This window comes from Actinoplanes sp. KI2 (genome assembly GCF_025630775.1).
Taxonomy (GTDB): Bacteria; Actinomycetota; Actinomycetes; order Mycobacteriales; family Micromonosporaceae; genus Actinoplanes.
This window is the reverse complement of record NZ_JAOSZE010000011.1, coordinates 57,672-167,643: the sequence shown is the minus strand read 5'-3', so window position 1 is coordinate 167,643 and position 109,972 is coordinate 57,672. Positions and strand designations below refer to the sequence as shown.

Annotated in this window: 116 protein-coding genes and 2 pseudogenes (1 of these 118 running past the window's edge); 52 read left to right on the top strand and 66 right to left on the bottom strand. The window is 71.7% G+C overall.

Annotated elements, in window-relative coordinates:
* Nucleotides 1-305, bottom strand: the 5' portion of a protein-coding gene (locus tag ODJ79_RS14015; RefSeq protein ID WP_263023848.1) for a hypothetical protein. Its footprint begins 394 nt before the window's first position; 305 of the gene's 699 nt are visible here — the first part of the coding sequence; the start codon lies at nt 303-305; its stop codon lies off the left edge, out of view.
* A gap of 185 nt (nt 306-490) precedes the next feature.
* Here ODJ79_RS14015 and ODJ79_RS14010 point away from each other — a divergent pair, with 185 nt between their 5' ends.
* Nucleotides 491-1,501, top strand: a complete 1,011-nt coding sequence (locus ODJ79_RS14010) for an Lrp/AsnC family transcriptional regulator (RefSeq protein WP_263023847.1) — start codon at nt 491-493, stop codon at nt 1,499-1,501.
* Here ODJ79_RS14010 and ODJ79_RS14005 read toward each other — a convergent pair.
* Nucleotides 1,498-1,884: a RidA family protein gene (locus ODJ79_RS14005; protein WP_263023846.1), complete on the bottom strand. Its 387-nt coding sequence runs from the start codon at nt 1,882-1,884 to the stop codon at nt 1,498-1,500. The genes ODJ79_RS14010 and ODJ79_RS14005 overlap by 4 nt on opposite strands.
* A 26-nt stretch (nt 1,885-1,910) precedes the next feature.
* On the opposite strand from ODJ79_RS14005, the gene ODJ79_RS14000 reads away from it, so the two are divergent.
* Nucleotides 1,911-3,395 (top strand): hypothetical protein, encoded by a 1,485-nt coding sequence (locus ODJ79_RS14000; RefSeq protein WP_263023845.1) that lies wholly within the window; start codon nt 1,911-1,913, stop codon nt 3,393-3,395.
* 49 nt (nt 3,396-3,444) lie between these two features.
* Here the strand turns inward: ODJ79_RS14000 and ODJ79_RS13995 are convergent, their stop codons facing one another.
* The 5 genes from ODJ79_RS13995 to ODJ79_RS13975 form a co-directional block, all read right to left on the bottom strand.
* Nucleotides 3,445-4,920, bottom strand: a complete 1,476-nt coding sequence (locus ODJ79_RS13995) for an MFS transporter (protein ID WP_263023844.1) — start codon at nt 4,918-4,920, stop codon at nt 3,445-3,447.
* Between the two features lie 132 nt (nt 4,921-5,052).
* A complete protein-coding gene (locus ODJ79_RS13990) occupies nt 5,053-5,853 on the bottom strand; it encodes a 2-phosphosulfolactate phosphatase (RefSeq protein ID WP_263023843.1) in 801 nt (266 codons plus the stop codon).
* A 43-nt stretch (nt 5,854-5,896) separates the two neighbouring features.
* Complete coding sequence (locus ODJ79_RS13985) at nt 5,897-6,415, bottom strand: GNAT family N-acetyltransferase (RefSeq protein WP_263023842.1); 519 nt, start codon at nt 6,413-6,415, stop codon at nt 5,897-5,899.
* A 34-nt stretch (nt 6,416-6,449) separates the two neighbouring features.
* Nucleotides 6,450-7,631, bottom strand: coding sequence for an alanine racemase (locus ODJ79_RS13980; protein ID WP_263023841.1), 1,182 nt, complete (start codon nt 7,629-7,631; stop codon nt 6,450-6,452).
* A 44-nt stretch (nt 7,632-7,675) separates the two neighbouring features.
* Nucleotides 7,676-8,554 carry a zinc-binding alcohol dehydrogenase family protein gene (locus ODJ79_RS13975; RefSeq protein WP_263023840.1) on the bottom strand — a complete coding sequence of 293 codons (879 nt, stop codon included), beginning with the start codon at nt 8,552-8,554 and terminating at the stop codon, nt 7,676-7,678.
* Nucleotides 8,555-8,675: 121 nt separating this feature from the next.
* Between ODJ79_RS13975 and ODJ79_RS13970 the strand changes: the two genes are divergently transcribed.
* The gene (locus tag ODJ79_RS13970) at nt 8,676-9,287 is read left to right on the top strand and encodes a TetR family transcriptional regulator (protein WP_263023839.1); all 612 of its coding nucleotides are present in this window, start codon (nt 8,676-8,678) and stop codon (nt 9,285-9,287) included.
* A 76-nt stretch (nt 9,288-9,363) separates the two neighbouring features.
* Here ODJ79_RS13970 and ODJ79_RS13965 read toward each other — a convergent pair whose 3' ends face one another.
* Both ODJ79_RS13965 and ODJ79_RS13960 read right to left on the bottom strand, forming a co-directional pair.
* Nucleotides 9,364-10,209, bottom strand: coding sequence for a transglutaminase-like domain-containing protein (locus ODJ79_RS13965; RefSeq protein WP_263023838.1), 846 nt, complete (start codon nt 10,207-10,209; stop codon nt 9,364-9,366).
* A gap of 82 nt (nt 10,210-10,291) precedes the next feature.
* Entirely contained in the window at nt 10,292-11,839 is a 1,548-nt protein-coding gene (locus ODJ79_RS13960) for a beta-N-acetylhexosaminidase (protein ID WP_263023837.1), read from the bottom strand.
* A 73-nt stretch (nt 11,840-11,912) separates the two neighbouring features.
* Here ODJ79_RS13960 and ODJ79_RS13955 point away from each other — a divergent pair, with 73 nt between their 5' ends.
* Genes ODJ79_RS13955 through ODJ79_RS13945 form a run of 3 tightly spaced genes read left to right on the top strand, consistent with a single transcriptional unit; the run spans nt 11,913 to nt 14,235 of the window.
* Entirely contained in the window at nt 11,913-13,118 is a 1,206-nt protein-coding gene (locus ODJ79_RS13955) for an amidohydrolase/deacetylase family metallohydrolase (protein WP_263023836.1), read from the top strand.
* 1 nt (nt 13,119) lies between these two features.
* Nucleotides 13,120-13,497, top strand: coding sequence for a RidA family protein (locus ODJ79_RS13950; protein WP_263023835.1), 378 nt, complete (start codon nt 13,120-13,122; stop codon nt 13,495-13,497).
* 3 nt (nt 13,498-13,500) lie between these two features.
* Nucleotides 13,501-14,235 carry a 3-keto-5-aminohexanoate cleavage protein gene (locus tag ODJ79_RS13945; RefSeq protein WP_263023834.1) on the top strand — a complete coding sequence of 245 codons (735 nt, stop codon included), beginning with the start codon at nt 13,501-13,503 and terminating at the stop codon, nt 14,233-14,235.
* On the opposite strand, the gene ODJ79_RS13940 is transcribed toward ODJ79_RS13945, so the two are convergent.
* Entirely contained in the window at nt 14,163-15,395 is a 1,233-nt protein-coding gene (locus ODJ79_RS13940; RefSeq protein ID WP_263023833.1) for an MFS transporter, read from the bottom strand. The genes ODJ79_RS13945 and ODJ79_RS13940 overlap by 73 nt on opposite strands.
* A gap of 50 nt (nt 15,396-15,445) precedes the next feature.
* A complete protein-coding gene (locus tag ODJ79_RS13935) occupies nt 15,446-16,357 on the bottom strand; it encodes an AEC family transporter (protein ID WP_263023832.1) in 912 nt (303 codons plus the stop codon).
* Nucleotides 16,358-16,407: 50 nt separating this feature from the next.
* Here ODJ79_RS13935 and ODJ79_RS13930 point away from each other — a divergent pair, with 50 nt between their 5' ends.
* From ODJ79_RS13930 to ODJ79_RS13900, 7 genes and pseudogenes are all read left to right on the top strand, one after another.
* A complete protein-coding gene (locus ODJ79_RS13930; RefSeq protein WP_263023831.1) occupies nt 16,408-17,502 on the top strand; it encodes a hypothetical protein in 1,095 nt (364 codons plus the stop codon).
* A 131-nt stretch (nt 17,503-17,633) separates the two neighbouring features.
* On the top strand, nt 17,634-17,936 hold the full coding sequence (locus tag ODJ79_RS13925; protein WP_263023830.1) for an urease subunit gamma: 303 nt from the start codon (nt 17,634-17,636) through the stop codon (nt 17,934-17,936).
* A pseudogene (locus ODJ79_RS13920) lies at nt 17,933-18,238 on the top strand (urease subunit beta); the annotation flags it as partial. The gene ODJ79_RS13925 and the pseudogene ODJ79_RS13920, both read left to right, overlap by 4 nt.
* 101 nt (nt 18,239-18,339) lie before the next feature.
* Nucleotides 18,340-20,058: an urease subunit alpha gene (locus ODJ79_RS13915; RefSeq protein ID WP_263023828.1), complete on the top strand. Its 1,719-nt coding sequence runs from the start codon at nt 18,340-18,342 to the stop codon at nt 20,056-20,058.
* A 2-nt stretch (nt 20,059-20,060) separates the two neighbouring features.
* Nucleotides 20,061-20,705: an urease accessory protein UreF gene (locus ODJ79_RS13910; RefSeq protein WP_263023827.1), complete on the top strand. Its 645-nt coding sequence runs from the start codon at nt 20,061-20,063 to the stop codon at nt 20,703-20,705.
* A 28-nt stretch (nt 20,706-20,733) separates the two neighbouring features.
* Entirely contained in the window at nt 20,734-21,435 is a 702-nt protein-coding gene (gene ureG, locus ODJ79_RS13905) for an urease accessory protein UreG (protein WP_411267315.1), read from the top strand.
* Complete coding sequence (locus ODJ79_RS13900) at nt 21,435-22,283, top strand: urease accessory protein UreD (protein ID WP_263023826.1); 849 nt, start codon at nt 21,435-21,437, stop codon at nt 22,281-22,283. Before ureG ends, ODJ79_RS13900 begins: the two co-directional genes overlap by 1 nt.
* 21 nt (nt 22,284-22,304) lie before the next feature.
* On the opposite strand, the gene ODJ79_RS13895 is transcribed toward ODJ79_RS13900, so the two are convergent.
* The 7 genes from ODJ79_RS13895 to ODJ79_RS13865 all read right to left on the bottom strand — a co-directional run bounded on the left by ODJ79_RS13895 (nt 22,305) and on the right by ODJ79_RS13865 (nt 32,065).
* Complete coding sequence (locus ODJ79_RS13895) at nt 22,305-23,207, bottom strand: sigma-70 family RNA polymerase sigma factor (protein WP_263023825.1); 903 nt, start codon at nt 23,205-23,207, stop codon at nt 22,305-22,307.
* A gap of 128 nt (nt 23,208-23,335) precedes the next feature.
* Complete coding sequence (locus ODJ79_RS13890; RefSeq protein WP_263023824.1) at nt 23,336-23,584, bottom strand: hypothetical protein; 249 nt, start codon at nt 23,582-23,584, stop codon at nt 23,336-23,338.
* Nucleotides 23,585-23,824: 240 nt separating this feature from the next.
* Nucleotides 23,825-25,771 (bottom strand): serine/threonine-protein kinase, encoded by a 1,947-nt coding sequence (locus tag ODJ79_RS13885; protein ID WP_263023823.1) that lies wholly within the window; start codon nt 25,769-25,771, stop codon nt 23,825-23,827.
* A 539-nt stretch (nt 25,772-26,310) separates the two neighbouring features.
* Nucleotides 26,311-29,082 carry a cyanophycin synthetase gene (gene cphA, locus ODJ79_RS13880; RefSeq protein ID WP_263023822.1) on the bottom strand — a complete coding sequence of 924 codons (2,772 nt, stop codon included), beginning with the start codon at nt 29,080-29,082 and terminating at the stop codon, nt 26,311-26,313.
* Nucleotides 29,083-29,169: 87 nt separating this feature from the next.
* The gene (locus ODJ79_RS13875) at nt 29,170-29,955 is read right to left on the bottom strand and encodes a cyanophycinase (protein WP_263023821.1); all 786 of its coding nucleotides are present in this window, start codon (nt 29,953-29,955) and stop codon (nt 29,170-29,172) included.
* A 37-nt stretch (nt 29,956-29,992) separates the two neighbouring features.
* Entirely contained in the window at nt 29,993-31,573 is a 1,581-nt protein-coding gene (locus ODJ79_RS13870; RefSeq protein ID WP_263023820.1) for an MFS transporter, read from the bottom strand.
* Nucleotides 31,574-31,582: 9 nt separating this feature from the next.
* The gene (locus ODJ79_RS13865) at nt 31,583-32,065 is read right to left on the bottom strand and encodes a winged helix-turn-helix transcriptional regulator (protein WP_263023819.1); all 483 of its coding nucleotides are present in this window, start codon (nt 32,063-32,065) and stop codon (nt 31,583-31,585) included.
* On the opposite strand from ODJ79_RS13865, the gene ODJ79_RS13860 reads away from it, so the two are divergent.
* The 4 genes from ODJ79_RS13860 (at nt 32,064) to ODJ79_RS13845 (ending at nt 34,863) form a co-directional block, all read left to right on the top strand.
* Entirely contained in the window at nt 32,064-32,621 is a 558-nt protein-coding gene (locus ODJ79_RS13860) for a PaaI family thioesterase (RefSeq protein ID WP_411267312.1), read from the top strand. The genes ODJ79_RS13865 and ODJ79_RS13860 overlap by 2 nt on opposite strands.
* 70 nt (nt 32,622-32,691) lie before the next feature.
* Nucleotides 32,692-33,624, top strand: a complete 933-nt coding sequence (locus tag ODJ79_RS13855; protein WP_263023817.1) for an acyl-ACP desaturase — start codon at nt 32,692-32,694, stop codon at nt 33,622-33,624.
* A gap of 13 nt (nt 33,625-33,637) precedes the next feature.
* The gene (locus ODJ79_RS13850; RefSeq protein WP_263023816.1) at nt 33,638-34,102 is read left to right on the top strand and encodes a GNAT family N-acetyltransferase; all 465 of its coding nucleotides are present in this window, start codon (nt 33,638-33,640) and stop codon (nt 34,100-34,102) included.
* Nucleotides 34,102-34,863 (top strand): carbon-nitrogen hydrolase family protein, encoded by a 762-nt coding sequence (locus ODJ79_RS13845; protein ID WP_263023815.1) that lies wholly within the window; start codon nt 34,102-34,104, stop codon nt 34,861-34,863. The genes ODJ79_RS13850 and ODJ79_RS13845 overlap by 1 nt, the downstream gene beginning before the upstream one ends.
* Here ODJ79_RS13845 and hisS read toward each other — a convergent pair.
* On the bottom strand, nt 34,852-36,162 hold the full coding sequence (hisS, locus tag ODJ79_RS13840; protein WP_263023814.1) for a histidine--tRNA ligase: 1,311 nt from the start codon (nt 36,160-36,162) through the stop codon (nt 34,852-34,854). The two genes, ODJ79_RS13845 and hisS, sit on opposite strands and share 12 nt — an antisense overlap.
* Nucleotides 36,163-36,266: 104 nt before the next feature.
* The gene (locus ODJ79_RS13835; RefSeq protein WP_263023813.1) at nt 36,267-36,950 is read right to left on the bottom strand and encodes an MBL fold metallo-hydrolase; all 684 of its coding nucleotides are present in this window, start codon (nt 36,948-36,950) and stop codon (nt 36,267-36,269) included.
* A 130-nt stretch (nt 36,951-37,080) separates the two neighbouring features.
* Between ODJ79_RS13835 and ODJ79_RS13830 the strand changes: the two genes are divergently transcribed.
* Together ODJ79_RS13830 and ODJ79_RS13825 are read left to right on the top strand one after the other, a co-directional pair.
* Nucleotides 37,081-37,959, top strand: coding sequence for a peptidylprolyl isomerase (locus ODJ79_RS13830; protein WP_263023812.1), 879 nt, complete (start codon nt 37,081-37,083; stop codon nt 37,957-37,959).
* A 32-nt stretch (nt 37,960-37,991) separates the two neighbouring features.
* Entirely contained in the window at nt 37,992-38,828 is an 837-nt protein-coding gene (locus ODJ79_RS13825) for a peptidylprolyl isomerase (protein WP_263023811.1), read from the top strand.
* A gap of 717 nt (nt 38,829-39,545) precedes the next feature.
* Here the strand turns inward: ODJ79_RS13825 and ODJ79_RS13820 are convergent.
* The 8 genes from ODJ79_RS13820 to ruvC all read right to left on the bottom strand — a co-directional run bounded on the left by ODJ79_RS13820 (nt 39,546) and on the right by ruvC (nt 48,812).
* On the bottom strand, nt 39,546-42,083 hold the full coding sequence (locus tag ODJ79_RS13820) for a RelA/SpoT family protein (protein WP_263023810.1): 2,538 nt from the start codon (nt 42,081-42,083) through the stop codon (nt 39,546-39,548).
* A gap of 164 nt (nt 42,084-42,247) precedes the next feature.
* Complete coding sequence (locus tag ODJ79_RS13815) at nt 42,248-42,802, bottom strand: adenine phosphoribosyltransferase (RefSeq protein ID WP_263023809.1); 555 nt, start codon at nt 42,800-42,802, stop codon at nt 42,248-42,250.
* 58 nt (nt 42,803-42,860) lie between these two features.
* Complete coding sequence (gene secF / locus ODJ79_RS13810; protein WP_263023808.1) at nt 42,861-44,075, bottom strand: protein translocase subunit SecF; 1,215 nt, start codon at nt 44,073-44,075, stop codon at nt 42,861-42,863.
* 2 nt (nt 44,076-44,077) lie between these two features.
* Nucleotides 44,078-45,925, bottom strand: a complete 1,848-nt coding sequence (gene secD / locus ODJ79_RS13805; RefSeq protein WP_263023890.1) for a protein translocase subunit SecD — start codon at nt 45,923-45,925, stop codon at nt 44,078-44,080.
* A gap of 154 nt (nt 45,926-46,079) precedes the next feature.
* Nucleotides 46,080-46,499, bottom strand: a complete 420-nt coding sequence (yajC, locus tag ODJ79_RS13800) for a preprotein translocase subunit YajC (protein ID WP_263023807.1) — start codon at nt 46,497-46,499, stop codon at nt 46,080-46,082.
* A gap of 143 nt (nt 46,500-46,642) precedes the next feature.
* The gene (ruvB, locus tag ODJ79_RS13795) at nt 46,643-47,674 is read right to left on the bottom strand and encodes a Holliday junction branch migration DNA helicase RuvB (RefSeq protein ID WP_263023806.1); all 1,032 of its coding nucleotides are present in this window, start codon (nt 47,672-47,674) and stop codon (nt 46,643-46,645) included.
* Nucleotides 47,671-48,273 carry a Holliday junction branch migration protein RuvA gene (gene ruvA / locus ODJ79_RS13790; RefSeq protein WP_263023805.1) on the bottom strand — a complete coding sequence of 201 codons (603 nt, stop codon included), beginning with the start codon at nt 48,271-48,273 and terminating at the stop codon, nt 47,671-47,673. Before ruvA ends, ruvB begins: the two co-directional genes overlap by 4 nt.
* Entirely contained in the window at nt 48,270-48,812 is a 543-nt protein-coding gene (ruvC, locus tag ODJ79_RS13785; RefSeq protein ID WP_263023889.1) for a crossover junction endodeoxyribonuclease RuvC, read from the bottom strand. The genes ruvA and ruvC overlap by 4 nt, the downstream gene beginning before the upstream one ends.
* Before the next feature lie 120 nt (nt 48,813-48,932).
* Between ruvC and ODJ79_RS13780 the strand changes: the two genes are divergently transcribed.
* Nucleotides 48,933-49,463: a hypothetical protein gene (locus tag ODJ79_RS13780; RefSeq protein WP_263023804.1), complete on the top strand. Its 531-nt coding sequence runs from the start codon at nt 48,933-48,935 to the stop codon at nt 49,461-49,463.
* Between the two features lie 6 nt (nt 49,464-49,469).
* On the opposite strand, the gene ODJ79_RS13775 is transcribed toward ODJ79_RS13780, so the two are convergent.
* From ODJ79_RS13775 to ODJ79_RS13760, 4 genes are all read right to left on the bottom strand, one after another.
* Nucleotides 49,470-50,009 (bottom strand): Uma2 family endonuclease, encoded by a 540-nt coding sequence (locus ODJ79_RS13775; RefSeq protein WP_263023888.1) that lies wholly within the window; start codon nt 50,007-50,009, stop codon nt 49,470-49,472.
* Between the two features lie 155 nt (nt 50,010-50,164).
* Nucleotides 50,165-50,917, bottom strand: a complete 753-nt coding sequence (locus tag ODJ79_RS13770) for a YebC/PmpR family DNA-binding transcriptional regulator (RefSeq protein WP_263023803.1) — start codon at nt 50,915-50,917, stop codon at nt 50,165-50,167.
* Between the two features lie 16 nt (nt 50,918-50,933).
* Complete coding sequence (pdxT, locus tag ODJ79_RS13765) at nt 50,934-51,530, bottom strand: pyridoxal 5'-phosphate synthase glutaminase subunit PdxT (protein ID WP_263023802.1); 597 nt, start codon at nt 51,528-51,530, stop codon at nt 50,934-50,936.
* A 679-nt stretch (nt 51,531-52,209) separates the two neighbouring features.
* Nucleotides 52,210-52,479 carry a flagellar biosynthetic protein FliQ gene (locus ODJ79_RS13760; RefSeq protein WP_263023801.1) on the bottom strand — a complete coding sequence of 90 codons (270 nt, stop codon included), beginning with the start codon at nt 52,477-52,479 and terminating at the stop codon, nt 52,210-52,212.
* Nucleotides 52,480-52,663: 184 nt separating this feature from the next.
* On the opposite strand from ODJ79_RS13760, the gene pdxS reads away from it, so the two are divergent.
* Entirely contained in the window at nt 52,664-53,560 is an 897-nt protein-coding gene (pdxS, locus tag ODJ79_RS13755; protein ID WP_263023800.1) for a pyridoxal 5'-phosphate synthase lyase subunit PdxS, read from the top strand.
* Nucleotides 53,561-53,757: 197 nt separating this feature from the next.
* Here the strand turns inward: pdxS and ODJ79_RS13750 are convergent, their stop codons facing one another.
* From ODJ79_RS13750 to pgsA, 4 genes are read right to left on the bottom strand one after another with little or no spacing between them, the layout of a single operon-like run.
* Nucleotides 53,758-54,297 carry a hypothetical protein gene (locus tag ODJ79_RS13750; RefSeq protein ID WP_263023799.1) on the bottom strand — a complete coding sequence of 180 codons (540 nt, stop codon included), beginning with the start codon at nt 54,295-54,297 and terminating at the stop codon, nt 53,758-53,760.
* Nucleotides 54,298-54,322: 25 nt separating this feature from the next.
* On the bottom strand, nt 54,323-55,477 hold the full coding sequence (locus ODJ79_RS13745) for a glycosyltransferase family 4 protein (RefSeq protein ID WP_263023798.1): 1,155 nt from the start codon (nt 55,475-55,477) through the stop codon (nt 54,323-54,325).
* 9 nt (nt 55,478-55,486) lie between these two features.
* Nucleotides 55,487-56,353, bottom strand: coding sequence for a phosphatidylinositol mannoside acyltransferase (locus tag ODJ79_RS13740; RefSeq protein ID WP_263023797.1), 867 nt, complete (start codon nt 56,351-56,353; stop codon nt 55,487-55,489).
* Complete coding sequence (pgsA, locus tag ODJ79_RS13735) at nt 56,350-57,009, bottom strand: phosphatidylinositol phosphate synthase (protein ID WP_263023796.1); 660 nt, start codon at nt 57,007-57,009, stop codon at nt 56,350-56,352. Before pgsA ends, ODJ79_RS13740 begins: the two co-directional genes overlap by 4 nt.
* 186 nt (nt 57,010-57,195) lie before the next feature.
* On the opposite strand from pgsA, the gene ODJ79_RS13730 reads away from it, so the two are divergent.
* Nucleotides 57,196-59,352, top strand: coding sequence for an elongation factor G-like protein EF-G2 (locus ODJ79_RS13730; protein ID WP_263023795.1), 2,157 nt, complete (start codon nt 57,196-57,198; stop codon nt 59,350-59,352).
* Nucleotides 59,353-59,355: 3 nt separating this feature from the next.
* Here the strand turns inward: ODJ79_RS13730 and ODJ79_RS13725 are convergent, their stop codons facing one another.
* On the bottom strand, nt 59,356-60,525 hold the full coding sequence (locus ODJ79_RS13725) for an FAD-dependent monooxygenase (RefSeq protein WP_263023794.1): 1,170 nt from the start codon (nt 60,523-60,525) through the stop codon (nt 59,356-59,358).
* A gap of 53 nt (nt 60,526-60,578) precedes the next feature.
* Here ODJ79_RS13725 and ODJ79_RS13720 point away from each other — a divergent pair, with 53 nt between their 5' ends.
* On the top strand, nt 60,579-61,160 hold the full coding sequence (locus ODJ79_RS13720; protein ID WP_263023793.1) for a TetR/AcrR family transcriptional regulator: 582 nt from the start codon (nt 60,579-60,581) through the stop codon (nt 61,158-61,160).
* On the opposite strand, the gene ODJ79_RS13715 is transcribed toward ODJ79_RS13720, so the two are convergent.
* Nucleotides 61,120-61,605 (bottom strand): HIT family protein, encoded by a 486-nt coding sequence (locus ODJ79_RS13715; RefSeq protein WP_263023887.1) that lies wholly within the window; start codon nt 61,603-61,605, stop codon nt 61,120-61,122. The genes ODJ79_RS13720 and ODJ79_RS13715 overlap by 41 nt on opposite strands.
* 218 nt (nt 61,606-61,823) lie before the next feature.
* Nucleotides 61,824-62,711 carry an ADP-ribosylglycohydrolase family protein gene (locus ODJ79_RS13710; protein ID WP_263023792.1) on the bottom strand — a complete coding sequence of 296 codons (888 nt, stop codon included), beginning with the start codon at nt 62,709-62,711 and terminating at the stop codon, nt 61,824-61,826.
* Between the two features lie 96 nt (nt 62,712-62,807).
* Here ODJ79_RS13710 and ODJ79_RS13705 point away from each other — a divergent pair, with 96 nt between their 5' ends.
* The 4 genes from ODJ79_RS13705 (at nt 62,808) to ODJ79_RS13690 (ending at nt 67,485) form a co-directional block, all read left to right on the top strand.
* Nucleotides 62,808-63,497: a response regulator transcription factor gene (locus tag ODJ79_RS13705; protein ID WP_263023791.1), complete on the top strand. Its 690-nt coding sequence runs from the start codon at nt 62,808-62,810 to the stop codon at nt 63,495-63,497.
* A 17-nt stretch (nt 63,498-63,514) separates the two neighbouring features.
* Nucleotides 63,515-64,897: a sensor histidine kinase gene (locus ODJ79_RS13700; RefSeq protein WP_263023790.1), complete on the top strand. Its 1,383-nt coding sequence runs from the start codon at nt 63,515-63,517 to the stop codon at nt 64,895-64,897.
* A gap of 215 nt (nt 64,898-65,112) precedes the next feature.
* Nucleotides 65,113-67,317, top strand: a complete 2,205-nt coding sequence (locus ODJ79_RS13695) for an RICIN domain-containing protein (protein WP_263023789.1) — start codon at nt 65,113-65,115, stop codon at nt 67,315-67,317.
* Nucleotides 67,318-67,344: 27 nt separating this feature from the next.
* Complete coding sequence (locus ODJ79_RS13690) at nt 67,345-67,485, top strand: hypothetical protein (protein WP_263023788.1); 141 nt, start codon at nt 67,345-67,347, stop codon at nt 67,483-67,485.
* On the opposite strand, the gene ODJ79_RS13685 is transcribed toward ODJ79_RS13690, so the two are convergent.
* A complete protein-coding gene (locus ODJ79_RS13685; protein ID WP_263023787.1) occupies nt 67,470-68,507 on the bottom strand; it encodes an adenosine deaminase in 1,038 nt (345 codons plus the stop codon). The genes ODJ79_RS13690 and ODJ79_RS13685 overlap by 16 nt on opposite strands.
* 17 nt (nt 68,508-68,524) lie before the next feature.
* On the bottom strand, nt 68,525-69,286 hold the full coding sequence (locus ODJ79_RS13680; protein ID WP_263023786.1) for a trans-aconitate 2-methyltransferase: 762 nt from the start codon (nt 69,284-69,286) through the stop codon (nt 68,525-68,527).
* A 66-nt stretch (nt 69,287-69,352) separates the two neighbouring features.
* On the opposite strand from ODJ79_RS13680, the gene ODJ79_RS13675 reads away from it, so the two are divergent.
* Complete coding sequence (locus ODJ79_RS13675) at nt 69,353-70,330, top strand: aldo/keto reductase (protein ID WP_263023785.1); 978 nt, start codon at nt 69,353-69,355, stop codon at nt 70,328-70,330.
* Nucleotides 70,324-70,563 (top strand): hypothetical protein, encoded by a 240-nt coding sequence (locus ODJ79_RS13670; RefSeq protein WP_263023784.1) that lies wholly within the window; start codon nt 70,324-70,326, stop codon nt 70,561-70,563. Before ODJ79_RS13675 ends, ODJ79_RS13670 begins: the two co-directional genes overlap by 7 nt.
* A 109-nt stretch (nt 70,564-70,672) precedes the next feature.
* Here the strand turns inward: ODJ79_RS13670 and ODJ79_RS13665 are convergent, their stop codons facing one another.
* The 5 genes from ODJ79_RS13665 to ODJ79_RS13645 form a co-directional block, all read right to left on the bottom strand.
* Nucleotides 70,673-70,876, bottom strand: coding sequence for a cold-shock protein (locus tag ODJ79_RS13665; RefSeq protein ID WP_030440218.1), 204 nt, complete (start codon nt 70,874-70,876; stop codon nt 70,673-70,675).
* Between the two features lie 364 nt (nt 70,877-71,240).
* Complete coding sequence (locus ODJ79_RS13660) at nt 71,241-71,501, bottom strand: DUF4235 domain-containing protein (RefSeq protein ID WP_263023886.1); 261 nt, start codon at nt 71,499-71,501, stop codon at nt 71,241-71,243.
* Between the two features lie 5 nt (nt 71,502-71,506).
* Nucleotides 71,507-71,779 (bottom strand): DUF3618 domain-containing protein, encoded by a 273-nt coding sequence (locus ODJ79_RS13655; RefSeq protein WP_263023783.1) that lies wholly within the window; start codon nt 71,777-71,779, stop codon nt 71,507-71,509.
* On the bottom strand, nt 71,776-72,210 hold the full coding sequence (locus tag ODJ79_RS13650) for a phage holin family protein (RefSeq protein WP_263023782.1): 435 nt from the start codon (nt 72,208-72,210) through the stop codon (nt 71,776-71,778). The genes ODJ79_RS13655 and ODJ79_RS13650 overlap by 4 nt, the downstream gene beginning before the upstream one ends.
* 104 nt (nt 72,211-72,314) lie before the next feature.
* Nucleotides 72,315-73,139 carry a DUF1206 domain-containing protein gene (locus ODJ79_RS13645; RefSeq protein ID WP_263023781.1) on the bottom strand — a complete coding sequence of 275 codons (825 nt, stop codon included), beginning with the start codon at nt 73,137-73,139 and terminating at the stop codon, nt 72,315-72,317.
* A gap of 57 nt (nt 73,140-73,196) precedes the next feature.
* On the opposite strand from ODJ79_RS13645, the gene ODJ79_RS13640 reads away from it, so the two are divergent.
* A complete protein-coding gene (locus ODJ79_RS13640) occupies nt 73,197-73,484 on the top strand; it encodes a GNAT family N-acetyltransferase (protein WP_263023780.1) in 288 nt (95 codons plus the stop codon).
* A gap of 197 nt (nt 73,485-73,681) precedes the next feature.
* Here ODJ79_RS13640 and ODJ79_RS13635 read toward each other — a convergent pair whose 3' ends face one another.
* Nucleotides 73,682-75,445 (bottom strand): glycoside hydrolase family 3 protein, encoded by a 1,764-nt coding sequence (locus ODJ79_RS13635; RefSeq protein ID WP_263023779.1) that lies wholly within the window; start codon nt 75,443-75,445, stop codon nt 73,682-73,684.
* Between the two features lie 135 nt (nt 75,446-75,580).
* On the opposite strand from ODJ79_RS13635, the gene ODJ79_RS13630 reads away from it, so the two are divergent.
* Both ODJ79_RS13630 and ODJ79_RS13625 read left to right on the top strand, forming a co-directional pair.
* The gene (locus ODJ79_RS13630) at nt 75,581-75,712 is read left to right on the top strand and encodes a hypothetical protein (protein ID WP_263023778.1); all 132 of its coding nucleotides are present in this window, start codon (nt 75,581-75,583) and stop codon (nt 75,710-75,712) included.
* 40 nt (nt 75,713-75,752) lie between these two features.
* A complete protein-coding gene (locus ODJ79_RS13625; RefSeq protein ID WP_263023777.1) occupies nt 75,753-77,387 on the top strand; it encodes a RecQ family ATP-dependent DNA helicase in 1,635 nt (544 codons plus the stop codon).
* Nucleotides 77,388-77,477: 90 nt separating this feature from the next.
* On the opposite strand, the gene ODJ79_RS13620 is transcribed toward ODJ79_RS13625, so the two are convergent.
* Together ODJ79_RS13620 and ODJ79_RS13615 are read right to left on the bottom strand one after the other, a co-directional pair.
* Complete coding sequence (locus tag ODJ79_RS13620; protein ID WP_263023776.1) at nt 77,478-78,476, bottom strand: Acg family FMN-binding oxidoreductase; 999 nt, start codon at nt 78,474-78,476, stop codon at nt 77,478-77,480.
* Nucleotides 78,477-78,648: 172 nt separating this feature from the next.
* Nucleotides 78,649-79,002: an HPF/RaiA family ribosome-associated protein gene (locus tag ODJ79_RS13615; RefSeq protein WP_263023775.1), complete on the bottom strand. Its 354-nt coding sequence runs from the start codon at nt 79,000-79,002 to the stop codon at nt 78,649-78,651.
* Between the two features lie 190 nt (nt 79,003-79,192).
* Between ODJ79_RS13615 and ODJ79_RS13610 the strand changes: the two genes are divergently transcribed.
* Nucleotides 79,193-79,696, top strand: coding sequence for a hypothetical protein (locus ODJ79_RS13610; protein WP_263023774.1), 504 nt, complete (start codon nt 79,193-79,195; stop codon nt 79,694-79,696).
* Nucleotides 79,697-79,761: 65 nt separating this feature from the next.
* On the opposite strand, the gene ODJ79_RS13605 is transcribed toward ODJ79_RS13610, so the two are convergent.
* From ODJ79_RS13605 to ODJ79_RS13575, 7 genes are all read right to left on the bottom strand, one after another.
* On the bottom strand, nt 79,762-80,700 hold the full coding sequence (locus tag ODJ79_RS13605) for a hypothetical protein (protein ID WP_263023773.1): 939 nt from the start codon (nt 80,698-80,700) through the stop codon (nt 79,762-79,764).
* Nucleotides 80,701-80,784: 84 nt separating this feature from the next.
* Complete coding sequence (locus ODJ79_RS13600) at nt 80,785-81,411, bottom strand: response regulator (protein WP_263023772.1); 627 nt, start codon at nt 81,409-81,411, stop codon at nt 80,785-80,787.
* Nucleotides 81,408-82,655: a sensor histidine kinase gene (locus tag ODJ79_RS13595; protein WP_263023885.1), complete on the bottom strand. Its 1,248-nt coding sequence runs from the start codon at nt 82,653-82,655 to the stop codon at nt 81,408-81,410. The genes ODJ79_RS13600 and ODJ79_RS13595 overlap by 4 nt, the downstream gene beginning before the upstream one ends.
* A 25-nt stretch (nt 82,656-82,680) precedes the next feature.
* The gene (locus ODJ79_RS13590; RefSeq protein WP_263023771.1) at nt 82,681-83,415 is read right to left on the bottom strand and encodes an ABC transporter permease; all 735 of its coding nucleotides are present in this window, start codon (nt 83,413-83,415) and stop codon (nt 82,681-82,683) included.
* Nucleotide 83,416: 1 nt separating this feature from the next.
* A complete protein-coding gene (locus tag ODJ79_RS13585) occupies nt 83,417-84,310 on the bottom strand; it encodes an ABC transporter ATP-binding protein (RefSeq protein ID WP_263023770.1) in 894 nt (297 codons plus the stop codon).
* An 81-nt stretch (nt 84,311-84,391) separates the two neighbouring features.
* Entirely contained in the window at nt 84,392-85,579 is a 1,188-nt protein-coding gene (locus ODJ79_RS13580; RefSeq protein WP_263023769.1) for a glycosyltransferase, read from the bottom strand.
* A 95-nt stretch (nt 85,580-85,674) separates the two neighbouring features.
* Nucleotides 85,675-86,289: a hypothetical protein gene (locus ODJ79_RS13575; protein WP_263023768.1), complete on the bottom strand. Its 615-nt coding sequence runs from the start codon at nt 86,287-86,289 to the stop codon at nt 85,675-85,677.
* 160 nt (nt 86,290-86,449) lie between these two features.
* Between ODJ79_RS13575 and ODJ79_RS13570 the strand changes: the two genes are divergently transcribed.
* The 7 genes and pseudogenes from ODJ79_RS13570 to ODJ79_RS13540 all read left to right on the top strand — a co-directional run bounded on the left by ODJ79_RS13570 (nt 86,450) and on the right by ODJ79_RS13540 (nt 91,492).
* Nucleotides 86,450-86,650 carry a hypothetical protein gene (locus ODJ79_RS13570; protein ID WP_263023767.1) on the top strand — a complete coding sequence of 67 codons (201 nt, stop codon included), beginning with the start codon at nt 86,450-86,452 and terminating at the stop codon, nt 86,648-86,650.
* Nucleotides 86,651-86,716: 66 nt separating this feature from the next.
* Nucleotides 86,717-87,073 (top strand): DUF6401 family natural product biosynthesis protein, encoded by a 357-nt coding sequence (locus ODJ79_RS13565; RefSeq protein WP_263023766.1) that lies wholly within the window; start codon nt 86,717-86,719, stop codon nt 87,071-87,073.
* Nucleotides 87,074-87,233: 160 nt separating this feature from the next.
* On the top strand, nt 87,234-89,390 hold the full coding sequence (locus ODJ79_RS13560) for a SpoIIE family protein phosphatase (protein WP_263023765.1): 2,157 nt from the start codon (nt 87,234-87,236) through the stop codon (nt 89,388-89,390).
* 197 nt (nt 89,391-89,587) lie between these two features.
* Entirely contained in the window at nt 89,588-90,331 is a 744-nt protein-coding gene (locus ODJ79_RS13555; protein ID WP_263023764.1) for a VOC family protein, read from the top strand.
* A gap of 317 nt (nt 90,332-90,648) precedes the next feature.
* On the top strand, nt 90,649-90,885 hold the full coding sequence (locus ODJ79_RS13550) for a hypothetical protein (RefSeq protein ID WP_030438712.1): 237 nt from the start codon (nt 90,649-90,651) through the stop codon (nt 90,883-90,885).
* A gap of 1 nt (nt 90,886) precedes the next feature.
* Nucleotides 90,887-91,072: pseudogene (locus ODJ79_RS13545) on the top strand (Clp protease N-terminal domain-containing protein); the annotation flags it as partial.
* Nucleotides 91,073-91,177: 105 nt separating this feature from the next.
* Nucleotides 91,178-91,492 (top strand): Clp protease N-terminal domain-containing protein, encoded by a 315-nt coding sequence (locus tag ODJ79_RS13540; protein WP_411267314.1) that lies wholly within the window; start codon nt 91,178-91,180, stop codon nt 91,490-91,492.
* Nucleotide 91,493: 1 nt separating this feature from the next.
* Here the strand turns inward: ODJ79_RS13540 and ODJ79_RS13535 are convergent, their stop codons facing one another.
* A complete protein-coding gene (locus tag ODJ79_RS13535) occupies nt 91,494-91,880 on the bottom strand; it encodes a hypothetical protein (RefSeq protein ID WP_263023763.1) in 387 nt (128 codons plus the stop codon).
* Between the two features lie 40 nt (nt 91,881-91,920).
* On the opposite strand from ODJ79_RS13535, the gene ODJ79_RS13530 reads away from it, so the two are divergent.
* The 3 genes from ODJ79_RS13530 to ODJ79_RS13520 are packed head-to-tail and all read left to right on the top strand — an operon-like array spanning nt 91,921 to nt 94,492.
* Entirely contained in the window at nt 91,921-92,763 is an 843-nt protein-coding gene (locus tag ODJ79_RS13530; RefSeq protein WP_263023762.1) for an NAD-dependent epimerase/dehydratase family protein, read from the top strand.
* Nucleotides 92,760-93,998, top strand: coding sequence for an enolase C-terminal domain-like protein (locus ODJ79_RS13525; RefSeq protein WP_263023761.1), 1,239 nt, complete (start codon nt 92,760-92,762; stop codon nt 93,996-93,998). Before ODJ79_RS13530 ends, ODJ79_RS13525 begins: the two co-directional genes overlap by 4 nt.
* Before the next feature lie 29 nt (nt 93,999-94,027).
* Nucleotides 94,028-94,492, top strand: coding sequence for a hypothetical protein (locus tag ODJ79_RS13520; RefSeq protein WP_263023760.1), 465 nt, complete (start codon nt 94,028-94,030; stop codon nt 94,490-94,492).
* 57 nt (nt 94,493-94,549) lie between these two features.
* On the opposite strand, the gene ODJ79_RS13515 is transcribed toward ODJ79_RS13520, so the two are convergent.
* Complete coding sequence (locus ODJ79_RS13515; RefSeq protein WP_263023759.1) at nt 94,550-95,014, bottom strand: GNAT family N-acetyltransferase; 465 nt, start codon at nt 95,012-95,014, stop codon at nt 94,550-94,552.
* A gap of 60 nt (nt 95,015-95,074) precedes the next feature.
* Between ODJ79_RS13515 and ODJ79_RS13510 the strand changes: the two genes are divergently transcribed.
* Genes ODJ79_RS13510 through ODJ79_RS13495 form a run of 4 tightly spaced genes read left to right on the top strand, consistent with a single transcriptional unit; the run spans nt 95,075 to nt 98,178 of the window.
* Complete coding sequence (locus ODJ79_RS13510) at nt 95,075-96,451, top strand: alpha/beta fold hydrolase (protein WP_263023758.1); 1,377 nt, start codon at nt 95,075-95,077, stop codon at nt 96,449-96,451.
* A gap of 46 nt (nt 96,452-96,497) precedes the next feature.
* Complete coding sequence (locus ODJ79_RS13505; RefSeq protein ID WP_263023757.1) at nt 96,498-96,938, top strand: MarR family winged helix-turn-helix transcriptional regulator; 441 nt, start codon at nt 96,498-96,500, stop codon at nt 96,936-96,938.
* Nucleotide 96,939: 1 nt separating this feature from the next.
* Complete coding sequence (locus ODJ79_RS13500; RefSeq protein WP_263023756.1) at nt 96,940-97,905, top strand: pirin family protein; 966 nt, start codon at nt 96,940-96,942, stop codon at nt 97,903-97,905.
* Nucleotides 97,906-97,926: 21 nt separating this feature from the next.
* A complete protein-coding gene (locus ODJ79_RS13495) occupies nt 97,927-98,178 on the top strand; it encodes a hypothetical protein (protein ID WP_263023755.1) in 252 nt (83 codons plus the stop codon).
* Between the two features lie 34 nt (nt 98,179-98,212).
* On the opposite strand, the gene ODJ79_RS13490 is transcribed toward ODJ79_RS13495, so the two are convergent.
* Together ODJ79_RS13490 and ODJ79_RS13485 are read right to left on the bottom strand one after the other, a co-directional pair.
* Nucleotides 98,213-98,566 carry a TetR-like C-terminal domain-containing protein gene (locus tag ODJ79_RS13490; protein WP_263023754.1) on the bottom strand — a complete coding sequence of 118 codons (354 nt, stop codon included), beginning with the start codon at nt 98,564-98,566 and terminating at the stop codon, nt 98,213-98,215.
* 20 nt (nt 98,567-98,586) lie between these two features.
* Nucleotides 98,587-99,342 carry an alpha/beta fold hydrolase gene (locus ODJ79_RS13485; protein WP_263023753.1) on the bottom strand — a complete coding sequence of 252 codons (756 nt, stop codon included), beginning with the start codon at nt 99,340-99,342 and terminating at the stop codon, nt 98,587-98,589.
* Nucleotides 99,343-99,416: 74 nt separating this feature from the next.
* Here ODJ79_RS13485 and ODJ79_RS13480 point away from each other — a divergent pair, with 74 nt between their 5' ends.
* Entirely contained in the window at nt 99,417-100,613 is a 1,197-nt protein-coding gene (locus ODJ79_RS13480; protein ID WP_263023752.1) for an aminopeptidase, read from the top strand.
* The gene (locus ODJ79_RS13475; RefSeq protein WP_263023751.1) at nt 100,601-101,464 is read left to right on the top strand and encodes an NAD-dependent epimerase/dehydratase family protein; all 864 of its coding nucleotides are present in this window, start codon (nt 100,601-100,603) and stop codon (nt 101,462-101,464) included. The genes ODJ79_RS13480 and ODJ79_RS13475 overlap by 13 nt, the downstream gene beginning before the upstream one ends.
* On the opposite strand, the gene ODJ79_RS13470 is transcribed toward ODJ79_RS13475, so the two are convergent.
* Complete coding sequence (locus tag ODJ79_RS13470) at nt 101,454-101,579, bottom strand: hypothetical protein (RefSeq protein WP_263023750.1); 126 nt, start codon at nt 101,577-101,579, stop codon at nt 101,454-101,456. The genes ODJ79_RS13475 and ODJ79_RS13470 overlap by 11 nt on opposite strands.
* 88 nt (nt 101,580-101,667) lie before the next feature.
* On the opposite strand from ODJ79_RS13470, the gene ODJ79_RS13465 reads away from it, so the two are divergent.
* Nucleotides 101,668-103,224, top strand: coding sequence for a phospholipase D family protein (locus ODJ79_RS13465; protein ID WP_263023749.1), 1,557 nt, complete (start codon nt 101,668-101,670; stop codon nt 103,222-103,224).
* On the opposite strand, the gene ODJ79_RS13460 is transcribed toward ODJ79_RS13465, so the two are convergent.
* Genes ODJ79_RS13460 through ODJ79_RS13445 form a run of 4 tightly spaced genes read right to left on the bottom strand, consistent with a single transcriptional unit; the run spans nt 103,221 to nt 106,314 of the window.
* The gene (locus tag ODJ79_RS13460; protein ID WP_263023748.1) at nt 103,221-103,745 is read right to left on the bottom strand and encodes a DUF6817 domain-containing protein; all 525 of its coding nucleotides are present in this window, start codon (nt 103,743-103,745) and stop codon (nt 103,221-103,223) included. The genes ODJ79_RS13465 and ODJ79_RS13460 overlap by 4 nt on opposite strands.
* A gap of 33 nt (nt 103,746-103,778) precedes the next feature.
* The gene (locus ODJ79_RS13455) at nt 103,779-104,876 is read right to left on the bottom strand and encodes a protein-L-isoaspartate O-methyltransferase family protein (RefSeq protein WP_263023747.1); all 1,098 of its coding nucleotides are present in this window, start codon (nt 104,874-104,876) and stop codon (nt 103,779-103,781) included.
* Nucleotides 104,873-105,997, bottom strand: a complete 1,125-nt coding sequence (locus ODJ79_RS13450) for a phosphotransferase family protein (RefSeq protein WP_263023746.1) — start codon at nt 105,995-105,997, stop codon at nt 104,873-104,875. The genes ODJ79_RS13455 and ODJ79_RS13450 overlap by 4 nt, the downstream gene beginning before the upstream one ends.
* Complete coding sequence (locus tag ODJ79_RS13445) at nt 105,994-106,314, bottom strand: TfoX/Sxy family protein (RefSeq protein WP_263023745.1); 321 nt, start codon at nt 106,312-106,314, stop codon at nt 105,994-105,996. The genes ODJ79_RS13450 and ODJ79_RS13445 overlap by 4 nt, the downstream gene beginning before the upstream one ends.
* Before the next feature lie 39 nt (nt 106,315-106,353).
* Here ODJ79_RS13445 and allB point away from each other — a divergent pair, with 39 nt between their 5' ends.
* Together allB and alc are read left to right on the top strand one after the other, a co-directional pair.
* Nucleotides 106,354-107,664, top strand: coding sequence for an allantoinase AllB (gene allB, locus ODJ79_RS13440; protein WP_263023744.1), 1,311 nt, complete (start codon nt 106,354-106,356; stop codon nt 107,662-107,664).
* Nucleotides 107,665-107,666: 2 nt separating this feature from the next.
* On the top strand, nt 107,667-108,668 hold the full coding sequence (gene alc, locus ODJ79_RS13435) for an allantoicase (protein WP_263023743.1): 1,002 nt from the start codon (nt 107,667-107,669) through the stop codon (nt 108,666-108,668).
* 55 nt (nt 108,669-108,723) lie between these two features.
* Here alc and ODJ79_RS13430 read toward each other — a convergent pair whose 3' ends face one another.
* Nucleotides 108,724-109,929, bottom strand: a complete 1,206-nt coding sequence (locus tag ODJ79_RS13430; protein WP_263023742.1) for an FAD-dependent oxidoreductase — start codon at nt 109,927-109,929, stop codon at nt 108,724-108,726.
* Between the last annotated feature and the right edge of the window lie 43 nt (nt 109,930-109,972).

Genomic DNA, 109,972 nt, shown 5'->3' with positions numbered 1-109,972 from the left:
GTGAAGCCGGTCGTGCGCGGCCCGGCGGCCGGCGCCCCCGCCCCGGCGGTCATGGTGGTGGCGACCAGCCGCGCCAGGTTCATCGCCCGCCACCCGGCGAACACCGCGATCGAGGACGTGACCAGCGCGAACACGGCGACCAGCACGCCGAGCCAGGCGACCCGGTCGCGGCGCCGCCGGGCGGTCCGCTCGTCGATGCGCTCGGTGGGCCCGTCCGGGATGGTGTCCTCGCGGGGCCGATTGATCGGGTACGGGTCGGTGGGCGGCGGCGTGTTGACGTTGTTCGCGGCGCGGAACAGGGACATGGGGCGGCTCCCGGCGGCTCTCGGCGGCTTCCGGCTTCCGGCGGCTTCCGGCTCTCGGCGGCCTCGGCGCTTCCGGCGGCTTCCGGCAAAGGGCGTAAAGGGGACCTTAGAGAGGTCGATGCCTCGATCCCATCCCCCGGCGAGGGGACTCACCTCCCCGGGCGACTCCGCCGTACGATCGAGGAATGGGGCTCGAATCCCGCACGATCGACCGCGTCGACCGTCAGATCCTCCACGCTCTGCAGATATCCCCGCGTGCCCCGTTCGCCCGCATCGCCACCGTGCTCGGCGTCTCCGAGCAGACCGTGGCCCGCCGGTACCAGCGGATGCGCGGCGCCGGCGTGGTCCGGGTGCTGGCCCGGCAGGAGCCGACCCACCGGCCGAACGCGTCGTACTGGTCGCTGCGGATCGGCTGCCGGCCCGGCAGCGCGGAGGCCCTCGCCGACGCGCTGGCCCGGCGCGGCGACACCGCGTGGATCAACATCGGCGCGGGCGGCGCCGAGGTGACCTGCCAGGCCGAGGTCGAGGGCGACGGCGCGGGGCTGCTGCACCATCTGCCCCGCGCCTCGAACGTGCTGACCTTCAGCGCCCACCAGATGCTGCACCACTTCCCGGGGCGCGGCGAGGTCGACTGGATCCTGCCGGACAACGACGTCAGCGCCGAGCAGCGCCGGTTCCTGGGCGAGGGCATGCCGCCCCGCCTCGGCGAGACCCGCGGCGAGGCCCGGATCGGGCCGGCCGACCGGCCGCTGATCGACGAGCTGACCCGGGACGGCCGGGCGAGCTGGGCCAGGCTCGCCGCGGCGACCGGCTGGAGCCAGCGGCAGGTCGCCCACCGGGTCGGCGAGCTCGTCGGCAGCGGTGCGGTCTTCTTCCACCTCGACGTGGCCGAGGCGCTGGTCGGGATGAACTCGGCGGCGAACCTGTGGTTCACGGTGGCACCCGCCCATCTGGCCTCGGTCGGCGCGCGGCTGGCCGACCACGCCGAGCTGGCCTTCGTCGCCGCGGTGACCGGCAGCGCCAACCTGATGGCGGCGGCGCGCGCCCCCGGCGCCCGAGACCTGTACCACTACCTCACCACCAAGATCGCGGCGATTGAGGGCATCCACAACGTCGAGATCGTGCCGACCCTGACCCGGGTCAAGCAGTCCCACTCGCTGATGGTCGGCGGCCTGGTACGCGAGCCACCCCGCTAGCCCGGCCGCCGGGCGTACACCTCGATCTCGATCTTCATCCGCGGATCGGCGAGCCCGCACACCATCATCGTGGCCGCCGGCCGCACCGCGCCGAACGTGCGCCGCAGCACGGGCCAGCACGGCTCGAAATCCTCGCGATCCGGAAGCAGATACCGCACCCGTACGACGTCGGCGAAGCCGCAGCCCGCCTCCGCAAGCGCCGCGCCCACATTGACCAGGCACTGCTCCGCCTGAGCCACGACATCCTCCGGAATCGTCATGCTCCGGTAGTCGAACCCGGTGGTCCCGGACACGTGCACCCACTCACCGTCGACGACCGCCCGGGCGTACCCGATCTGCTCCTCGAACGTGGAACCACTGAGAATCGCGCGTCGCTCCCGCACTTGGGGCCCTTTCCTACAGTCGATTCGTGGACGTCGCTGCGAGGATCATCACCCTGTATCCGGTCGAGCAATGCCCCGGCGCCGTTCTACCAGACGACGACGAGTCCGCCGACCTGTTCGGCGTGACGCCGCGGGAAGGCCAGTCCGAGTTCGCGGCCTCGCCGTGGCGGCCGGTGATCACCGACGTGCGGTCCTGGGACCCGGAGGACTACGGCGCGCCGCACGCCGGCACCGCCTACCGGGCGCTCGCGGTGACCACGGCGGCGGCGCGGATGGCCGGCGGCCGGACGGTTCTGCTGCTGGACTTGACGGTGACCGCGACGCTCGACGGCATCATCCTGGCCGAGCGGGATGCGTACGACCCGGCGGTCGAGATCAAGCTCGGCGCCGCGACGCTGGCGGCCGCCGCGCTCGGCGATCCGGCCCGGCTCGAGGCGGCCGAGTCCCGCCAGCAGATCCTGCTGCTGCCCGGCGGGCTCTTCGACCCGGACGACCTGCCGGCGGACCAGGCCGGGACGCTGCGCAAGCTGCTCGTGAAGGACACCGACATCGGCTATCGGCCCAGCCAGATGGCCGTCCTGGTGCCACCGGACATCAACGGGCCGGACCGGCAGGCCGTCTTCGTCTGGGCGACGAACACGGTCGCGGCGGGTTTCGAGGAGTACGGCGAGCTGGGCCGGCTGCGGACGCTCGGGCTGGTGCTGTCCAACTGCCAGACGATCGCGGCGACGATGGCGGCCCGGTCGATCCGCGCGGCCGCGCTGGCGGAGCTCGACGCCGCGCCGGATCCCGATCTCGACGACGACGCGGAGACGTTGCGCGAGCGGGCCGAGCACCGGATCCGCCGGGTGGCCCGGCTCCGGCACGACCTCAGCCGGCACGCGGAGGTGCACGCCCGCGGGACGGCGGTGCTGGGCGGCCGGCCGTTGCTGAGCTACCACCGGGCGGTCGTCGCCGAGTCCGACCTGCCGACGCTGCTGGCCGCCACCGAGCACCTGCTCGAACAGTTGAGTGCCGCGCTGGCGGTGGAACAGCAGCTGCGCAACGTGCAGGAGGCTCGGGAGACCGCGGCTCAACAGCTCTCGGTCGCGCGTGCGACGCAGGGGCTGCTCAACCAGAGCGAGGCGCTGAAGGCGGCCAGCGTCATCTTCGCCTCGGTTGCCGCAGTGCTCGGGCTGGCGGGGTTGTTCGCACAGGCCGCGGCGATCCCGGGTGCGCAGGACGGGACCTACTTCGGGTCGCTGCCGGGCAGCGTGGTGTTCGTCCTGGCGGTGGCGCTGTTCGCGGTGCTGATCGGCGTGGCGGTGCGGGTCGCCTCGCGCGTGTCGGTCCCCCGGCGATGGCGGGCGACGGCGCGATGGGCCCGGTGGTCCCTGGTCGGGCTCACCTCCCTGGGCATCGTGGCGGCGGCGGTCGGGGTGCTGGTGCCGGTGGGCGTTGCCGTCGCCGGGCTGGGAGCGGTGCTGTTGATTCTGCTGGTGGCGGCCGAGTTCGAGTACGAGAAGACCTGACGCGAGAAGCGGCCCGGGTCCGGTTGCGGACCCGGGCCTGGCTCTCCGCTCAGACGGTCGCCGGCTCGCGGGACGGCTCGGGGGTGGTCGGGGTGGTGGGGCGGACCAGGGCGAAGACCACCAGCGCGCAGAGGATGCCGACCGCGCCGCTGATCAGGTAGCCGGCGTCGAGGCCGGCGGCCGCGGCGCTGTGGATCGCCGCCTCGGGGACCGTGCCGGCCAGGCGGGCGGCCTGGCCGCCGGCGACCGCGTGGCCGGCCGTGGCGGAGCCCAGGTGGGCGGTGACCCGGGAGGCGAAGACGGTGCCGAGGACGGCGACGCCGATCGCGAAGCCCAGCTGGCGGGCGGTGGTCAGCGAACCGGCCGCCATGCCGCCGCTGCGGAGCGGGACCGCGGCCATCGCCGAGGAGGACAGGGTGGGCATGACCAGGCCGACGCCCAGGCCGATCACGACGTAGCCGGGCATCAGCGCCGGCCAGCCGGCGGTCGCGTCGACGAGCAGGCCGAGCAGCAGGCTGCCGCCGCCGATCAGCAGCATGCCGACGCCGATGATCAGGCGCGGCGAGCGGCCGTGCAGGCGGGCGCCCACGATGCCGGAGGCCAGCGCCGCGCACACCGACATGGGCAGGCCGACCAGTCCGGCCCGCAGCGGGGACAGGCCGAGCACCGACTGCAGCCAGATCGAGGTGTAGGTGAAGGCCGAGAACGCCGCGAAGTTGACCAGCAGGCCGGCGATCAGGATGCCGGTGTAGGAGCGGCTGCGCAGCAGGCCCAGGTCGAACATCGGCCGCTCGGTGCGCCACTCGATCAGCACGAACGCGGCGAGCGCGACCGCGGAGACCACGAACAGGCCCCAGGTCTTGGCCGACGACCAGCCCTCGTCGTTGGCCCGGATCACGGCGTAGGTCAGCGCGCCGGCGGCGACCGTGAAGGTCAGCGTGCCCCACAGGTCGAAGCGGCCCGGGCGGCGCTCGCCGTCGTGGCGCAGCGTGGTGAAGCACATGATCACGGCGGCGACGCAGATCGGCAGGTTGACCAGGAAGATCCAGCGCCAGCTGAAAGCCTCGGTGAGCAGGCCGCCCATGATCGGGCCGACCGCGGTGGCGGCGCCGGAGACCCCACCCCAGACCCCGTACGCGACGCCCCGCTCGCGCCCCTGGTAGGAGCTGTTGAGCAGGGCGAACGTGGTGGTGAACATGGCCGCCGCGCCGGCGCCCTGCACGACCCGGGCGGTCACCAGCAGCGCCGGACCGGCGGCGAGCCCGCAGGCCAGCGACGCCAGGGCGAACACGATCAGCCCGCCGACGTAGAAGCGGCGGTGCCCGTGCATGTCGCTGAGCGCGCCGGCGCCGAGCAGCAGCACGCCGAGGGCCAGGGCGTACCCGTCGACCACCCACTGCAGCGCGTTGAACGAGGTGCTCAGGTCGGTGGCCATCTGCGGCAGCGCCACGTTCACGATGGTCACGTCGATGAGCAGCATGAAGGTGCCGAGACACACGGTCACCAGTGGCCACCATTTACGCATGGCTTACTTCCTTCGCTAGTCCTGCTTGCCGCTCCACGATCGGGCAGCGGGCACCGATTCACCCAGCCACCGATCGAAAACAGCGCCTTTCCGCCACAGCGCCCCGGTCACGGACGAGATCCGCCACGCCGGTCACTCCGCTGCGAAGGATCCTCCATCGACGTACCAGCCGTCCCGGAGCACCGGGACCACGCTGCTCACGTCGACCGCCGAGGCCACCGAGACGTCGCCCTCGAAGCCGAAGCCGCGCAGCTCACGCCCGCTGACCGACTCGCGGAGGGCGTCGCCGAGACCCTCCGCGACGCCGCGGTAGGCCCACATCGCCGCGCCGGCCTCGGGCGAGAAGCCCTTGTCGTTCCCGCCGCCGAGTCCGTCGTTGCCCCCGGCGAGCCCGTGCAGGAACGCGCCGGCGCCGAGCAGGTCCTCGATCGCGGGCCGCAGCGAGCCGTCCGGCCACCGCTCCCCCGACGCGACCACCCCGACCGGCCGGTCGCCGGCCCGCTCCCGCACCCAGGCCGCGGCGGCCGCCGCGTTGCGCAGCGACACGCCGACCACGGTCACCCCGGCGTCGGCGAGCCGGACCGAGATGGCCGAGCCGTTCGGCGACGGCAGCACCAGCCGGTCGATGCCGTCGGCGCGCAGGTTGGCGTGCAGGATGCTTTCCGGCGAGAGGGTCACCTGGCCGGGGCCGGCCTCCTTGCGGAGCACCGCGAGCATCGCGCCGTGCCGGCGGGCCACGTCCACCGCGGAGTCGTCGCGCCACCGGTACGGCAGCACGTGCAACCCCTGCTCGATCGCCACGGTCAGCGTCGTGGTGAACGAGAGGACGTCGATCACGGCGACGAACGCGGCGCCCGGCGCGACCGCGTCGGCACCGACCGGACCCCAGTCGAACCGCACCCGGTAGCCGCCCTGCCCGTCAGCGAGGCTCATGGCCTCATGCTGCCAGCCCGGGACGCATCGTCGCGAATGAATCTCATGGCGGTCCGCCGACCGCCTTCAGATCGAAGCGCCAGTCGTGGCAACGGATCGGATTGCCTTTCGGGTACTCGAAATCCGTCTCGCCGAGCAGGTCGAAGCCGGCCTTGCGGCAGACCGCGTCGGACGCCGCGTTGCCGACCTCGGGAAACGCGTGCACGAACCGGCGCCGGCCGTCGGCCGCGGCCAGGCCGATCGCCGCGAGGGTGGCGCCGACGGCGATGCCCCGGCCCTGGAAGCCGGGCAGCACCTTCCACCCCATCTCGTAGACGTCGTGGCCCTGCCACTCCCTGTCCCAGAAGCCGACCGAGCCGATCGGGTCGGGATCGTCGGCGACCATGATGAGGAAGAAGCCGGTGGTGCCGTCACGCACCCCGTCCAGGATGCGCTTGTGCCGTGCCGCGATCGACTCCTCCGACTCGACGCCGCCCAGATGCGCCTGCATCTGCGGGGTGTTCGCCCGGCGCGCCAGGATCGGACCCCGTTCGTCCCATGGCTCCAGCCAGAAGTTCGTCATGGGTTCACTCTGCAATGGGGGTACGACAGTTTCCTCAGAAGATCGTCTCGAGGATGTCCACCACTCGGTGGTCCTCGTCGACCACCGGAAGGTGCCGCCATTTGTCGAACGCGGTGCACGGATGCGAGATCCCGAACCGGATCAGGTCGCCCGGAAGGAGCCCATCCGCCGCCAGGTAGGTGTGGTGATCGTTCAGTTTGGACACCGCCATGGCGGGCGCGTCGACCGTCCGCCCGCCGCGCCGGACCTCGATCGGCACCGGCAGCCCCTCGTCGAACGGCGCGTCCCGCTTGCCCATCCCGCAGATCGCCAGGCCCGGCTCCGGCGTCGAGAGCACCTGCGCCCAGATCTCGAGCGCGGCGGTCAGCGGGCCCTCCGCCGGCACCCGCCGGAACGGCGTACGTTCCCGATAGAAACCGTCGTCGTGGGTGACCGACGCCCCGCTGCGCAAGATCAGGCGCAGGTCGCGCGGCAGCGCGGCCAGCCGATCGACGACCCGGTCGAACCACGCGCTCCCACCCGCCGACACCAGCGAGAACCCGATCCCCGCGACCCTCAGCCGGGCCACCCCGGCCACCAGCAGGTCGAGGAAGTCGTCCACCTCGCGCTGGGTGGCCAGCTGGCCCTCGTACGCGGTCACCCCGACCAGTTCCAGCCGTGGCGCGTCCTGCGCCGCGCGGGCCACCGATTCCAAGGCTTCGAGCGTACGTACGCCCGTGCGCCCACCCGCATGACCGAGCTCGACGAACACCCGCAGGCGTCCGGTGTCGATCGCCGCGGCGGCCGCCACCGCCGCCGCCGAGTCGACCTGGAAGTAGATGTCGTCCTGGGCGGCGAGCCAGCGCAGCGCGGCCGGATCGAGCACCTCGTTCGCGATCAGGATCCGGCCGGCGCCGAGTTTGCGCAGCACGAGCGCCTGGTTCGGGGTGGCCACCGTCATTGCCCAGGCGCCCGCGTCGAACTGCGCCGCGATCAGGCCGGGCGCCATCGTGGTCTTGGCATGCGGCGCGAAGTCGAAGCCGTGCCGCGCGCAGTAGGCGGCCATCGTCGCGATGTTCGCGTACGCCGCCTCCCGTCGCAGCGCCAGCACCGGCCAGGTGAAGCCCCCGCCGAACAGGCTCGGCTTCTCCTTGGCGTAGTCGGCGGCGGTGCGCTCCCCCTCGGGCAGGAAGAACCCCTTGCTGCGCCAGTCGACCCGCGGCTCCGGCACGTCCACGTCGCGCTCCCTTCGTCGTGCCTCAGAGTTGCCTCGGAGTTGCCTCAGACTTGCACGACGAGCCGCTTTCCGCGCAGATCTGTGCGCTGCCAGGCCGTCTCGATGTCGCTGAGCGGCACCCGTTCGAGCGCGAAGGTGAGCTGACCGGTCCGCGCCCACTCGACGACCTGGCCGTAGGCCGCGCCCATCGTCTCGGGGCCGAGACCCTTGGCGGCGCCGTAGATCTCGACGCCCGAGGTGCGCAGGCTCTCGGCGGAGAGGTGCAGGCCGGCGCCGGCCACCTCGCCGATCTGCACCAGCCGCAGCGGTGCCGGGAAGGCGAACGTGTCGGGGACCATGGCGCGCAGCAGGAGCTCGGTCGGCCGGCCCCAGAGGAAGTCGACGACCACATCGGTGCGGCTCTCGGCGTACGCAAGAAGGAGGTCTTGATCGTCGAGGGTGGTATTGATCACCTGGTCGGCGCCGAGCTCGCGCAGCTGCTCGTCGTCCCGCCCGGTGGCGACGATCCGGCCGGCGCCGAGCAGCCGGGCCACCTGCACGGCCAGCCGGCCGGCGACCCCGGTGGCGCCCTGCACCAGCACCGACTCGCCCGGTTGCAGGCCGGCCGCGACCTTCATGGACATGGCGGTGATCGCGCTGGGCAGGACGGTCGCCGCCGCGGGGTCGAGGCCGTCGGGTATCGCCGCGTAGGCGCCCTCGCGGATCACGGTGCGCTCGGCGAGCGCGCCGTAGGGCGGCCGCGGGTTGCCGAAGCCGACCAGCCGGCCGTCGGGCAGCGTGCCGATGCCGTCGAAGCAGGGGATGGCCGGTAGCTCCGGCATCATCGCCCGCCCGGCGAAGTGGGTGCCGGCCGCGACGGCGCGATCGACGTTCTCCACCGCGACGGCCTTGACCTCGATGAGCACCTCGCCCTCGCCGGCCACCGGGTCGGGAAAGTCCTCGTACCGCGGGACCCCGTCGCGCTCGTGCAGAACCGCTGCCTTCCTGTCGCCTCCCCTGTCTCTAACACCGTTAGAGGACTCTAACACTGATAGGGTGCGGCGCGTGGCCCTGGATCGTGCGCGGATCGTCGCGGAGGCGGTGGCCCTGCTCGACGCCGACGGCCTGGACAGCGTCACGCTGCGCAAACTGGCCTCGCGACTGGGGGTGCAGGCGCCGACGCTGTACTGGCACATCCCGAACAAGGCGGCCCTGATCACGGCCATCGCCGAGGAGATCCTGACGCCGCTGCCGGCCTCGGCCATCGGCGCCGACGAGCGCTGGCAGGACTGGCTGATCGGGTTCGCGGGCGGGCTGCGGCGGGCGCTGCTCGCGCACCCGGACGGTGCCCGGATCATCTCGATTGCCCAGATGTCCCGAAATATGGCCTCATTGTCGGAGCTGGCGATGAGCACGCTGGTCGCCCGTGGGGTGCCGTTGCACCAGGCACGAGTCATGGTGCTGACCGTGGAGCGGGTGACGATCGGCTTCGTCCTGGAGGAGCAGGCCCCGCCGCCGGACACCGAGGGTTTCGATCTGGACGCCTACACGGCGGCCTACCCCACGGTGATCGCCGGAATCACGGAGTACTTCAAACCGGGCCGGACGGTCGACGACCTGTTCCTGGAGTGCGTGACCCTGGTCGTCGAGGGCCCGTCGGTCACCGGGAGCGGATGAGGCGCTTGACGCTGAGGGCAGCCTCGCGGGCCACTGCCTTCGGGGCGTTCTCGGCGAGAACTGCCGGGCTTGGCCGTTACTGCCTGGGTCGGCCGCCGTCGGTAAGCGGGGGCGGCGCGGGGAGGCGGGGGTCGCTGCAGTAGGCGTCGGCGGCCTGCTGCACGGGGCCACCGGCGGCACTGATGGCGGCGATGTCGTCGAGCAGGGTGACGTCGGCGGGGTCCAGTTGGTCGTAGTGGACCGGGATGAGGCCCCACGCGTCCCAGGGCAGTGTCTCGACTCGGTTGAGGGCGGCCAGATCGCGGATGACGTTGCCTTGGACCTCCCACAGTCCGGTCAAACCGGCCGCACTGGTGCCGATGCGGTCCAGGTCCCGGCCGCCGGTGCGGCACTCCTGCCAGGCCTGGCCTCCGACGAGGAACGCGTCGCGGGGCACATCCAGCGGGTCGATGTCGGAGTCGGTGTAGGTGCCCTTCGGCGCGCCGGCGATCTGGGCGTCGACCAGGTGCCAGCCGCGGTCGTCGTGCCAGACCTCGGTCACCCAGTGATCGTCGAAGAAGCCGCCGGTGAAGTAGCCGGCGAAGCCGGCGCGGGCGCGGGCCGGGATGCCGGTCTCGCGGAGCATCGCGCAGAGCAGGACGGCGAAGTCGCGGCACGTGCCGGCAAAGCGGTCCTCCGGGCGGCGCTCGTCGAGCGTGCCGAGCTGGGCGAGGATCGCCGCAACAGATCTGGTGTTCGCCTCGTCGCGGCGCCGCTCGGGAAGGGTGAACCCGAACCGCTCGGTCCCGTCGCGGTGTACCAGGAGACCGCCGAGCACCTTCGCCAGCGTCGCGACATCGGCCGGCAGTGCCCTGAGCAGGTGCGCGGCGGGACCGGGCTCGGTCAACCGGCCGTGCCGCCGGTAATAGTCAAGCTCGTCCATAGTCACGGCAGATTAGCCGGACGGTACGACATTGTTCCTACACGGAGGGGTTGTAGGCGAGAATCCCGAAGCGCGCGCGCATTTATCTGCGCAGGTCGGCGGTCATCTCATGGAGCTCGGCGAGGCGGTCGGGCAGCGTGCGGGGGTTGCCGGGGGCGGCGGGGCGGGCGTCGCCGGGGCGCGGGCCGGACAGCGGACGGTAGTTGACGCCCAGCGCGTCGAGGTGTCGCAGGTGGGGCTTCAGCCGGTCCAGGAAGGCCGGGAAGTCGCGATCGGGCGTGGACCACACCGCCTCCGCGAAGGCGCACAAACGGGGATACGTCATGTAGTCGACCCGCCGCGGGGACTCCATGTGCTCGGTCCACACGTTGGCCTGGCCGCCCAGGATGTGGGCGGCCTCGGACTCCGTCAGGCCGTGCGGGACCGGGTCGAAGGCGTACACGTCGGCGAGGGTCAGCAGGGTGCCGACCGGGGTGGGCTCGCCGGGGTCGTCCGACTGGCGGTAGTCGAGATAGCACGAGATGTCGGGGCAGGAGATGACGTCGAAGCCGGCCTTCGCCGCGACCACCGTGGGACGACGGCCGCGCCACGCGGCGAGCACGGCGGTGGGCGGTGCGCCGCGGGTCAGCAGCTCGTCCCACCCGAAGACGCGCCGGCCCAGCGAGCCGAGGAACGCCGCCATCTGCCCGGTGAACCACGGTTGCACCGCGGACGGGCCGTCGAGGCCCAGCCGGGCGAGATCGGGGCTGCCCACCCACTCGTCGGCCGGGCATTCGTCGCCGCCGATGCCGATCAGCTCGGCGGGGAAGATCGAGCAGACGTGCGCGAGCACGTCGCGGCAGAAGGACAGGGTCTGGTCGGACATGTTCAGCACGTGGGTGGAGATCCCCCAGGACGTGCGTACGGGTCCGGACCAGCCATTGCCGAGCGCCGGATAGGCCGCGATGGCCGCTTGCATGTGGCCCGGCATGTCCACCTCGGGGATCACGGTCACGAAGCGCTCGGCCGCGTAGGCGACGATCCGTCGCAGGTCGTCGGTCGTGTAGAACCCCTCGTGCGGACGGTCGTCGTAGCGGTCGTGCACGCGCGCGCCGAGCATCGTCGCGGACCGCCGGGCGCCCACCTCGGTGAGCCGCTCCCAGCCGGGCACCTCGATCCGCCAGCCCTGGTCGTCGGTCAGGTGCAGGTGCAGGTGGTTGAGCTTGTGGAAGGCGGCGAGGTCGATGAACCGCAGCACGTCGGGGACGGGCATGAAGTGCCGGGCCACGTCGAGCATCACCCCGCGCATGCGGAACCGCGGGGCGTCGACGACCCGGCCGACCGGCAGGCGGCCGCCGTCGCCGTCGAACAGCAACTGGCGCAGGGTCTGCGCGCCGTAGAAGACGCCCGCCGGGGAACCGCCGGCGATCACCACCCCGTCGGGGGCGGTGCTCAACGCGTACCCCTCAAGCGGTTGATTTTGGTCGATCGTCAGGCGGAGGCCGCCCTCGCCGGGCGGGAGGGGCAGCGAGATCGCGTCCCGGAGCCAGGCGGCGACCGAGTCGAGGCCGTCGTCGAAGGCCACGTGGGCGCCGGCGCCGAGCGCGAAGTTCTCGGCGCTGAGCTGTACGGACGTCGGCCGAGGGAGCACTCGCACCTCCGTAGGGGACCGGGTTCGGATATAGTTTGTTGATCTAGGCAGGGTTGTCAACGGAGACGGGCGAATGACCTGGGACCTGCTGCTGACCGGCGGTGACCCGGTCGACGTCGCGGTCCGCGACGGCGTGATCGCGGCAACCGGTTCGAGTCTCCCCCGCGACGCGCACACCGTGGTCGACCTCGACGGCCACCTGGTCACGCCGGGCCTGATCGATCTGCACACGCACGTCGGGCCGGGCTACTGGGGCATCGAACCCGACCCGATCGCGTGGTACACCGGCGTCACGACCTGGGTCGACGCGGGCACGACCGGCGCATACACCTTCGACGCACTGCGGACGAAGCGGACGGACGTGCGGGTCGCCGTGCTGCTCAACATCGCGGCGACCGGGCTGGCCGGGCGCACCGGCGAGTGCCGCGACCTGGCCAACTGTGACGTTCCGCGGGCGGTCGACACGATCCAGCGGCACCGCGACACGATCCGCGGCATCAAGGTGCGGATGGATCGGGAGACGGTCGGCGACAACGGGCTGGAACCGCTGCGCCGCGCGCTCGAGGCCGGCGAGCGAACCGGAGTCCCGGTCATGGTCCACATCGGAGTCCCGCCGCCGCCGGTCGACGAGGTGCTCGACCTGCTGCGCCCCGGCGACATCGTCACGCACTGCGCCAGCGGGCTGGCGTCGCCGCTCGGCCCGGCGCTGCGCGCGGCCGTCGACCGCGGCGTGCTGCTCGACATCGGGCACGGCTCGGGCGGGTTCGCCTTCGACATCCTCGAACGGCAGCTGGACCTCGGCATCCGGCCGACCACGATCTCGACCGACCTGCACGCCCGGTCGCTGCACGGGCCCGCGTTCGACCTGCCCACCACGATGGCGAAGCTGCTCGCCTGCGGCCTCCCGCTGGCCGAGGTCGTCGAGGCGGTCACGATCCGGCCGGCCCGAGCGCTCGGCCTTCCCGGCGGGACCCTGGACGTCGGCGCACCGGCCGACCTCGCCGTCTTCGAGGTGCGCCACGAGGACTTCGAGGTGACCGACGCGCACCTCCGCACGAAACGATCACCCATGCGACTGATAAACCTGATGACGTACGCCAGGGGACGCGCACTGCCGCCGAGGCTGCCGCCACCCGTACCGGGGTGGATCCCGCTCACCGACGCGCAACGCGCGGCCCTGGCCCGCCGCGACCGCGACGTCCGCGCCCTGTTCGGCACCCCGCTGGTCGGCGCGGACGGCCTGGACGACCAGTTCCCACGAGAGCACCGGAGGCCCTGACATGCCCAAGCGCGCGATCAAAGCCGACAAGGCGGCCCCGGCCGGCGGCCCCTACTCGCACGCCGTGATCGCCGGCGACACGATCTACCTGGCCGGGTCGGTGCCCGCGCTCCCCGACGGCACCCGCGTCACCGGCAGCTTCGCCGAGCAGGCGCACGCGGCGTTCCGCAACCTGGCGGCCTGCGCGGAGGCGGCCGGCGCGAGCCTCGACGACGCCGTCCGGGTGGGTGTCTACCTGCGCGACTTCGACGACTTCGCCGAGCTCAACGAGATCTACCCGCAATACATCAAGGGCGACCATCTGCCGGTACGCACGACCCTCCCGGTCCCGCTGGTCGGTTTCGACATCGAGATCGATGCCATCCTCTACGTGGGGTGACCCATGCTGCAGGTGACGCCGAACGGGCCGTGGACCAAGGACGTCCACCCGAACCTGCCGATCTCGCTCACCGAGGTGCTGGCCGAGCTGCGGGAGTGCTTCCGGGCCGGCGCGACCGGCGTACACCTGCACGTCCGGGATGAATCCGGTGCGGAGACCCTGCGGCCCGAAGTCGTGAACGAGACCTGCCGCTGGGTGCGGGCGCTCGCCGCCGAGGAGGGGGTCGCCGCCGAGATCGGGCTGACCACCGGCGAGTGGATCGTGCCCGGCCTGGCCGAGCGGATCGCGATGATCCGCGAGTGGGAGGGCGTCGACTGCGCCACGGTCAACCTCTCCGAGGCCGGCTTCGAGTCGGTCATGACGGCGATGCTCGACGTCGGGATCGGCATCGACGTGGGGCTGTGGGCGCCGGCCGAGATGCGGGCGCTGCTCGCCTCCGGCCTGCTGCCGCGGGCGCAGCGGGTGAGCATCGAGCTCGATCCCGGCGAGCCGTACTTTCTGATCGGGGAGCCGTCCGCGATCGCCCAGGAGGTCAACGACGCCCTGGACGAGGCAGGCTCGACCTGCCCGCGGCTCACCCACGGCATGCGCGACTGGACGTGGCCGCTGGTGGCCGACGCGTTCCGGCGCGGGCACGACACCCGGGTCGGCTTCGAGGACTCGATCTATCTGCCGGACGGGTCGATCGCGCCGAGCAACAGCGCCCTGGTCCGGGCGGCCCAAGCTCTGCGGTCCTGACCCGGTCCCCGACGCCGGCCGTTCATTGCCAGGGTGACCAGGGCGACCGCCGTGAGCAGGGCGCCCACCAGGGCCAGCGGCCGCGATCCGAGCTGCGGCAGCAGCGCGCCGCCGAGCAGCGAGCCGGCCGCGATGCCCGCGTTGAAGGCGGTGCTCACCCCGGCCGAGGCCAGGTCGGTGCTCCCCGGCGCGACCACCAGCATCCGGCCCTGCACGCTGGTGGCGAACGCCGCATACGCAAACCCGCTTCCGGCCACCAGCACCACGGCCGCCGCCGGCCGCGGGCCCAGCAGGAACAGGCCGGTCAGCGAGCTCACCCCGACGCTGAGCGCCGCCAGCAGCGTCCCGATCGGATGCGGATCGAGGGTGCGGGACACCACGAACGCGCCGGCCGTTCCGGCCAGCCCCGAGACGAGCAGCAACGCGGGCAGGGCCGACTCGGCGAAGCCGCTGACATCCAGCAGGAACACCGTCAGGTACGTGGTGAAGGTGAGGAACCCGGTGATCGCGATCGCGATCCCGGTCAGCAGCGCCCGGAACGCTCGCCGGTCGGGGGCGGTGCCGCGCGCCGCCCCGCCCGCGCTCGGCCGATAAGACGGGATCAGCGCGACCACGGCGACGGTCGCGAGCACGCCGAACCCGGCCATGAAGGCGAACGCGGCCCGCCAGCCGGCCTGCTGCCCGATCCACGTGCACAGCGGGACGCCGAGCACCGGCGCCAGGGCCGGGCCGGTCGCGAACAGCCCCACCACCCGGCCGCGGACGGCCACCGGGAACAGCCCGCTCGCCACCGGGGCGACGATCGACCAGAACAGCGCCTGGGTGAGCGCGGTGGCCAGCCGGGCGACGGCCAGCACGGCATAGGTGCCGGCCAGCGCGCCGGCCAGGTTGGCGACGGCGAACAGCAGCAGGGTGGCGCCGAGCAGCCGGCGCCGCGGGATGTGCTGGGTGAGCAGGGTCAGCGGGATCGAGGTGAGAACGACGACGATCGCGTACCCGCCGACCAGCAGGCCGATCTGCGAGCGGGACCGGTGCAGGTCGTCGGCGATCAGGGTGAGCAGGCCGATCGGCAGCAGTTCGGTCGAGACGAACGCGCAGGCGGCCAGCGACAGCACGATCAAAGCAGCCCACGCCCGGCGCGGCGCGACCTCCGGCGTCACGCGGTCTCCCTCCCCGAGCCTCCGACGCTACTGTCTTCCCCGGACCGGCTCTACAGATTAAGAAGGAGGGCGATGACCAGCAGAGCCGGGGCGCAGAGCAGTGTGGACAGGAAGATCGCGTCGCGGGCCAGGACGAGCGCGGTCTCGAACCGCTGGCCGTAGAGGAAGACGTTCTGCGCGGTCGGCAGGGCGGCGAGCACGGTCACCGCGTACGTCTGCTCCCGGCTCAGCCCGAGCACGACGGCCAGCAGGAAGGCGATCGCCGGCATCCCGGCGACCTTCAGCGCGACGGCGGCGACGGTCGGCACCCGGTCGGGGCCGGCGGCGAGCACGCGGCGGCCGGAGAGCGACATGCCGAAGGCGATCAGCACCATCGGGACCGCGGCGTGACCCATCGTGGTGATCGGGGCGGCGATGACCGCGGGTAGCCGCAGACCGGTCACGGAGAAGAGCGCTCCCACGAGAACGGCGACGATCATCGGGTTGCGCAGCGGGGCCAGGACCGTGCTCCGCCAGGACGCGTGGCCGGTCGCGGCGATCTCCAGCAGGGCCAGCGCGAGCGGCGTGATGATCAGCAGCTGGAGCATGATGATCGGCACCACCAGGGCGGCGTCGCCCAGCACGTACGTGGCGATCGGGATGCCGATGTAGTTCGCGTTGACGTAGCCGGCCGCGAGCGACCCCATGATCCGCGTGCCCCGGTCGCGGCCGCGCGTGAACAGCGGGTGGACCGCGAAGCAGGCGAGGGCGGCGGCGGTCGACACGAGCAACGGCTCGCTGAACAGGACCCGCAGGTCGGCGCCGGCCACGCCGGTGAACAGCAGGCAGGGGTTCAGCACCGCGTACACGATCCGGCCGGCCACGGCCTCGGCGTTCTCGGGTAGCCCGGCCCACCGCCGCGCCGCCCAGCCGACCAGCACGATGACGCCGATGAGCACGAACCCGGACAGTGCCGAGATCATGGGTTCGTCATGGCTCTCCGTCTATGTCCATATCGCGGTAGCCTGCTGCAGTGACGGATCGTATGCCCAACGTGGGAGACGTGGCGGCGATCCCGTTGCGGGGCGGCTACGGTGCCTGTCAGGTCACCGGTCTCGGTCCGACGGCGTGCGCGCTCGACTGGTTCTCCACCGACCTGCCGGAGCTCGACCGGCTGGCCTCGTGCCCGCCGCTCGTCCTCGACCATCACGCCCTCCGGGGCCAATCTACCGAGGTCAACATCGTCGGTGACGAGCCGCCCCCGCCCTGGTGGACCTGGCTGGGCCAGCTCACCCTGGCGCCCGGCCTGGGCACCCGGGTCGGCGACCACGCGGACTGGGGATGGCTGGCCACCCAGATCGCCGCGCAGCGCCGCTGGGATTGCGACCTGCCCCCCGAGGCGCGGCAGGCCTACCGCGCCGGCACCGGCAAGGCGACGACGCTGCTGGACCTGACCGCCGACGGCTCGGCCCTCACCGACCTCGACCACCTCCCCCGCTGCACCTCGCTGGCCTGGTCGGGCCCCGATCGCGGCCTGCGCGCGGCCCTCGCGGCCCACCCGATCGTCGGCGACCTGACCTGGGTGGAGCCCCCGCCGGACGTCGACCTCACCGGCACGTACCTCACCCGCCTGCGGCTGTCCGGCGGGCAGGTACGGTCGCTGCGCCTGCCGCCCGGCATGGCGACGCTCAAGCTCGACGACGACGCCCCGGTCGCCGCGGTGTCCGCCGCCGACGACGGGCGCTGGCTGCGCCTGGTCGCCGACCACGCCTGGATGCCTCGCGGCCTGACCGGCCTGCGCGACCTCGAGCTGACCGGCGACGGCACGATCTCCGTGGCCGGTCTGGCCGACCTGCACGACCTGCGCCGGCTGCGGCTGACCTGGCGGTCGGCCCCGGGCCGGCTGACCGACGCGGCCGCCCTGGCGAGCGTGTCCCGGTTGGCGGACATCCGGCTCACCGGCGCGTACGGGATGACCGACCGCACCCTGCCCGAGCTGCCGTCCCTGCGCTGGCTGGCCTGCGCGGGCCTGTACCGCAAGGCGGCCGCCGCGATCGAGAACCGCTACCGGGACGCCGACGTGCGGCTCGACATCAGCGACGTGGAAGCCGAGTGGCGCGAGTACTGACCCCGTTCGCGGCGCCGGGGGCGAACCGTTTGCCGAAGGCAGCGGATCAGCAGTTTCCGTCGTGGTTGGATCACGGGTAACAGCGGGGAAACGTAGGGCTGCGAGCATCGCGGGGATCCAGGGAGGTTCGGTTGTTCCTCAGCCAGCACGAACAGGAACGCCTGCTCATCCACGTCGCGGCGGAGGTGGCCCAACGCCGGCGGGGCCGGGGGCTGAAGCTCAATCATCCGGAGGCCACGGCGATCATCACCGCCTTCCTGCTGGAGGGCGCCCGGGACGGGCGGACCGTGGCCGAGCTGATGGACGCCGGGCGGCGGGTGCTCACCCGGGAGGACGTCATGGAGGGTGTGCCCGAGATGCTGAGCGAGGTGCAGGTCGAGGCGACGTTTCCGGACGGGACCAAGCTCGTCACCGTGCACGGGCCGATCGCATGATCCCCGGCGAGGTGTTCCCGGGCGACGGCCCGATCGAGATCAACCCGGGGCGGGCGGTGGTCCGGCTGACGGTGCGCAACACCGGGGACCGGCCGGTGCAGGTCGGGTCGCATTTCCACTTTGCGGAGTGCAATGCGGCGCTCGAGTTCGACCGGGACGCGGCGTGGGGGCAGCGGCTGGCCGTGCCGGCCGGGACGTCGGTACGGTTCGAGCCGGGGATGCCGCGCGACGTCGAGCTGGTCGCGCTGCGCGGGAACCGGGTGGTGCCGGGGCTGCGCGGCCTCGCGGGCGGTCCGCTGGACGCCGTGCCCGACACTGCGGCGAGCGCCGCGGCGGAGACTCCCGTCGCCGCCCCCGACGCCGAGACTGAGCACACGTTCGAGCCCGAGAACGGGAGCCCGCGATGACCAGTCTGGATCGGGGACGGTACGCCGCCCTCTACGGGCCGACCGCCGGGGACCGGATCCGGCTGGCGGACACCAACCTGCTGATCGAGATCGAGGAGGACCGCAGCGCCGGGCCGCAGCCCGGGGACGAGGTGGTCTTCGGCGGCGGCAAGGTCATCCGGGAGTCGATGGGACAGTCGCGGGCCACCCGCGCCGAGGGCACACCGGACACGGTGATCACCGGGGCCGTCGTCGTCGACCACTGGGGGATCGTCAAGGCCGACATCGGGATCCGGGACGGCCGGATCGTGGCGGTCGGCAAGGCCGGCAACCCGGACACGATGGACGGCGTGCACCCCGAGCTGGTGATCGGGCCGGGCACCGAGGTCGTCGCCGGGAACGGGAAGATCGTCACGGCCGGCGCGATCGACAGCCACGTGCATCTGATCAGCCCCACCATTCTGGACACGGCGCTCGCCGCCGGCATCACCACCATCATCGGCGGCGGCACCGGCCCGGCCGAGGGCACCAAGGCCACGACCGTGACACCCAACCAGTGGCACCTCGCGCGGATGCTCGAGGCGATCGACACCTTCCCGATCAACGTGCTGCTCCTCGGCAAGGGGAACACGATGTCCGAGGAGTCGATGTGGGAGCAGCTGCGCGGCGGGGCGGGCGGCTTCAAGCTGCACGAGGACTGGGGCACGACGCCCGCGGTGATCGACGCCTGCCTGCGGGTCGCGGACGCGTCCGGGGTGCAGGTCGCGATCCACACCGACACGCTGAACGAGGCCGGGTTCGTCGAGGAGACGCTGCGGGCGATCGGCGGGCGATCGATCCACGCGTATCACACCGAGGGTGCCGGGGGCGGCCACGCGCCGGACATCATCACCGTCGCCTCGCACCCGAACGTGCTGCCCTCGTCGACCAACCCGACCCGGCCGTACACCCGCAACACGCTCAGCGAGCACCTCGACATGCTGATGGTCTGCCACCACCTGAACTCGGCCGTGCCGGAGGACCTGGCGTTCGCCGAGAGCCGGATCCGGCCGTCGACGATGGCGGCCGAGGACCTGCTGCACGACCTCGGGGCGATCTCGATGATCGGGTCGGATTCGCAGGCCATGGGACGGGTGGGCGAGGTCATTCTGCGGACGTGGCAGACCGCGCACGTGATGAAGGCCCGCCGCGGCGCGCTGCCCGGTGACGGCGCGGCCGACAACCAGCGGGTCAAGCGCTACGTCGCGAAGTACACGATCTGCCCGGCGGTGGCGCACGGGATGGCCGACCAGGTCGGCTCTCTCGAGCCGGGGAAGCTCGCCGATCTGGTGCTGTGGGACCCGGCGTTCTTCGGGGTCCGGCCGGCCCTCGTGATCAAGGGCGGCATGATCGCGTACGCCCAGATGGGTGACGCCAACGCCTCGATTCCGACGCCGCAGCCGATGCTGCCGCGCCCGATGTTCGGCGCGTACGGGGTGGTGCCGGCTCAGACGTCGCTGGCGTTCGTCGCGCCGGCGGCGATCGACGCCCTCCTCGGCGACCGGATCAGCGTGAAGCGGGCGCTCTCCCCGGTGGCGGACACCCGCCGGGTGAGCAAGACCGACCTGCCGCTGAACGACGCGCTGCCGCGGATCGAGGTGGAACCGGACACGTTCACCGTCCGCATCGACGGCGAGGTCATCGAACCCGATCCGGTGACCGAACTGCCCATGGCCCAGCGTTACTTCCTGTTCTGACCATGAGCCTCGCGACCCTTCTCGTGCTGGCCGACGGGCGGCTGCCGGCCGGCGGGCACGCCCACTCGGGCGGGCTCGAGGCGCAGGTCGCGGCCGGGCGGGTCGGCGACCTCGACGACGTGGCCGGCTTCCTCCGCGGGAAGCTGCACACCACCGGGCTGGTGGCGGCGGCGTTCGCGGCGGCGGCCTGCCGGCGGCCCGGCGAGTGGGCCGCGCTCGACGACGGGCTCGACGCGCGGACCCCGTCGCCCGCGCTGCGGAAGGCGTCGCGGGCTCAGGGGCGGGCGCTGCTGCGGGCCGGGCGGGCGATGTGGCCGCTGCCGCCGGCCGGGCGCGATCCGCATCAGCCGACGGCGCTGGGGATTCTGGCGTACGCCGCCGATCTCGGGCCCGCGGAGGCGGCCGTCGCAGCGGCGCACGGGGTCACGACCGGGGCGGCAAGCGCGGCGGTGCGGCTGCTCGGGCTCGATCCGTACGCGGTTCATGGGCTGATCGCGCGGCTCGCCCCGGAGTGCGACCGGATCGCGGCGGAGGCGGCCCGCAGGGCGGACGAGCCGGTCGACGATCTGCCGGCGGCGGGCGCTCCGCTGCTCGACATCGGCGCCGAACACCACGCGACCTGGGAGGTGCGTCTTTTTGCCTCATGACCACGAACACGGCGCGACCGGCGGGGCCCTGCCCCGCCCGTCGGACAACTACGAGCCGGTGCCGCACAGCCACCCGCACCCCAAGGTAGATCCGCACCAGCCGCTAGCCGGCGGGCCGCGGGCACTGCGGGTGGGCATCGGGGGGCCGGTGGGATCGGGGAAGACTGCCCTGGTCGCGGCCCTGTGCCGGGCTCTCGGCGCGGAGCTGCGGCTGGCCGTGGTGACCAACGACATCTACACCACCGAGGACGCGGACTTCCTGCTGCGCAACGGGGTGCTGCCGGCCGAACGGATCCGGGCGGTGGAGACCGGGTGCTGCCCGCACACGGCGATCCGCGACGACATCTCGGCCAACCTCGACGCGGTCGAGGAACTGGAGGGCACGCTCGGGCCGCTCGACCTGGTGCTGGTGGAGAGCGGCGGGGACAACCTGACCGCCACGTTCAGCAAGGGGCTGATCGACCGGCAGATCTTCGTGGTGGATGTGGCCGGTGGGGACAAGGTGCCGCGCAAGGGCGGCCCCGGGGTCACCGCCGCCGACCTGCTGGTGATCAACAAGACCGACCTGGCGCCGCTGGTCGGCGCCGACCTCGCGGTGATGGAGTACGACGCGAAGGCTCGCCGGGGCGACCTGCCCACGGTGTTCCTCTCGCTGGTCGAGGACCGCACCGCCGCGCCGGTCGCCGAGTGGATCCGCGGGCTGGTGGGCGCGCAGGCGCCGGGGACCTGATGCGGGCCGGGGCGCGGATCGTGGCCGAGGCGGACGGGCGCGGGGGCACCCGGCTCACCGTCCTGCGCGGGGAGTCGCCGCTGCTGCCGCGCCGGACCGGCGGCCGGGGCGAGGCCGGGGCGACCGTGCACCTCGTGGGCGGGGCGGCCGGGCCGCTGCGCGGGGACGACCTTCGCCTGGAGATCGCGGTGGGTCCGGGGGCGCGACTGACCGTCCGCAGCGTGGCGGCGCAACTGGCGCTGCCCGGGCGGGCCGGGTTGCCGGCCTCGCGGTTCGAGATCCGGGCCACGGTGGCGGGCACGCTGCGGTGGCTGCCCGAGCCGCTGATCGCCGCGGCCGGGTGCGACCACGTGCTGAGCACCCGGGTCGACGTCGCCGCGGGCGGCACGCTGCTGTGGCGCGAGGACCTGGTGTGCGGGCGGCATGCCGAGCCCACCGGGGAGGTCCGGCTGTCGACGACGATCCGGTACGGGGGCGCCACGCTCTACCGGCACGACCTTTCGGTCGGGCCGGACGCCCGGTCGGCGGCCGTGCTGGGCGAGCATCGGGCGGTCGGCACCTTGATCGCGGTGCCGGGACTGTCCGGCGACTTCCCGGCCGGCTTCCCGGCCACGAACCGGGCCGCGATCATGCCGCTGGCCGGCCCCGGAGTGCTGGCCACGGCGGTCGGTGCGGACATTCGCGAGGTGCGGGCGGTTCTCGATCCGCTCGATGCTCGGGAAGGTGGGGCGGCCGGCATCCCCGCCGACATCCCGGCCGACATCCCGGCCGACATCCCGGCCGACATCCCGGCCGACATCGCGGCCGACATCGCGGCCGACATCGCGGCCGACATCCCGGCCGCTTGAGCCGGCCGCCGCCGGGGTGAGTTACGCGGCGACCGCGATGGGCACGCCGTGGCTGTCCGTCAGGGCCAGGCGGGTGTGCAGGTCGCCCTGCTGGGAGACCCGGGCGAAGTACTCCGAGCGGCGCCGCTGCAGGCAGCCCTTCCGGGTCCGCGGGCCGCCGGCCGCCACCGTCAGCAGCTCCGGGGCCAGGGAGCTGTTCAGCCCCTCGCGCAGCAGCTGCAGCGCCTCGGTGCGGAGCTGGGAGATCCGGGACTCGGTCACGCCCAGCCGCTCCGCCACCTCGCTCAGCGGCTGTTCCTGCAGGAACGACTCGGTGACGACCAGCCGCAGCCGCTCCGGCAGGGCCTGGATGGCCTGATGCAGATAGCCGAGCCGCTCGCGCTTGAGCAGCAGGTCCTCGGGGCCTTCGGAGAGCTCGGGGACCATCTCCTCGGCGGCGCCGGTGGGGAAGCCCTGCAGGCTCAGCAGGGCGGCCTTCTGCACGTCGTCCTCGACGGTCGCCAGCTCGGCCACGCCGATGCCCAGCATCTCGGCCACCTCGGCGTCGGTGGGGGTGCGGCCCAGGGCCGCGGTGAGCTCCTGCCGGGCGGACGCGGTGCGCCTCGCCCTGGCCCGTACCGAGCGGCTCGCCCAGTCCTGCCCGCGCAGCTCGTCCAGCAGGGCGCCGCGGATGCGGACGGCCGCGAAGCGGTGGAAGGGGATGCCTCGGGTCACGTCGAACGATCGGGCCGCGCCGAGCAGGGCAGCGAACCCGGCCGAGGACAGGTCGTCCGCGTGGACATGACCCGGTACCCGGTTCTGCAGTTCCCGGACCAGGTGGCCAACCATCGGCATGTGTTCGCGGACGAGGTCCTCGATGTCACGCGCGGACGGCGCGTCGTGGGTCGTGCCGATGGTGGCGGGGAGCTCGGTCGTGGTCGTCACGTGGTCCTCCTCGCTCATACGACCGGTGGTGAAAACCGGCTGACGAGGAAGACTTTTGCCGCCGAAAGGTGCAGCGGCGGCCGAACTCGGTTGCTTTTGGGGTGCTTTTTGCGAGAAACGCTCAGGTATCAGGCGGTGAGGGCAGCGTTCTTGACCAAGCCCGCGAGCTCGTCGTGCACCCAGTGCATGCGGCGGACGGCCATCTCCGGGTGATCACCGAACTCGGTGGCCACCTCGGCCGCGCACCCGTCGCTGCCGTGCAGCAGGATCATCGCGGTGACGGCCTGCTCCACTGCTCGTCTGTTGGGGCGCTCGGACGGCTGCAGGCTGGAGACGAACAGCGCCTCCGCCGCCAGATCCTTGACAATGCTGATCATTTTGATCGGACTCCCCGATGTACGACTTTGTCGACCCCTGCTGGAGCGATTCTCGCCGGTGCGGCGCGCGCCCGGTGGCTGCCACGCCCGAGGCGGTCGTCTTATCGGTCGCCAGGCATGCAGATCTCGTCGCCGATCGCTCCGGAAAGTGCCTGCTCACATCGGTTTCACCCTAACGCGGTGATCGACCGCCCGGCTCGTGGTTTTCGGCCGGGCGGCCGATCGGAAACATCTGGCCGGCTAGCAACCGCCCGGGGCGTCCGGGTCGCAGTCCAGCGTGGCCGTGGGCGGCGGGCTCGCCGGGCTGGTGGTCGGCTGGACGATCGGATCCGTGGTCGTCGCCGTCGGGGTCGGGGTCGGCGACGCCTCACTGCTCTTCGGGGTGGGGAAGATCGGGGTCTGGGTGGACGTGGTCCCGGTGGTCGGGACGGTGGTCGCCTCCGTGGCGGTCGGGCCGGTGGTCGCCACGGGCGCCGTGGTGACCGGCGCCGTGGTCGGCGTGATGTGCACGATGCCGCTCGGGTCGATCGAGATGCCGGGCACCGGCGTGGTGCTGGCCGACGCCGTCGGGCCGAGCCGGACGTGGCCGTTGGACAGGTGCTCCACCTGACGGGACGGCTCGCCGGGCTTCGCCGACACGAACGTCTCGCAGGTGCGGTTGTTCAGCATGAACGCCAGCGGCGGGGTGTTGCTCTGGACGTACTGCCCGGTGATCGGGACGTTCAGCGTGGTCTGCGGGTTCAGCGGCGCGCTCGAGGTGACCGTGATCGCCCGGTCGGCCTGGGTCAGCACGGACTTGCCGCCGCCGGTGACGGTCTGGTCGCCCGGCATGATGAACCACAGCTTCCAGTTGTCGACCGGGACATCATCCCGGTTGGCCAGCGTCACCTGGGCCTTGAACTGACCGTTCGCATCCGACCAGACGGCGTAGCTGACCACGCACTTGCCGGTGGCGGGCACGACCGACGGTTGCGGCGTGCCGCCGGCCCCCGCGTTCGGGTTCAGGTTGCTGACCAGGCTCCACGAGTAGGTGCCGGCGCCCAGCAGCAGGACGAACCCCGCGGCGACCAGGATCCGGCGCGTCTTCTCCTTGGCGCTCTTGTTCCCCTTGACGCCGGCGGTCGACTCGTCGCCCACGGCGGGACGCAGCGGAGCGCTCATCACGACCGGGCCGGACGGCAGATCACCGAACCTGCTGTGCCGGGCCGGCGGCACGGCCATCTCCTGCTGCATCGGCGCGGGCTCCCGGCGGATCACGTCCGGGTACGACCGCTGTGCCGGCAGGATCGTGGTGTCCTCGGCGTTCCGGGCCCAGTCCGGCACGTACCCGCTGGCCACCATCGGCGCGCCCGCGGCGATCTGGGCCAGCACGTGCGCGAGCTCGGCGCTGGACGGCCGGTCCGCCGGGTGCTTCTCCAGGCAGCGTCCGACCAGGGCGTCCACTGCGGGCGGGAGGCCATCGACCGGCGGGAGCGGGTCGGGCTCCACGTACTGGTGGGCACGCAGCAGCGCGGTGGTGGTGCCGACGTCCCAGGGCAACTGCCCGATCAGCGTGCGGTAGATCAGCAGGCCCACCGCGTACACGTCGGTGGCCGGGCTCACCTGGCCGCCCTCGAGGCGCTCCGGCGCGAGATACGCCGGCGTGCCGAGCAGGCTGCCGTCGGGGTCTATATCGTTCTCCCCGATCAGCGCCGAGATGCCGAAGTCGACCACCTTGGCGCCGGTCTGGGTCAGCATGACGTTGGCCGGGGTGACGTCGCGGTGCACGATGCCGCGCGCATGCGCGGCCGCGAGCGCCGCGGCGACCTCGGCGGTGATTCCGACCGCGTGCTGCCAGGGCAGCCGGCGGGTCCGGGCCAGGACGGCGGCGAGCGACTCGCCGTCGATCAATTCCATGACGACGTACGGGACGGGTTCGCCGTCGACCGTGGTGGCCTCGCCGTAGTCGTAGACGTTCGTGATGTTCGGGTGGGAGAGCCGGGCGGCGGCCTGGGCCTCAGCCCGCAGCCGGCGCCGGAAGGCCGGGTCCACACTGGTCGACGGCGGCAGCACCTTGACCGCGACCTGTCGCCCGAGGACCTCGTCGAACCCTCGCCACACCACTGACATCCCGCCGGCGCCGAGCCGTTCCACCAACCGGTATCTACCGGCCAGCAGGCTCGATCCGGGCAGGTCCGTCGTGCTCATGTGCCCCCACATGCGCGCTCCGAAGAAACGCCGGGTCACACCGCCATGTCACCCGACGCCGGGGTTCGTCCCCGCCTCCTTCAGACCGGGCGTTCCCCATCGACGGCGAGGATGTTAGCCCACCCCGGCCGCTATCACGAGATGTCGACACCGGGCGCCACCTGCGGATCGTTACGGACCGTTTCCCGGCATATGCCAACCGTCGGGGCACGGCGAGCGGGCCGAAAAGTCGGATCTAGGACTCATTTCCCCGCCACTTTGCCCGAAATTTGCAAATATTTATGGTTGAAAGCGAAAGGTCGATAGTGCAGCTTTCTGAAGGTCCACCATGGACCAGTACACAATCTGTCGTCAATACGTCACGGAAAGACATCAGCTCCGTAATCGACTGATGATCTCAGTTGTTCGCCCCATGGCAAAAGTTGAAGGATCTAGCTGTGCAAACCCATCTGATCGGGTGATCCCCGCGGCTGATCAGTCATTTCGCGTACCAGCCCCGACACTCGGCGTTTCCGTCCCCGAAAGACGGACGTCGGCCGTCATCCCAGCAGGACGCCCTGGACGAAGTCCCGGGCCGGCACCTGCACCGCGCCCGGCGCCTTGGGCAGCGCGGCCACCGGCATGTCGGTCCCGCGCACCGCGCCCAGCTCGGCCAGCAGGGCCAGCACCGGCGCCAGCGTCTCGTACAGAACCAGCACCACATCGCCCGGTCCGGCCAGCCGCAGCGCCTCGGTGACCGCCTCCCGGTAACCGTCGGCCCGCAACGCCAGCAGCTTCGGCCGACGGGCCCGCATCTCCCGCTCGACGAGCGCGGACACCTCCCCCGGCTGCCTGCCCCGCGGGTCCTCGTCGTCGTAGAGCACCGCCCGCACGACCCCGTCGGCCACGACCTGGGCGCACGCCGCCAGCAGGTCGTCGCGCCGGTCGCCGGGCAAGGTCACCACCGCCACGCACCGCTCGACCCCCCAGAGCCCGTGCAGAGTACGCAGCGTGGCGGCGAGCGCGGCCGGGTTGTGCGCGTAGTCCACGAAGACCGAGACGTCGCCGATCCGCAGCAGCGTGGCCCGCCCCGGATTGGCCACCGCCGGGTCGAAGTCGGCCAGCCGACCGGACACCGACTCCTGGCCGGCGCCGAGCGCCCGGGCCGCCGCCACCGCCGCGAGAGCGTTGGCGGCCGCGTGCGGCGCCGCCCCGCCGAAGGCGCCCGGCAGGTCGGCCATCCGCAGCAGCGGCGTCCGCCGGGCGCCGGTGGCCTGCACCAGCCAGCCGTCCTGCACCAGATAGGCGGTCGCACCCTTGGCCAGGTGCTCGACCACCACCGGCTGGTGCGGGTCGAGCCCGAACCAGACCACCCGCTTGCGGTCGGCCCGCACCCGCGGCCGGTCCACCAGCGTCCGCACCCACGGGTCGTCGGCATTGAGAACCAGGGTCCCGCCGTCCCGTACCCGCTCGGCCACCAGCGCCTTCACATGCGCCAGGTCCTCGACCGTGTCCAGCCCGTCCTGCCCGAGGTGGTCGGCGGTGATGTTGGTGATCACGCCGACGTCCGACCAGTCGTATCCGAGCCCGCGCCGCAGCAGCCCGCCCCGCGCGGTCTCCAGCACCGCCGCCTGCACGCCCGGGTCGCACAGCACCATCTGCGCCGACAGCGGCCCGGTCGCGTCCGCCTGGTAGATCGCCCGCCCGTCCACGCTGACCCCGTCGCTGGTGGTCAGCCCGACCCGCATTCCGGTGTCGGCGAGCAGGTGCGCGGTCAGCCGGGCCACGGTCGTCTTGCCGTTGGTGCCGGTGATCGCCGCGGTCGGGATGCGACCGTCCGACCCGGCCGGAAACATCGCCCGCACGATCGCGTCGCCCACGTCACGTGCGCGGCCGCGCACCGGGGCCAGGTGCATCCGCAGGCCGGGCACCGCGTTCACCTCGATCACCCCGGCGGTGACCTCGCGGTCCACGGCGACCGGTGGCAGCGGTTCGGCGATGTCCGGCAGCCGCAGGTCGATCCCGCAGATGTCCAGGCCGACCAGTGCGGCCACCCGCAGGCAGAGCCGGGCCACGTCGGGGTGCACCCGGTCGGTGACGTCGTGGCTGATGCCGCCGGTGGAGAGGTTGGTGGTCTCGCGCAACCAGACCTGGCACCCGTTCTCCGGCACCGCGGCCAGCCGGATGCCCTGCCGCTCGAGCACCCGCATCGACGCGTCGTCCACGGTGATCCGGGTGAGCACCCGGGAGTGGCCGGCACCCCGCCGCGGGTCGGTGTTGGTGCGCTCGACCAGCTCGGCGACGGTGCTGCGGCCGTCGCCGACGACGTGCGCGGCGATCCGTTCGGCGGCCGCGGCCACCTCGCCGGCCACCACGAGCACCCGGTAGTCCCGGCCGCCCAGCTGGCGCTCGACGATCACGTCCTGACCGGCGGCGGTGAACGCGTACACGGTCTCGGCTCCGGTCATCACGCTCAGGGTGACCCGATCGCCCTGCCGGCCCTGCCGGGGTTTGATCACCACCGGGCCGCCGAGCTCGGCGAACAGGCAGGCGGCCTCGGTGGCGGTCCGCGCGGCGCCACCGGCCGGGATCGGCACGCCCGCGTCGTTAAGCAGCCGCCGGGTGATCTCCTTGTCGCCGGCCACGTCGATGCCGACGCCGCTGGTGCGGTCACTCATCGCGGCCCAGGCCATCCGCCGCCGATTGCCCCAACCGAGCCGAATCAGGCTGAGATCCGCGCAGCGCTCGACCGGGATGCCGCGGCGGCGGGCGGCTGCGATGATCGCCCGGGTGCTCGGGCCGGTGGCCTCCCGCTCGGCGGTCGCGGCCAGCCGGGCGATGCGGGACGTCAGGGAGGCGTCCGAGCTGTCGGCGTTCGCCGCCGGCGCCACGCTCGAGTAGGTCGCCCCGGCCACGATCTCGTCGACCAGGTCGATGGCCGTGGTGAGCAGGTGCTCCGGCACCGCGGACGAAGCCGGCTCGTCCATCGGGCACTCGATGATCAGGTGATAGAGGCCCGGCTCGCCGGCGGAGACCGTCCGGCCGAAGCTCACGTCCCGCCCGATGATCTGCGAGAGCTCGAGGCAGACGTGCTCGGTGACGTGCCCGAAGTAGGTGCCGCCGCGCAGCTTGCTGACGAAGCCGCCCGGCGCACCGGCCGCGCAGTGGTGCTCGGTCAGGCCGGGCAGCGCGCGCAGCAGCCGCTCGGCGAAGCCGGTGACGTCCGAGGTCTCCCGCCCGGCCAGGTCGCCGAGACGCAGCGCGGCCACGATCGCCGGCCGCGACAGGTACACGTTCGGTCCGCGGAGGCGGCGCAGGCTTTCGATCTTCATGCGGCTTCCCGTTCGAGCTTCATGCGGGTTCCCGTCCGGTCTTCGTGCGGCTTCCCGCTCGGGCTTCATGCGGCTCCTGTCGGGGCTTCATGCGGCTTCCCGTTCGGCGGTGGAGGCGTCGGCGACCGGCCGGCGGCCCGCGAGATGAAAGGTGTGTCCGGCGGCGAGCACGTGGATGCGCGCGCCGGTGAGCGTGATCGGGCCCTGGGCGGGAACCCGGATGTCGGTGGCGGCGCCGGCGTCGACCACCGTGACCGCGCCCGAGCCGAGCACCTCGAAGCGGTCGCCGTCGGTGAGGATGGCGGTGTCCTCGTCGATGCCGAGGCCGAGCTCGTGCGGGTAGAGCGCGACGGCGCTGAGCAGCCGGTTGACCCGGCCCCGCTCGGCGAAGTGCTGGTCGATCAGCACGCCGGGGAGGAACTCGAGGCCGGGCCCGGTGCGGACGCTGGCCCGGGTGATGCCCGGCGCGTCGCCCTCGGCGATCATGGTGCCGGACATGGCGGCGGCGCCCGCGCTGGTTCCGGCGATCACCGCGCCGGTCAGTTCGTGCAGCAGCGAGTCGGTCCGGGTTCCGCCGATCACCCGGGTGATCCGTTCCTGCTCGCCGCCGGTGAAGAACACCCCGGTGGCCCGGCGCAGCAACGGCTGTTCCGCATTGGCCTCTGCCCTCGTCGAGATGGACAACGCCTGCACCTCACCGGCGCCGAGCGCCGTGAACGCCTCGCCGAAGGACGAGGCGGCCAGGTCGGGCTCGGAGCTCGCGGTGGCGATCACGACGATGCGGGCTGCGGGACCGCCCGCCAGCGCGACGAAGCGGCCGAGCAGGCCAGGTCCGGCCGCGCCGCCGATGATCAGTAGCCGACGACTCGACACAGCCTCAGATTAAACGGAACAAATACGAAACATCCGCCTAACGGTCGTAGTCCGCCGGGAGCAAATGGGTCACCTCCGCCGGGCCCCGGGCGAGCGCGGCGGCCTTCTGCTCGAGCTGCTCGTCCCGTACGGTCAGCCGCCCCTCGTGCTGGCGCAGGTGCTCGGCCCAGGTCGGGACCTGGTAGACCTCGACGAAGCGGGCCGGGTCTGCGCCGTCGCGGAACAGGCCCCACCGAGTCGCCCCGGTGCGCTGCCTCGACCCGCGCAGCGCCGCCATCGCCTCCCGGAACGCGGCCGCGTTCGCCTCGTCCACCAGGTACACCGAGGTGACCAGCACCGGGCCCTCGTCCAGGTGCGGCTCGAGCATGAGGTGTGGCTCGGCCCAGTAGATCGCCGGGCTGCGGTCGGCGCCGTCCTGCTCGTGCACCGGCCACCAGAGCACCGTGCAGGTCCCCGTAAGCATGATCGCGGCCGCGATCAGATAGGCCGTCCGCAGGCTCGTGGCGGCGGTGACCTGCCCCCAGGCGAAGGCGCCGAACGCCTGCCCGCCCGCGAAGACCACCTGGTAGATGCCGAAGCCGCGGGCCCGCACCCAGTTCGGCAGGAACAGCTGGAGGGTCGCGTTCATCCGGGAGACCAGCGTCATCCAGGCCAGGCCGGCAAAGATCAAGACCACGATCACCGCGTACGCGTGCAGCACGAGCGCCATGACGACCAGCGCGAGACCGTAGACGACGCCGGCCGCGACGATCAGCTGGTTGGGGGTCAGGATCGTGCGGATCCTCGGCATCAGCAGGGCGCCCGCGATCGCGCCCACGCCGAGCGCGGCGAGCAGGATGCCGTATCCGCTCGCGTCCATCCGCAGCTCTTGATGGGCGACCAGCGGGAGCAGGCCCCAGATCACGCTGCCGGGAAGCACGAAGAGGACGACTCTGGCCAGCAACCGGCGGACCACCGGGGAATATCGGACGTATCGCCCACCGGCCCGTAGCGCGCTGCCCAGATGTTCGGGGTGAGAGGCCGGCGTCTGCGGCGGGCGCCGCCAGACAAAGAGGACCACCGCGAAAATCCCGAATGATGCCGCGTTTATCCCGAAAACCACGGCCGATCCCAGTTGGGCGACGAGCAGACCCGCCACCGCCGGCCCCGCGGATCTCGCCAGGTTCGTGTTCACCGCGCCGAGCGCCGAGGCCGACGGCAACTCCTCCCGCGGCACCACCTCCGGGATGATCGCCTGCCACGACGGCAGCGTCAGCGCCTGCCCCACCCCGAGCAGAAAGGTGAAGACCAGCAGCGCCGGCGGCGACATCAGGTCGAGCGCCGTCAGAGCGGTCAGCACACACCCGACGGCGAACAGCGCGACCTGCACGGCCAGCAGCAGCCGGCGCCGGTCGAAACGATCCGCGAGCGCCCCGGACGGCAACGCCAGCAGCAGCACCGGAAGCATGGTCGCGGTCTGCACGAGGCTCACCCAGGTGGCCGCGTTCGGCTCACCCACCACCAGCCATTGAGCACCGACGGTCTGCATCCAGGTGCCGACGTTGCTGGCGAGCACGGCGATCCACAGATTCCGGAACACCGTCTGGCGCAGCGGCGCCCAGGGCGAGGCCGTAGTCACTCGAAGAACCTAGCGGCGGCGGGCTCCCGGCCCCGGCCTGGGCACGACCTCACGGCGATCCGCCAAGAGGTGCCCGTCCGCACAATGGATCTCGGCATGCACCTCCGCCCCACAGTCGCGATGGGTGAACCGCAGCGGCGGCCCGGCCGGATCCGCCAGATATTTGTTGCCCCATTCGAGCAGGGTGATCAGCACCGGATAGAGGTCGAGCCCCTTCGGCGTCAGCCGGTACTCGTGCCGTTCCCGCGCTCCCGGATCCCGATAGGGCACCCTTTTCAGCACCCCCTGGTCGACCAGCATCGCCAGCCGGTTGGAGAGCACCTGCCGGGGCACGCCCGTGCGTACCCGCATGTCGTCGAAGCGGCGGATCCCGTTGACGACCTCGCGCAGCACCACCAGGGTCCATTTCTCGCCGAGCACCTCCATGGCCCGCCCGATCGTGCACCCGTCGATCGACCATTCCAGCGCGTCGGAGGCCGCTGTGGGATTCATGACAACCAGGCTAGGTCTGCTTGACAGACGCAGCAAGCCGGGAAAGCCTGGGTTCATGACGCAGACCCAGGAGCGCAGCCGCACCTTCGAGTGGACCAATCCCACCGTGCACGCGGCCATGATCGGCCGGCAGAGCGGCCTGGAGCTGCTGCGCGCGATGGCGGCGGGCGACTTTCCGGCGCCGCCGATCATGCGGCTGATCGACATGGCCGGCATGGAGGTCGAGGAGGGCAGCGTCACCATCCACCTGGACCCGCAGGAGTTCCACTACAACCCGCTCGGCACCATGCACGGCGGCGTCATCTCCACGCTCCTCGACACCGCCGCGGCCTGCTCGGTGCACAGCACGCTGCCGGCCGGTATCGGCTACACAAGCCTCGACCTCTCGGTCAAGTTCCTGCGCCCGGTCACTCTCGCCACCGGCCGCATCGTCTGCACCGGCAGCGTCCTGCAGAAGGGGCGCCGCACCGCGCTGGCCGACGCTCGCCTGACCGACGCCGACGACCGCCTGCTCGCCCACGCGACCAGCTCCTGCATCCTGTTCGACATGCTGTGAATCTTTCCTCCTGGCTGTCAGTACCGGCCGGTAGGAGGCTACGGTTGCGTAGGTTACGCAACCGTAGGGAGTGATCGTGGACCAAACCGCCCTGCTCATCGAGCTGGAGCCCGTCGTGGCCGCCAACCTCGACCGGCACCTGTCGCTCGCCAAGGAGTGGTTCCCGCACGAGTACGTGCCGTGGAGCGACGGCCGCACCTTCGACGGCCTGCTCGGCGGCGAGCCGTGGCGCGAGGACGACTCCGCGATCCCCGAGGTGGCCCGCACCGCCCTGATCGTCAACCTGCTCACCGAGGACAACCTGCCCTCGTACCACCACGAGATCGCCACCCTGTTCGGCCGCGACGGCGCGTGGGGCACCTGGGTGCACCGCTGGACCGCCGAGGAGGGCCGACACGGCATCGCCCTGCGCGACTACCTGACGGTCACCCGGGCGGTCGATCCGGTGGCGCTCGAGCGGGCCCGGATGACCCACATGCAATCGGGCTACGCCAATGCCCACCCCGACGAGATGATGCATTCCATCGCGTACGTGGCGTTCCAGGAGCTGGCCACCCGCATCTCGCACCGCAACACCGGAAAGGCGACCGGCGACCCACTGGCCGAGCAGTTGCTGGCCCGGGTCGCGGCCGACGAGAACCTGCACATGGTCTTCTACCGCAACCTGCTCGCGGCGGCTTTCGACCTGGACGCCGACCACGCCATGCGCGCCGTGGCCGACGTCGTCGCCGGCTTCGAGATGCCCGGCGCCAACATCGAGGGCTTCCAGCGCAAGGCCCTCTCGATCGCGCTGGCCGGCATCTACGACCTGCGCCAGCATCGCGACGAGGTGCTGCAGCCCGTCCTGCGCCAGTGGAACATCTTCGGCCGCACCGACCTGACCGCCGAGGGCGAGAAGGCGCGCGACCAGCTCGCCGCGCACATGGAAAACCTGGAGATCCAGGCGGTCCGGTTCGAGGAGAAGCGCGAGGCCCGGCGGCAACGGCAAACGCAAAAGCTCTGAGGGTACGAGCCAGGTGGTCATCCGGGAGCGCCGCGACGCGGACCTGCCCGGCTGCGTGTCCGGCCTGCGGGCCGTTCACGAGGCCGACGGCTACCCGCTGAACTGGCCGCCGGACCCGGCCGGGTGGCTGTCCCCGCCCGGGTTGGCTCGCGCCTGGGTGGCCGAGCTACCGGGCATCGAACCGGCCGGGCACCTCGCCGTTCAGACCGTCTCGGACACGTCGGCCGAGGTTTCCCGCCTGTTCGTGGTGCCGACGGCGAGGCGGCGCGGAGTCGCCGAGGCGCTCATGACCCGCGCCGTGGAATGGGCCCGGGAGCGGCGACTCGGCCTTTCTCTCGAGGTTGCCGGTGACCGACGATCGCCGGCCGTCGCCTTCTACGAGTCGCACGGCTGGCGGTACACCCACACCAGCGTCGCCGACTGGACCGGACCGGGCGGCAGACCGGTCGAGCTGCGCCACTACCGGCCGGCGGAATAGTGCTCAGGGCGGGCGCCTGCCAGACGCCGGAACTGCTCTCGGACGTGCCGGCGGCGCTGGCCGTGGTGGAGTCCTTCGCGGACCAGGCGCCCGGCGTGGACCTGCTGCTGTTCCCGGAGTGCTTCCTCCAGGGCTACCTGACGACCGGCGACCACCTGGCCCGCACCGCGTACGAGCTGGGTTCGCCGGAGTTCGGGGAGATCCTGGCCCGGCTGGCTCCTCTCCGGCAGACCCTGGTGCTCGGGCTGATCGAACGCGACGGCTCCCGCTTCTTCAACTCGGCCGTGGTCATCACCCGCGGCGAGGTCACCGGGGTTTACCGGAAGACGCATCTGACGCCCGGGGAACAGACCTTCACCGCCGGTGCGGCGTACCCGGTCTTCGACCTCAACGGCGTCCGGTTCGGCATCAACATCTGCTACGACACCCGGTTCCCGGCGGCGGCGAAGGCGGTGGCCGCGCAGGGCGCCCAGGTGCTGTTCGTCCCGTCGCAGAACATGATGGGCCGGGCGAAGGCCGAGCTCTGGCAGCCCAGGCACAACGCGATCCGCGGTGAGCGGGCGCGGGAAACCGGGATGTGGCTCATTTCCGCCGACGTCACCGGGGAACGGGGTGCGGGGCGGATCGGGCTCGGACCGACCAGCGTGATCCGGCCCGACGGGGTCGTGGTCGCCCAGGTGCCGCTGCACACCGTCGGCATGGTTAAGGCGGAGGTAGGCGGCAGGGCCCGGGGGCCCTGCCGCACGGAGTCACGCGCCTGAGACGACCGGGTGCAGGTCCTCGGCCGGCGGCGCCCACGAGTCCGCCGAGGCGGGTGACTGCGCGCCCGAGCGGATGTCCTTGACCTCGTCCTGCTCGCCGGGGAACCACACGTACGGAATGCCGCGCCGGTCGGCGTACTGGATCTGCTTGCCGAACTTCGCGGCGGTCGGCGCCACCTCGGTGGGGATGCCGCGGCGGCGCAGCGCCGCGGCGATCCGGTCGCAGGCCACCCGCTGGTCCTCGTGCGGCAGCGCCACCAGCACGCAGGTCGGCACCGAGCGGGACACGCTCAGCGCCTGCTGGCCGAAGAGCACGCCGAGCATCCGGGAGACGCCGATCGAGATGCCGACGCCGGGGAAACGGTCCTTGCCCGAGGAGGCCAGGTTGTCGTAGCGGCCGCCCGAGCAGACCGACCCGAACCGCTCATAACCGCGCAGCTGGGTCTCGTACACGGTTCCGGTGTAGTAGTCGAGGCCGCGAGCGATCTTGAGCTCGGCGGCGACCAGGCCGGGCGCGTGCTCGCGGGCGGTCTCGACCACCCGGACCAACTCCTCGAGACCCTCGTCGAGCAGCGGGTCACTCACCCCGAGCTTGCGGACCGCGTCCACGAAGGACCCGTCCTCCGCGGAGATCGCGGCAAGGTCCAGGCACGCGGCCGCCTGCGACGCCGAGGCGCCGGCGGTTTCCACCAGCAGCTCCGAAACGCGCGCCGGGCCGATCTTGTCCAATTTGTCGACCGTACGCAGGACCTGGTCGGTGTCCGCGAGGCCGAGCCCCCGGTAGAACCCCTCACAGACCTTGCGGTTGTTGACCTGGATCCGCGCGGCCGGGATGGGCAGCCCGGCGAGCGCGTCCCCGATCACCAGCGGCATCTCGGTGTCGTAGTGGAACGGCAAATTGTCCCGATTGACCACATCGATGTCGGCCTGCAGGAACTCGCGGTAGCGCCCCTCCTGCGGCCGCTCCCCCCGCCAGACCTTCTGGATCTGATACCGGCGGAACGGGAAGACCAGCTTTCCCGCGTTTTCAACGACATACCGGGCAAACGGCACGGTCAGATCGAAGTGCAGACCCAGCTGATCGTCGGCGGACGGGCCGGCCTCACCCTGCAGGCGGTGCAGCAGATAGACCTCCTTGGAGGTCTCCCCCTTGCTCAGCAGAGTCTCCAGCGGTTCGACCGACCGCGTCTCCAGCGGCGCGAACCCGTACAGCTCAAAGGTCGACCGGATCCGGTCGATCACGCGTTGCTCGATGATGCGCTGCGCGGGCAGCCATTCGGGGAAGCCGGAAATCGGCATTCTCAAAATCTCCTAGGATGAGTCTTGTTCACGACCTACCTTGACCCCCACATCAGCGCAAGTCATGCACGTGATCTCCACCGTCGTGAACAAGGCTCACTTCGTCAGAGACCACGGCCGGGCGCGGCGATCAACTCCCGCAGGTACGGGTTGGATGCGCGCTCGCGGCCGATGGTGGTGGCCGGTCCGTGGCCGGGGAGAACGACGGTGTCATCGGCCAGCGGCAGGATCTTGTCCCGCAGGCTGGTCATCATCGTCTCGGTGTTCCCGCCCGGCAGGTCGGTGCGCCCGATGGATCCCGCGAAGAGCACGTCACCCGAGAGGCAGAGGGGTGAATCGTCCCCGGGCAGGCGGAACAGCACCGACCCGCCGGTATGGCCGGGAGCGTGGTCGACGGTCACCTCGAGACCGACGAGGTTCAATACCGCCCCGTCGGTGAGCTCCGCGACGTCGTCGGGCGCCGTGTAGGAGAACCGGCCGCCGAACAGCGAGCTCAGGTCGGCGCTCAGACCCTTGGCCGGGTCGGCCAGCATCTCCAGGTCGGCCGGGTGCACGTACGCGGGAATTCCGCGGGCCCCGCAGACCGGCGCCACCGAGAACGTGTGATCGAGGTGGCCGTGGGTGAGCAGGACCGCCGCGGGCTGCAGGCGGTGCTCGGCGAGCACCTCGTCGAGCTGGTCCAGGACGCCGATGCCGGGATCGACGATCAGGCATTGCTCGCCCGCGCCCGCGGCCACCACATAGCAGTTGGTGCCGAAGGCCTCAGCCGGAAAGCCGGTGACGAGCAAAGGATCTCCCAAATACAAATCGGGTACGAATCGTAACGAGCCTAGCCCGGCATGCGCACACCACTTTCCCAGGAGGTACCCGTACACTCTTGCGGGCGTGTGACAGGACTAGAAGGAAGGGCAGCGTTCGGTGGCATCCAGTAAGGACCGGCAGCGCAAGCTCGCCCGGGCGAAGCTCGATCGGCAAATGGCCCGGCGAGCCGTCAAGGAGCGGCGCAGGCGCCGGATTTACGCCGGGATCGGCTCGGGTGTCGCGGTCCTGCTGATCGTCGCCGGCATCGCGTGGATGAACGGGGCCTTCGACTCCGACAACAAGTCCACGACCGCGGCAGACCAGGACGTCTGCGCCTGGACGCCGCAGAGCGCGACGACCAACACGAACCTGAAGGAAGTCGGCACGCCGCCCACCAAGAACATTCCGGTGTCGGGCACGAAGACGATGACGATCACCACGAACCAGGGCGCTCCGATCGAGGTCAGCCTCGATCTGACCAGCTCGCCCTGCGGTTCCGAGGATCTCAGCTACCTGGCGAGCAAGAAGTTCTTCGACAACACCACGTGCCACGAGATCACCACGTACGGCGCGATCCGCTGCGGTGACCCGACGGGCACCGGGCTCGGCGGCCCGACCTACAGCGTGTACAGCGAGAACACCCCGGCCGCCCCCACCCCCTCGCCCAGCGCCGCGGCGGGTAAGGCCCCGGCCACGACCCCGCTCTACCCCAAGGGCACGGTCGCGCTGATCGGCAACCCGCCGGGCACCAACGGCAGCCAGTTCCTGATCTTCTTCAAGGACTACACGCCGGCCACCCCGGAGTTCTCGATCGTCGGCACGGTGTCCGGCGGCATGGCCACGGTCGAGAAGATCGGCAAGATCCCCACCGTCGCGGACGCAGCCGGCGACAAGGTCAAGCCCACGACCAAGATCACGATCGCCGGCCTCACCGTCGCACAGCCGGCCGCCTCGGCGGCCGCCTCCGCGGCGCCCTCGGCGAGCGCACTGTCTTAATCCCCCAGGCCGAACACAGCAGGAGGAACACCGTGTCGTCGATCAAGGACCGGCAGCGCGCGGCGGCGCGAGCCCGGCTCGAGAAGGAGATGGCCGAGCGAGCCGCGGCCGCACGTAAGCGCCGCCAGCGCCAGACGATCATCGGCTCGGCGATCGCGGTCGTTGTCATCGCCGGCGCCACGGTGTGGCTCGTCAACGCGATGAAGGACGACAAGAAGAAGAGCCCCAGCGCCAGCTCCAGCGCTGCCGCCGTCCCGGCCGGCTTCACCGCCTGCACCTGGACGCCGCAGACCGGCGGCGGCAAGGTCAAGGACGTCGGCACCCCGCCGCCCACCGCGCCGAAGACCGGCACCTCGACGCTGACGATGGACACCAACCTCGGCAAGATCACCGCGACTCTCGACAAGTCGAAGGTGCCCTGCACGACGTCCAGCTTCGCGTACCTCGGCAGCAAGAAGTTCTGGGACAACACCAAGTGCCACCGCCTGGTCAACGAGAAGAGCTTCCAGGTCCTCCAGTGCGGCGACCCGTTCGCGACCGGCAAGGGCTACCGCGAGACCGACGGCCAGGGCGGCCCGAGCTACACCATGGCCGAGGAAAACCTGCCGACCGACACGAACAACCCGTACCCCGAGGGCTCGATCGCGATGGCCAACACCGGCCAGCCCGGCAGCACCGGCAGCCAGTTCTTCATCGTCACGGCGGACACCAAACTGCCCGCGAACTACACCCTGCTCGGCAAGGTCACGTCGGGCCTCGACATCGTCAAGGACGTGGTCAAGGCCGGCGACGACGGCGCCTTCGCCTCATCGGCCGGCGGCGGCCACCCCAAGAAGGAACTGGTCTTCAAGACGATCACCGTGAGCTGATCCGGCGGCAAACCGGGAAGGGCGGGGCTCCGGCTCCGCCCTTTTTCTTGCGCACCAGCCGTTTCCCGTACGAGGCGAGCCCCGCCCACGCGGAAGCGCGTCCGCACCGCCTCGCCGCGCAGGGGTGGGCGCGCCTCGCCGCGCAGGGGTGGGCGCGCCGACTTCTCCAGCGCGGGAGCACGCACGCCACTCACCGCACGTCCGGGCTCACCGCACGTCCCGGCTCACCGCGCGTCCCGGCTCCAACGCTCGGCCCCGGCCCACCGCGAGGCCCGGCCCACCGCGACGCCCGGCCCACCGCGACGCCCGGCCCACCGCGACGCCCGGCCCACCGCGACGCCCGGCCCACCGCGACGCCCGGCCCACCGCGACGCCCGGCCCACCGCGAGGCCCGATCCAACGCGCGGCCTGACCCAACGCGAGGCCGGCCACTCCAACCGGGAGGCGGCGGCCCGGCTGTTGATGCGGAGACGCGGGCCGTCGCTCACGGCGCGCGGCCGCACCCCACGCCGGTCATCGAGCGCGGTCACTGAAAGCCTCACGTTCCCAGCGACGATCCGCCACGGTTAAAGCAAAGATCCGCGGGGTTACCGCAAGGTCCGCGGGCCACCCCCACCCTCGATGGGTGGGGCCCCATTCAAGCACCCGAGTCCGACAGTCTTCGTCGTTGTCCACAGCCCGGGCGGCGCTTCACCCCGTACGGCCGGAATGCATTGGTTACGCGCCCGAGGTCACCCGGTAGGCGTCGAAGACGCCGTCGACCTTGCGGACGGCTGCCACCAGGTGGCCCAGGTGCTTCGGGTCGGCCATCTCGAACGTGAAGCGGCTGACCGCCACCCGGTCGCGCGTGGTCGTCACGGTCGCCGAGAGGATGTTGACGCGTTCCTCGGAGAGCACCCGGGTGACGTCGGCCAGCAGCTTGTGCCGGTCGAGCGCCTCCACCTGGATCGCCACCAGGAAGGTCGACGCGCTGGTCGGCTTCCAGCTCACCTCGACCACGCGCTCGGACTGGTCGCGCAGGTCCTCCGCGTTCGCGCAGTCCTCGCGGTGCACCGAAACGCCGCCGGAGCGGGTGACGAAGCCGAACACCGCGTCGCCGGGCACCGGGGTGCAGCAGCGGGCCAGTTTGACCCACACGTCGCTGACGCCCTTGACCACGACGCCGGGGTCCTGCGCGGTGCTGCGGTTGCGCGGCGGCCGGGTCGCGACGGCGGTCTCGGCGATGTCCTCGACCGCGCCCTCCTCGCCGCCGAAGCCGGCCACGAGTTTCTGCACCACGGACTGGGCCGACACGGTGTTCTCGCCCACCGCCGCGTACAGCGAGGCCACGTCGGCCAGGTGCAGGTCGCGCGCGATCGTCGTGAGGTTTTCGCTGGTCAGCATGCGCTGCAGGGGCAGGCCCTGCTTGCGCATCGCCTTGACGATCGCCTCCTTGCCGATCTCGATCGCTTCCTCGCGACGCTCCTTGTTGAAGAACTGCCGGATCTTCGTACGGGCCCGGGGGCTCTTCACGAAGCCCAGCCAGTCCTGCGTCGGACCGGCCGTGGCCGACTTCGAGGTGAAGATCTCGATCACGTCGCCGTTGGAGAGCGTCGACTCGAGCGGCACGAGCTTGCCGTTGACCCGCGCGCCGATGCACTTGTGCCCGACCTGGGTGTGCACCGCGTACGCGAAGTCGACCGGCGTCGATCCGGTGGGCAGCGGGATCACGTCGCCCTTGGGTGTGAAGACGTAGACCTCTTGGCTGGACAGGTCGAAGCGCAGCGCGTCGAGGAACTCGGACGGGTCGCTGGCCTCGCGCTGCCAGTCGAGCAGCTGCCGCAGCCAGGTCATCTCGTCGATGTGCGCCGGCGGCCCGACGATCGTCGCGCCCTTCTGCTCCTTGTACTTCCAGTGCGCGGCGATGCCGAACTCGGCCGTACGGTGCATCGCGAACGTGCGGATCTGCATCTCGACCGGCTTGCCGGTCGGGCCGATGACCGTCGTGTGCAACGACTGGTACATGTTGAACTTCGGCATCGCGATGTAGTCCTTGAACCGGCCCGGCACCGGCTGCCAGTTCGCGTGGATGACGCCCAGCGCGGCGTAGCAGTCGCGAACCGTGTCGACCAGGATGCGCACGCCGACCAGGTCGTAGATGTCGTTGAAGTCGCGGCCCCGCACGATCATCTTCTGATAGATCGAGTACAGGTGCTTCGGGCGGCCGGTGGTCTCCGCCTTGATCTTCGCGGACTTCAGGTCGAGCGAGACCCTGTTGGTCACCTGGCGCAGCAGCGCCTCACGCTGCGGCTGGTGCTCGCCGATCAGCCGGTTGATCTCCTCGAACCGCTTGGGGAACAGCGTGCCGAACGCGAGGTCCTCGAGCTCCCACTTGATCGTGTTCATACCGAGGCGGTGGGCCAGCGGTGCGAGGATCTCCAGCGTCTCCTTGGCCTTCTGCTCCTGCTTGGGGCGGGGCAGGAAGGTCAGCGTACGCATGTTGTGCAGCCGGTCGGCCAGCTTGATGACCAGCACCCGCGGGTCTTTCGCCATGGCCACGACCATCTTGCGGATCGTCTCCGCCTTGGCCGCGTCGCCCAGCTTGACCCGGTCGAGCTTGGTCACGCCGTCGACCAGCAGCGCGACCTCGCCGCCGAAGTCGGCGCGCATCTGGTCGAGCGAGTAGTCGGTGTCCTCGATCGTGTCGTGCAGCAGGGCGGCGACCAGCGTGGTCGTGTCCATGCCGAGGTTGGCGAGGATCGTCGCGACGGCGAGCGGGTGGGTGATGTACGGGTCGCCGGACTTGCGGTACTGGCCCGAGTGCCAGCGGGCAGCCACGTCGAAGGCGCGCTGCAACTGGCGGCCGTCGGCCTTGGGGTGGCTGGCCCGGTGGGTGGCGATCAGCGGCTCGAGCACCTCACTGACCTGGGTGCTCTGCCACGGCGCGTTGAACCGGGCGAGCCGCGCCCGGACCCGCCGGCCGGTCGGCGCGCTGGCCAGGCCGAACCCGGTGCTGGGCTCCTCGCCGGGCGGCAGCGGCTGGGTGACATCCGGGTCGGGGGTCGGCACGGCGGGGCGAGGCTGGGCCGTCTCGGCGGGCTGGGCGGCCTCGGCGAGCTGGGCCGCCTCGGCGAGTGGGACCGCCTCGGTGGCGGCCGGCGCCTCATCGGCCGGGCGTGTCTCCTCGACGGGCGGCGCCTCCGCGTCCGCGCCGGTCCGTGTGTTTTCGGTCGGCTGCACCGTGCCCTCCGCCGGAGGGGCGACGTCGCTGGACACCGGCCTCCTCACACCATCGCCTGGAACCTCACCGATCATCGTCGGCCGGAGAGATCCGCTCATGCCATTTGTCACCTGGTTAGGAACGCCATCCTACCCGCATGGTCTTCCCCGATGGCCTGGCTGAATCTCCGAAAGAGGGTCGCTTAACCGGATAGACGGGATCAAACGGTCAGCAATGCATGGACGGTACGGGGCGCGAGCCGCTCCCGGCCGTTGAGGAAGGCCAGCTCCATCAGCACGGTGAAGCCGGCGATCGTGCCGCCGGCCCGCTCGACCAGCTCGATCGCCGCGCCGGCGGTGCCGCCGGTGGCCAGCACGTCGTCGACCACCAGGACCCGCTGGCCGGCGATGAACGCGTCCTCGTGCACCTCGAGGGTGGCCTCGCCGTACTCGAGCGCGTACGAGGCACTGAGGGCTTTCCGCGGCAGCTTGCCGGCCTTCCGTACGGGCACCACGCCGGTCCCGGTGGCGTACGCGACCGCGGCGGCCACCACGAACCCGCGCGCCTCCACCCCGGCCACCACGTCGAACCCGCCCGGGTAGTGCGCGACGATCCCGTCGACCACCCGGCGGAACGACGCGCCGTCGGCGAACAGCGGCATCAGGTCCTTGAACACGATGCCCGGCTGGGGGAAGTCGGGAACGTCGATGGTGCCGTTCGCGACGACGGCGGCCAACTCGGACCCGCTGTCGCCCCGGGGAGTCTCATCAGTCACGGCGCAAAGACTAACGGCCCGCCTCTCCGCGGAGAGACGGGCCGTCGTGGATCGACAATCACCGGCGCTTGGCGCCGCCGCCCGGGCGGTTGCCGGTGCCGCCGGGGCGGCCGCCGCGGTTCGTGCCGGAGCTGCGCTTGGCCGACGCCGGCCGGCTGCCCGGCCGCGGCGCCGACGTGCCCGTCGAGGCCATGGCCGGCGCCTCGTCCGACGCGGTGGCGTTCGGCTGCCGCTCGCCGCGGCCGGCGACGTCGCCGGAGCGGCCGCCGGCGCGGCGGGCCAGCACCCGGGCGGTGTGCGCCTTGATCTTCGGCTCCCGGTCCTTGAACGCGGTCAGCAGCGGCGCCGCGAACATGATCGAGGAGATGACGCCGATGCCCATACCGACGAACAGCACCAGGCCGAGGTCCTTCAGCGTGCCCGCGCCGAGCAGGCCGGCGCCGATGAACAGCAGGCCGCCGACCGGCAGGAGCGCCACCAGACCGGTGTTCAGCGAACGCATCAGCGTCTGGTTGATCGCGAGGTTGGTGGCCTCGCCGTACGTCCGGACGCTGCCGGCGGTGATGCCGCGGGTGTTCTCCTGAACCTTGTCGAACACCACGACCACGTCGTACAGCGCGTACCCGAGGATGGTCAGGAAGCCGATCACTGTGGACGGTGTGACCTCGAAGCCGATCAGCGAGTAGACGCCCGCGGTGAGGATCAGGTCGAGCAGCAGCGAGGCGACGGCGGCCGCCGCCATCCGCCACTCGAACCGGATGATCAGGTAGGCCATCACCAGGACCAGGAAGATGGCGAGGCCGATGATCGCCTGCCGGGTCACCTGCCCGCCCCAGGCCGCCGAGACCTGGTTGTCGCTGACGTCCGCGGCGTTCACCCCGAGGTCGGCGATCAGGGCCGCCTTGGCCTTCTCGGTCTGCCCCGAGGTCAGCGCCGAGGCGCGCACGGTGAAGGTCTCGCCCTTCGAGCCGGTCTGGCCGACCTTCTGCGCGGCGTCGACCTCGGCGCCCGGCGCGACCCCGTGGATCGCCTTCGTCACCGCGTCGGAGACCCGGGCCTGGGTGAGCGTCTCGCCACTGGTGGTCTTGGCCGGGATGCTGAGCGACGTGCCGCCGGCGAACTCGATGCCGCGCTCGAAGCCCTTGATCGAGATGCTGGCGATGGCGATCGCGACGAGGATCGCCGCCACCGTGAACCAGGTCTTGCGCCGGCCCACGATGTTGAGGTTCGCCTCGCCCAGGTAGAGGCGGGTGGCGAGACCGGTGCGGGCCATGATCAGGCCTCCTTGACGTCGGTCGGAGTGCGACGCAGGACGCGGCCGAGACCGCTGACCCGCGGCGACATGAACGCCTTGGTGCTCGCAAGCATTGTCATGATCGGGTGCCGGAAGAGGAACACCACGACCAGGTCGAGCACGGTGGACAGGCCGAGCGCGAACGCGAAGCCCTGAACCGCGCCGATCGAGACGATGTAGAGCACCACCGCGGCCATGATCGTGATCGTGTTCGCCGAGATGATCGTGCGCCGGGCCCGGACCCACGCCCGGGACACCGCGCTACGCGGACTTCGACCCTCGCGGATCTCGTCCTTGAGCCGCTCGAAGTAGATGACGAACGAGTCCGCCGCCACACCGAGCGACACGATGAAGCCGGCGATGCCGGCCAGGGTCAGCGTGAAGCCGATGGTACGGCCGAGGAAGTCCAGCGCGCCGAAGGTCAGCAGGGCCGACAGGATCAGGCTCAGGAAGATGACCGTGCCGAGCAGCCGGTAGTAGAAGAACGCGTAGACGGCCACCAGCAACATGCCGATCGCGGCCGCGAGCAGACCCGCCTTCAGCTGCTGGATGCCCAGGGTCGCGGAGACCGTCTGCGCCGGGCCGGAGGCGAAGGTCACCGGCAGCGCGCCGAAGTTCAGCTGGTCGGCCAGCTGCTTCGCGGAGCTGGCGGTGAACTGGCCGGTGATCTGCGAGGTGCCGGTGAGCACGCCCTGGATCTGCGGCGCGGAGACGATCTCCTTGTCCAGCACCACGGCGACGGCGCAGTGGTCGATGCTGCCGTACATCGCGGTGGCGGCGACGTAGCACGGGTCGCTGGAGGTCGCGGTGAACGCCTGGCGGGTCAGGTTGGCCCACTTCTTCGAGCCATCGCTCTTGAAGTCGAGCGAGACGACCCACTGGCCGTTCTGCTGGTCGAGCTGCGGGCTCGCCTTGGAGATGTCCTCGCCGACGACCGGCGCCTTGTCGAGCAGGACCTTGCCGCCGTTGTAGCAGACCGCGGCCTGCTTGTTCACGTCGTCGATCGCGCCGTTCGGCCGGGCGGCCAGCTGCGCGCAGCTGATCGTCGGCACGTTGAACTGCATCTGCGGGCTCAGCACGTTGACCTCGGCGCCGTCCAGCTTCGAGAACGCCGCGTACGGGAGGCCGGCCTGCTTGTTGGTCGAGAGGTCGACCGGGGCGGTCAGCTTCTCGGCGGCGGCCCAGGCCGCGGGGCCCACCTTCTTCTGCACGTCCGCGACGGTCACGTTCTCGTCACCGGTGGCCTGCGGGAGAGCGGTCTCGCTCGGCGTCGGCGTCGGGGTGGCGCTGGGCGTCGTGCTCGCGCTCGGGGTGGCGCTCGCGCTCGGCGTCTTCGCGGCACCGGCGGCGGCCGACGCGGACGCCTTGGCGCCGGCGCTGGTCGACGGCTTGGCCGAGGCGGACGCCGACGGGCTCGCGCTCGGCGGGTTCAGCGCGCTCGCCGACACGTCGCCGGTCGCGCCGACCACCAGGCGGAAGCGCATCTGCGCCGCCTTCGCCAGGTCCTTGAGCTGGTCCTCGGACTTGCCGGCCAGCGACACCACGATGTTGCGCTGGCCCTGGACGACCACCTCGGCCTCGGACACACCGAGCGCGTTCACGCGGTTCTCGATGATGCCCTTGGCCTGCTCCATGCTCTCCTTCGACGGCACCTGGCCGCCCTGCACGGACGCGATGTAGGTGGCCTGCGTGCCACCGACGAGGTCCAGGCCCAGCTTCGGGTGGAGCCGCTCGGTGAAGCTGCCCTTTGCCCCGCCGAGGAAGAACACGGCGAGATACAGGACGACGAAGACCAGGCCGAGCACTCCGAGTTGCCGTCCGGGATGCATCTGTCCCTGTGGTGGTCGTGCCACGGCTTTCCGTCTCCCTGCGCTACGGCCGCCCCCCTGGCGGCACTTGTTTCATTGTCGACGACCGATCTCCGGCCGTACGAACCGGCCCGGCGGCACAACGCGCCCCGGGCCGGTCCGGCGAAAAAAGGAGTCAGTCCTTTTTCTGAGTGTCGGCGACGACGTCGTCTTTCTGAACGTCATCGACGACCGGCGGCTCGTCCGCGGCCTTCGCCTCGGCCAACGACTCAGCCTCGGGCTCGGCAGCGGCGGTCTCCTCCGCATCCTGCTTGGGCAGCGTGCGGGCGATGGCCTGGCGGGCGAACTTCACCTGGACGCCCGGAGCGACCTCAAGAGTAGCCACGTCGTCGTCCATCGAGACGATCGTGCCGTGCAGCCCGCCAATGGTGACGATCTGGTCGCCAGCGCCGAGCTGGTTCTGCATGTTCAGCGCCTCGCGGCGCCGCTTCTGCTGCGGGCGGATCATCAGGAAATAAACGACGCCGAAGAGCAGGAGCAGGAACAGGATGGTGGTGAAGCTGTTTCCTGATCCGTTGGGCGCTGCTAGTGGCACGAGAAAGCCTTCCGTAGGCCCCGGTGCGGTGGTGTGCGCACGGCGGAGCGACAAACACATCTGGGTTGAACCGCGGCGAGTCTAATCGGTCAACCTGGGAAGTCCGAATGCGGCGCACATCACGTTCACATTACGAGCGGGTTTCATACATCTCGGGCGAACAAATCCGCCTGAACCGCCCCGGACGGCGGCGTCTTGCCCAGGTGCAGCCAGCCCGACTCGGTCGCCACCCGGCCCCGCGGGGTACGCGCCAGCAGCCCCGCCCGCACCAGGAACGGCTCGCACACCTCCTCCACCGTGTCGGACTGTTCGCCCACCGCGACGGCAAGCGTGGACAGGCCGACCGGCCCGCCGCGAAACGTCTCGATCAGCGCCCGCAGCACCGCCCCGTCGAGCCGGTCCAGACCGAGCGCGTCAACGTCGTACACCTGAAGGGCCTCTTGGGCGGTTTCCTTGGTGACCACCCCGTCGGCCCGCACCTCGGCGTAGTCCCGCACCCGGCGCAGCAGGCGGTTGGCGATCCGCGGCGTGCCCCGCGAGCGGCCGGCGATCTCCGCCGCGCCCTCCGGCGTGATCGGCACCCCGAGGATGCGCGCCGAGCGGTGCAGCAACGCGTCGAGATCGGCGGTCGAATAGAAGTCGAGGTGCGCGACGAACCCGAACCGGTCGCGCATCGGTCCGGAGAGCAGGCCCGCCCGGGTGGTCGCCCCGACCAGCGTGAACGGCTCGACGTCCAGCGGGATCGCGGTGGCGCCCGGCCCCTTGCCGACCACCACGTCGACCCGGAAGTCCTCCATCGCGCTGTACAGCAGCTCCTCGGCCGGCTTCGCGATCCGGTGAATCTCGTCGATGAACAGCACGTCGCCGGGCGCGAGGCTGGTCAGGATCGCGGCCAGGTCGCCGGAGCGCTCGATCACCGGCCCGCTGGTGGTGCGGATCCCGGCGCCCAGCTCGGCGGCCACGATGTTCGCCAGCGTCGTCTTGCCCAGTCCGGGCGGCCCCGAGAGCAGGATGTGGTCGGGCGGCGTCCCCCGGCCCATCGCGCCCTTGAGCAGCAACTCCAGCTGGTCGCGGACGCGATGCTGGGCGATGAAGTCGGCCAGCCGGCGCGGCCGGACGCTCGCCTCGGCGTCGAGGTCGTCGTCGCCCGCGTCCGCCGAGATCAACTCGCTCATCGGGCCCGGCCCAGCAGCCGGATCGCCTGCCGCAGCAGCACCGGGACCGGCGGCACCTCACCGTCGATCGTCTCGGCGACCTTCGACACCGCCTGGTCGGCCTGGGCGACGGTCCAGCCCAGCGCGAGCACGCCCTGCCGCACCTGTTCCTGCCAGGCACCGCTGAGCACGCCGGCCGGGGCGCCGTCGCCGATCGGCAGCGGGCCGATCCGGTCGCGCAGCTCGACCACCATCTTCTCGGCGCCCTTCTTGCCGATGCCCGGCACCTGGGTGAGGGTCGCCAGGTCGGCGCCGGCGATGGCCCGGCGCACCACCTCCGGCGAGTGCACGGCGAGCACCGCCTGGGCGAGCCGCGGCCCGACCCCGCTGGCCGTCTGGAGCAGCTCGAACAGCTGCTTCTCGTCGTCGTCGGCGAACCCGTACAGGGTCAGCGAATCCTCCCGGACCACCAGGCTGGTCGCCAGCCGCGCCTCGACGCCGGCCTTGAGGCCGGCCAGCGTGCCCGGCGCGCACTGCACCTGCAGGCCGACGCCGCCGACCTCGACCACGGCGCTGTCCGGGTTGATGGCGGCCACCGTGCCGCGAACGCTCGCGATCATCGTCGTGCTCCCCTGTTCCTGGCCGACCGGGTCGCGGCCAGCGCCGCGGCGTTCAGACGGGCGCGGGTTCCGCCACGCCAGATGTGGCAAATGGCGAGCGCGAGCGCGTCCGCCGCGTCGGCCGGCCTGGGCGGCGCGTCCAGCCCGAGCAGCCGGGTGACCATGCCGGTGACCTGCTGCTTGCCGGCCGTGCCGGAGCCGGTCACGGCCGCCTTCACCTCGCTCGGGGTGTACGTCTGCACCGGCAGCCCGGCCCGCGCGCCGGCCAGCACGGCCACCCCGCTGGCCTGCGCCGTGCCCATCACCGTCCGCACGTTGTGCTGGGAGAACACCCGCTCGACGGCGACGCTCTCCGGCTTGTGCTCGGCGATCAGCGCGGCCAGCTCGGTGTCCAGCCGCAGCAGCCGAAGCGCGATGTCGTCGTCCGGGTCGGTGTAGACCACGTAATACCCGACGAGCTTGCACTGCCGCCCCGGCACGCCCTCGACGACCCCGACGCCGCAGCGGGTGAGACCCGGGTCGACGCCGAGCACGCGCACCACGGACCTCCCCTGCCTCACGTACGTGTGTTCGACACCCTAATACGCGGCGGTCTTGCGCCCGGCACCGACACGCCTCGACGATGAGTGCGAGGAGGCCCTATCTCTGCGGGGGTTGGCATGTACCTCGTTCCGCCGATGGACGACGATCCGCCACCGGAGTTCGTCGCCTTCGTCGCCGGCCATCTCACGGCCCTGCGCCGCGAGACGGACCGGCTCGTGGGTGGCGACCCCGAGGGCGCCCACCTCTATATGGACGTGCTCGCCGACGTGGCCGGCCACTGGCGCCGGCTACGCGCCTGGTCGTGGCTGGCGCACACCGACGCGCCCTCCGCCTACCTGCAGAAACGCCTGGCGTCCCGGACGAAGCAGTGGCGCGAGGAGCAGATCTACGAGGTCGACGTCCGCGTGCTGCGCACGCAGCCCTACGTGCCGCTGCACGGCCCGGGTCAGACGCTGGCGTTACGCAAGGCGAAGGTGCTTCCCGACACCGTACGGCGGGGAGCAGTCCCCCAGGCCGACGCCGGCATCGCGTGGGTCCACGCCTGCCGGAAGGAACAGTGGCACCGGGTCGGCCGCCTGGTGGTGACCGGCATTCTCCTGGTGGGCGGAATCATCCAGTACATGTCCTGGCTCTCCACCAGCACCTGACGGGCCCTACCCAGCCCGGTATTCCGCCTCCAGCTCGGACAGCAGCAGGCTGCGCTCCCACGCATACGTCGACTTGCCCGGCGGCAGGCGGAGAATCCGGACATGCGCGTCGTCTTCGTCGCGATCGGGGGTCTGATCGACGATCCAGTACTCGGGGATGCCGCGCTTGGCATACCAGTCCATCTTGTCGGTGTACTCACCGTTCAACGAATTCTCCGAGACAACTTCGACCACCAGGCGGTACGCCGAGCCGGGCAGGTTCGAATAGCCCTGCTTGCCCCCTGGAAGCGCCCCGGTGACCACGCCGACATCGGGAAGCCGGCAGTCCCGCGGTCGATCCCCCAGCACCCCCGCGTCCTGGAAGACATCGAGACCGGCGGTGTGAAGCATGAGGAAGAGACGACGTGCGATCGACTTATGCCCGAACGTCGACGGCGTCATGATGACGAGGTTTCCCTCGTGCAACTCGTAGCGGTAACCCTCGGGCAGGCTGAGGAGATCTTCGACATCGAGGCTCTCAATGGGGGGCAGATTCAAGCTCGGCATCACCAGCACCTCCTCACCCTACTGGTCATAAGACCAGATGTCACCGGTCAACTGAACCCATGCTCGCATCCGCGCGACGATGCGGACACAAGTATCGCCGCACGCGAACGGGGCTGGTGCAACACAAGCACCAGCCCCGCCCGGAAACTCGGGTGTCACGCGTCGATGGCGGCCATGACCTCGTCGGAGACGTCGAAGTTGGCGTAGATGTTCTGGACGTCGTCGCAGTCCTCGAGCGCGTCAATCAGCTTGAACACCTTGCGCGCCGCGTCCTCGTCCACCGGCACTGTCATCGTCGGCACCAGCGACGACTCGGCCGAGTCGTACTCGATGTTCGCCTCCTGCAGTGCCGTGCGCACCGGTACCAGGTCGGTCGGTTCGCTGACCACCTCGTACGACTCGCCCAGGTCGTTGATCTCCTCGGCGCCGGCGTCGAGCACGGCCAGCATCAGGTCGTCCTCGGTGAGGCCACCGCTCGGGACGATCACCACGCCCTTGCGGTTGAACAGGTACGAGACGCTGCCGGCGTCGGCGAACGTGCCGCCGTTGCGGGTCAGCGCGGTGCGCACCTCGGTGGCCGCCCGGTTGCGGTTGTCGGTGAGGCACTCGATCAGGATGGCGACGCCGTTGGGGCCGTAGCCCTCGTACATGATCGTCTGCCAGTCGGCGCCGCCGGCCTCGAGGCCGGAGCCGCGCTTGACCGCGCGGTCGATGTTGTCGTTGGGGACGGAGCTCTTCTTCGCCTTCTGGATGGCGTCGTAGAGCGTCGGGTTGCCTGCCGGATCCCCACCGCCCGTGCGGGCCGCAACCTCGATGTTCTTGATGAGCTTCGCGAACATCTTGCCGCGCTTGGCGTCGATGACGGCCTTCTTGTGCTTGGTCGTCGCCCACTTGGAGTGGCCGGACATGCAAAACCTCCGTGTCTCAGGCGGCCTGGCGGACCATCTCGACGAAGTACCGGTGGACGCGGAGGTCGCCGGTCAGCTCCGGGTGGAAAGCCGTGGCAAGCAGGTTCCCCTGCCGAACGGCGACAATCCTACCGGCGGCCGGGCCGTCCTTGACGCGGCCCAACACCCGCACATCGTCGCCGACCTCCTCGACCCATGGCGCACGGATGAAGACGGCGTGAAAATCGCCACCGGGGATCTCCTCGATCGGCACGTCGCCCTCGAACGAGTCGACCTGCCGGCCGAACGCGTTGCGCCGCACGGTCATCTCGATCCCCTGGAAGGACTCCTGGTCGGGCCGCCCGTCGAGCACCGAGGTGGCCAGCATGATCATGCCCGCGCAGGACCCGTACACCGGCATGCCGTCGGCGATCCGCTTGCGAATCGGATCGAGCAGCCCGAAGCTCACCGCCAGATTGCTGATCGCGGTCGACTCGCCGCCGGGGATCACCAGCGCCTCGACGTCGGTGAGTTCCTCGGGCCGCCGCACCGGCCGGGCCAGCACGTCACTCTCGGCGAGCGCGGCGAGGTGCTCCCGAACGTCTCCCTGCAGGGCCAGCACTCCGATGTTCACCCGACCAGCTTAGGCGCGGTCCACGCCGCCCGGCCCCGCACCCCAACTTCAAGATCCAATTCCGGTCGTGCCTGGGTGGTGGGTACAGACCGTCGCTCACGCCGAGGCCGGGCCAGGGGCCCAGCTGACGCTGCCCCTGACCCTTCATTCTGCGTGAGTGGTTACGCAAGACCCTTGCCGGTCGCCGGCGCGGTTTGTCCGCCGCCGCGGAACACCCCCGGGCACCACCCCGCACGCCCCGGCCGCGATGCACCGGGGTGCGGGGTGAAGACCGTGGAGGCGCTGCCCCCACACCCCCGGCCGAGCGCTCGGAGATCCTCGCGTGTTGGTTGCGGAGGTGGGTGATCTCCTCGCGACGGCTGCCGTAGGGAATCTCGGGGTGGGCAGGAGCGCAACCAAACCCCGGTTGCGCTCCTGCCCACCCCGAGATGGCGCTTGGCTGCCGTCGCGAGGAGATCACCCGCCAGAGCTCGCTCTGAGCCGGCCACTCTCGTATGGCTATCCGCACTCGCCACCAGGCCGCCTGTCACCGGCGCAGGCGGGCGATCTAGAAAAGTAAGCGGTTGCTACTTACCGCAGGTCTCCAAGATCCGGCGCAGGCGGGCGATCCGGGAGGGCGGGCGGCTCCGAGACGCGAAAATGCCGGCCCGGGGAGGGGCCGGCATTTTGGGAGGCTGGGTCAGCTGAGCAGCTGTGGCAGCTTCTCGAACAGCTGCGTTGTGTACGTGACCATCTCGTGCAGCATCCAGTTGCCCGAGATCAGCAGCGCCGCGCCGACGGCCGCCGCCTTGGGGACGAACGCGAGCGTCGCCTCCTGGATCTGGGTGACCGACTGGAAGAGCGAGACCGTGAAGCCCACCGCCAGGGCGGTCAGCAACACCGGGGCGGCCATCTTCGCGGCGATGGTCAACGCCTGCAGAGCCAGTTCGGTAATCATCGCGTCGGTCATGCAAGTCAGTTCGGGCCGCCGTCCGGTTCACCGAGTGCGAACCGGGCGTTGCCAGGTTGCCGTCCGGTTCGCCGGGGCGAAACCCGCAAGGGAACAGGCCACCCGGGGGTCGATTGGCCATCGGTCGGACCGGCGACGCTGAGTAAGATTCGGGTACCGAAAACCCCGCTTGAGGAGCCGAACCATGTCTGAGAACCAGCCCACCGTCGGGACCGCGCGAGTCAAGCGCGGTATGGCGGAGATGCTCAAGGGCGGCGTGATCATGGATGTGGTCACGCCGGACCAGGCGAAGATCGCGGAGGACGCCGGCGCCGTGGCGGTCATGGCGCTGGAGCGGGTGCCGGCCGACATCCGCGCGCAGGGCGGCGTGTCCCGGATGTCCGACCCCGACATGATCGACGGCATCATCGCCGCCGTGTCGATCCCGGTGATGGCCAAGGCCCGGATCGGGCACTTCGTCGAGGCCCAGGTCCTCCAGTCGCTGGGCGTGGACTACATCGACGAGTCCGAGGTGCTGACCCCGGCCGACTACGCCAACCACATCGACAAGTGGCGGTTCACCGTGCCCTTCGTCTGCGGCGCGACCAACCTCGGCGAGGCCCTGCGCCGCATCACCGAGGGCGCCGCGATGATCCGCTCGAAGGGCGAGGCCGGCACCGGCGACGTCTCCAACGCCACCACCCACATGCGTAAGATCCGCCAGGAGATCCGCCGCCTGCAGACCCTGCCCGAGGACGAGCTGTTCGTCGCCGCCAAGGAGCTCCAGGCGCCGTACGAGCTGGTCAAGGAGGTCGCCGAGGCCGGCAAGCTCCCGGTGGTGCTGTTCACCGCCGGCGGCATCGCCACGCCCGCCGACGCCGCGATGATGATGCAGCTGGGCGCCGAGGGCGTCTTCGTCGGCTCCGGCATCTTCAAGGCCGGCAACCCGGCCCAGCGCGCCGCCGCGATCGTCAAGGCCACCACGTTCCACGACGACCCCGACGTGATCGCCAAGGTCTCCCGGGGCCTGGGCGAGGCCATGGTCGGCATCAACGTCGACGACATCCCGGTCCCGCACCGGCTCGCCGAGCGCGGCTGGTAGTTCAACACCTTTCGCGCGTACGCGGCGGAGGCCGTCCCCAACCGCAGTCGGGACCGCCCCCGCCGCGCAGCGCGACCTGAGTGATCCCCGAGCCCTTGCCGCGACCTGCGGGCTGAGACGAAACTCGAGCTCCCGCCGGCACCCGCTGCGCCAAGGCACCCGGCACCTCTCTCCTCCCGGCCACCGGCCCGCGAGCGTCAGACCGATTCCAGCGGCACGGTGGGTGGCGACGACGGCATCGGCAGCCCGGCCGCCGTCTCGGGCAGCGCCGGGTCCTCGATGTCGAAGTACTGCGGCAGCGGGTACCGCCGGGCCATGCCCAGCGCCCGCACCAGCGGCCGGCGCCGGGCGGTCAGCGCGTCCCGCACCTGATCGGTGTGCACCTGCCGGGCCAGCCCCACCCGCCGGCTCGTGGCGATCAACTGGCGGGTGGCCCCGTCCGTCCCGGAGAGCGGCGCCGCCCGCAGCCGGCGGGTCAGATCGTTCTCGGCCGACTCGCGCTCGTCGGGGTCGGCGTCCAGCGCCAGGCGGGCCGCCGCGTACAGCTCGTCGTTGTCCTGCTGCTCGGCGACCACCGCGGCCGCCGCGGCCCGGCGCAGCAGGTGCGCGTCGAGGGCCCGCTCGGCCGACTGCGCCCGCACGTGCACCCGCTCGACCCGATGTGCCGTCCAGCCGAGGTAGGCGGAGAGCAGCGCGACCAGCGCGACCGCCCCCAGCACCCACCACATGCCGGGCATCGTAGTGCCCCTGAGCGACGCGCGGTCAGGCCCCCGGCCGTGGCTCTACCCACTCTTCGTCGATGACCCGGCCGTCGGTTGCCTCGATCGCGGTGGCGTAGACCTCGAGCACCCGCTGCGCGACGGTCGGCCAGTCGAAGGCCGCGACGGTGGTGCGGGCCGCCGCGGAGAGCGCCGCCCGCCGGTCCGGGTCGTCGAGCAGCGTCCTGAGCAGCGCCGTCAGCGCGGCCGCGTCCCCGGTCGGGAAGAGCGCACCGGCCCTGCCGCCGTCCAGCACCCGGCGGAACGCCTCCAGGTCGCTCGCGGCGATCGCGGTGCCGGCCGCCATCGCCTCGGTGAGGATCATGCCGAAGCTCTCGCCGCCGGTGTTCGGCGCCACATACACGTCGACGCTGCGCAGCATGCGAGCTTTGTCGGCCTCCGACACAAGCCCGAGGAATGTCACCCGATCGTGCAGATCGCCGGGAATTTCGTCGTAAAGGTCGGCAGTGTCCCCGGGACCGGCCACCAGCAGGCGCAGGCCGGGCCGCTCCCGGGCCAACGGCACGAACGCCGACCGCAGAATGCCGAACCCCTTGCGCGGCTCGGTGAACCGCCCGAGGAAGCCGAGCGCCCCGCCGGTGCCGGGCCACCCGTCCAGCGGCGTCGCGTCCGCGTACTTCACCACCGCCACCCCGTTGGGGATCTCCACCGCTCCCCCGCCGAGGTGCTCCACCTGCACCTTCCGGGCCAGCTCGCTGACCGCGATCCGGGCGGTGATCTTCTCGACCACCAGCTGCAGCAGACCCTGGGCAACCGACAGCGCCCGCGATCTCGTCATGGCGGTGTGGAAGGTCGCCACCACCGGTCCCCGCGCCGACAACACCGCCAGCATCGAGAGGCTGAGCGCCATCGGCTCGTGCACGTGCAGCACGTCGAAGGCGCCGCGGTTGAGCCACCGGCGCACCCGCGCCGTCGACACCGGCCCGAACGCGATCCGCGCCACCGACCCGTTGTACGGCAGCGGCACGGCCCGCCCGGCGGGCACGACGTACGGCGGCAGGTCGGCGTCCTCGTCGGCCGGCGCCAGCACGCTGACCTCGTGCCCGAGCCCGATCAGCGCCTCGGAGAGGTCCATGATGTGGTTCTGCACGCCGCCGGGGACGTCGAAGGAGTAAGGCGAGACGATCCCGATCCGCACGACGGCCCCCTACAGCCACAGCTTCTGGAGCATGTGCCAGTCCTGCGGATGTTCGGCGATCCCCGCCGCGTAGGCGTCGGCCAGCAACTGGGTGGTCGCCTTGACCCGCTCGTCGAGCGGCCCCTCGGTGGGCGGCACGACCGGGCGCAGCACCGCGTACGTCTGGGTCGGGGTGAAGGAAAGGTCGACGGCGTACAGCGGCGCCCCGGTGCGGATCGCCAGGATCGCCGGGCCGGCCGGCATCCGGGTGGTCCCGCCGAAGAAGCTGACCTCCACGCCCCGCTGGGAGAGGTCGCGGTCGCCGAGCAGGCAGACGATCCAGCTCTGGCCGAGGCGCTCGGCGAGCACGTCGAGCGGGGGCCGTTCGCCGCCGGTGAGCGGGATGACCTCCATGCCGAGCTTCTCGCGGTACTCGACGAACTGCCGGAACACGCCCTCGGGCTTGAGCCGCTCGGCCACCGTGACCATGGACCAGTCGTTGGAGACGACCCAGGCCGCGGCGGCGTCCCAGTTCGCCACGTGCGGCAGCGCGAGAATCACGCCGGTGCCGTCGGCCACCCCGGTCTTGATGTAGTCGTAGTGCTCCGGGGCGATCCCGAAGCCGTCGAGGAACTGCTGTTTGCTCTGCGACGGGAGCCGGAACGCCTCCAGCCAGTACCGCGCGTAGGAGCGCAGCCCGTCGCGCACCAGCGAGTCCGGCATCTCCGGCCCGACGACCTGGGCGAGATTCTTGCGCAGCCGCTGGGTGCCGGGTCCGTTCTTCTTGTACGCGCGATCGGCCGCCGCGTTGAACAGGGCGCGCGCGACCGGGAGCGGCAGCGTGCGGACGAGCCGCCACCCGGCCGCGAACCCGATCTCGGTCAGCCGGTCCTTCACGAATGCTCCGGCGTCGGGGCTGCCGCCGTCGCGTCGCCGTCGCCGGCCGGAAGCGGCTCGGTGCGGGCGGCGTGGATCAGGCGCTGGAAGATGGTGACCACCGAGAGCGCGGCGACCACCCACAGCGCGGCCGGCAGGCCCCACGCGAGGCCCGCCGAGCCGAGCAGCCCGCCGACGCCGAGGATGACCAGCCGTTCGAGGCGCTCGGCGATGCCCACGTCCGCGTTCAGTCCGAGGCTCTGCGCCCGCGCCTTCACGTACGACACCACCTGGCCGGCCGCGAGGGCGATCAGGGCCGCGGCCGTCCCGCCGTACGGGTTGCCCTCGGTGGCCATGTAGAAGACGACCGCGCCGAAGACCGCGCCGTCGGCGATCCGGTCCATGGACGAGTCGAGCAGGGCGCCGAACTTGCCGGAGCCGCCCCGCATCCGGGCCATCGTCCCGTCGAGCACGTCGGTCAGCGCGCAGGCCGTGACGACCCAGGTGGCCCAGAAGAGATGGCCGGTCGCGCCGAGCCAGGCGCCGAACAGCACGCCGACGGTGCCGGCGATGGTGACGGCGTTGGGGGATATCCCGAGCCGCAGCAGGAAGCGGGCGGTCGGGTTGACGCCGTGCGACACGACAGCACGGGCGGGTACTTGGACGATCTTTGCCATGGCGGTCCCACCATATCGGCGCTGAACTCCAGACGGCACATGCCGGGCCCGCAGTGGCCGTATCGTCATCTCTGCGACGTTTTGCCAATTACAACCCAACTACAAAGGGTTGCGGGCGCTACAGCGCCGGGTGTGGGATTCAGGAACAGCGTCGTAACGTTCACGAAACGACAGGGAGCGGCGGCCATGGCGCAGAAGACCTCGGAGAAGGGGCTCAACGGCGCGACGGCGCCGGTGGTGACCGAGCCCGGCAGAGTACGCAACGTGGTGCTGGTGGGCCACTCGGGTTCGGGCAAGACCACTCTGGTCGAGGCCCTGCTCGCCGCCACCGGGACGATTCCGCGGGCGGGCACGGTGACCGACGGCACCACGGTGTCCGACTACGACCCGGCGGCGGTACGCCAGCAGCGGTCCGTCGCGCTGGCCTGCGCCCCGCTGATCCATCAGGATGTCAAGATCAACCTGCTCGACACGCCCGGCTACGCCGACTTCGTGGGTGAGCTCCGGGCCGGCCTGCGGGCCGCGGACGCCGCGGTCTTCGTCGTCTCGGCCGAGGGCGGCGTGGACGACGCCACCACCGCCCTGTGGGAGGAGTGCGCCGCGGTCGGCATGCCCCGGGCCGTGGTGATCACCCGGCTCGACCACCCGCGCGCCGACTACGACGGCACCCTGGAGGCCTGCCAGGAAGCGTTCGGCGAGAACGTCATGCCGACCTACCAGCCGATGCTCGCCGACGACGGCCAGTCGGTGGCCGGCCTGCTCGGCCTGGTCACGCTGCGGGTGCTGGACTACTCCGAGGGCTACCCGCCCAAGGTCGGCCAGGCCGAGCCCGAGCACCTGGCCCCGATCGCCGACGACCGGAACACGCTGATCGAGGGGATCATCGCCGAGAGCGAGGACGAGACCCTCATGGACCGCTACCTCGGCGGCGAGGAGGTCACCTCCGACACCCTGATGGCCGACCTGGAAAAGGCGGTCGCCAAGGGCAATTTCTACCCGGTCATCCCGGTCTGCTCGGCCACCGGTGTCGGGCTCGACGCGCTGCTCGACGGCCTGGTCACCGCCGCGCCCTCGCCGCTGGAGCACGACCTGCCGGTGGTCACCGGGGTGGACGGCGCGCCCCGCCCGCCGCTGACCTGCGACCCCGAGGGCCCGCTGGTCGCCGAGGTGGTCAAGACCACGATCGACCGGCACGTGGGCCGCGTCTCGCTGGTCCGGGTCTTCTCCGGCACCCTGCGTCCCGAGCAGGTGCTGCACGTCTCGGGGCACGGCCTCGCCGAGCGCGGCCACCCCGACCACGATGCCGACGAGCGCGTCGCGCACATCTACTCCCCGCTCGGCGCGACCCTGCGCGAGGTGCCCTACTGCGTGGCCGGCGACCTCTGCGCGATCACCAAGTCGGGCAGCGCCGAGACCGGCGACACGCTCTCCAGCAAGGACGACCCGTTGCTGATGGCGCCGTGGTCGATGCCGGAGCCGCTGCTGCCGATCGCGATCGTCGCCAAGAGCCGCTCGGACGAGGACAACCTCGCGAAGAACCTGGCCCGTCTCGTGGCCGGCGACCCCACGCTGCGGCTCGACCGCAACGCGGAGACCCATCAGCTGGTGCTCTGGACGATGGGCGAGTCGCACGCCGACGTGGTCCTCGACCGGCTCCGCTCGGGCGGCGTCGAGCTGGACACCGAGCCGGTCAAGGTGCCGCTGCGGGAGACCTTCACCTCCAGCGCCAAGGGCCACGGCCGGCATGTGAAGCAGTCCGGTGGCCACGGCCAGTACGCGGTCTGCGACATCTCGGTCGAGCCGCTCCCCCGTGGCTCGGGTTTCGAGTTCGTCGACAAGGTGGTCGGCGGCGCCGTCCCGCACAACTACATCCCCTCGGTGGAGAAGGGCGTCCGCAGCCAGCTCGACCGCGGCCTGGTCGCCGGCTACCCGGTGGTCGACCTGCGGGTGACGCTCTTCGACGGCAAGGCGCACAGCGTCGACTCGTCGGACGCCGCGTTCCAGACCGCCGGCGCGCTCGCCCTGCGCGAGGCCGCCGCGGCCGCCCAGGTCACGCTGCTCGAGCCGATCGACGAGATCGCCGTCCGCGTTCCGGAGACCTTCGTCGGCGCGGTGATGAGCGACCTGTCCGGCCGCCGCGGGCGCCCGCTGGGCAGCGAGTCCGAAGCGGACGGCGCGCACAGCGTGGTCCGGGCCGAGGTGCCGGCCACCGAGCTGATCCGCTACGCGGTCGAGCTGCGCGCCCTGTCCTCGGGTGCGGGCACCTTCACCCGCACCTACGTCCGGCACGAGCCGATGCCGGCCCACCTGGCCGATGCCGTACGCAAGGAGCATGCCAAGTAACGGTCAGAGAGTGATGGCGTTGGCCGCCTCGTGCATCGGCGCGAGGATCTTGTCGATCACCTGCTCCTTGCGCGGGTGGTACTTCAGGGTCCGCATGCCGTAGCTGCGGAAGGCGATCGCGAGGCGGCCACCCGGCACCATGTCCTTGGCCATCTTCCGGCCGATGGCCATGTTCTTGTCCACGTACGGGCGCATCACCCGCTCGTACTCCTCGAGACCGCCGGGCTCGCCGAGGTGCTGGGCGAGCACGTGCGCGCCGACCAGCGCGAGGCTGGTGCCCTGGCCGGAGGCCGGTGACGGGCAGTAGCCTGCGTCGCCGAGCAGCACGATCCGGCCGGCCGACCAGCGCGGCAGCTCCACCTGGGCGAGCGAGTCGAAGTAGAAGTCGTCGGCCGCGTCCAGCGACGCGAGGAACCGGTCGGTCTCCCAGCCGATGCCGGTGAAGGCCTCCCGGACCATCGCCTTCTGGGCGCGGATGTCACGCCGGTCGTAGCCGACCGGCGGCGACGCGAAGGTGAGGCCGACCTTGGCGGGCCGGTCCGGGCCCATCGCGTACGCGAAGACGAGGCGCCCCGGGCGGAAGAACATGATCTCTTCCCGGTCGATGCGCAGGTGGTTGGGCACCGAGAAGATCGAGATGTACGCGCCGAGGTGGGTCGGCTGGCTCTCGCCAAAGGCCAGCCGCCGGGTCACCGAGTTCAGGCCGTCGGCGCCGACCACGTAGTCGTAGCGGCCGCTTCGCCCGCTGGAGAAGGTGACCTCGACGCCACCCGGGTCGTCCCGGAGGGCCGCGATCGCATCGCCGAACACGTATTCGGCGTCGGCGACGCTCTCCTCGTACAAAATCTGGCCGAGGTCTCCCCGCAGCACCTCGATGTCGTCGCCGCGCCGCCCCATCAGCAGATCGGCCGGGAGCGCGGCGATCGGCCGCCCGTCGCGCTTGACGTAGGTGATCCGCTGCATCCCGACGTCGACGGCCCGCGCCCGCTCGTAGACGCCCATGCGCTTGAGCGCCACCACACCGGAGCCGCGCACGTCCACCTTGTAACCCCCGGTGCGCAGCTCGGCGGCGCGCTCCACGACGGTCACCTCGAAGCCACGTCGGCGCAGGCCCAGCGCCAGGGCGGGGCCGGCCACGCCGGCTCCCGAGATCAGCACTCGCTTCGCAGTCATGCGGCTACTATACAAACGTCTTATACATTTGTATAGAGATTAGGATCCTGGACGTGGGCCACAAGGAAGATCTGCTGGTGGGCGCGAAGAAGGCGTTGCTCCAGAAGGGATACGCCCGGACGACCGCGCGCGACATCGTCGCCCTGTCCGGCACGAACCTGGGCTCGATCGGCTACCACTACGGCTCGACCGAGGCGCTGATGACCGCCGCGATGCTCAGCGCCATGGAGGACTGGGGCGACAAGATCACCCTCGCGCTGACCGCGCCGGGCGAGGCGGACGAGGACCAGCTGATCGGCTTCTGGCGACGGGTGATCGGCTCGATCAAACAGGACCGGGCGCTGTGGATGGCCAGCATCGAGGTGGCCATCCAGGCCGAGCACAACCCGGGACTGCGCGAGCAGCTCGCCGAGGGCATCGAGCAGGGCCGGCGCGGCATGGCCTCGCTGATCACCGGCGTGCCCGAGGATCAGCTCGACGACGAGACCGTGCGCACCCTCGGCGCGGTGCAGATGGCGCTGATGTCCGGCATCCTCACCCAGTGGTTCACCGACCCGCAGAACGCGCCGGGCCCCGAGCAGATCGTCGCCGGGATCAGAGCGCTGGCGGCTCGGACCACGCCTTCGCCAGCATGACCCTGGTGTCGGTCAGCACCTGAGGCAGCACCTTGGTGCGGGCGATCACCGAGATGAAGTTCGCGTCGCCGCCCCACCGCGGCACCACGTGCTGGTGCAGGTGAGCGGCGATGCCGGCGCCGGCCACGCCGCCCTGGTTCATCCCCAGGTTGAAGCCGTGCGGGCTGCTCACCGCCCGCATCACCCGCATCGCCGTGCGGGTGAACTCGGCCAGCTCGACCGTCTCCTCGGCGGTGAGGTCGGTGTAGTCGGCGACGTGCCGGTACGGGCAGATCAGCAGGTGCCCCGGGTTGTACGGATACCGGTTGAGCACCGCGTAGACCAGCTCGCCGCGGGCCACCACCAGGCTCTCCGGCTCGGGCCGGTCGGGCGCCAGGCAGAACGGGCAGCCGGCCGGCTCGGCATAGCCGCCGGGCGGTGCCACCTCGCCGGTCAGGTAGGCCATCCGGTGCGGCGCCCAGAGCCGCTCCAGGCCGTCGGGGTCGCCGCTGTCCGTCACACAAAGCAGCCTATGCCAAGGCGGCGGCGAGCTCTCGTCACCCGACCGCGGCCAATCCACCGCGCAAGCCCGACCGCTGCCTCTCCACCGCGCAAGCCCGACCGCGGCCAATCCACCGCGCAAGCCCGACCGCGGCCTCTCCACCGCGCAAGCCCGACCGCGGCCTACGCCAGGGCGGCGGCGAGCCAGGACGGTAGCGCTTCGCGGGCCGACAGCCAGGCGGCCGGGATGCCGTCCATCCCGGTGTGCGCCGCGACGATCCCGCCGGCGATCGCGCAGGTCGTGTCCACGTCGCCACCGGCCGCGACGCAGGCCTCGATCGCGGCCGGGAAGTCGTCCAGGAAACGATCGGCCGCCCAGACCGCGAACGGGACCGTGTCGCGCGCCATCGCCTGCGACCCGTTGCCCAGTTCGTACGCCGCCTCCGCCACCGACCGGAACCGGGCCGCCGCGAGCAACCCCTCGCGGACCCGGCCGTCCGGCGTATACGCCGCCACCGCCCGTAACAACCGCGGCCGCTGCCCGTCGAGCCGGCCGGCCGCCGCGAGCGCCGCGGCCACCGCGACCGCCACCCCGCCGGCGATCCCCTCGGCGTGCGCGTGTGTCACCTCCGCCGCCCGCGCGCCCTGCGCCGCCGCGTGCGCGAGCGAGTCGGCGTGCCAGGCGCCCAGCGGCGCGGCCCGCATCGCCGCCCCGTTGCCCAGCGACCCGGCCCCGTCGAACGCCGCCGCGGCCGCGACCGGCCAGGGCAGCCCCTCGCGGATGGCCCGCAGCAGGACGACCGCGCCCGGGCCGTAGCCCCGATACGGATCGTGATGGCGCCCGAGCAGATCCGCGAACGCGTCCCGGTCGAGATCGCCCTCGTCGAGCACCGCGACCAGGCAGCACGCCTGTTCGGTGTCGTCGGTCCACTCCCACGGCGCGGGCGGCAGGTCAGCGAAGTCGATGCGGCGGACGAAGTGTTGCGCGCCCAGGGCATCGCCAACACTCAGACCGGCCAGGCTCTCCAGGGCCAGGGCCAGTCGCGTACCGGGGAAAAGCGTGAATGACATCGGCACATCGGATGGTATTCCACTACGGAACGTGATCGAAGGGTATCCCTGAATCACCGGTTAGGCTCGGCTAGCCGTTGGCAGTACGGTCTCTGCATGGCCACGGTGTTGCTCGTCGAGGACGATCACGTCGTGCGCGGCGCCATGCTCCGATCACTCACCGATCGGGGCCACGCCGTGCACGCGGTCGGCACGGCGCTGGACGCGCTGCGCCGGGTCGCCGCCGAGACACCCGACCTCGTGGTGCTCGACCTGGGCCTGCCCGATCTGGACGGTTCGGACGCGTTGCGCATGCTTCGCGGCATCACCGACGTCCCGATCATCATCGCCACCGCGCGTGACGACGAGCAGACCGTCGTGCGGCTGCTGCGGGCCGGCGCCGACGACTACATGGTCAAGCCGTTCACCGGTGCCCACCTCGACGCGCGGATCACCACCGTGCTGCGCCGGGTGGGCCGCGCCAGCCGCATCGCCCAGCCGGCCGTGCACGAGGTCGGCGAGCTGCGGGTGGACGTGGGCGAGCGCAGTGCCAGCCTGGCCGAGCAGCCACTGGCCCTGACCCGCAAGGAATTCGATCTACTGGCATATTTGGCAGCACGCCCGGGCCGCGTGGTCTCCCGTCGTGAGCTGTTGGAGGAGGTATGGCGACAGCCATCGGTCGGCGAGGACCAAACGATCGACGTCCATCTGTATTGGCTCCGTCGGAAACTGGGCGAGTCCGCGGCGAAACCTCGCTACCTGCGCACCGTGCGGGGGGTCGGATTCCGGTTGGTGGCGCCGGACTGAGGTCCCGGCTGGCGGCGATGAGCGCCGTCACCACCACTGTCGCCGCGCTCGCCTTCCTCGTCCCGCTCGGCTGGGAGCTGCGCTCCGACCACCGCGATCAGGTGATGTCGGCGGCGCAGCGGCGCAGCGCGATGATCGCGGGCGCGATCGCCGCGGGCGCCGACAAGAAGGGCCTGGCCGCGGCCGTCGCCGCGGCCGGCGGCCAGGCGGTGGTCCATCCCCCGGGCGACGGCACGCCGGGCCGGGTGGACGCGGCGCAGGTGCGGCGGGCGGTCGCCGGCGGCGCGATCCGCGAGGTGGGCGTCTCCGACGGTCTCGTACGCCTGGAGCCGGTCACCGTGTCCGGGAAGACGTCGGTGGTCGAGGTGTTCGTCCCGGCCCGCGACCTCGAGGGCGACACCACCCGCAACTGGCTGCTGCTGCTCGGCATCGCGCTGGGGCTGGTCGGCGGCTCGGTCTTCGTGGTCGACCGGCTGGCCCGGGGCGCGGTCGACTCGGCCCGCAACCTGGTGAAGGCGGCGCTCGCGGTCGGCGACGGCGACCTCGGCGTGCGCATCCAGCCCTCCGGCCCGCGGGAGCTGGCCGAGGCCGGGTACGCGTTCAACCGGATGGCCGACCGGCTGGTCACCACCCGCACCGACGAGCGGGAGCTGGTCGCCGATCTGTCGCACCGGCTGCGCACCCCGCTGACCGCGCTGCGGCTGGACGCCGAGGCGCTCGACCCGGACGACACCCAGGTCGGCATGTTCGACCAGGAGGAGCTGGACCGCCGGCGCGGCATCCGGCGCATCCGGCAGGCGATCGTGACGCTGGAGGGCGAGGTCAACCAGCTGATCAACACCACCCGTCAGGCCGTCGCCGCCCAGGTGGCCGAGGCGCCCGAGGAGGGCATGTCGGACGCCAGCGAGGTGGTCCGCGAGCGGATGACCTTCTGGTCGGCGCTGGCCGGCGACCAGAACCGGCAGTACCGAGTGATCGGCGCTCATCTCCGTATTCCGGTGCCGGTGGCCCGCGCGGAACTGGCTGCCGCACTCGATGCCGTTTTGGGTAATGTGTTCCGCTATACCCCGCAGGGTACGGCGTTCGAAGTGGGCATCTCCCGGCGTGACGGCTGGGTGGCGCTGCGTGTCGACGATGCGGGGCCCGGTATCCCCGACCCGGAGAAGGCGATGCAACGTGGCCAGAGCAACCAGGGCTCGACCGGACTCGGACTCGACATCGCCCGCCGCGCGGCGCAGGCCGCGGGCGGCTCGGTGAGCCTCGACCGCGCCGCGATGGGCGGCGCCAGCGTGGTCATGCTCCTCGCCGACGCCGAGGCCACGCCCAAGCAGGCCAGCCGTTTCGGGCTGGTCGGCCGGCTCGCCCGGGAGCGGACGAACCGGCCCGGCAAGGCCGAGTGAGCGGGCCCCGAACGGTGCAACAGTTGCTTAGATCTGGATTAAAGAGGTTCCGCCGGTTCCTCGGGGCTGGCAGGGTTCCCTTCGATCCCATCCGGCTTCCCGGTTCGGAGCCCGCATATCGTCCCCGCGTAACGAACCGGCGAAGCTCATACGCGGTGCGAGGCGGTCACCCCAAAACCGCCTCTCATCGCGCCCCCGCCAGGCAAGGAGAGGATTTGTCCACCCACCGCCGGCCGGTCGTCGCGCCGAGCGCGCATCGCCGGGTGGAGAGCACGCCGACGCCGAGTCGCCCGTGGACGCATCGGCTGCTGCCGCTCGGCCTCGGCCTCGCCGTGCTCGGCGTGGGCGGCGTCGTCGGTCCCAGCGTGGTGGAGCAGGTCTCCGGCGGGTCGCAACAGCTGGAGCTGACCGCACTGCCGAAGGACGACCCCGGCCAGGGCCTGATCTACGACGGGCTCGCGGCGGCCAAAGCCGGCGCGATCTGCGCGGGCGCGTACCAGCTGAACGACGAGACCTGCACGCACGGCCCCGAGCCGGCGCCAGCCGGTCTCGCGGTGCACCGCGGCGTGACCCCGGTGACGGCGAAGGCGCCCGAGCCGGTGCAGCCGACCCTGGAGTCCGGCACCGTGCCGACCGATGCCGAGATCGCCCGGGACGAGGGCGGCAGCGCGCTGACCGCGGACGCGCCGGCACTCATCCCGGACGCCGCACCCGGTGACGCCGACTTCGTCATGGGCACCCAGGGCGTGGCCTGCGAGGCCGACGGGCGGGACGGCAAGCGCGTCCAGGTGCTCTACCTGCACGAGTTCGGCACCCCGTCGCGGTACACCGACTTCCTCGGCTCGATCCGCACCTGGGCCGGAGGCGCCGATCAGATCTTCGACGAGAGCGCCGGCGAGACCGGCGGGTCGCGGCACATCCGCTTCGTCACCACCCCGCAGTGCCGGGTCGACGTCGACGAGGTGCAGGTGCCGCCGGATGCGCTGGACACCTTCGCCAAGAGCGTGCAGGCGCTGCAGACGCTCGGCTACAACCGCACCGACCGCAAGTACCTGATGTTCGCCGACAAGAGCGTCTACTGCGGCATCGCCACCTACATCGCCGACACCCGGGCCGGGCTGGGCAACCGCAACAACGGCGGCCCCTCGTACGGACGGGTCGACTCGGGCTGCTGGAGCTCGGTGATGGCGGCCCGGGAACTGACCCAGACACTGGGCGCGGTGCTGATCGACTCGCCGAACGCCAGCGGCGCGGGCGGCTGCCTCGACGAGTACGACCTGCTCTGCGAGCCGGACCGGTCCGGCAAGCCGTTGCGTGCCGTCTGCCCGAAGAAGCACGCGAACCGCCTCGACTGCGGCCACGACGACTACTTCAACACCAACCCGAAGCCGGGCAGCTACCTCGCGACGAAATGGAACATCGCGACCAGCGAGTTCCTGCTGCGCGGCGACGGCGGCGACGACATCCCGGACGTACCGGGCGCGGTCCAGCCCACCCCCACGCCCAGCACGCCCGCCTCGCCCGGCGACGCCGCCTCGGTCGCGGCGAGCGCATCCGCCTCGGCCGGTGCGCCGTCTGCCGGCTCGAGCGGCACCGGCCCGGGCAACGGGAACGGCAATGGGAACGGCAACGCCAACGGCAACGGGAACGCCGGCGACAACGGCGCCGGCCCGCCGGACGGCACCACCCCGTCGACCGAGCCGGCCGGACACCCGGCCAAGCCGGTCGTGACCACGCCGCTGCAGGCCCAGGCGGTGCAGGCGGTGCTCGAGATCCGCGACGCGACCAGCAGCTCGGTGCACCTGACCTGGAGCGCCGCCTCGGACACGGCCACCTACGAGGTCTGGGTCGGCAACTCGCCGATCGCCACCACCAAGGCGACCAGGGCCCGGCTCATCGGCCTCAAGCCGGACGCGACCTACCAGGTGATCATCAAGTCGGGCAGCAAGTACACGGCGAAGGCCACCGCGGAGACCGCCCCGGCCGCCCGCCCCGCCCAGAACAGCTGGTTCACCCTCACCAACGCGCTGACCGGCGGGGCCGCCGACCTGTACGCGGCCCGCACCGCCATCGACACGCCGCTGACGCTCGCCGAGAACGACGGCAACGCCCAGCAGCAGTGGCAGCTGGTGCCGTCCGGCAGCGGCGCGTACTCCCTGGTCTCGCGGGCCACCGGCAAGTGTGTGGTGCCGCTGGACGGCAATCCGGTCGCCGGGGCGCCCCTGGTGCAGGGCGACTGCGGCACCGACGACGGGGCCCGGTGGCAGTTGCAGGCCTCGCCGTTCGGATTCACTCTGCGCACCACGGTCGGCGACCTGGTCGTCGGCGTAGGACAGCAACGCTTCGGCGCGCACCGGGTGCTGGTGCTCCAGAACGGCAACGGTCAGCGCCACCAGAGCTGGACGGCGGTACCCGACTAGCGGAGGCCAACCCCCATGCCCGACACCATGACCAAGCCCTTGGCCGAGCCCGAGGAGGGCCCGGCCCGGTTCAACAAGCGGCGCCTGGTGCGCTGGATAGCGATCCTCACCATCGGCATCATCCTGGTGCTGGCGGTGTGGCAGGAGCCCCTTTACGCCCGCTTCTGAGCGTTGCTCCCGGAGGCGTAGGCGTCGATCTCGGCGATCAGGGCTTGCCGGCCGGCCAGGTCGAGGAAGCTCTGCTCGACCGCGGCGACGGCCAGCCCGGCCACCCCCGCCTCGTCGAGGCCGAGCAGGCGGGCGGCGACGGCGTACTCCTCCTCGAGCGTGGTGCCGAACATCGGCGGGTCGTCCGAGTTGATGCTGACGCGTACGCCCGCGCGGACCAGCGCGGCCAGCGGGTGCTCGTCGATCGCGGTGACCGCCCGGGTGCGCACGTTGGACGTCGGCGAGATCTCCAGCGGGATCCGGTGTTCGGCCAGGTACGCCATCAGCTCCGGGTCCTGCGCCGCGGTGATGCCGTGCCCGATCCGCTCGGCCCCGAGGTCGCGGATGGCCGACCAGATCGTCTCCGGCCCGGTGGTCTCGCCGGCGTGCGGCACGCTGTGCAGCCCGGCCGCCCGTGCCTGGTCGAAGAACGGCTTGAACTGCGGCCGCGGCACCCCGACCTCCGGCCCGCCGAGTCCGAAGCTGATCAGTCCGTCCGGCTGGTCCTCCAGCGCGATCCGCAGCGTCTCCTCGGCCGCGGGCAGCCCGGCCTCGCCCGGGATGTCGAAGCACCAGCGCAGCTCGATGCCGAAGTCGGCCCGGGCGCCGCGGCGGGCGTCCTCGATCGCCTCGCAGAACGCCTTCGCCGCGATCCCCCGCTTCACGCTGGAGTACGGCGTGACGGTCAGCTCGGCGTACCGGACCTGCTGGCGGGCCAGCTCGCGGGCGACCTCGTAGGTGAGCGTCCGCACGTCCTCGTCGTCGCGGATCAGGTCGACCACGGTCAGGTAGACCTCGATGAAGTGCGCGAAGTCCTTGAACGCGAAGTAGTCGGCGAGCGCGGCCGGGTCGGCCGGCACCGGCGACCGCCCCTCGTGCCGGGCGGCCAGCTCGGCCACGATCCGCGGCGAGGCCGAGCCGACGTGGTGGACGTGCAGCTCGGCCTTCGGCAGCCCGGCGATGAACGAGGTCAGGTCGGTCACCAGCGCATCCTTTTCCTTCAGGCCGCGGTCCGGGCCACCACGAAGACGCGGCGGAACGGGAACGCGACGTGCCCGTGTGCCGCCGGGTAGGCGGCGGCCAGCTCCCGCCCCAGATCGGCGCGGAACGACTCCCATGCATTCTCGTCCAGGGCGGCCTTGACGGGCCGCAACGCCGTGCCCTCCATCCAGCGAAGAACGGGGTGTCCCTCGCCACTGTCCGGCAGCAGGTGCAGGTAGGTCGTCTCCCAGGCGTCGACCCGGGCACCCACGCCCATCAGCAGGCCGGCGTAACCGGACGGGTCGTCGACCGGCGCCTCCCGGGTCACGTGGGCCACGCCGTACCTCTCGGCCACCGCGCGCAGCAGGCGGTGCGAGGGCGCGTCGAAGTTGCCGGGAACCTGCATCGCGAGCCAGGCGCCGGCCGGCAGCTCGACGGCCCAGCGGGCGAGCAGCTCCCGGTGCCCGTCGACCCATTGCAGGGTGGCGTTGGTGACCAGCACGTCGACGTCGGGGCCGGGCTTCCAGTCGCGCACGTCGCCGAGCTGGAACCAGGCCGGGCCGCCGTGCGCGACCGCCTTGTCGATCATCTCGGCGGACGAGTCGACGCCGGTGATCCGCGCCTGCGGCCAGCGCTCGGCCAGGGTCAGGGTGAGCTCGCCGGGGCCGCAGCCGAGGTCGACGACGGCGCGCGGCCGATCACTGTCGATGCGGGCGGTCAGATCGAAGAAGGGACGGGAGCGCTCGGCTCCGAAGCGGCGGTAGACGGTCGGATCCCACATGATCAACCTTTCAAACCGTACGTACGTCTTGCAAGAAGATAGCAGAGAAGGCGATAGGGTCGGCGCGTGGAAAATCGCAGCTTCCTTCGGATGGGGCGGACCGTCGGCGTAATCGGCCTCGGCGCCTGGCAGCTCGGCGCCGACTGGGGTGACGTCAGCGAGGCCGACGCGCACGCCACCCTGCAGGCCGCGGTCGACGCCGGGGTCACCTTCATCGACACCGCCGACGTGTATGGCGACGGCCGCAGCGAGCAGATCATCGGCTCGTTCATCAAGGACAGACCCCAGCTGACGGTGGCCACCAAGATGGGTCGCCGCGAGCCGCAGACGGTCGCGAACTACACGCTGGACAACTTCCGCCGGTGGACCGACCGCTCCCGGGCCAACCTCGGCGTCGAGACGCTCGACCTGGTGCAGTTGCACTGCCCGCCCACGCCGGTCTTCTCCTCCGGCGAGGTCTACGACGCGCTCGACACCCTGGTCGAGGAGAAGCGGATCAGGGCGTACGGGGTGAGCGTCGAGAAGGTCGACGAGGCCCTCGAAGCCATCGCCCGCCCGGGGACCGCGAGCGTGCAGATCATCCTCAACGCGTTCCGGCTCAAGCCGCTCGAGCGGGTGCTGCCGGCCGCCGCCGAGGCCGGGGTCGGCATCATCGCCCGGGTGCCGCTGGCCAGCGGACTGCTCTCCGGCCGGTACGACGAGCACACCACGTTCCCGGCCGACGACCACCGCACCTACAACCGGCACGGCGAGGCGTTCGACGTGGGCGAGACGTTCGCCGGCGTCGACTTCGAGACCGGCCTCGAGGCGGTCCGCCGGCTGCGTCCGCTGGTTCCGGCCGGCGTGCCGATGGCGCAGTTCGCGCTGCGCTGGATCGTCGACCAGCCGGGCGTCACCGTGGTCATCCCGGGCGCCCGCAACGGCGAGCAGGCCCGGGCCAACGCGGCCGCGGCCGGCCTGGCGCCGCTGCCGGCCGAGACGCAGGCGGCGGTCAAGGCCGTCTATGACGAACTCATCCGCCCGGCGGTGCACGACAAATGGTGAACGAACCGGCAAAAACGCCCCAACTCAAGGGCTGGCTGCTGATGACGATCGGCCTTCTCGCGATCGTCGTCGGTGCGCTGTGGACGGTCCAGGGCCTCGGCATTCTTACCGACAGCAAGATGAGTGGTAAACAAACCTGGACATTCATCGGGGCCGGTGTCGCGGCGGTTGGCCTGATCTTGACCGTGATCGGCGAACGTGTCCGATCCCGATCCAAGAGAAAGGTTCAATAAACAAGAAAAGCCCCGCACTCTGCGACGAGAGTGCGGGGCTTTTGTCTCGATCCAAGCCGATCTCCGCCAGGCGATCGGCGTGCCGGTCACGCGGGACCGGCGTGATGTCTCAGAGCGGGCGAACCTGCTCCGCCTGGGGGCCCTTCTGACCCTGCGCGATCTCGAACTCCACCCGCTGGTTCTCTTCCAGACTGCGGTAACCGCTCATCTGGATGGCCGAGAAGTGGACGAACACGTCAGCACCCCCGCCATCGACGGTGATAAAGCCGAAGCCCTTGTCCGCGTTGAACCACTTCACGGTTCCTTGCGCCATGCTCAACTCTCCCTCTGAAAATGCCGGCCCTGCTGAAGCCCGGACCGATGACCGTTTTCGAGCAGCGGCGCCGTGAGGCGGCCCTTTCAGAGGACGTCCCATCCGCCGCCACCCGGCGACACCCACCGACACTCATACCGGTCGGCATCCCCCGGTCTTGGCGGAAGCAGCGAACCACGTACGCAAAAACTGGGCACACTGTACCCGAAAAGCGGCCCGCAAAGCTGCCCCCGACGTAACTCGAATAAACGCCTGCTGATATGGAAAAGGCCCCCCACTTCGCTCTCGCGATGTGGGAGGCCCTTCCATCCAACCGCCCCGCCCGCCACCCTTAGGCGGCCTGAAGGCAGAGCCTCTTGGCGTCTCAGTCAGGCCATTCACCAGTGAGTTTGCGTACTCCGGTGGCGCCGCCCCGATCGACGGCCGCCTTCACGAGTGCGAAGATCGCACCCTGTAGCGCGGCGGCCGCGAGAATCTCCCCCCAGCCACGGTCCTCATCGGTCGCATTCGGCGCATCGTCGTCGCCCGAAACCGCCTTCCAGACCTCCTTGAACGCGTACCCGGCGATCGCGCCGGCCGCCACGCCCAGCAGGATTCCGACCGGCTTGTACGCAATCTTGGACATCAGGCTCAACGCCGCCTCCCTCGCAGTACCAGGATGATCCCGACGACGGCCATGGCGCCGACCGCCACGATCGCGATCGGGACCTGGTTGGCCCGTACCGTCTCGGCCGCCCGCTCCCGCGCGACCTCGACCTGCTCGCGCGCCCGCGCCTTGACGTCGGCCTTGGCCGCGAGGGCCTGCACCGTCTCGCCGAGCTCGGCCCGGGTCTGCTTGATCCCGGCCCGCAGCTCCTCGACGGTCGGCTTCGGCGCCGGCGCCTTCTCGGTCTGCTCACTCATACCCGGCTCCGCTCCTTGGCCGCCCGCACCACTTCGTCCACGTCGAGCTTCACGCTCTCGATCGTGGCCTCGGGCTCGGGCGGGCCTACCTTGGACACCTGATTCTTGCCGAACAGCGCCAGGATCCCGGCGGTCAGGAACAACACCACGGTCCAGATCAGCGCGGCCAGCCAGAGCGGCAGGAACAGATCGAAAACGATGATCAGCGTGGCGATCGTGGCACCCACGCCGTAGAAGACGAAGACACCGGCACCGCTGAACAGCCCGATCCCGATGCCGGCGTGCTTGCCCTTCTCGGCCAGCTCGGCCTTGGCCAGCGCGATCTCATCCTTGACCAGACGCGAGATCTGCTCGCTCGCGGTCTGCACGAGCTCGGCGGTCGACTGCTCGGCGACCGGCCGCACCACCTTGCCGTTCAGGACGTCGGCCATCGTGTCCCCCTTTCCCCTACCCAGGGTTTATGCCCTGATCAACTGAACGTCAATCCCGTTGGGGAAAATGCGGCAAAACACTCTGCCGTACGGTATGTGGGGCCTTACACCTTGCGGTAGCGCGCCTGCGCGAAGCAGTAGATGCCGAACGCGGCAATGCCCAGACCGATCAGCGCCAGCAGCCACACGCCCCACGGGTGCCCGGCGAGGGTCTTCAGCGCGGCATCGAGTCCCCGGGCCTTGTCGGGGTTGAACGTGACGGCCGCGGTGACCACCAAGACCCCGGCGATCGCGTACGCGACGCCCTTCGCCATGTAGCCCAGCATGCCCAGCCGAGTCGTGGACTTGCGGACCGAGGCGGCCATCTGCTGCGTGTTGAGGTGCCGGAGGAACTTCTTCTTCAGCCCGTACACGAAGATGCCGACACCGACGCCGAGCACCACGAGGCCGACGAACCCGACCAGCCAGCGGCCGCCGGAGTGCGCCATGATCGTGGCCGACTTGCTCTGCTGGTTCTGCGCCATCGACGCGTTCGCGCCGTTCAGGATCTTGAACGCGTAGAACGCCAGCCAGAGGTAGAGGATCGCGCGGACACCGGAGACGACCCGCTCGGCGACCGCCGTCTTGTTGCGGGGTCCGCTCTCGCCGATCACCGCCTCGAAGGCCTGCCAGATCGCGAGTCCGATCATGCCGACCGCGATCAGGACCAGCAGCACCTTGCCGGCGCCGTTGCCGGCCAGGGTCTTCAGCGCGCCCGACTGGTCGCTCTCCTGGCCGGAGCCGCGGAAGGCGACCTGGAAGGCGATCCAGGCGAACAGCAGGTGGATGATGCCGTAGCCGACGAACCCGGCACGGGCCACGTACTCCAGCGGCTTGCTGTCAGCCGCGCGGGAAGCGGTGTATTTGACTTGGGAGGTCGCCGTGGACATGCCTCCTCATTGACCGGCGCAGACGCCCGGCAAACATGCGCGCCCTAAAGTGGGGAGGTGCGCGACTACGAGGTGCGGGACAACACCGACAATCATCGCTTCGAGCTGCTGGTCGACGGCGAGCCCGCCGGGATGGCCATGTACCGCCACCGCGGCGAGGACATCGTCGTGGTCACCCACACCGAGGTGAAGCCGGCCTTCCGCGGGCAGGGCATCGGCAACGAGCTGGCGCAGCGGACGCTGGAGCTGATCCGCGTCCGCGGCCAGAAGGTCGTGCCGGTCTGCCCGTTCTTCGCCCGCTACCTCGAGGAACACCCCGAGTACGACGACGTCGTCGTCTCCTAGGCGCCAACCACGGATCGCGCCAACCACAGATCGCGCCAACCACAGATCCCGCCAACCACAGATCCCGCCAACCACAGATCCCGCCCTCCCAAGGGGGCAGCCCCCGCTGGACATTGTCGTCGAGCAACGGCGATGTTGCGCGAGCGGCTGTGGATAACCCGGGTCAGTGGAAAACGCTGAGCGCTCGGCCGGATGTGCTACGCCGCGAGCGGCGCGGGCACCGGGCTGCCTGCGATCAATTCCGCCGCCGCCAGGCCGCACGCCCGGGTCGCGCCGTGGGTGGCGATGTGCACGCCACCCAGCACGGTGACCGGCACGCCCATCTCCACCACGATCGCGTCCGGCCGTGCCTCGAGCACCCGGGCCAGCGCCGTTGCCAGCCACGGGTGCCGGTGCACGTCCCGGGCGACCAGCACGAGGGCGCGGCCCTCCGCGCCGGCCAGCACCGGGGCCGCCGGGTCGGCGAGTCCCTCGAGGTCGTCGGCGGTGAGCCGGACCGAGGTGGTGCCGGGGAGCAGGTCGTCCAGGGGGGCACCCACGCCCCAGGGGGTCTCGGCGCCGATCGCGATGTTGCGCGGCGGCGCGAACTCGACGACGTGTGCGGGCCGGCTGATCGGCAGGGCGGCGGCGCCCTCGGAGTAGGTCACCTTCACCGCGCGCCGCGCCGCCTCGAACCCCACGGCGGAGCCGCTCACCGCCGCGCGGCCGGTTGCCGAGCCGCTCGCGGCCGCGCCGTTGGCTGCCGAGCCGTTGGCTACCGCGCCGGTCGCCCCCGCGCCGTTGGTTACCGCGCCGTTCGCCGCCGCACCGTTGGCTACCGCGCCGTTCGCCGCCGCGCCGTTGGCTACCGCGCCGTTCGCCGCCGCGCCGTTGGACAGCGGGGCGGTCGGCGGCGGGACCGCGGCGAGGTCGGCGATCGGGCGGGCCGCGTTCGCGATCGCCCGCGCGCCGGTGCGGGTCTGCGCCCGGGTCGACCAGGCGCCCAGGTCGCGGACCCGGGCGGCCGCCTCGGCCAGGCGCTCCTCGCTCAGGTCGCCGCCGCGGACGGCGGCGACGATCGCGTCGCGCAGCAGGATCGCGGTCTGCTCGTCGGCGTGGTCGCCACCCACGCAGATCGCGTCCACACCGGCGGCCAGCGCGCGCACGGTCGCGCCGGCCAGCCCGTACTTCCGGCGTACGCCCTGCATCTCGATGCCGTCGGTGACGATCAGGCCGTCGAAGCCCAGCTCCTCGCGGAGCAGCCCGGTCATGATCGACCGGCTCAGGGTGGCGGGCAGGGTGGTGTCGTAGGCGGGAACCAGCAGGTGCCCGGTCATCACCGCGCGGACGCCGGCCCGGATCGCGGCGCGAAAGGGCAGCAGCTCGCAGGCGTCCAGCGCGGCCCGGTCCCGATCGATCAGCGGGACGTCGTGGTGCGAGTCGACGCTGGTGTCGCCGTGCCCGGGGAAGTGCTTGGCACAGGCGGCGACGCCGGCCTCCTGCAGGCCCCGGACGAAGGCCGCCGAGTGGCGCGCGACCAGGTGCGGCTCGGCCCCGAACGCCCGTACGCCGATGACCGGGTTGTCGGGGTTGCTGTTGACGTCGGTGTCCGGGGCGTAGTCCAGGGTGATGCCCGCCGCCGCCAGTTCGGCACCCAGGTCGCGGGCCACCGCCTCGGTCAGCTCCGGTTCGTCGATCGCGCCCAGCGCCAGGTTGCCCGGGCGGGAGCTGCCGTGCCGCGACTCGAAGCGGGTGACGTCGCCAGCCTCCTCGTCGATCGCGACGATCACGTCCGGTCGCTCGGCGCGCAGCTGGGCGGTGAGGGCGGCCACCTGGGCGGGCGACTCGACGTTGCGGGCGAACAGGGCGACGCCGCCGAGCCCGTCGGCCAGCCATCGGCGTACCCAGTCCGGCGCGGTCGTGCCGATGAAGCCTGGCTGGAGCACCGTCGCGGCCAGCTCCGGCAGATCGTGGTTGGGCATGGGCCCCCGTACCTCCGGTGACGTTTTTCGTGCGCTCATGGGAGCGTGCCCCCGTTGTGCCGACCTATGGTCACACCCGGCGGCCGATTCAGTCAACAAACTTTCCTATTAACTGGTCGTCGATACCATGCGTTCGTGCCGTACACCATCGCCGCGACCTCCGGTGTCGACTGGTCGCAGATCCATGCCGTACGCCTGCTCGGGGTGGCCCTCGCCGTGCTGTTCCTGCTGTGGGCGATCCGCCGGATGTTCGGCGGAAAGAAATAGCTGTTTGTCTGTCCCGCTCGTGGGGCATCATGGCCGCGCCATGAAGCTCTCCATGTATGGATCACGCCTGCGCAGGGTCGCCCGCCGCCACTTCGGGTGGCCCTCGCTGCGCCCGGGCCAGTTCCGTCCGATGCGCGCGGTGCTGCGCCGCCGGGATGCGCTGGTCATCCTGCCGACCGGGGCCGGCAAGTCGGCCATCTACCAGGTGCCGGCGGTGCTGCTGCCGGGGCCGACGATCGTGATCTCGCCGCTGCTCGCGCTGCAGCAGGACCAGATCGCGCAGCTCAACGAGCGCGGCGACCCCCGGCTGCGGGCCGTGCGGGTGAGCTCGGCCGAGACGCCCAAGCAGCAGCGGGCGGCGATCGAGGAGATCCGGTCCGGACGGGGCGAGTTCCTGTTCATCACGCCCGAGCAGCTGAGCGACCCGGACCGGCTGGCCGAGATCAAGGCGCTCAAGCCCGGGCTGGTCGCCGTGGACGAGGCGCACTGCATCTCGGCGTGGGGGCACGACTTCCGGCCGGACTACCTGGCGCTAGGCGACATGATCAAGGAGATGGGCCGGCCGCCCGTGCTCGCCTTGACCGCGACGGCCTCGCCGCCGGTGCGCGAGGACATCGTCGCGCGGCTCGGGCTGCGCAAGCCGGAGGTGCACGTCTCCGGGCTGGACCGGCCCAACCTGTTCCTCGAGGCGGCCTACTGCCCCGACGAGGCGTACCGCTGGCGGCGGCTCACCACGCTGATCGATTCGCTGGAACGACCCGGGATCATCTACGTCGCGACCCGGCGGGCGGCCGAGGAGCTGTCCGAGCGGCTGGTGTCGGCCGGGTACAACGCGTCGTACTACCACGGCGGGTTGGCCGGCGGCCCGCGCGAGCAGCGGCAGGAGGCGTTCGCCGCGGACAAGGTGGACATCATGGTGGCCACCTCGGCGTTCGGCATGGGCATCGACAAGGCCAACATCCGGTGGGTGGCGCACGTGGCCCTGCCGGACTCGCCGGACAGCTACTTCCAGGAGATCGGCCGGTCCGGGCGGGACGGCCGGCCGGCGCACGCGATGCTGCTCTGGCGGGCCGAGGACGAGGCGATCCAGCGCTTCTTCACCGGCGGCGCGCCGGACGAGACCGAGCTGCGGGACCTGGCCGCGGCGCTGCGCGCGGGGCCGGCCACCAAGACGGCGCTGAAGGACCGGACCGGGCTCGGGCCGCGCAAGCTCGGGGCGTACCTCAACCTGCTGGAACTGGTCGGCGCCGCGGTGCCCGGCGCCAAGAACAGGATGACGGTTCCGCTCTTCGCGCCGCTTCCGGCCGCGGCGGCCAAGGCCGCACTTCGGGAGTACGAGCGGCAGCAGGTGGTCGACCGCTCCCGGACCGACATGATGCGGGGCTTCGCGGAGACCCGGGGGTGCCGCAGTCAGGTGCTGCTCGCGTACTTCGGCGAGAAGGCGACGAAGCGGTGCGGCCACTGCGACAACTGCGTCACCGGCGTGGCCGAGCGGCGACCGGCGGCGAGCGAGCCGTTCGCGGTGCACAGCACGGTACGGCACCTCGAGTGGGGCACCGGCATGGTGATGGGCTACGCCGAGGATCGGATGACCGTGCTCTTCGACGACGTCGGGTACAAGACGCTGTCGGTGCCGGTGGTCCTGGAGAACGAGCTGCTGACCCGGACGGGATGAACCGGGCGGAAGGCGGCGCCGACCGGCGTCACCGGCCGCCGCGAGCTGCGTCGTGGCGACGGCGCTGGGGCTCTCCGGCGGCGGTCGTCGTCACTCGTCGATCACGATGATGTCGTGCGGCTCCCGGCGCGGCGACAGGGGCGGGGGCTCGCCCGACGCGGCGTAGCCAAGCCGGACGATCAGGTAGGGCTCGCCGTCGCCGGGGACGAGCCGGCGCAGCAGCTGCCGCGGCCAGGCGACCTCGACCGCCTCGCTGATCGGCGCCGCCGCGACGCCCTCGGTCGTCGCGCCCAGCAGCAGGGCCGACATCCCCTCGCCGCCGCGCAACAGATCCACCGGACGATCCCCGTTGCCGAAGAGGATCGCGTACGTCGCACCCTCGTCCTCGCCGGCGCCGGCCAGCAACCCCGGCGACCCGCTCGGCAGGAAATTGCGCACCGGCACCCGGCGGAGGCCGGGCGCGACCGCGGTCGACGGCGGTACCCCGTCGCCGGTCCAGGCCGGCCGATGCGTCCACCGGGTGAGCTCGCTGCGGAAGGCGGGGTCGAAATACTCCACATCGGCCGCCTGGTCCACGGCCACGGCGAGCTCAGGTACCCGCTCGTCGGGCACCTCGTGCAGGTGAGCGCCCTCCGCCTCGACCAGCCGCCCGAGCCGGGCCAGCGTCGCCCGCGGCACCCGGCGCTCGCCGAACGCCCGGCGATCGGTACGCCGCCGGCTGATCGCGGCCGCAAGGCTGACCGCGTGCGGATCGAGCGGCGCCGTCCCGGTGACGCGGATCCGGGCCAGCAGGTCGGGACGCCGCTCGTCGGGCAGCCGCACCACCTCGGCGCTGCGGCCCTGCGCCGCCAGGGTCACCCGGGCGTGGTGCAGCGCGCCGCCACAGCTGAGCAGCAGCAGACGACCCTCCGCATCGGTCACCCCGAGCCGCCGCGCCGGATCGGCGAACAGGTCGAGCGTCTCGGCGGTGATGTGCCACTTCCACGGCTGGGTGTTGAAGACCGACGGCGCCCGCAGCGAGGCCCGCGCGGCCGACTCCAGGGCGGCGCGCGCCTCGGCGCGCAGGACGTCGTTACCGGTGGCGTTCATCGCGGTTGCCTCCCGACTGTCGTGATAGTTCACCGTTACCGCCGGTGGCCGGCCGCGGCAGGGCCATCCGACCCGGAATCGCGGGCCGCACGGCCCTCCGCGTCACCCGCGCGGGCCGCACGGCCCTCCGCGTCACCCGCGCGGGCCGCACGGCCGTCTACGCGCGGCGGGGTCAGCTCGCCAGATCCGCACCGTGCTCGCGGTCGATCGGCGGGCGCGGGCCCTGTGCCGGGCGGCGGCGGATGCGGCGCAGGCGGGAGCGGAGACGGTCCTGCATCAGGTCGGTGGCCTCCTGAAGGGTCGCGCCGACCGCATGCACGTGCACCCCGACCCCGTTGACGTCGACGTGGGCGTCGACCCGGTCGCCCGGGGCGGCGGCGTCGAGCGTCAGCGAGGTGCGCAGAACCGGGCCCTGAGCGTGGTGCAGCGCCGCGCGAAGCTTGTCGACGGCGTACTCGGTGGCCTCCGGCTTGACGTTGCCGTGGGTGTGCACCTGCGGACCGATGGCGGGCTCGTTGCGATCCATGACGCCTCCTCGAGGGTCCGGCCCGGCCCGGACGAACCAGGCACACCCCGATGATCATCCGAGCGACCGGACGCGGCCAGGGACTTAAGGCCCGTCCTGATAGTTTGCGTTGCGCCGGTCGTGGCCGGTGATCTTCCACGAGGTCGGGGTAGTAGAGAGCCGTCTAACGCCGAGATGTGAGGACGATGTCGTGAGCGACGAACCGTTGTACTCGAAGCTGGGCTTCACCGACACCGAGTGGGGGCTGCTGGTCGGCCTCCCGCAGTCGGTGCTGACGGCGGCCAGCGCCGCCACCCCGGACAGCGCCCGCAAGACCCGGGCCGAGAACGAGGCCGGCCGCGACGAGATCTCGGACGCGCGCGTCTCGCCGAGCCCGCTGGTCGCGGCCGTCGCCGGGGCGCTGCTGTCCGAGGTGGGCGATCCCGAGCTGGGCGAGGAGGCGCCGGTGATCGAGCCGGGCGACCCCATCGGGTACGCCCAGGACGTGCTCCAGCGCGCCACCGAGGCGAACGCCCTGCTCGCCGCGAAGGCCGAGCAGGCCGACGCGGAGACCTACAAGCACTGGCTCATCGAGATCGCCGAGAGTGTGGTGGGCGCCGCGTCGACCGGTGGCGTGCTGGGCATCGGCGCCGAGCAGGTCACCGACTCCGAGCGCGAGTTCCGCGACGAACTGGCCAAGGCCCTCGCCGACTGAGAGCCGACGGAAAGCCGACGGACTGCCGTCGGAGACCGCTCAGGTGGTCGGGCGGCGGAGACCGCTCAGGTGGTCGGGCGGCGGGGACCGCGGAGCACGGCCAGGGTGCGGGCCGCCGCGGCGACGATGGCGGCCGTGGCGAGGGCGGTCAGGACGTCGGCCGCCAGCGGGCCCGCCAGCGGATCGATGCCGGCGGCGGACTCGATCACCGACAGGGCGCACAGCGTCGCGTAGCCGGCCACGGCCAGGGCGACCGTGTGCAGCCGGGACCGCTCCGGCAGCGGGGTGCGGGCCAGCAGCCAGGCCAGCAACGGCAGGGCCAGCACCCCGTGCATGGGCACGAAGTGGGCCGGTTTCCACTGGGCGCCCACCGCGTAGGCGGCCGTCTGGTCACCCCGGTACACGTCCAGGACCGCGGTGACGACCATGACCGCGCCGACCAGCAGGGCCACGTCCAGGGCCAGCAGGCCGGCGCGCAGGGCCAGGCGCATCGACGGCGGCACCGTGGGCATCGGGCGCCAGGACGCGACGGTCAGCGCGACGATCACCAGGATCAGGACGCCGCCGCCGGCGGCCAGCACCCGGGAGATCGCCGTGTCGAGGCCGGTCTCCATGTTGAAGTGCGACGGGACGCGGCGCCACGCCTGGAGGGTGATCAGGGCGACCTCGGTGACGCAGGCCGCGGCGAAGACGCCCAGCAGCAGCCGGCGGCCCCGCTCGCGCAGCGGAAGGTACGAGCCGACCCAGGCGATCGTGATCAGGGTCAGGCCGAAGGAGAAGCCGAACGTGGCCGGCTTGCGCCAGGAGACCGGCCCCGTCCAGGTGTCGCCGGAGGCGACCAGCACGGCGGCGTGGAACAGACCGCCGGCGATCAGCACCGCACCGATCAGATAGCAGGCCCGCTCGATGGCCCGCACGCCGCCGGGGCGCGACCCCGGCGTCCCCCGCACGCCGGAGCGCGTCGAGCCGTCCGGAGCCCCGACAACGGCTGCATTGGTCACCATGGGAACGATCCTTCCGGAGCCGTGCCGGGAGCGCGTCGGCCGGTGGGCGTACTCGGGTCTACGTCGCTGGTATGACGTTCGGGCTCATTCTCGGCGCAGCAGACCCTGCTCGAAGGCCGCGGCGACGGCCGCCGCGCGGTCGCGGACGCCCAGTTTCGCGTACGCGTGCAGGAGGTGGGTCTTGACCGTCGCCTCGCTGATGAACAGCAGCGAGGCCGCCTCCCGGTTGCTGTTTCCCCGGGCGATGAGCGTGAGCACCTCGATCTCGCGCGCGCTCAGCGGCTCCTTGGCCGGCGAGCGCAGCGTGCCCATGAGCCGACCGGCCACGGCCGGGGACAGCACCGACTCGCCGCGGTGCGCCGCGGTGACCGCCCGGAACAGCTCCTCGCGCGGTGTGTCCTTGAGCAGGTAGCCGGTCGCCCCCGCCTTGATCGCCGGCAGCACGTCGCGGTCGGTGTCGTACGTGGTCAGCACCAGCACCCGAGCCGTCGACCCCTGGTCGCGCAGCGCCCGGATCGCGGTGACCCCGTCCATCTCGGGCATGCGCAGGTCCATCAGCACCACGTCCGGCGACGTCGACCGCGCCACCGCGAGGGCCTCGAGACCGTTCCCGGCCTCGCCCAGCACCGCGAACCGGTCGTCCCCGGCGAACATGCCCCGCAGCCCGTCCCGCACCACCGGATGGTCGTCGACGATCAGCAGCCCGATCACGCCGCCGCCAAACCGAGCGCCGGCACGCAGGCCGACACCGCCGTGCCATTGCCCGGCTCGGACTCGACCGACAGCGTCCCGGCGATCCGCAGCACCCGCTCCCGCATGGCCGCGAGCCCGTAGGACGACTCCTTGACCGGCACCGACGGGTCGAACCCGGCGCCGTCGTCCCGGACGTCCAGCGTGACCACGTCCTCCATGTACGACAGGGTCAGGAAGACCCGGTCGGCGCCGGCATGCCGGGACACGTTGGCGAGGGCTTCCTGAGCCGTACGCAACAGGGTCGTCTCGATCTCCGGAAGCAGGGGGCGCGGCGCACCCGTCGTGATCAGCGAGGCCCGGACGTCGTGCCGGCCGGACCAGGTCGACACCACCTCGTCCAGCGCCTCGGGGAGGGCCGACGAGTCGAGCGGCTGCGGCCGCAGCGCCTGCACCGACCGCCGCGCCTCGGTCAGGCTCTCCCGGGCCAGCTTCTTCGCCGTCTCGATGTGCCGCACCCACTCCCCGGACGACGCCGCCTCCAGCTGGGTCACGATCCCGGTCAGGCCCTGGGCGAGCACGTCGTGGATCTCCCCCGCCATCCGCTGCCGCTCGTCGTGCACCCCGGCCTCGCGGGCCTGCACCAGCAACTGGGCGTGCAGACCCGCGTTCTCGGTGAGGGCCGCCTCGAGCTTCGCGTTCGCCTCGGCCAGCTGGCGGATCATCTCGGCGCGCTTGGCGGTCTGCTCGTCGTTCATCGTGGCCAGCATCGTCATCGAGCCGGCGATCGTGATGTTGAAGAGCAGCAGGATCGCGAAGTAGCCCCACGAACCCCGATGCGCCATCGCGGGGAATCCGCCGGCCTGGGAGAGGGCGGTGGCCACCGCCACCGAGGTGGCGCCGGCCAGCCGGGTCAGGCGGCCGTGCAGGGCGTACGCCACGAACAGGTAGCCGGTCCAGGCGTAGAACCCGAATATCGGACTGCACCAGATCAGCAGGTAGATCAGCGCGACGAGCCCGACGAAGAAGACCGTCATCCGGCGCCGGTCGCGCTCCCACTCGGGGTGCCACGTCGTCCACCAGAACATCCACGCCGCGGTGAACAGCACCGACCCGCCCACGATCGGATAGGGCTGGTGCGGCACGTCGGCGGCGGTGCCGATCGGAACGATGAGCGTCGAGCAGAGAAGAGCGCCGTACGGCACCCAGGTCAGCCACCGGTCGAGCCGCCGCCGCGACGTCTCCAGCGGGCCGACCACCGACATGTTCGCCACGTTCCTCCCCCGCCCCTCAGGACCAGCGGAACAGCCGGGCCGCGCCGAGCCCGAACACCGCCAGGTATCCCACCAGCACGGTAGCCGACAGCAGGCTCGGCCAATGACCCGTAGTCGCCTCGTGCAGCGCCCGCTCCCCCGCGCCCAGCGGGGTGAAGTCGCCGACCCGCTGCAGCGCGGGCGGGAACACCTCGCGCGGGGTCCACAGCCCGGCGAAGAACATCGACGGGAAGAACAGCAGCGTGCCGATCGAGTTGCCGGCCTTGCCGCTGGGCGCCAGCGCCGCGATGAACAGTCCGATCGCGAATACGCCGAGCGCCGCGAGGAGATAAGCCAGGACGAATCCGGCCACATTCGACGGCAGCGGCACGTCGTAGGCGATCCGGCCGACCGCGACGGCCAGCGCGCTGGACACGATCGCGGTCAGCAGGGCCGCCGTCAGCTGGGCCGCCAGCAGCAGCGACGGACGGGCCGGCGTGGTGGCGAGCCGCTTCAGGATGCCCCGCTCCCGGTACGTGGCGAGCGCCATCGGCATCACCTGCAGGCCGAGCATCGCCACCGTCAGGGCCACCGCGATCCCCACGTACACGTCGATCACGCGCAGGCCGCCGAGGTCGGCCGACGGCTTCCGGAAGGCCGGGACGCTGCCCAGGATCACCACGAGCAGGGTCGGGGAGAACAGCGCGAAGAACGCCATCATCGGCTCGCGGCTCAACAGCTTGAGCTCGGTGACGGTCAGTTTGGCAAACATGTCAGTCCCTTCCCACCAGCCGGACGAACGCCTCGTCCAGGCCGGCCTGCTCGATCCGGAGGTCGTTCGCGATGATCTGGTGGGCGGCCAGCACCGAGGTGACCGCGTGCAGCAGGTTGCCGGTCCCGGCCACCTCGACCTGCTCGCCGTGCCGGCGCACCGCGGTCACCTCGGGCGCGGCCAGCAGCAGCGCGTCGTCGACCGGCGCCGACGGGCGGAACCGGATCCGCTGCTCGCCGCTGATTGCGGTGACCAGGCCGGCCGGGGTGTCCAGGGCGACGACCTCGCCGTGGTCGATCACGGCGAGCCGGTCGCAGAGCCGGGACGCCTCCTCCATGAAGTGGGTGACCAGCACGATCGTCACGCCGGTGTCCCGGATCGACTCGATCAGGTCCCAGGTGTCCCGGCGCGCCTGCGGGTCTAGGCCGGTGGTGAGCTCGTCGAGGATCGCGATCCTGGGGTTGCCGATCAGCGCGAGCGCGATCGAGAGCCGCTGCTTGCGTCCGCCGGAGAGCTTGGCGTACCTCGCCTTCAGCTGGTCGCCGAGGCCGAGCCGGTCGGCCAGCGCCCGCCAGTCGGCCGGCTCGGGGTAGAAGGTGCTGTACAGCTCGAGCGCCTCCCGTACGGTGATCTTGTCGGGCAGCCGGCTCTCCTGGAGCTGGACGCCGACCTCGCGGCGCAGCGAGACGTCGCGGGGTGGACGGCCGAGCACGGTGATCGTGCCGTCGTCCGGGGTGCGCAGGCCGGCCACGCACTCGACCGTGGTGGTCTTGCCGGCGCCGTTCGGGCCGAGGATGCCGAAGATTTCGCCACGCTCGACGGTGAACGAGACGTCTCGTACCGCGAGCGTGTCCCCGTAGCGCTTCCGCAGGTTCTTGACCTCGATGACTGGCATGCATCGAGCGTCGCGTGGATCGATCGCCGCCGAATCGACCGGCGGGCGAGCCTTTCGATCAACCAGTTGGTGGATGTGGTCCTACGACGCGACCGCCTCGGCGCCCTTCCGGCGGCCGGCGACCGCCGCGTAGACCGAGCCGACCTGGGCGGCGACCCGCTTCCAGGAGTACGCCTGGCGGGCGCGATCCAGCGCGGCCGTGGCGTACGCGAATCGGCGCACCTTGTCGTTGACGAGCCGGCGCAGCGCACCGCCGAGCGCCCGCGGGTCGCGGGCCGGCACCAGGTCGCCGGTCAGCCCGTCCACCACGGCCTCGGTCAGCCCACCCACCGCGGTGCCCACGATCGGCACGCCGCAGGCCATCGCCTCCAGCGCGGACGGCTCCAGCTCCTCCTGCCAGGGCGCGGCGACGAACAGATCGGCCGAGCGGTACCAGCGCGGCATGTCCGCCGACGGCACCCGCCCGATCAGCCGGAACCGGTCGGCGACCTGCAGTTTCTCGGCGAGCGCGCGCAGCCTGCGGGCGCCCGGGTCGGCGGGCAGCTGGTCGGGGGCCGGGCCGCCGACGACCACCACCTCGGCGCCGGGCACGAAGCGCATCGCCTGGACGACGTCGCCGAAGCCCTTGCGCTCGACCAGCTTGCCGACCGAGAGGATGCGCGGCCGCTCCGGGTCGCGGTCGACGGCCGGGCCCTCGGGGGTGAAGCGCTCGGAGTCGACGCCGGCGGGCACCACGGTCAGCTGCGTCCTCGGCACGCCGATCCGCACCAGGCCGCGTACCTCGTCCTGGGTCTGTACCACCACCCGGTCGACGGCGCGGCCGAGCGCTCGTTCGTATCCGGACCGCGACGGCTTGCCGTCGGCGGCCGTCTCGATCCGGCCGAGCTCGTGGAACGACTGCACCACGGGAATGCCCAGGCGGCGAGCGGCGGTGACGGCGGCCAGACCACTGGTCCAGAAATGCGCGTGCAGGACGTCCGGGGTCCACGCCGCGCCCCGCCACTGACCCTCGAGCCACCGGGCGAACTCGCCCATGTACGGCAGGAGCAGATCGGGCGGCACGACGTGCGCCGGGCCGGCCGGGACGTGTACCACGCTGATGCCGCCCGGCGTGGTGACCTCCTCGGCCACCGTCGGGTCGTCGCGGCGGGTGTAGACGCGCACCTGATGGCCGAGCTCGGCGAGCGCGGCGGACAGGTCGGCGACATGGGTCTGCTGGCCGCCGTCACCCAGGGGGCTGGCGTGCTCGGAAATCATCGCGATGCGCACGGGGTCCCTCCGGGTCGAGCGACGGTGACGCGGTGCCAGTGCCCGACACCCAAATCGGTAAACATCGCCACCCCGCAAGCTGCCGGAAAAATGCCCTATTCGTCCTGATCCGTACGCACGATCAGGGTGCCGACGGCAGCGCGGGCCCTAATCGCGTATCGGTCAGACGTATTGCTCCACCCCGGCGTCTGGGTGATCCCGGAGGTCCCCCACGGCAGGACGGCGGAGCCGACGCCCCGGTCGAGCTCGAGGCGCACCGGCCCGCCGGTCAGCACGAGGCTGCCGACGGCACCGTGCAGGGTGACCGGGACGGTGCCGGCCGGCGCCGGGAGATGCATCTCGAGCAGCCCGGAGGCGCCCAGGTCGACCCGTGCGAGGCGGCCACGGCGCAGGTCCAGCTGCTGCTCACCGGCCCCGGCCGGGAGGCTGATCGCCCAGCGTACGCCGCGGTTGAGCACGATGCGGACCTCGTCCGGCCCGTCCGCGCCGGTCGGCAGCAGGCGCGCCCGGACGACCCCGTTCCGGGCGGTCACGCGGGGTTCCAGGCCGGAGTCGCCGGCCGTGCTGATGCGGTAGAGCAGGCCGGGCAGGGTGGCCATGCTGACCTGGACCCGGGAGGCGGCGTTCTCGACCGTCAAGTACGCGCTGGTGCGATTCAGCAGCGCGCCCGCCGCCACGTGCTCCGGCAGATCGGCGGCCGGCGGGGTCACGGCCCGGGGCGCGCACCCTAGCAGACCGCTGACCAGGCACAACGCGACGAGCGTCCGGAACGTTGAGCCGCGGCGACGCAATACGGAGGGCACTATCGGACAACGGAGAATCGGCCGAATGGGTGACGGCGATCCGCCGTGATCACGACAAACTGGTCGAATGCGTTCTGCCGGATTCCTGTCCGACCGCCAGCGCCGGTTCGCCTGGCTCGGTTTTCTGCTGGCCGCCTTCCAGGCGCCGATCGCCGCCAAGGTCATCAACGATGCCTCCTGGCTCTTCGCCGTGGTCGTGGCGCTGGTCGTGGCCACCGTGATCCTGGCCGACGATGCGCAGCGCCGGCGTCCCACCGCCGCCAAATAGCGTTCAACCGGGCTGCACCTGTCGGGCCACCCGTTCGCGAACCCGGGCTCCGTAACTTTTCTTTCCATGAATGGCCTGTTCAGCGGCGCGGCCGCCCGTGCTGCCCTCCGTTCCGCCCAAGCTTGCCTCGCCGAGCTTCACGACACGGTGGGAATCGCCGGCCTCCACGCCGCCGACGCCAACCCGGGCCTGATGGCCCTCGTCGACCAGCATTCCGCCGGCGTCCGCGACAGCCTGTCGGCCGACGTCCGGCCGCTGACCGCGGTGGTCCTCGCGGCGTACGCCGAGGGGGTGCGGGATGCCGCGTTCACGCACGGCTGGCACCCGCCGGAGGAGCCGTTCAACTGGGCCGAGGACGACTGGGTGATGCGCCGGCTGCTCGCCGTGTGCGCGCTCGCGCGTACGCTGCCCGACCCCGGCTGAGTCACGAAACGATCGCTACAGGCTGTCCGTTCGTTCGGGCCGGCACCGGGTCTCCGGTGCCGGCCCTTGACGTACCCGACCAGAAGACCTCCCGTCAAGAATCGGACGGACGGAGGGCGGGGGATCGTCCGAATGGCCGAGTGCGGTTACGCTTTTGGTCATGGCCAGGTCGGGTGGGGTGAGCTCCTCGATGGTGCCGACGCTGCCCGCACAGGCCCAGCCGGAGCAGCAGAGCTGCGCCGATCTGGTGGCCGCGACCGACTGGTCGGCGACCGCGCTCGGGCGGCGTGACGACTGGGACCCGGCTGTCGCCGCCACCGTCGAGCTCGTGCTGTCCTGCCCCATGCCGATGGCCCTCAGCTGCGGCGACGGCTTCGTGCTGATCTACAACGACGCGTACGCGGACCTGATCGGCGCCCTGCATCCGGCGGCGCTGGGCCGCCCGGCGGCGGAGACCTTCGGCGACCTGTGGCTGGCCCCCGATGGGCCCGGCGGCATGATCGAGGAGGTCTACCGCAGCGGCCGGCCGTTTCTGGAGGCCGAGACGCAGCTGACCGTGGCGCGGACCGAGGGCAGCCGCCCCGAGCAGGCGTTCCTCACCCGCGGCCACTCGGCGGTCCGCGATTCCCGGGGCGCCGTCGCCGGCGTGCTGACCGTCGCCGCGGTGACCACCCAGGTGACCCGCCGCCTGCAGAACCTCGGCGAGCTGACCGCCCGGCTGGCCGGCGCGCTGACCATCGACGACGTGGCCCGGGTGGTGCTGGGGTACCTGACCGACTCGTTCGACGTCGACCACTGCCTGTTCGCGGTCGACGACGGCACCGCGTTCCGCTCGGTCCGCCGGATCCGGGGCGAGGTGCTCGACGAGGCCGACGAGCGCCTGCCGCCGGTGTGGAAGCCGCTGCCCGACGACGACCGGTGGCCGCTGATCGCCGCGGCGCGCGAGGGCCGGCCACTGTTCGTGCCGGACGGCGAGCCGCTCGGCGCGGTGGCGGCCGACCGGCACGAGCGCCGAATACGGGCGCTGGCCGCGCTGCCGCTGCACACCCCGTCGCTGACCGGCGCGCTGAGCATCGGCTACCGCGACCCGCACACCTGGCTGCCCGCCGAGCGAGCGCTGCTGAGCGCGGCCGCCCAGCTGGTGGCGCAGGCCGCCGAGCGGGCCCGCCGGTTCGAGGCCCAGCACGGCACCGCCCAGCTGTTGCAGCGCAGCATGCTCCCGGAACACCTGCCCGAGCTGGAGCGGTTCCGGATCGCCGCCCGGTACGCCCCCGGGGTCGACGGCAACGCGGCCGGCGGCGACTTCTACGACGCGTTCCGGCTCGCCGACGGCCGGCTGGCGATCGTGCTGGGCGACGTGGCCGGCCACGATGTGCGCGCCGCCGCGGTGATGGGCCAGGTGCGGGCCGCGCTGCGGGCGCTGGCGCTGACCAACGCCGAGCCGCCGGCCGTGCTGACCGGGCTCGACCGGCTGGTCGGTTCGCTCGGCGCCGAGTCGCGCAACGAGGAGATCTTCGTGACCGTCGTGTACGGGGTGCTCGACCCGGCCGACGGCACGATCACGCTGGCCAGCGCGGGTCATCCGCCGCCGGTGCTGCGCCGCGCCGGGCTGGGCGGCGAGCCGCCCACGGCCGAGCTGGTGAAGGTGCCGCCGGGGGCGCCGCTCGGGCTGGGCGGGCGCTGGCAGACCGGCCAGGTGCGGCTGGAGCCGGGCGACACGATCATGCTGTTCAGCGACGGGATGGTGGAGCGGCGCGGCCGGTCGCTGAACGAGGGGCTGGACGCGCTGGTGACCGCGGCCGCGACCGCGACCAGCGGCGACCCGCGCAACCTGTGCTCGCTGGCCACCGCGGCGGTGCCCGGCCCGCCGACCGACGACGACGTGGCGGTGCTGGCGGTCGAGCGGGCGGTGGCCCGCAGCCGGTCGGACACCATGCGGGTGGCCCCCGAGCCGACCGGGCCGAGCCGGGTACGCCACTGGATGACCGCCCGGCTGCGCGAGTGGAACGTCCCCGAGCCGGTGATCGCCTCGGCCGTCCTGTGCACCAGCGAGCTCACCACCAACGCCCTGCTGCACGCCGGCACCCCGGCCCAGGTGGAGATCGACCTCAATGCCGATCGGCTGCTGGTCTCGGTCGCCGACACCGGCACCCGGGGCAGCGTGATCCGCACCCGCACCGACGGGATGGGCAGCCTGTCGAGCCGCGGCCGGGGCCTCGGCCTGATCGAGGAGCTCAGCGACTCGTGGGGCACGGACCCCTCGGTGCGGGGTTCGACGGTGTGGTTCGAGCTCTTGGTCAACTCCACTGTCGACTGATCGCCTGTTTAACGGTCGCGTTACATTCGAATCCTCAACCAATCACCTTGAGTAACTGAAACACGCGCTAAACCGGGCATTGAACCCTTGGGTAGTGACGAAGCGTATTGGGTGCCGTAAGGTGTTCAGGAGTCGGGACATCCAACTTGGAGCGGCGAATGCGGATCAGAGGCTTTGCGCCATCGACCCCTTGCTGGGTGGAGTTGACCACCTCGAACCCGGCTCGGGCGGCCCGTTTCTATGGGGACCTGTTCGGCTGGGAAGTCGACGGCGATCACTTCCTGCTGGACGGCCGCGCGGTCGCCGGCCTCACCGGGAGCCGGCCCGACCGGCCCGACGGATGGCTGACCTACCTGGCGGCGCCCGATCTCGACGAGACCGTGGAACGGGTGCGCTCGGCGTACGGCCGGCTTCTGACCCGCCCGGAGGAGCGACCCGGCGCACGCAGCACGATCGTCGCGGACGCCGACGGCGCGAGGTTCGGACTCTGGCAGGCGACCGGGTTCGCCGGCTGCCAGGTCCGCGGCGAGCCCGGCACGATGGCCTGGTCGGACCTGCTGACCGACGACGTGGCCGCGGCGACCGCGTTCTACGGCTCGGTGTTCGGCTGGACGCTGACCCACGAGTTCGGCAGCGGCGAATGGCTGTCCGAGGCGCACGACTCGGTCGCCGGCGTGATCTCCGGCCGCTACGACCGTCGCTGGCAGCCGTCCTTCCAGGTCGCCGACTGCCCGGAGCTGGCCGACCACGTGGGACGACTCGGCGGCCGGGTGACCGCGGGCCCGATCGAGATGGGCCTCGGCCGCTACGTCGAGATCGTCGACCCGTCGGGCGCACCGTTCGCGATCACGGCACCGCTGCCCCGCCCGGTCGAGCTCTCGGTGGCCTACAACGACATCATCGGCCTGGAGCTGACCTACGGCGGCTCGGCCGCCTTCTGACCCAAGCTCTTCGCGTTTCCCTTCCGCGCTTTTCCCGTACGAGCGTCCGCCGAGTCCCCGGCGCGCCCGGGCCGCCGGCTGCAGCGACAGCTCCGACCCCGGCCGCCGGGCGGGCCCGGCCCAAGCTCGGCACACCCCGGAGTGCCCGGCCGCCCGCGCGCAGGCCATGCAGGACAACCCGGCGGCCGCGCGCGGAGGGTGACCAACGACGGCGCGAGGCGCTGCATCGGGGACTTTTCTCTCCCGTACGTGGAAATGGTTTTGCGCTTCTGTCAACCGGGGTTGACGCGGCCGAGATGTCAACGTAGGTTGACAGCATGACTGAGGCAACCGACCTCGCCGCGGCGGCCGGCAGCGCCGATCCCCGGGTTGGCCTGCGCGCTGTCGTCGCGCTGCGCCGCCTGCTCGAGGGGCTCGAGCATCTGCAGGTCGCCAACGCTCGCCGCAACGGCTGGTCCTGGCAGGAGATCGCCGACGCGCTCGACGTGACCCGCCAGGGCGTCCACAAGAAGCACGCGCACCTGATCCCGGCGCGCGACCCACGGGAGGGCTGAGATGTTCGAACGGTTCACGACGGCCGCACGGGAGGTCGTCATCAACGCTCAGCAGGAGGCTCGCCGACTGGGCCATCCCTACATCGGAACCGAGCACGTGCTGCTCGGGCTGATCCACGACGAGCAGGGCACGGTCGCTCGGCTGCTGCGCCCTGCGGGAGTCGTCCCGGCCGCCGTCCGCACCGACATCCAGGGGCTGGTCGGCGACAAGTTCGAACCCGACCTGTCGTTCACCGAGACCGACGCCGAGGACGCGGCCGCGCTCAAGGCGATCGGCATCGACCTCGCCAAGGTGCGAGCCGCGATCGAGGCGAGCTTCGGCGCCGGCGCGCTCCAGCTGTCCCGGCCGTCGCCCCGCCGGCGTGGGCTCTTCGGGCGGCGCAGCGGCGGTCACATCCCGTTCACGAGCCGGGCGAAGAAGGTGCTCGAGCTGTCGCTGCGGGAGGCGATCCGGTTGAAGCACAACTTCATCGCGCCCGAGCACATCATGCTCGGCCTGCTGCGCGAGGGCGAGGGCCTGGCCTGCCGGATCCTGGCCGACCACCAGGTCGACTTCGCGCAGTTGCGGATCGAGCTGGCCGACTCGATCCGGAACGAGGCGGCGTGACTCAGCCGCGGAAGTAGATGCGGAGCTGGTGGCCGTTCGCGGTGTGATGCCAGCCGACGTCGCCGAGTACGTCGATCTCCGGTCGGCGCTCGAGCCAGTCGGCGGCCATCGCGAACGCCTCCGCCGGGGTGCGGCCGACGAACGAGACCCGCCGCTCCCACTCCTCGATCACCCGGGCGCCCGGCCCGGTGATCACCGCGGTCCGGCCGACCCGGCGGCCGTTGCGGACGGCCTGCACGAACCAGTCGTCGACGTCCTCGTCGTGCTCGACCGCCCAGCCGTCGAAGCGATCGAGGTCGTTGGCGATCGCGTTGCGGGCGCAGTTGAGGGCGGCGTCCAGGGTGGCGAGCTCGATCTCCTCGCCGTTGTACTCCACTCGGTACGCCATGGCGCCGTCCTCCCGGCCGAGGGTTGATGATAATGGCACGATGCGTGTGCTCGTGACCGGAGCGGCCGGTCTGATCGGCACCGCGGTGCTCGCTCACCTGGCCGAACGCGGCATTCCGGGCACCGCGCTGGTGCTCTCGCCGACCCCGGGGCTGCTCGCCGATCGGGTCGTGGCCGGGAACGCGGCCGACCCGGTGGCGGTCGATGCGGCGCTGCGCGACGTCACGGACGTGATCCATCTGGCGGCGATCCCGACGCCGACGCACGACCCGGGCGAGGTGGTGTTCGGGCAGAACACGCTCGCCACGTTCACCGTGCTCGACCGGGCCGGGCGGGCCGGCGTTTCGCGCGCGGCCATTGCCAGCAGCTACGCGATCTGCGGGCTGCCGTTCGCGCGCAAGCCGCTGCGCATGCCGTACCTGCCGGTCGACACCGCGCTGCCGTTGCAGATCACCGACCCGTACGCGCTGTCGAAGCAGGTCGACGAGGCGACCGCGGCGATGATCCATCGACGGTACGGGATGAGCGTGGTGGCGTTGCGGCTGCCGTTCGTGGGGACGGCTGCCGGACGGCTGCCCCGGCGGGCGGCGGAGTTCGCCGAGGAGCCGGGGTGCGGCGCGGCCGACGTCTGGAGCTACCTGGACGATCGGGATGCGGCGCGCGCTCTGGTGGCCGCGTTGCGGCCGTCCGTGGCCGGAAGCCATGTCGTGTACGTGGCCGCGCCGTCGACGCTGGCGCCGCAACCCACGGAGTGGCTGGTGAACGAGTTTCATCCGGGGGTGCCTCGGCCGGTCTTTCCGGGCCGGTCGGTGCCGATCGATCTGGCGCCCGCGCGGGACCTGCTGGACTTCGAGGCAAAATTCCTTTTCGAGGTACGCGGATGATCCCGCCCTGGTCCGCGCCGGATGTCACGATCACCGGGGTACGGACGATCGTCACCGCACCGGAGGGCGTCAATCTCGTCGTCGTCCGGCTCGATACCTCTACGCCTGGGCTCTACGGTCTGGGCTGCGCCACTTTCCACCAGCGCTTCGCCGCCGTGGTGGCTACGCTGTGCACCCACCTGGCGCCGCTCGTGATCGGCCAGCGCGTCGCCGACATTTCCGAAATAAGCCGTATGTTGCATTTCTCGGGTTATTGGCGGGATGGGCCGGTGCTGAACAGCGCTCTGTCCGGGGTGGACATGGCGCTGTGGGACATCGCCGGCAAACGGGCCGGGATGCCGGTATACGAACTGCTCGGCGGCCGGCTGCGCGGCGACGTTCCGGTCTACCTGCACGCGTCCGGCGAGACCATCGCAGAAACCATCGAGCACGCGGCGGCTCTGATCGACGCCGGCTTTTCCCATGTACGCCTGCAGACCGGTCAACCGGGTCTCGGCGCCTACGGCGCGCCGGGCCGGCCCGGCGGGTACCCGGACGCGCCCTACCCCGACGGCTGGAGCGTGCGGCACTACCTCGCGCAGACGCCGCGCCTGTTCGCCGCCGCCCGCGACCGGCTCGGCGACGACGTGGAGCTGCTGCACGACGTGCACAGCCGGCTCACCCCGAAACAAGCGGTCACGCTGGCCCGCTCGCTCGAGCCGTACCGTCTCTACTTCCTGGAGGACCCGGTCGCGCCCGAGCACTACGATCGGCTCCCTTCGGTGCGGGCCGCATCGCCGGTGCCGATCGCCTGCGGCGAGCTCGCCGTCTCGGTCGCCTCAGCGGCGCGACTGGTGACGTCGGGCGGCGTCGACCTGCTGCGCTGCCATGTCTCGGCGATCGGCGGCCTCACCCCGGCCCGCAAGCTCGCCGACCTGTGCGAGCTGTCCGGCGTGCAGACCGCGTGGCACGCCCCCGCCGACGTCTCCCCGGTCGGCGCGGCCGCGAACCTCGCGCTCGACCTGGCCAGCCCCGCCTTCGGCATCCAGGAGGGCCACGTCTACCCGGACATCGTCCACGAGATCTTCCCCGGCACGCCGGTGGTCGCGGCCGGCTACGCGCGCCCGTCGGCCGCGCCCGGCTGGGGCGTCGACCTGGACGAGAGGCTGGCCGCCGAACATCCCCCGGTGCTCGGCGGGCACGAACGCTGGGCCGCCACCGTACGCCGCCCGGACGGCGCGATCGAGGCACCCTGAAACGTGAATCGGGGGCGTACCTTCGATGCATGAGCATGCGGTGGTGGTCGATCGAGGTACGCGACGGGGTGCTGCCGGCGCAGCGCTGGAAGGACGGCTACGGCGAGGCCCTCCTCGAAGCAGCCATCACCAACGGCGCGCGGCGCTGGGAGTGGACGGTGATCCCGGGCGGGGTGGTCCTGGAGGTCGCCTTCCGCGAGTCGGAGGAGTGGGACCGTTTCCGGGCCCTGCCGGTGGTGACCGCGGCACTGGATGCGACGCCCGACCCGGTCAACGGCCTGTACGTCTATCCCGGCCGGGGCGGGAACGCGTCGGCCCGGTCGCCCAAGCGCAAGCCCCGGCCGACCGGCGCGGGCGCGGCAGCGGTGCCGATCCCGGTGGAGCCGCCGGTCGTCGCCCGACTGGCCGAGGCTCTGCCTCCCTCGGAGCCGATCGTAACCACGCCCCCCGCCGAACTGCCGACGCCGGCCCACACCCTCCAGCCGGCCGCCTGACCCGGCGTCCTCAGCTGCGCGCGTCGGCGGCCCATCGTGGACTTCCGGCTGCGCCGCTCAGGGGTTGAGGCGAAGGCGCATGGCCGGGTCGGGGGTGCGGGTGAAGCCCAAGGAGCGGTACAGGGGCTCGGCCTCGGCGGAGGCTCGCAGGTCTATCTTGCGCACGCCCTGGGCGCGGAACCACTCCAGCAGCGCGGTCATGCACTGGCGGGAGAAGCCTCGCCTGCGCATGTCGGGGTCGGTGGCGACGCTGAAGACGTAGCCGCTTCGGCCCTCGGGGTCGCCGGGGGCACCCAGGCGGTGCTCGATCGTGCCGACGGCGCAGGCGGCCAGGCCGGTGCCGTCCGGGCGGTCCACCACGAACGCCGCCAACGTCGGTGACGACAGGCGGGTGGTCAGGGCCTCGTGGGACGGGGTTCGCCAGGCGTCGTCCCAAATGGGTGGGTTCATGCTGGTTAGCAGCACGGCGCGTAGGCGGACCAGTTCGTCTGCGTCATCGGGGGTCGCGGGACGGGCAATCATGGCACGGAAGTTATCGGTGGGGGCGCGCGCGGCGCAGCCAATATCCATTAACGTCCCAGCATGCTCCGAGCCGTGGGGTTGCTTCCGGCGCTCGTCTGGGGCGTGGTCGCAGCCTTCTGGCGGCCGCGCGGGCCGATCTTTCCCGTGGAGGCGCTCGTCATCATCGCGGTCAGTGTTGCGATCGGGGTGGTGGCGGGGCGGGTCTATCGGTCGCGGGCGGCGATCTTCTGGGCGCCGGTGCTGTTCGCGGCGGCTGCGGAGATCACCCGGATCGGGTTTGCCGGGCCGACCGTGGACTATCCGCGGCCGACCTATCTCGGGATTCTCGCGTTGACCGTGGGTCGTGGGTTCACCGCGCTGATCACGCTGCTGCCGATGGGTGTGGGCGCCGCCTACGGGGCCGGGTCCCGGCGGCACAGCCGCAGCGCCTGGCGGTTTGTCGGGCGCTTCGTGGCCGGCGTCCTCGCGCTGGTGGTGATCGCGATCGCGGGGGCGGTCGCGCTGCCGGGGCGGGTCGCGCCGATCACCGGCGGGGTCTCCGATCTCGCGTACGCGGGGAAACTCGGCCTGATGATCCGCGGAGCGCGACCGGATCTGCCGGTCCTGCTGTTCGTCCCGGATCTGCCGGGCGGGTCGGAGCTGGCCGCGATGCGCGACCGCCTGGGGTCCCTGGAGCAGCGGTTCCTCGTCGTGACGATGGATCGGCGCGGTGGCGGTCGATCGTTCGGCGACCTTGATCCGGTGCCGACGTTCACGCTGGACGACGAGACGCACAACGTGCTCGCGGCCGCCGACTACCTGCGCGCCCGGTTCCGGCAGGACAAGATCTACCTGGTGGCGCACGGCGGCGGGACGGTCCCGGCGACCCTCGCAGTGCAGGAGCAGCCGGCCGATTTCCGGGCGTACGTCGGGGTCGCGCAGGTCGCCAACCCGGCGGCCAGCGATCGCGGCCAGTACGACGACACGCTCGCCTGGGCGCGGTCGCACCGCGACACCCGGCTGGTCACCCAGCTCACCCAGGCGGGCCCGCCGCCGTACGCCGACATCTACGGGTACGAGCCTCTGCTGCTCGCCGAGGACCGGGTGTACGGGTCGGGCAACGACGCCGCGCTGGCCGCCAACGCCCGGGCCCCCGAGCTGTCGACGCTCGAGAAGATCCACGTGCTGTCCGGTTTCCTGGACTCGTTCGACGCGTTCTACCCGCGGACCCGCGACGTCGACTTCAAGGTCCAGGTGCCGGCGCTGTCCGTGCCGGTCTACTTCGTCTCCGGCGATCGCGAGGTGCCCGCGCGCGTACGGGATCTCGGGGTGTGGTTTTCCGGGTTGCAGGCGCCGCACAAGGAGACCCTGACGCTCAGGAACGCCGGTCATCGGTCGATGTTTGATCAGCCGGCCGCGTTCGCGGGTGTGCTGGCCCGCGTGGTGGCGGGGCCGTGACGCGTGGCACTTGTTATTTAAGATTTGAAGGAGTTAGAGTCTCGGTATGGCCGATCCGCTGACCGAGGACGAGCAGCGCGCCTGGCGCTCGTTCATCGAGAGTTCGTGGGCGCTGCACACGGTGCTCGAGGACGACCTGCGCGCCCAGACCGGCCTCAGCATGAACGACTACCACGTCCTGGTCCACCTGTCCGAGGCGCCCGGCCGTCGGCTGCGGATGGGCGAGCTGGCCGCCGCGCTGTGGTTCTCGCCCAGCCGCGTCACGTACCAGATCAACTCGATGGTCAAGCGGGGCCTCGTGGTGAAGCAGCCCTGCCCCGAGGACGGCCGGGGCCAGGAGGCCGTGCTCACCGACGCGGGACTGACCGCGCTCGAGGCGGCCGCCCCGCTGCACCTGGTCACCGTCCGGGACCGGTTCATCGACCGGCTCGACCCCGACGAGCTCGAGATCGTCCACCGGGTTTTCGAAAAAGTGAGGAAGGCCTGAGATGCCCGCCATCACCGTCGACGACGTCCTCGTACTGCCCCGGCTGCCGGAGCTCGCCCCGACCACGGAGTTCCGGGCGGTCCGCCGGCTCACCACCGCACCGTCCGGATACGAGGGCGAGGGCTTCCCGGTACGCCGCGCCTTCGCCGGCGTGCCGGTCGGCGAGCTCGACCCGTTCATCCACCTCGACCAGATGGGCGAGGTCGACTACGCGCCCGGCGAGCCGAAGGGCACGCCCTGGCACCCGCACCGCGGCTTCGAGACGGTGACGTACATGATCGACGGGATCATGGATCACCAGGACTCGCTCGGCGGCGGCGGCACGATCACCAACGGCGACACCCAGTGGATGACCGCCGGCCAGGGCATCCTGCACATCGAGGCGCCGCCGGAGCACCTGGTCGCCAGCGGCGGCCTGTTCCACGGCCTGCAGCTGTGGGTGAACCTGCCCCGCGCGGCCAAAATGATCACTCCGAAGTACCAGGACATCCGCGGCAAGCAGTCGACGCTGCTCACCACGCCGGACGGCGGCAGCCTGATCCGGGTGATCGCCGGGGAGATCGCCGGCCACGCCGGACCGGGCTCGACCTTCACGCCGATCAACCTGGCGCACGTGTCGCTGCAGCCGGGCGCCCGGCTCGACCTGCCCTGGCAGGCCGACTACAACGCGCTGGTCTACGTGCTGGCCGGGCGCGGCACGGTCGGCGTCGACCGGCGGCCGGCCCACATCGGCCAGCTCGCGGTGTTCGGGCCGGGCGAGGCGATCCGGGTCGAGGCGGACCGGTCGCAGGACTCGAACGTCCCGGCGATGGAGCTGTTCGTGATGGGCGGGCGGCCGATCCGGGAGCCGGTGGCACACTACGGGCCGTTCGTGATGAACACCCGGGAGGAGCTGCTCCAGGCCTTCGAGGACTTTCAGAAGGGTCGTCTCGGAGTGATCCCGGCCGAGCGGATCCCGCACACCTGAGGTCCGACCTAGGATGACGGCATGACCGACGAGAGCACGGCCGAGCGCCTACGGCAGGAACTCAAGGACGTCGAGCAGGAGCTCGCCGAGCTGCGCCGGGTCGGCGGCGACGCCGCGGCTCGGCGCGGGCAGGACAGCGACACCTCGGAGGGCTACATCGAGCCCGAGGACATCGCCACCGAACTGACCGGTATCGCCGAGAACGAGGCGATCATCGACACGCTCGAGCAGCGGCGCGACCGCATCCAGGAGAAGCTCGACGCCCTCGGCTGAGCCGCGTCCATCAAGGACTCGGGGACACCGGGACTCAGGGGCGCAGCGGCCAGCTCAGCGTCAGCACCCGCTGCACCAGCCGATCCACGTACGCCGAGGTCAGCGGGCCCATGCCGAGCAGGGCCCGCAGGCACATCGGCGCCACGATCTGATCGACCACGTCCAGCGCCTCGGGCGGGTGCTCGCCCCGCTCCCGGGAGTGGTCGAGGATCTCCTGGAGCCGGCGGCCGCGTTCGACGACGTAGGCGTCCCGCGCCACGGTGGACGAGGCGACCGCACGGCGCAGCTCGGCCAGGCCGCCGGGCTCGCTGACGTCACGGACGACCGCGTCGGCATAGTCGCGCAGGTCCTGCTCCAGGCATCCGGTCTCGGGAGCACGCACCCCCATAGCCGGAAATTTACCCTTTTTCAGGCGGCCTGGGCCAGGAACTCCAGCATCACCTGGTTCAGCAGGTCGGGGCGCTCCAGGCCGGGCAGGTGACCGGCCCAGGGCAGCTCCAGCCGCTTCGCGCCCGGCAGCACCGACGCGAGGTCGTCGGCGATCCGGCGGAAGTCGGGCAGGTCGTGCGCGCCGGTGACCAGCAGCGTGCGGGCGGTGACGTCGGCCAGGTCGTACTCGTAGGTACGCTGTTGCGGGTCCTCGTCGACGCCCCACTGGACGTCGTAAATGTGACGCTGCATCACGCGTACGGCCGCATGGGTCTTTTGATCTGCTTCGGGACCCAGCCACCGGACCGCGTTGAGCTCGGCCGCCCCGTCCAGGTCGCCGGCCTCGAGCAGGGCATCCTCCCGCTCGCCGAACGCCCGCAGCTCCGGCCCGCGCTCGAAGCCGGACACCGCGGTGCAGAGCAGGAGCAGGGCGGACACCCGCGACGGCCATCGGGCGGCGATCTCCAGCGCGACGCGGCCCCCGCCGGACGCCCCGACGATCGCGAAATCGCCGGCCGTCGACGCGGAGAGCACCGCCATGACGTCGTCGGCATCGTTGTAGAGACCGGTCGGCAGCGGCGAGTCGCCGAACCCGTTCAGGTCGCAGCGGATCGCCCGGAAGCCGGCCTCGACCAGCGCCGGGACCTGCGGATCCCACATCCGCCGGTCGACCACCGTGGAGTGCAGCAGCAGCACGGCCGGGCCCTCGCCGGCCACCTCGTAAGCAATCGTCATCGCCGCCGACGCTAACCACCGGGGGCGTCGCACCGCACCCCAATTACCCGCGAACATCACTTAGGCTGTCCGCCATGGGACAGATCGAGCGATTCGCCGACCTGGTCGTACGGGCCGGGGTCAACGTGCAGCCGGGGCAGGGCGTCGTGATCGACACCGACACCGCCCATCTCGAGATCGCGCGGGCCGTGGTCGAGGCCGCTTATCGGGCCGGCGCCGCCTGGGTCGAGACGAATTGGACCGATGGGCCGATGCAACGCTCGGCCGTCGACCACGCGAGCGTCGAGGACCTCAGCCGCAGCCGGCCGTGGGCGCTCGCCCGGACCGAGGAGTGGGCCGAGGCCGGGGTCGCCTCGATCTCGCTGGTCGGCGACGCGAACCCGCATCTGTTCGACGGCGCCGACCCGAAGAAGGTCGCCGCCCGCCGCTGGGAGGAGGCGCAGGCCCGGCGCCGCGCGCTGTTCGGCCGGATGCGCTGGAGTGTCGTCGCCGCGCCGAACCCGGGCTGGGCCGAGCAGATCTTCGGTGAGCCGGACGTGGATCGGCTGTGGGCGGCGGTCGGCACCGCGATGCGCCTGGACACGCCCGACCCGGCGGCCGAGTGGCAGCAGCGGTCGGCGACCCTGGCCGAGCGGGCCCGGCAGATGGACGCGCTGGAGCTGACCGAGGTGCGCTACCTCGGCGAGGGCACCGACCTGACCGTGGGGCTGCCGGCGAACGCGCGGTGGACCGGCGGCGGCATGGTCGACCCGAACGGCATCGCGTACCTGCCGAACATCCCGACCGAGGAGGTCTTCACCAGCCCCGACCGGCGGCGCGCCGACGGTGTAATCCGGGTGACCCGGCCGATGGTGATCGCCGGGCAGCTGATCACCGGCCTGCGGGTCACCTTCCAGGACGGCAAGATCACCGAGGTGTACGCCGACGAGGGCGCCGACGTGATCCGGGCGCAGGTCGCCACCGACGAGGGATCGTCGCGACTCGGCGAGGTCTCGCTGGTCGACAAGGAGAGCCGGATCGCGAAGGCGGGCATCGTCTTCCAGAACACGCTGTTCGACGAGAACGCCGGCTGCCACGTGGCGTGGGGGCAGAGCTTCCCGTTCGCGGTCGAGGGCGGCATGGCGATGAGCGAGCAGGAGCGCGCCGAGCTGGGCCTGAACGTGTCCGGCGTGCACACCGACGTGGTGGTCGGCGGCGCCGGCATCACGGTGACCGGCACCGGGCCGAAGGGCACCGTCGACATCATCCGCGACGACGAGTGGGTGCTCTGACCGGCATGCGGGTGCTGGTGCTGGGCGGCACCGGATTCGTGGGGCGGGCGATCGTCGAGCGGTTGCTCGCCGACGGGCACGAGCCGGTGCTGTTCAACCGCGGCCACCACCGGGAGATGTTCCCGTCCGTCGAGCAGCTGATCGGTGACCGATACGCCGGGGACTTCGCGGCGCTGTCGCGCGGCACCTGGGACTCGGCCGTGGACGTCACCTCGTACCTGCCGCGGGACGTCGCGCAGGCGATGGACGCGGTCGGGGATCGGGTCGGGCGGTACCTGTTCATCTCCAGCCACGTGGTGATCGACGGGGCCGGGCCGGGGTTGCGCGAGCCGGTCCGGGACGCCGCGTGGCCGCTGACCGACGAGACGTACGGACCGTCCAAGGTGGCCTGTGAGCAGGATCTGGTGGCGCGGCTCGGCCCGCGGGCCACGATCGTGCGGCCGTGCAAGGTGGCGGGGCCGCACGATACGCAGGAGGGTTTGACCCACTGGGTGCGGGCCGCGGCGAAGGGCGGGCGGATCGAGCTCGCCGCCGATCCGTCGCAGCCGGTTCAGCTGGTCGACTCCCGTGATCTCGCCAGGCTCGTGATCACCCTGCTCACGGCGGACAAATCAGGCGCCTACCTGGCCGCGGGTCAAGAAACGGACTTCACCGGACTTATCAGGATTTGCGCTGAAGCGGCCGGCACGGCGGTGGAGATCGTGCCGAGCCCGGGCGGGAAAGTCCCCCTGATGAAACCGAAAGAGCTGTGGGACACCCTGCACCGCACCCCCGCGCCGGAGATGCTCCCGCTGACCCCGTTGCCGGCCACGGTCCGCGACGTCCTGGCCTGGGATCGCCTCAGACCATGAACAGCATTCCGCCCACCCCGAGCAGGACGATCAGCAGGACCGCGATGAGCAGGCCCTTCTCGGCGGTGGCGGCGACGGCGACGGTGGCGTTCTCGGGGATCGGCTCGCTGGTCATGGCTGGTCCCTCCGGGTTGTGCTGCCAGGGTGCGGGTGCCCGTCAAGGGGCTTAACGTGAGGGCGTCGTCGACCTCGGAAGGGCTGCCTTGGACTGGTTCCTCAGTGAGCAGGAGCGCGGCAACCCGGACTCCTCCATACCCACCTGGTGTGCGGGAAACACGGTTGAACCGCTCATTCACGGAATAACGTATTTTGACCGCCTGGCGACCGAGGTGGACAGCCTCCGTGCGGGTGACCACCTGTTCTTCACCGATTGGCGTGGTGACCCCGACGAGCTGCTGCGACCCGACGGCCCGCGGGTCGCCGCCCTGTTCGCGGCGGCCGCTCGCCGCGGCGTGGTCGTCAAGGGTCTCCTGTGGCGGTCGCATCTGGACAAGCTGGCCTACAGCGAACAGGAGAACCGGAACCTCGGCGACGAGGTGCGCGCGGCCGGCGGTGAGGTGCTGCTCGATCAGCGGGTGCGGCGGGGCGGCTCCCATCACCAGAAGCTGGTGGTGCTCCGGCATCCCGGCGACCCGGCCCGCGACGTGGCCTTTGCCGGGGGGATCGATCTCTGCCACAGCCGTCGGGACGACGAGTCGCATCGGGGTGATCCGCAGCCGGTGCGGATGTCCCGGGCGTACGGGCCGAATCCCCCGTGGCACGACGTTCAGCTCGCTCTGCGGGGCCCCGTCGTCGGCGCGCTCGACCTGACCTTCCGGGAGCGCTGGACCGATCCGGCCCCGCTCGACCAGCACGGCCCGATCGCCACCCTGGTCGACCGCCGCAAGCACGCCGATCCGCACGCCGGACCACTGCCGCCTCAGCCACCCGACCCACCCCCGTGCGGCCCGCTGAACATTCAGGTCCTCCGAACGTATCCGGCGATGCGGCCGCGGTACTCATTCGCGCGGGATGGGGAACGCACGATCGCCCGCGCCTACACCAAGGCCATCCGCAACGCCCGGCACCTGATCTACCTCGAGGACCAGTACCTCTGGTCGACGGAGGTCGCGGAGCTCTTCGCCGAGGCGCTGCGCGCCACACCCACCCTGCACCTGATCGCCGTGGTCCCGCGCCACCCCGACGTCGACGGCCGGCTGTCCCTGCCGCCCAACGAGATCGGCCGCGAGCAGGCGCTGCAGGTCTGCCGGACGGCCGCCAGCGACCGGGTGCACGTCTTCGACCTGGAGAACCACGCCGGCACGCCGGTCTACGTACACGCCAAGGTCTGCGTCATCGACGACACCTGGTGCAGCGTCGGCAGCGACAACTTCAACCGGCGCTCGTGGACACACGACAGCGAGGTCTCCTGCGCCATCCTCGACGAGACCCTCGACGACCGCCCGCCGTCGGGACAGGCCCGCCGCTTCGCCCGCGACCTGCGCCTGTCCCTGATGCGCGAGCATCTGGACCGCGACGACGGCGACGACGCCGACCTGCTCGACCCGATCTCGGCGGTCCGGGTCATCACCGAGTCCGCCGACCGCCTGCGCGCCTGGAGCGAATCCGGCCGAACCGGGCCTCGCCCGCCGGGCCGAGCGTTTCCCTACACCGCCCGGCCACTCCCCTGGCACCAGCGCATCTGGTCGCTGCCGGCCTACCGCTGGCTCTACGACCCCGACGGCCGTCCCTGGACGGCCCGCCGCGCCAAGACCTTCTAGAACAGCACCCGGCGGGCGTCGGCCAGCACCGCGGGCGACGTTATCGGCTCCCAGGTCGGGAAGACCGAGCGGAAATAGTCGCCGGCCTTCTCGGCGATCTCCGGGGAGCGTTCGTAGACGTCCAGCTCGTTGACGATGCTCAGGTCGGCGAAGGCGCGCAGCTGCGCCGGGGCCGGCGCGGCGCTGTTGCCGGTGAAGCGGCTCCAGATCAGGCCGGTCGACGGGAGCGCTCGCCAGGTGCGGCCCCGGTCGCAGCCGCCGTACCGGTAGACCAACTCCTCGGCCTCGGTCCCGATCAGGTCGCGCAGGACGGACCGGTCGACGACGTCGAGCAGCACGACGGGGAACCCGTCCGTCCCGTAGGCGGCGTGGGTGAGGGCGGCCAGGCACTCCGTCTCGGACGCGCCGTGCACCGACAGCCGATCCGCGACCCGGCCGAGGTGCTCGTAGAGCGAGCCCCCAGCATGCGGAATCGACTCGGCGCCCCGCGCGCGCAGCCACTCCAGCACGGCCTCTTTCATCGACGCTCCTCCCCCATCAGGTCGGCCATCCGTTCATCGCAGGGACCAGGCATCGGGGACCCAGATCGGCGACGACGGATCGCCGGTGCGGGTCAGCGCCACCTGCCACGCCCGCATCGGGGGCCGGCCCAGCGCCGTCCAGCGGTCCAGGATGTCCACCGCCAGCGACGCGTAGGCCGCCGCCTCCGCGCCACCGGCCAGCACGCTGCCGTCGGGCAGGAGCAGGGCGCCGCCGGTGCCGGTCGCGTCGAGCAGAGCCAGGCGGCTCTGCTCGGTGTCGGGGAGGATCGCGTGGGTGGCTCGCCGGGTCTGGCAGCCGGCCGCGTACCAGAGATCGCGGTAGACCACGTCGTCCAGCGGCGGGTCGAAGCGGGCGGGCGCGGCCTCGGACATCCCGGTCAAGGCGCCGGCCGCCACCGGGGGCGGGAACGCGCCCGGATGATCGGCACCGAGCGGGCCGGACGCGTGCATGAAGCCGGCCCCGCAGATCGGCGTGGCGGTGACCGGGCCCTCCGGCGGGCCGCTCACCCGCAGCACCGGGTCGGTGCCGGCGTGCACGACCGGGGCGAGCACGAAACCGCCCGGGTCGAGCTGCTCGAGCCAGTGCGGGGAGACGCCGCCGATCCCGACGGTGACGATCACCCGGTCGAAGCGCGACCCCGGCACGCCCCGATAGCCGTCGGCGTGCTCGACCCGTACGCCCGCAATGCCGGCCCGAGCCAACGCCGCGCGTGCCCGGACCGCCACGTCCTCCTGCACGTCGATGCTGGTGATCGTCGCCCCGAGCGAAGCGAGGAGGGCGGCGTTGTAGCCGGTGCCCGCGCCGATCTCCAGGATGCGCAGGCCGGGTGCGACCCGCAGGCCCAGGATCATCAGGGCCATCAGCGACGGCTGGCTGGACGAGCTGATCGGCACCCGGCCGTCGACCTTGGTGATCAGCACGTCGTCGCTGTAGACGACGCTCAGAAACTCCGGGTCGGCGGGGTGCACCCAGCTGCCGTCGCGGCGCTGGAAGCCGTCCGGCACGAACGCCTCGCGCGGCACGCTCGCGAACGCCGCGGCCAGCTCCGGCGGGAGGTCGAGGCCGCCCCGCCGGATCTGGTCGAGATAGTCCTCGCGCGGACCGGTCACCCCTTCACGATAGAGGCGGCCACCGCGTCGGACAGACAGGCCGGGACGTCGTCGCGGTGGTAGGGCCATTCGGTGGGTTCGATGGCGTCGAGGAACCCGGCATAGACGACGGCGAACCGCAACGCGGCGATCGGCCGCATCAGCTGGGCGGAGCGCAGCGGCCGGCTGCCGGGTTGCGCTTTCTCCCAGCGGTACGCCCATCGCTCGATCACCGGTTCGGGCGCGTCGAGACGCTCGGTCAGCCGGAGTATGTCGATCGCCGGGTGGCCGATCACGCAGTCGCCCCAGTCCATGGTGGTCAGCCGGCCGGCGTCGTCGGTGCGGACGTTGCCCGGGTGCAGGTCTCCGTGCACGAGCGTGTCCGGCAGCCCGCACTCGTCGACGGCTTTGAGCCGCCCGGGTAGGTCGTCGATGAGCTCGGCCAGCCCGTCGACGGTGTCGAAGTGGGGCGCCGCAACCCGGCGAACCCGCTCCACGTCGATCCGCCCGTCCGGGATCGCCGCCAGATCGGCCGCCCGCCCGGCCGCCGCGACCTGCACCGGGTGGAACGCCTCGGCGATCCGCTCGCAAAGCTCGGCGTCGCCGCCGTAGCGATCGTCGCCCTCGACGTGGGCGAGCAGCATCCGCCCGTCCGCCCCGGCCGCGAGCAACGGCGGCACCAGGCCCGGCGCCAGCGAGTCGACCAGGCGCAGCGCGGCCGGCTCGTGCCCGAAGAACGACGGCACCTGCTTGAGCCAGGCCACCGTCCGGCCACCGTCGTCGAGCCGCCAGATCGACGACAGGTTCCAGGTGCGCATCTGCTTGGCGGTCACCGGTCCGAGCACGCTCCGGGCCCACGCCAGCGAGGCCGCCGGCCCACCCGGCTCGGCGTACGGCGCCCGCCGCGGATCCGGCCCGAGGTCGACGTCGACCGGCCGCAGCCCGGCGACGGGCACCGCCGTCTCGGCCAGGTACGTCACCTCCCGCCCGTCGACGGAGAGCAGGCGCAACACCGGCCGCCGCTCGTCACCGAACTCGCCGACCTCCTGCCACCACGGCGTATCCACCTCGAACGGCGGCATCGCCCCCAGCACCTTCCCGTCCCCGGTGACGAGAACCAGGGTCACCAGCCGGGAGCTCACTTCTTCGGCGGCAGGGTCGCGACGTGCGCCTTCGCCAGCGCGACCCACTCGTCCAGCACCGGGTCGTCGAGCACCTCGCCCGCCACCAGGATCCAGCCCGGCATGCTGCGGCCGCCGACCTCGAACGGCCGCACCCCCGCCCGCCCGGCCACCGACGCCGGGTCGATGCGCACGATCAGCTCGTCGGCGTGCACCCCGACCGTCATGTTCCCGTTCGTGAGAAAGGCCAGACCGCCGAACATCTTCTTCGCGGTCACGGCCGGATCGTCCGCGAACCGCTCGCGCAGCCGCTCCGCCAACGCCTCGTCATAGGCCATGCCGCACATTGTCACCCGGTCGCCGCTACTGTCGGGACCATGGTCGATCTCGTGCTGCGGTCCCGCCGCGTCCTGACCGGCGACGACGAGCGCCCGGCCGCCGTGGCGATCACCGGGGAGAAGATCGTCGCGGTGGTCGGATACCAGGACCCGGTCGAGGCCGGCGCCGAGCACGACCTCGGCGACACCGCGCTGCTCCCGGGCCTGGTCGACACGCACGTGCACGTGAACGAGCCCGGGCGTACGGAATGGGAAGGCTTCGCCACCGCCACCCGGGCCGCCGCGGCCGGCGGCGTCACCACGATCATCGACATGCCGCTGAACAGCCTGCCGCCGACCGTCGACGCCGGTGCGCTGCGGGTCAAACAGCGGGCCGCGACCGGGCAGATCCACATCGACGTCGGCTTCTGGGGCGGCGTCGTCCCCGGCAACGCCGGCGAACTGACCGCCCTGCACGACGCCGGAGTCTTCGGTTTCAAGGCGTTCCTGGCCGATTCGGGCGTCCCCGAGTTCCCGCCGGTCTCGCCCGCCGAGCTCACCGCCGCGCTGACGGCCGTCGACGCGCTGTTCGTCGTGCACGCCGAGGACCCCGCCCACCTCGTCACGCCGGCCGCGTCCACCGCCTACGCCGACTTCCTCGCCTCCCGGCCGGCGGCGGCCGAGCACGCCGCGATCGCCACCGCGATCGACGCGTCCCGGGCGACCGGGCGCCGCGTGCACATCCTGCATCTTTCGGCCGCGGCCGCGCTTCCGCTGATCTCCGCGGCAAGGGCCGAGGGCGTACGAGTCACCGCCGAGACCTGCCCGCACTACCTGACCCTCGACGCCCGCCACATCCCGGACGGCGCGACCGAGTACAAGTGCTGCCCGCCGATCCGGGACGCGGCCAACGCCGACGCGCTGTGGCGGGCGCTCGCCGACGGCCTGATCACCTGTGTGGTCAGCGATCATTCGCCGTGCACGCCCGAGCTGAAGCGGCGGGACACCGGCGACTTCGCGGCGGCCTGGGGCGGGATCGCGTCGGTGCAGCTCGGGCTGCCGGTGATCTGGACCGCGGCCCGCGAACGCGGTCACCGGCTCGGCGACGTGGTGGAGTGGATGGCGCGCCGGCCCGCCGACCTGGTGGGGTTGCCGGCGAAGGGCCGGATCGCACCGGGCGCCGACGCCGACCTGGTCGCGTTCGATCCGGAGGCCACCTTCACCGTCGACCCGCGGCGCCTGCACCATCGGCACCCGGTCACCCCGTACGCGGGGAAGGTGTTGCACGGCGTGGTGCGCGCGACCTGGCTGCGCGGACGCAGCGTGACGGCCGAGGAGGCCGGCGGCCGTCTTCTGACCCGGGAGGGATAGCGATGGAGGAGTTCAGCACCCGGCCCGATCTGGCGTCGCGGGCGCTCGGCGGCGGCGTGGTCTACGCCAACGACGAGTTCTTCGCGGCGGCGGATCACCTGGTCCTGCCTCATGCGCCGACGTTCACGCCGCGCACCTTCGACCAGAAGGGGCAGGTCTACGACGGCTGGGAGACCCGGCGCCGGCGCTCGCCCGGCGAGGACGTGGCGATCGTCCGGCTCGGCGCGCCCGGCGTGATCCACGGCGTCGATGTCGACACCGCGTTCTTCGTCGGCAACTACCCCACGCACGCGTCGATCGACGCGCTCGCCACGGACGGTCACCCCACGGGTTCGCAGCTCCGGGACGCGGACTGGGTGCCGCTGGTGCCTCGATCGCGGCTGCGGGGCGATTCCCGCAATCTGTTTCCGGTGACCGATCCGCGCCGTTTCACGCACGTGCGGCTGACCATTTATCCGGACGGCGGGGTGGCCCGGCTGCGCGTGCACGGCGACGTCGTTCCCGACCCGCAGCTGCTGCCCGACATCTTCGATGTGGCGGCGCTGGCGAACGGCGGCCGGGTCATCGAATGCAGCGACATGTTCTTCGGCCGCCCGCACAACCTGTTGATGCCGGGGCTCGCTCAGCACATGGGCGACGGCTGGGAGACGGCCCGCCGCCGCACTGACGGCAATGAATGGGTGGAAATCGCGCTCGCCGCATCGTCCGCCATCGAGTTCATCGACCTCGACACCAGCCACTACAAGGGAAACGCCCCGGGCGCGGCGTCGGTGCGCGGCGCCCTCGGTGGGGGCGACTGGTTCGACCTCCTGCAACGCGTCCCGCTCAACCCGGACACGCCGCACCGCTTCCCCGTCCACCACATCGGACGAGTGGACCGGCTGCGGCTCGACATCTACCCCGACGGCGGCATGGCCCGGTTCCGCGCCATCGGCCGGCCCGACCGCAAAACCCTCGAAGAAACCTTTTCCCGTACGAGTTCCCGCCCGTCCCCAACCGCATGAACACCGCACCCGCTGCCGCCCGCGAGCAACGCGGGCGGCGGGGCCGGGGACGCGACTATCGCGTGCGGTCGTGGCCGGGCCGAGCCGGCCAATCGATGCGGTACCGCTGGTCCGGTCCGAGGGTCTTCTCCGGCTTCATCACCAGCTTCAGGAAGATGGGCATGATGACCGGCATCAATGCGCGGGCGACCGGGCCGGGCGCCTTGGCGTGGTTGATTTTCGCGGCCCGAGCGGCGATCCGCTCCACCCGCGCGCGGCGGGTCCGCTCGTAGATCGCGAACGCCTCGGACACGTCCTCGACATCGCGCAGGCAGCGGGCCAGTTCGATGGCGCTCTCGATCGCCAGCGACGCGCCCTGCCCGGAACTGTTGGACGGGGCGTGCACCGCGTCGCCGACCAGCACGAGCCGGCCGCGGTACCAGTGCGGTACCGGGGGCATGATGTAGAGCGCGCCGGTGACCCGCAGATTCTCCGCGGACAGGTGACGGAGAAGCTCGCCGCCGGGTACGTCCTCGCCGTACACGTCAAGCAGGGTCGCCATCCACTCGCGCGAGGGAACCGCCCGGGCCTCCTTGATCGTCATTGGCCGCGGGTGCGGCAGGTTCACCCCGAACGTCGTGCCGCCGCCCAGGGCCGGCCAGTAGATGTAGTAGCCGCGTTTGCCGAACGCGAAGGTCATCGTGCCGGGCTCCTCGGGCACCTCGAACGGGGAGACGCCCTCGAACGCGAGCATGCCCGTGTAGCGCGGGCCGGGCGCGTCCGGATCGATCAGCCGGCGGACGGTCGACTGCACCCCGTCCGCGCCGACCAGGACGTCGGCCGGCACCGTCGAGCCGTCCGCGAAGACGGCCGTGACCCGGTCGCCCTCCTCGCGGGCCTCGGTCAACCGGCGGCCGTGCTCGATCGCGATGCCCTCGGCGGTGGCCCGGTCGTGCAGGATCCGGTAGAGATCGCTGCGGCGGACCACCTGATACGGCTCGACGCCGGCCAGCGCCGGCATCGCGACACGCCTGGCGCCGACCGCCATCGCCTGCCGGTAGGCGGGCTCCGCCACCGCGCGTACGGCGTCGGCCGCCCCGACGATCTCCAGGGCCGCCATCCCGTTCGGCGCGAGCGCGATGGTGCCGCCCAGCCCGTCGGCGGTGCTCGGATAGCTCTCGTAGACGGTCGCCCGGATGCCGGCCTTGTGCAGCGCCAGCGCCGTTACCGGGCCGGCGATGCCGCCGCCGATGATCGCGACGTCTTGGACTCGGTTGCTCATTTCCCTACTCCCTTGCGATTTGTCCGCTTTTGCGGTTTTCGCC

What these genes read in the sequence shown, in the direction of transcription:
- ODJ79_RS13445 (WP_263023745.1), bottom strand. Translation starts at nt 106,314, where the DNA reads ATGGCCTATGACGAGGCGTTGGCGGAGCGGCTGCGCGAGCGGTTCGCG.
- ODJ79_RS13935 (WP_263023832.1), bottom strand. Translation starts at nt 16,357, where the DNA reads ATGATCTCGGCACTGTCCGGGTTCGTGCTCATCGGCGTCATCGTGCTG.
- pgsA (WP_263023796.1), bottom strand. Translation starts at nt 57,009, where the DNA reads ATGGCAAAGATCGTCCAAGTACCCGCCCGTGCTGTCGTGTCGCACGGC.
- ODJ79_RS13495 (WP_263023755.1), top strand. Translation starts at nt 97,927, where the DNA reads ATGACCGACGAGAGCACGGCCGAGCGCCTACGGCAGGAACTCAAGGAC.
- ODJ79_RS13650 (WP_263023782.1), bottom strand. Translation starts at nt 72,210, where the DNA reads ATGGCCGACGTCCTGAACGGCAAGGTGGTGCGGCCGGTCGCCGAGCAG.
- ODJ79_RS13530 (WP_263023762.1), top strand. Translation starts at nt 91,921, where the DNA reads ATGCGTGTGCTCGTGACCGGAGCGGCCGGTCTGATCGGCACCGCGGTG.
- ODJ79_RS13700 (WP_263023790.1), top strand. Translation starts at nt 63,515, where the DNA reads ATGAGCGCCGTCACCACCACTGTCGCCGCGCTCGCCTTCCTCGTCCCG.
- ODJ79_RS13605 (WP_263023773.1), bottom strand. Translation starts at nt 80,700, where the DNA reads ATGGTGACCAATGCAGCCGTTGTCGGGGCTCCGGACGGCTCGACGCGC.
- ODJ79_RS13595 (WP_263023885.1), bottom strand. Translation starts at nt 82,655, where the DNA reads ATGTCGGTGGTCGGCCCGCTGGAGACGTCGCGGCGGCGGCTCGACCGG.
- secD (WP_263023890.1), bottom strand. Translation starts at nt 45,925, where the DNA reads ATGCATCCCGGACGGCAACTCGGAGTGCTCGGCCTGGTCTTCGTCGTC.
- ODJ79_RS13565 (WP_263023766.1), top strand. Translation starts at nt 86,717, where the DNA reads ATGAATGGCCTGTTCAGCGGCGCGGCCGCCCGTGCTGCCCTCCGTTCC.
- ODJ79_RS13770 (WP_263023803.1), bottom strand. Translation starts at nt 50,917, where the DNA reads ATGTCCGGCCACTCCAAGTGGGCGACGACCAAGCACAAGAAGGCCGTC.
- ODJ79_RS13910 (WP_263023827.1), top strand. Translation starts at nt 20,061, where the DNA reads ATGAGCCTCGCGACCCTTCTCGTGCTGGCCGACGGGCGGCTGCCGGCC.
- pdxS (WP_263023800.1), top strand. Translation starts at nt 52,664, where the DNA reads ATGTCTGAGAACCAGCCCACCGTCGGGACCGCGCGAGTCAAGCGCGGT.
- allB (WP_263023744.1), top strand. Translation starts at nt 106,354, where the DNA reads ATGGTCGATCTCGTGCTGCGGTCCCGCCGCGTCCTGACCGGCGACGAC.
- ODJ79_RS13950 (WP_263023835.1), top strand. Translation starts at nt 13,120, where the DNA reads ATGCCCAAGCGCGCGATCAAAGCCGACAAGGCGGCCCCGGCCGGCGGC.
- ODJ79_RS13560 (WP_263023765.1), top strand. Translation starts at nt 87,234, where the DNA reads ATGGCCAGGTCGGGTGGGGTGAGCTCCTCGATGGTGCCGACGCTGCCC.
- ruvA (WP_263023805.1), bottom strand. Translation starts at nt 48,273, where the DNA reads ATGATCGCGAGCGTTCGCGGCACGGTGGCCGCCATCAACCCGGACAGC.
- ODJ79_RS13775 (WP_263023888.1), bottom strand. Translation starts at nt 50,009, where the DNA reads ATGCCGAGCTTGAATCTGCCCCCCATTGAGAGCCTCGATGTCGAAGAT.
- ODJ79_RS13750 (WP_263023799.1), bottom strand. Translation starts at nt 54,297, where the DNA reads ATGCCCGGCATGTGGTGGGTGCTGGGGGCGGTCGCGCTGGTCGCGCTG.
- ODJ79_RS14010 (WP_263023847.1), top strand. Translation starts at nt 491, where the DNA reads ATGGGGCTCGAATCCCGCACGATCGACCGCGTCGACCGTCAGATCCTC.
- ODJ79_RS13615 (WP_263023775.1), bottom strand. Translation starts at nt 79,002, where the DNA reads ATGGATCGCAACGAGCCCGCCATCGGTCCGCAGGTGCACACCCACGGC.
- ODJ79_RS13620 (WP_263023776.1), bottom strand. Translation starts at nt 78,476, where the DNA reads ATGAACGCCACCGGTAACGACGTCCTGCGCGCCGAGGCGCGCGCCGCC.
- ODJ79_RS13900 (WP_263023826.1), top strand. Translation starts at nt 21,435, where the DNA reads ATGCGGGCCGGGGCGCGGATCGTGGCCGAGGCGGACGGGCGCGGGGGC.
- ODJ79_RS13915 (WP_263023828.1), top strand. Translation starts at nt 18,340, where the DNA reads ATGACCAGTCTGGATCGGGGACGGTACGCCGCCCTCTACGGGCCGACC.
- ruvB (WP_263023806.1), bottom strand. Translation starts at nt 47,674, where the DNA reads ATGAGCGAGTTGATCTCGGCGGACGCGGGCGACGACGACCTCGACGCC.
- ODJ79_RS13510 (WP_263023758.1), top strand. Translation starts at nt 95,075, where the DNA reads ATGCTCCGAGCCGTGGGGTTGCTTCCGGCGCTCGTCTGGGGCGTGGTC.
- ODJ79_RS13535 (WP_263023763.1), bottom strand. Translation starts at nt 91,880, where the DNA reads ATGGCGTACCGAGTGGAGTACAACGGCGAGGAGATCGAGCTCGCCACC.
- ODJ79_RS13550 (WP_030438712.1), top strand. Translation starts at nt 90,649, where the DNA reads ATGACTGAGGCAACCGACCTCGCCGCGGCGGCCGGCAGCGCCGATCCC.
- ODJ79_RS13680 (WP_263023786.1), bottom strand. Translation starts at nt 69,286, where the DNA reads ATGTGGGATCCGACCGTCTACCGCCGCTTCGGAGCCGAGCGCTCCCGT.
- ODJ79_RS13665 (WP_030440218.1), bottom strand. Translation starts at nt 70,876, where the DNA reads ATGGCGCAAGGAACCGTGAAGTGGTTCAACGCGGACAAGGGCTTCGGC.
- ODJ79_RS13860 (WP_411267312.1), top strand. Translation starts at nt 32,064, where the DNA reads ATGACAACCAGGCTAGGTCTGCTTGACAGACGCAGCAAGCCGGGAAAG.
- ODJ79_RS13485 (WP_263023753.1), bottom strand. Translation starts at nt 99,342, where the DNA reads ATGACGATTGCTTACGAGGTGGCCGGCGAGGGCCCGGCCGTGCTGCTG.
- ODJ79_RS13715 (WP_263023887.1), bottom strand. Translation starts at nt 61,605, where the DNA reads ATGGCCTACCTGACCGGCGAGGTGGCACCGCCCGGCGGCTATGCCGAG.
- ODJ79_RS13570 (WP_263023767.1), top strand. Translation starts at nt 86,450, where the DNA reads ATGCGTTCTGCCGGATTCCTGTCCGACCGCCAGCGCCGGTTCGCCTGG.
- secF (WP_263023808.1), bottom strand. Translation starts at nt 44,075, where the DNA reads ATGGCCCGCACCGGTCTCGCCACCCGCCTCTACCTGGGCGAGGCGAAC.
- ODJ79_RS13690 (WP_263023788.1), top strand. Translation starts at nt 67,345, where the DNA reads ATGACCAAGCCCTTGGCCGAGCCCGAGGAGGGCCCGGCCCGGTTCAAC.
- ODJ79_RS13635 (WP_263023779.1), bottom strand. Translation starts at nt 75,445, where the DNA reads ATGCCCAACCACGATCTGCCGGAGCTGGCCGCGACGGTGCTCCAGCCA.
- ODJ79_RS13430 (WP_263023742.1), bottom strand. Translation starts at nt 109,929, where the DNA reads ATGAGCAACCGAGTCCAAGACGTCGCGATCATCGGCGGCGGCATCGCC.
- ODJ79_RS13645 (WP_263023781.1), bottom strand. Translation starts at nt 73,139, where the DNA reads ATGTCCACGGCGACCTCCCAAGTCAAATACACCGCTTCCCGCGCGGCT.
- ODJ79_RS13955 (WP_263023836.1), top strand. Translation starts at nt 11,913, where the DNA reads ATGACCTGGGACCTGCTGCTGACCGGCGGTGACCCGGTCGACGTCGCG.
- ODJ79_RS13780 (WP_263023804.1), top strand. Translation starts at nt 48,933, where the DNA reads ATGTACCTCGTTCCGCCGATGGACGACGATCCGCCACCGGAGTTCGTC.
- ODJ79_RS13760 (WP_263023801.1), bottom strand. Translation starts at nt 52,479, where the DNA reads ATGACCGACGCGATGATTACCGAACTGGCTCTGCAGGCGTTGACCATC.
- ODJ79_RS13990 (WP_263023843.1), bottom strand. Translation starts at nt 5,853, where the DNA reads ATGAGCCTCGCTGACGGGCAGGGCGGCTACCGGGTGCGGTTCGACTGG.
- alc (WP_263023743.1), top strand. Translation starts at nt 107,667, where the DNA reads ATGGAGGAGTTCAGCACCCGGCCCGATCTGGCGTCGCGGGCGCTCGGC.
- ODJ79_RS13705 (WP_263023791.1), top strand. Translation starts at nt 62,808, where the DNA reads ATGGCCACGGTGTTGCTCGTCGAGGACGATCACGTCGTGCGCGGCGCC.
- ODJ79_RS13520 (WP_263023760.1), top strand. Translation starts at nt 94,028, where the DNA reads ATGAGCATGCGGTGGTGGTCGATCGAGGTACGCGACGGGGTGCTGCCG.
- ODJ79_RS13865 (WP_263023819.1), bottom strand. Translation starts at nt 32,065, where the DNA reads ATGAATCCCACAGCGGCCTCCGACGCGCTGGAATGGTCGATCGACGGG.
- ODJ79_RS13525 (WP_263023761.1), top strand. Translation starts at nt 92,760, where the DNA reads ATGATCCCGCCCTGGTCCGCGCCGGATGTCACGATCACCGGGGTACGG.
- ODJ79_RS13725 (WP_263023794.1), bottom strand. Translation starts at nt 60,525, where the DNA reads ATGACTGCGAAGCGAGTGCTGATCTCGGGAGCCGGCGTGGCCGGCCCC.
- ODJ79_RS13590 (WP_263023771.1), bottom strand. Translation starts at nt 83,415, where the DNA reads ATGTTTGCCAAACTGACCGTCACCGAGCTCAAGCTGTTGAGCCGCGAG.
- ODJ79_RS13670 (WP_263023784.1), top strand. Translation starts at nt 70,324, where the DNA reads ATGGTGAACGAACCGGCAAAAACGCCCCAACTCAAGGGCTGGCTGCTG.
- ODJ79_RS13885 (WP_263023823.1), bottom strand. Translation starts at nt 25,771, where the DNA reads ATGAGCACGACGGACCTGCCCGGATCGAGCCTGCTGGCCGGTAGATAC.
- ODJ79_RS13730 (WP_263023795.1), top strand. Translation starts at nt 57,196, where the DNA reads ATGGCGCAGAAGACCTCGGAGAAGGGGCTCAACGGCGCGACGGCGCCG.
- ODJ79_RS13965 (WP_263023838.1), bottom strand. Translation starts at nt 10,209, where the DNA reads ATGGACGAGCTTGACTATTACCGGCGGCACGGCCGGTTGACCGAGCCC.
- ODJ79_RS13625 (WP_263023777.1), top strand. Translation starts at nt 75,753, where the DNA reads ATGAAGCTCTCCATGTATGGATCACGCCTGCGCAGGGTCGCCCGCCGC.
- hisS (WP_263023814.1), bottom strand. Translation starts at nt 36,162, where the DNA reads ATGCCGATTTCCGGCTTCCCCGAATGGCTGCCCGCGCAGCGCATCATC.
- ODJ79_RS13470 (WP_263023750.1), bottom strand. Translation starts at nt 101,579, where the DNA reads ATGACCAGCGAGCCGATCCCCGAGAACGCCACCGTCGCCGTCGCCGCC.
- ODJ79_RS13945 (WP_263023834.1), top strand. Translation starts at nt 13,501, where the DNA reads ATGCTGCAGGTGACGCCGAACGGGCCGTGGACCAAGGACGTCCACCCG.
- ODJ79_RS13710 (WP_263023792.1), bottom strand. Translation starts at nt 62,711, where the DNA reads ATGTCATTCACGCTTTTCCCCGGTACGCGACTGGCCCTGGCCCTGGAG.
- ODJ79_RS13500 (WP_263023756.1), top strand. Translation starts at nt 96,940, where the DNA reads ATGCCCGCCATCACCGTCGACGACGTCCTCGTACTGCCCCGGCTGCCG.
- ODJ79_RS13460 (WP_263023748.1), bottom strand. Translation starts at nt 103,745, where the DNA reads ATGAAAGAGGCCGTGCTGGAGTGGCTGCGCGCGCGGGGCGCCGAGTCG.
- ODJ79_RS13995 (WP_263023844.1), bottom strand. Translation starts at nt 4,920, where the DNA reads ATGCGTAAATGGTGGCCACTGGTGACCGTGTGTCTCGGCACCTTCATG.
- ODJ79_RS13660 (WP_263023886.1), bottom strand. Translation starts at nt 71,501, where the DNA reads ATGTCCAAGATTGCGTACAAGCCGGTCGGAATCCTGCTGGGCGTGGCG.
- ODJ79_RS13585 (WP_263023770.1), bottom strand. Translation starts at nt 84,310, where the DNA reads ATGCCAGTCATCGAGGTCAAGAACCTGCGGAAGCGCTACGGGGACACG.
- cphA (WP_263023822.1), bottom strand. Translation starts at nt 29,082, where the DNA reads ATGAAGATCGAAAGCCTGCGCCGCCTCCGCGGACCGAACGTGTACCTG.
- ODJ79_RS13515 (WP_263023759.1), bottom strand. Translation starts at nt 95,014, where the DNA reads ATGATTGCCCGTCCCGCGACCCCCGATGACGCAGACGAACTGGTCCGC.
- ODJ79_RS13985 (WP_263023842.1), bottom strand. Translation starts at nt 6,415, where the DNA reads ATGACGAACTTCTGGCTGGAGCCATGGGACGAACGGGGTCCGATCCTG.
- ODJ79_RS13505 (WP_263023757.1), top strand. Translation starts at nt 96,498, where the DNA reads ATGGCCGATCCGCTGACCGAGGACGAGCAGCGCGCCTGGCGCTCGTTC.
- ODJ79_RS13490 (WP_263023754.1), bottom strand. Translation starts at nt 98,566, where the DNA reads ATGGGGGTGCGTGCTCCCGAGACCGGATGCCTGGAGCAGGACCTGCGC.
- ODJ79_RS13890 (WP_263023824.1), bottom strand. Translation starts at nt 23,584, where the DNA reads ATGATCAGCATTGTCAAGGATCTGGCGGCGGAGGCGCTGTTCGTCTCC.
- ODJ79_RS13655 (WP_263023783.1), bottom strand. Translation starts at nt 71,779, where the DNA reads ATGAGTGAGCAGACCGAGAAGGCGCCGGCGCCGAAGCCGACCGTCGAG.
- ODJ79_RS13480 (WP_263023752.1), top strand. Translation starts at nt 99,417, where the DNA reads ATGGGACAGATCGAGCGATTCGCCGACCTGGTCGTACGGGCCGGGGTC.